Source organism: Verrucomicrobium spinosum DSM 4136 = JCM 18804 (genome assembly GCF_000172155.1).
GTDB classification, from domain to species: Bacteria; Verrucomicrobiota; Verrucomicrobiia; order Verrucomicrobiales; family Verrucomicrobiaceae; genus Verrucomicrobium; species Verrucomicrobium spinosum.
The window spans coordinates 5,760,036-5,875,378 of sequence record NZ_ABIZ01000001.1; the positions used below are offsets into that span (position 1 = coordinate 5,760,036).

The following is a 115,343-nucleotide window of genomic DNA, read 5'->3' on the forward strand; positions in this document are numbered from 1 at the left end:
TGGTTGACGAGAGATTGGTCACGGCGAGACTTGCGATTCCCAACTGCAAAGTTCCGCCATTGAACGTGAACGTAGTGCCGAAATTGCTCGTAACCGCACCAGCGGCATCAAATCGCACGACACCGTCATTCAATACAGTACCACCTGTGTAGGTGTTCGCGCCGGTGAGCACGAGCGTTCCAGTACCGGACTTGACCAACGTCACAGCTCCGGCCCCTGCATTGTTGGCAATCGCCGAGCCAATGGTGAGTGCCTGGGAGGAATACTGATGGATGAACAAGTTGGACGCACCGGTGGTATTGGCAGTGAGAGTGCCGCCATTGATGCTTCCCGCCCCTGTTCCCGTCACCAGGAGGCCGCCAGAATTGACCGCCAGGGTATTTCCAGCGCCAATGTTCAAGGCTGTAGCCGCTGCCAGGGTCAAGTTGAGGGAATTGATCGTACGTCCCGCAGTGAGGGTCGTGTCAGCGGTCACTTTGACGTTGTTGGTTGCAGCCCAAGTATTCTCAGCCGTTGTGGTGTAGGTCTGCAGGGCACGGACGGAACCTGCAGTTGCCGTCGTGTCATAGGTGGCAAAATCAGTCCCGTTGACAGTGGCCCATCCGCCCATGATGCCATTGGTGACCGTCGGTGCAGTGGAGAGCACAATCCGGTTACGAGTGCTGTCCCCTAATCCGACCCCAGAGAAGTTCGCTGTTGCGGTAGCCCCTCGCGTTCCCAAACCGCCTGTGAATGTCAGGGTGCTCGTCTGCCCCGATTCAGCCTGGGTGGTAGACACTTGAGCGGATCCAGCCGAGAGTACGAGTTGACCAAGCGTCTCAGTGTAGTTCACCAGCCCACCATTATTGGTGAACTGGAACGCCCCACTACCCGTGAAGGTCAGGGCCGCGGCATCGCCGATCCGGTTCACTCCAGTGGCAGCGAACGTATTGGCGATCTGCACCACCGCTCCCCCTGTGATGGTCAGACCAGAACTGGTGCTGATGGATCCCACCGCACCCTCGATGCGCAACACACCGTTGGCGACAGTGGTCAATCCAGTATAGGTATTGGCACCTTGCAGGGTCACCGTACCACTGCCGTCCTTGGTCAAGGTTGTCCCCGTAATCGCAGTACCTGCACCCGTGGAGTTGAGGTTCGTTGCGATAGCAGCTTGCACAACGATGTTACCAGCCCCACCCAGAGTCAGGTTGTTGCCCGTAGTGCCGGCATTTGTGACCTGCTGAGTAAGTGTGAGAGTACCCGCATCCGAATTGATGCGGGATGCCGCGTTGAGGAAGATCTGCCCCGACCACGTATTGTTGCCACTCACGTTGCGAAGACCGCCACCGTTGACGATACCCGTGCCCGAGAGTACCAGGGATTCATCACCCACCGAAATGTTGCCAGCGAGTTCCAACGCGGCACCCGAAGCCACAATGGTGATCGGCCCCCCGGAAATGTATGCTGTGCCGAAAGTCGCTGTATCACGTCCGAGACCGGTCAAGCCTAGCGCATTGCTGTGTTGAATACGCAACGCGCCCGCGCTGATGGTCATCAGCCCTTCGAAGTCCGTGTTGTTGCCGGACAACACCAAAGTGCCCAACCCGTTCTTGGTGAGGTTGGCACCTTCAAGCAGGCCACCGAAGGTGAGGGTGGTGTTCGTGTTGGTAGTGATGGTATTGGTACCAGCATTCACCCCAGCGACAATCGTGCGGTCGCTTGCGATAGTTAGGTCCGCAGTGGACTGGAAGGTGCCCCCGTTGATCACCAGTCGATTTCCATTGGCACCGAGCGCTGCATTCGAGCCAACCCGCAGGGTGCCTGCAGCAACCGTGATGTCGCCAGAAAGGCCGCTATTGTTGCCAGACAGTAGTAGCACCCCTGCTCCAGACTTAACAAATCCTGCGGTCCCCGTAATCGGACCGCCGAACACAACCATCCCCGAGGTCAACAACGGCCCGCTTGAGATGAAGGTATTGGCCACATTGAGATTCCAAGTATTGGAGCCCAACGCGATACTGCCCGTAAAGACCATGCCACCACCGGCACCGATGTTCGCGCTACCAATGGTCACATCATTGTTAATGGTGATGTTGTTGGTAAAAGTACGACCCGTGCTGTCGAAGTTTTGAATGGCACCGCCGTTCAGGATGATGTTGGCCGCACCCCACGTGCTGGCCTTGGATCCCCCGTAAGCTCCAAGGGCACCGCCATTAACGACGATGGTGTCCGTCACAACGGACTTCCAAGTGCCCAGCAAGCCCTGGTTTACCGTAAGGGCTCCCGTGAACGTATTCGTCCCGGCCAGCACCAGCGTGCCCGCCCCAGATTTGGTCACAGCCACCGCGCCCAGCCCGTTGTTGACGATGGAGGATCCGATGGTGAACACATTCGAGGTAGCCGTACTATTATTGATAAGCAACTCCCCTGCCGCGTCTGCCCCGGTACCCGCAGTGAGATTTCCTCCGAAAATTCCGCCGCTGGCCACCGTGCCACTCACCAGGATACCGTTCCGCAACCGCAAGGTAGAACCTGCTCCCAAGGAAACACTGCCCACCGGAATGGCAGCAGCATTGGGCTTGAGGTTCAACGTGGAGATTTCTGTCACCCCGGCGTTCGACACGGCAACAATGCCTTCCATTTTGACGTGGTCAGCGCCGGTCCAAGTGCCGGCATTGCCGGAGGTCACGTAGTCGGATCCGGTCATGGCAGTGACTCCCTGAACCGAATCATACTTTGCAAACTCAGTTCCGTTCACGGTTGCCCAAGCACCAATGAATCCTGCTGCCTGGTCGGTCACCCGGATTCTGTTGGTGGCATCAAGCCCCAGACCGACCCCAGTAAAATTCACCGTGCCGGCCCCCGTTCTCGCGAGTGACGAAAAGGTGAGGGTGCTGGTGCCCAGCGTGTTTTGGGTGGAGTTAATCGTATTCGCACCGCGATTCACGTTCACGGTTCCCGTGGTTTCCGTGAAGGAGGCTGCCCCAGCGGTGTTGTTGAAGCTGAAGGTCCCGCCATTCATTGTGACGGCGGCACTGTCGCCAATCCGGTCACCATTGTTGGCAGCAGCCGTATTTTGCAGCTCAAGGATGCCGTTGGATACCACCGTCAGTCCCGAGGAGCTGGCAACCGAGCCTGCAGTTCCAGAAACACGTAATGTCCCGGCGCGCACAATCGTCGCTCCGGTGTAGGTGTTGTTACCGGCCAGCACAAGCACCCCAGTATTGAGCTTGGTCAGAGCCAAGCCAGAGGCAGACTGCCCAATGGCAGAGTTGATGGTGGAGGTCACACCAGAACTGACACCGATAGCTGAGTTGGATGCCAGCGTGATTGGACCGTTAAAGGTTGCGGCAGCCGTGACGACCAGAGAGCCACCGTAGGCCCCCTGAGCGCCAATTGAGGAATCCCCGACGCCATTGAGAGTGATATACTCAGAGATGGTACTTGCTCCGGTGACGACCATTTCAGCACCATTGAGAACCTTGACCCCTGAATTGGGGCCCACCGCACCTAGGACGAGACCGTTGGTGCCCCCGACGGACAGGCGCCCTTTGGCCACCGTGATCTCGCTGGTATAGTTATAAGTCGTCGTAGCAAGGGTGAAGGTGCCATAGCCCGTCTTCAAAATATTTCCGGAACCAGAGATCTGGTTTCCGTCGTCGATGTTGAAGTTGCTGCTGCCGGCGACCTTGAACTCAGCTCCGCCTGCGCCCACTACGATGGACTTGACACTCGTGACGTTCCAATTGGAGAAAACCAGAAGACCGGCACCATTTTGCACAGTAATGACACGAGAGGCCGTGCTGCCGATACCCGACGAATCGGCACTGTTGCCGTTGCTTCCCAATGCAAGGAAACCCTGATTGACTAAAATATTGCCGGTGAAAGTGCTGTTTGCGTTGCCAGTCAGCGACAAGGTGCCTGCCCCATCCTTCACGAACCCCCCCGTACCAGTCAGCGCGCCCGTCAGCGACGTGACGCCGTTGTTCACGGTAATCGTGCGCAGGTCGCTTCCGGTGTTAATGACACCTGCCAGGATCAAGTTCCCCGTGTTGCCCGCTTCACCAAAGGAGCCAGTGGCCGTTAAATCAACGGCATTCAACAGAGTCCGAGTTCCGGCACCATCCGAGGCAAGCACTCCACCAGCCATGGTCAGCTTCCCAGAGCCCAAAGCAAAATCGTTACCGACAAGCAAGCTGCCACCGCTCAGGAGGGTGCCGCCTGTGTAGCTGTTGATATTGGTCAATCGAAGCTTCCCGTTCCCGCTCTTCTGAAGCGTTCCTGCGAAGTTGGTATCGTTGAGAGCATTGTTGGAAATGACAGCCGAGATAGTCAGGGTACCGCTGTTCACTGTGACGGGAAGGGTTGTGGCAACCGTTCCATCTCCAATCTTCAAAAAGGGAACAGAGATGATGTGGTCGGCATCCGCAGACACAATACCTGTTTTGACGGCAAGCGAGTTGGCACCACTTCCGGTAACGTCCAGAATGGTCGAACCGCCAAGAGCCAAGGTATTGAGCTTCCGGTAGGCAGATGATGTCGGATTGTTGTCCAGATTGATATCTGTGCCCACAATCGGCGCGGCATTCACTGTGTAGTCAAGCCAAGTCGATTCCCCGGTGGACACTGCGGTGGAAAGCGCACGCACTGAGAAGTTCCCGCCGCCGATGTCAGCGTACTCAGCAAAGGCACCACCAATCGTCGCCCAGCCACCGATCAGACCCGTGAAAGACGAATTGCCCTGAATAGCATTGAACACGATCCGATTCCGAGTGCTGTCCCCCAGGTTAAAGTCGGCAAAGTTCACGGTTGCGCTCCCGGATCGAACCAGATTGGCGAACGTAAGGGTGCTAGTCTGACCTGTCGCAGCTTCCGAGGTGGCGATTTCCGTGTGCCCGCCTGAAAGTGTCAGAACTCCGAGAGTCTCGGAATAATTGGTCCCGGCTGCACTATCGTGAGTGAAGGAGATGGCACCGGAATTGACGACGTTCACCGCCGTTGAATTGCTAACCCGGTCGGTATTGTTTGAGGCGCTGGTGTTCGCCATTTTAAGGGAACCGCCTGCCAGTTCAAGGCTGGCCACGTTGGTCATGGTGGCCCCACCCGACAATTGGAAGGTCACATCCCCAGCAGTGGTCAGCGCGAAACCGCCTCCTGTCACTCCCCCTGTAAGAAGCAAGGCTCCTGATGTACTGCGAATGCTGCTGGCACTGGTCAGAGTGACGGCACCTGCGTAGCTGTTGCTGCCAACCATGTTACGAAGGGCTCCTTGACCGCCCACGCCGGATCCACTGAGGCTCAGTGATTCCGCGCCAATGGAAATTCCATTCACAAGCTCTAAAGTCGCACCGGATGAAATCAATGTCCCCCCAGCAGTCGAGCCGAGCGCCCCAGCACTCCCAACCCGAAGGACTCCTAGATAAACGTTCGTGGTTCCGGAATAGGTGTTGGCCCCGCCAATGTACAGGGTGCCGTTTCCAGTTTTGAACATCGAATCCGCCCCGATTCCGTTGTCAGCAATCACCCCTGAATACTCCATCGTTTGCCCAGCCGTCACGACTTCAAAGACACCACCTCCAGATCCAGTGGCAGATCCGAGCACTATGCCTCGATTGGAGTGAATAGTCGTGTTTCCGGAAGCGCTCAGGATTCCGTTGTTGAGCACGATATTGTCAGAAACAACCGTTGCGGGTGCACTACCGAGTGAACTGTCTAGGGCAATGCGAAGAGTCCCCCCAAGCACCTGAAGCGCCTTTGACCCGGTCAGGTCAAAGGTGTTGTTGTTGTTGGCTGTTAAAGCGAGAATGCCGTTGCCGGTTTTGGTAAGGGTTCCTGAGCCAGTGATGATCCCGGAGAAAGTCTGCACGTTAGTGGTCGGCGAAGTGTTGACCTCAATAGTGCGATTGATCCCGCCTCCCCAATTGACCGTGCCGGAATAGGTCGTAGCCCCTTCATTGTACTGGCCGAACGTGATATTGGTAGCCGCAGAACCCAGCACGATGGCATTGGCAATAGTGCGACCATCGCTCGACACTACGGTGTTGTTACCACTGATGGTGAACGCACCCGTTCCCAAAGCGGCGTTGTTGGAAGCCAGGCGCAAACCACCCGCTTGCAAATCCACGCCACCCGTGAAGGTGTTCGCCCCGCCAAGCTGGAGGATGCCCGCACCCGTCTTGATGATTTGAGAATCACCGCCGATAATAGCAGAAACAGAAAGCGTAGCGCTGGTTTGGCTCGCCAACTTTCCATCGATCTCGATGGCACCGATATTGAAGGTTTTCGCTCCTCCAAGAAGACTCAGCGTGCCAGTGAGGCTCGACGTCGACGCCACATTCGAACTCGTGGCAGTCACAGCATTCGAAGCGGTCAAAGTGAGAGTGCCCCCCGTAGTCACCGTCGGATTCGATGTCCCCCCAATATTGTTGAACGTCAGGCTGGTGAGAGAATTGTTGCCGGCCAGCGTCAAGGTTGAACCGCCGTTAAGGGTGATGGCTTGGCTCGCAATCGTGCCATTGATCTGCCGCACAACGCCGTTGTTAATGATCAACCCGCCGCCCGGCAGGTTACCTGCGGCACCACCGGAGATACCGATATCCAACTGCTGCTGGTTAACCACTGTCCCACCGGAATAGTTGTTCGTGTCATTGGCCAGCACAACCACTGGTGTGCCAGACGAAGTTCCTTGGTTGCCGCCCCAGTAGATCACACGCAAAGGCTGGCCCGCGTTGTCAACGATCCGTGAGTTAATCGTCAAGGCGTTGGCCACCGTGGTGGTGTAGTAATAAAGGTACAGATCAACGGGAGACGTCGGCGCAGCACCACCCGCAGTGATGACGCCTTGAACACTGGACGTGCCGATCGAAGCGGTTCCTGCGGCATTGGTCCCCGTAATGTTCTGAATGATGAGTCCCCCACCTGCCAGATTCAGCACATCAGTGGCGGCGGCGAAGGTGAGATTGACATTCGTCCCTGTGGTAGTGGTCCCAGATGGAGCCACGTTACCGACGTTCAGCGTGTTGACTGTCAAGCCACCCGATGCAATCTGCACTGCGGTTGAGTTGTTGGTGACGACTCTCACGTTCGACGTGGCCGTTCCCGTTACTGGGGTAGCAGGATTGGTTAAAGTAGACGTATACCCCGCATAGCCCGTGGTGGACAAAGCTCCGACGCCCAAGCCATCAATATAGCTGGCATACTCAACACTCGTGGTGTTGAAATAGCCGCTGTTGGCGACCGCCCAAGCCCCCATGATGTTGTTGGTCAACATGCCGCTGTTGTAGCCGTTGATAACAATGTTTTCCTGGTTCCCGCTGATGGTCCCCATCTGACCCGCACTCGTGTTGGTGTAGTTCTGGGAAAATGTCAGGGTGGAGCCGGTGGAAGCGTCGCGGACAAGCCCGCCAACACGCAGAATTCCCGTTTGTGGCGGATATTGGCCACCGTTGTTTCCCGTTGACGCGCTAATCGTATTCGCACCGATACCCAAGGTAACCACCCCGACCGTCTCAGAGGACAAGGCACCCGCACGACCAAAGAGGGAGAGCGTGCCACCATTCAAGGTGATCCCCGCACTGTCGTTCAGCCGATTGAGATTGTCGGAAAGGTTGCTGTTATCCAGCAATAGAGTCCCGAAGTTTACGGTCACGGAGGAAGTGTTGGCCAGGGCTCCATCGTCCCGAACACGCAATGTGCCGCCGGTGACAACAGTGGCGCCCGTATAATTGTTCGCCGTCGTGAGGAACAGAGTGTTCCCCCCAGCCTTCACGAGGGAAACGCTGTCCGTGATCAGCCCAGAGAAAACCCCATCAACACCTGACGCGTTCTGCGTCACAAGCATACTGCCTGCACTACCCTTGATGGTGCCACCCGCGCCTGGGAGCGCAGTGCCCACGGAGTTGAGAGTGGCCACCCATTGCACATTCCCATTCAGGTCCAGGGTGGAACCCTGGTTGACGTTCATCGTCTGGTTTTGAAGAATCGTATTGATGCCAGCATTCAGAACCAAGGTGCCTTCGTCGAGGTTGGTCGTACTGGAGTAAGACTGCTTAAGCCCCAGGATCATCGTTCCACCAAGAGCCTTTACAAAACCGTTGGAGCCAGTCATCAGAGACTGGAAGTTCAAGGTGGAACCTGCCGCCACCTGGAAAATTCCAGTATTGCCCCCCATCGCCAGCGAAGTCAGCTGAATGGTGTTGTTCCCTCCATTCACCAGCACTGCCCCCGTCGTCAAGGTAAGCACACCCGAGCCGAGTCCACCTAGGGTGAGATTGTTTCCGCTCACCGCTACCGCATTCAGGGTGCGGGAGGCGCCCAGGAAGCTGTTGCCAGAGACTTTCAACGTGGCCGTATCCACTGCCGCATTGAGATTGTTGGTGGTATTGTACCCCGTGTAAGCTTCCACCCCGTTCGCCGTGTAAGTGGCGAAGTCCGTTCCGCCATTAATGGTGAACCTTTGGACAATTCCGTTCACAGGAGTCACCCCAGATGCAAAGAAGACCTTGTTGGTCGATCCCAGCCCTGCAGCATTGATGTTCAACATACCACCGGTGTTGTTAATCGTGAGGCCTGTGAAATTTAATGTACCCGAACCCGTGCCAGTCATGTTGATGTTGCTGGAACCAATGTTGATCACCAGCGCACCGATCGATTCTGTAGACCCGGCGGTGTTGCTGATAAAATTAAGTGTGCCCACGCTCATGGTGAGCGCCTTGCCACCCAAACGATTGGCAACCGTTGGATTGGCAGTGCTGTTATCCAAAGTCAATGCGCCACCTTGGTTCACAGAGAACGATGCGCTCGCTGCAGCTCTTCCGTTGGCCCCGGAGAATGCAAGGGTGCCATAGTTAACGGTGGTGGCACCCGTGTAGGCGTTGTCTGTGGTGATATTCCAGGTCCCCGTACCCATCTTGGTCAAGGTGCCGGTCGTAATCCCCAACAAGGTATTCACGTTGCCAGTACCAGCACCTCCAAGGGTGAGGTTCTGAGTTCCCGTTACACCATTGGCTGCGCCATTTAGATTCAAAATGGCACCACTATTCACACCAATCATTCCAGCTGCAGAGAGCGTAATGGTGCCAGTGATCGTTGAAGCACCTGAGTAGCCCACAAGTGCCCCGGCAGTATCGATACCAGTGTTTGCAATTGTGAAGTTCTCTGCAGTGGATACTCCAGCAATTTCCACTGCCGCGCCGGTGTTGTTGGCAACTGTAGTTGCGCCTGCGGTAGTACCCAATCCGCTAGCGTTGGTCACGCGGACGGCACCGTCATTGACTGTCAGCGCACCAGTCCAAGTGCTGTTGGCAGCAGCAATAACAAGAGTACCATTGTCGTTCTTCACCAACGCATTGCCGACGGCAGATAGGCCAAAGGCGGTCGCAAGCGTCACAGTGGTGCCAGCCGTCACGTCAATAGCACTGGTCCCATTGGCAAGGATTATAGTTTGCGCAACAGAATAGGAGACAGGCACCGCGGGAGTGCCACCTCCAAATCGCAAGCCTTGAGAGGCGCTGTTGGTGTTGATGGTGACTGTATTGAGATTGTTCCCCAAGGCATTTGCGCCATTGGCCTGAACGAAACCCGCATTGATTTGGACGTTTGAGCCCCCCACTGCTCCAAACGTGTTGTTTGCATTGCCAAGAACCAGCACACCGTTGCCGATCTTGGTAAATCCAAAAACTCCGCTTACCACACCCCCGAGGACAACACTCTGTCCCATGTTGGAAGCTCTGGCCCCACCAGCAATGTTGAAAGTCGGATTGGCCCCCGCCAGGGTTGTTCCGCCAGCAAACTCAAGCGTATACTGGTTGTTGGCGTTCACGACCAGCGATTGACTGTTGAGCGATAAGCCACCCATTTGAATGGTCTTATTGAGCGCAGTCGTCGCCGTGCGGTTCAGGTTGATGGTCACCGTACCATTCGTGCCAGTGAGAACGACGTTGTCGCCGCCAGTCGAAAGCGTCTGAGTAGATCCACGCGCATCGCCATCCAAAGTCAGATTGTAAGTTGTACCATCCGCTAGATTGATGGTATTGGCAGTGGCCGCGGCGAAATTGGCCAAGTTGTTAACATTCAACGTCCCAGCCAGGAGGGTCACCACTCCGCCGCCGGACATGCTTCGGGCCCCAGCCCCGGTTCCAAAAATCAACGTCGTGCTGGCATTGTTCAATGCCAAGGTTCCATTATTGATCACATTACCCATCCCGAGAACAGATCCGGGGAGCACCCCGTCCCCCACCTGCAGCGTACCTGCGGAAATAGTGGTTGTTCCGGTGTATGTATTGGCACCAGCGAGCACCAAGGTGCCAGCACCTGTTTTGACAAGGCTAAAAGCTCCACCACCAACACCTTCTTTGATAATCCCCTGGTAGAGATCACTGCCGGAGGCAACACCAACAGTCAACGTCTTGGCCGAGGCATTGCCATTTTCGATGACCGCGTTTCCACCGCCTGAAAGACCTGCCACCGAAACGTTGCCCGCTCCGCTGAATCGAAGTGTACCATCATCTACGGTCAACTTACCCGTGAAACCTGCGGTTCCGTTAATAATGAGCGTGCCGGAGACCGAGTCTTTGGTGAAAGCTCGAGACCCGCCGGATTCCGTGATATTTCCCAGGCTTAAGGTCCCTCCTGCCCCATTGAAGAAGTTCACGTAGAGATCGGAGTTTAGCTGAATATCAGCAGAGACAGTGTTCGACCCAAAACCCCACTGTTCAATCACAGCAGGCGAAGCACCATTGTTCAGGATCAACTTCTTGCTCGGCTCAGACGTAGATTTCAGCGTCATCGAGAACTGACCATTTGGATCCCCTATGGCCAACGTTCCCAACGTGATATCATTGACCAGATTGATGGAGAGATCTTGATTGAGGATGGGCGCTGTCCCATCTGCTACATCAAAGGAGCCGATGTACGCATAATCTCCGATCGCGTTAGGGAACAGAGAGCCGGTGGATACTCCGCTGGCATCCCGCCAGCCATTTGTCGTTTGCCAACTCTGGTCTGACGCTGAAATAATCTGCCAATAGTACTTGGCTGCCTGCAAAGGTTGGGAAATCTGCGACCACGCTAGGATGGCCATCATGAATCCGCCGAGGGGACCGCGAGATTTGCGCAGGGTTTTCAGGCTGTTCATATTACGTTTGGGAGTCAAAAATGCGAAATAATCAAAAAACATGGTGGAGATTCGGCAAAACACGCAATCAAATGTCCCGAATATCCCTAGCTAGCTCGGACTTGCTCCTAGTAGCCCTCCTTGGTCCAGCCCCGCCGAAGCCGCTCAACGTGATGCAATTACGTCGTCCCTGAAAAAAAAACCAAACCCTGAAAAGGCTGGAGTCGCAATCGGCGATGTACAATGTATTGCTCAAGTGTTGCAGAATGAGATGTAAGGGGCCGATTTCACAACAGGGGCGTAGGTTCGGCAAGACTAATTTTTTGCCTCCCACAAGAATTTGGTTCACCCCCACTTAGCCGCTCCTTCACCCCATCCATTGCCACACCCCATTCACACCAAGCATATTGCTTACCCTCACCCGAACACGCCAAGACGAGCACACAAGGAGGAGTTTTCGTATTCGCCGCCCTCCACAGCATCTAACGATTGACAATATTTAGGATATATTTAATATTAATCCTAAATTGCCCACGCCGTGTCGCCGTCGTCATACCTTATTGCCGTTCCGCTGGGCATCGTTGCCGCAGCAGGTTGGGTAGTCCGGATACAAGACACTAGTTTTGCCGCTTCCCCGCGGACGGCTAACATTCAGCAGGTGGCAAGACACGCGCCTTTGCCCGACAAGGGTGAATTTGCAGAACCTGCTCCTGGGGCGCGGCTGGATCATGGGCGCTATGGCTGGGAGCAGACAGATCCCTCAGCGGGTGGCTCAACTTTGGGAGACAACATCCAACGTCGTCCGTTGGGCTCCAGGCAGTCGGGTGCAGGAGTCCCGTGGCTGGATCAGCCAGGGCCTGGGCCTGCTGCGCCAACCGTCAAATCTCTTGAGAACATCCCAGGGTATATTCCCGTTCCCGAACAGGACACTTCCATGTTTCAGACGGTTCCCAGTGATTCTGGGTTCCACATCACCGCGGACGAGGCCACCAAGATGGACATCCAGGCAGAGCGGGTGGTGTTCAACGGCAAGGTCAAGATGACCAGCCCTCAGTTCCACCTTTCCGCCACCCAACTGATCGTCCACCTCGGGAAGGACAAGAAATCCTTCAAGTTCGCCGAGGCCAAAGGGGAAGTGAATGTTCAGCTCACGGGCGTGCCGGACGATAAGAAGTATAGAGGACAGTCCAACACCGCCCTTTACACTCCCGCACAGGGCACCTTGCTCCTCACAGGTTGGCCAAAGGTCCAGGGGCAAGGCCAGGAACTGATTGCTGCTGAACAGGGAACAAAGGTCACCCTCTTCCCAAAAACGGGCAAGATGATCACCGAAGGGCGAGCACAGACCCGGATCGCCAGACAGTTGATGGCCGAAGGGATGCCCCCGAAAGCGACGCCGGTTCAGTAGTGGACTAATTGGAGGTTACAGCTCGAAGCTGGCGGACGCCGACTTCCACGCCCCCTCTGTGAATCGGTATAGCACTACGCTCAGTTGTGCTCTCAAGCCAACGCGATAGGTCCTTGCTGACGGAGAACATCGCACATTAGCGATTTTTCATACCTGCAATTATGTCGATCACGCTGAAATAGCAAAAACGAATGTCACTTGTGGAAAATATCCAGTTGATAGACTCACAAGGATCTCTATAATGAGAAGTGTAGCCGCAATTGATATCATTTATGCAAATCGCTTCTCCACTTCGCGTCATCCGCCTGATTGCAATCTTGTTCCTTGTGGTTGGTCCGTTCATGAAGTGAGGAGCCTTGGTCTTTAGAGACCATTTAAATTTTCCAACGCAGCACAACGAAGGAACGACAAAGGCCCGGGACCGCGAGGAGCGTCCGGGCCTTTGTTGCGTCCAGCAGTCGTGAAATCGCCCCACCATCTGTGCTACAGCCCCTACCACCCAGGTTCAGGACAAGGCGTCTGAAAGAGCATCGCAAAAAGTTGGACTTTCCCTGTGGGGCGGAATCTGCAACTCTCGGAGAGCAACGATTCGTCCTCTCATGAATGTCACCCGAAAACTTTTCCTCACCCTTGGTTCTATCGCCCTTCTCCACGGAGGCTTCATTTCCAGCGTCTCCGCACAAACTGCAGCCCCAAGCACCAATCCCAGTGCCACTGATGAAGTGGACAGCAATCCCCAGTTCTGGCAGGCCTCCTTTGGCAATGGCGGTCACTACCTCGTCAAACTAGGCTCCATCATCAGCGCCTCGAAACATGAGTACATTTCTGACGCTGCCGCCCGGGTGGTGGAGGTGACCATCGGCACCTCCTCTGAAGTGGTCGCCCGCTTCTACTTCTTTGAGCCCGTACTACGGGACACTCCGATTGCGGCAGGACAGATGCTGCTCAATCGGGCGGAAGAGGTGAAAAATCAAGTGGCCGCCAGAGTCGCCCCCTCAGCCGGCAAACTCCAGGTGGTAAAAAACTATCCCACCTCCACGCACGCGCACACGGTCGAATACGCGCTGCAAACGGAAGCCGCCCTCGGCTCGCTCTACAATAGTTTGATGGCCGCCATTCACACCGGCCGCGGCAGGACTTGGAAGGAACCTGCGCCGAAATAGCGGAAAGCAAGCTCGCCAACCGCAACAGCTGTGGTCCCCCAAGGCACGGTGCCTAAAAAAAAGCTTCCCGGCACTGCCACCGGGAAGCTTGAACTTTGAATCACTCGTGTAACCGAAAGGCTTATTCCACCTTCATGGTCCCCTGCATGATCATCGAGTGCCCTGGGAAGGTGCAGAGATAAGGATAGTCACCCTTTTCTTTGGGTGCCGTAAAATCGACCGTTTCCTTTTCCTTGGGGTTGAGCAGTTTCGTGTGAGCCAAGACATCAGGGCCTTCAGGAATATAACCGCGGGCCATCCATTTCGTCATTTCGGCCATCATGCCGTTTGCGGCAGCGATCAGCCGATCCTTGGAACCCGCAGCGCCGAGCACCCAGTTGTGTTGCAGCGGGGTGGTGCTGTCATTGTCAAAAGTCAGTTTGACCGCCTGTCCCGACTTCACCGTGAAGTTGGTCACATCAAAGGACATGGGATTAGCCGCGCCAGGTTTCAAGGTGACGACTGCCGCCCCACCCTCTTCTTTTACTGAGGAAGGAACTGCTACAGGGGCCGTTGCTGTGGGCGTTGCAGCCGCAGGAGCCGCCGCTGCCGGAGCATGTGCCGCGTCAGGAGCCTTCTTGCTCCCGAACGACTTCCCGAGACCACCCACAATAAGCACCGCTCCCGCACCGAGCGCGAAAACTCCAAATGCCAGGCCGATGAAGACATTGGCTGCGCTCCAGAAAGAGCCGCCACCTTCGTGAGAGTCGTGATGGGTGTCCATGATTTAAATAAAGGGCACTCAAGGAAGCACGGAAGCCGCACGGGTCAAGAAATGCCCGCCCTCCCGTGTCCCGGAGCATGAAAAAGAAAAGGCCGGACTCCGAAGAGCCCGGCCGGTCGGAAAGGGACAGCTCAATGCATCAGTTCCGAATCACGAGGAACTTGGTCTGCCCTGCACGCAGGATTTTGAGCTGTACCGCAGCACCAGCGTCACCCTTGTGCGCTCTGGCTTCCGCAGCCGTTTTCACGGGCTGGCGGTTCACCTGAAGGATGACATCCCCTTCCTGGAGACCTACTTTGGCCGCAGGGCTGTTCTCCTCGACGGAGGTCACCACCACACCGGTTACATCGGCCTCAATCGTGTACTCCTTACGCAACTCGTCGGTCACATCCTCAATCCGCACGCCTTCAAGGAACCCGGTCGGTTTGGCCTGTTTTCCATCACCTTGCGCCCCGCTGGAGGCGAGCTTGTCAGTGTCAAGCTTCTCAAGAACGGCATTCAACTCCATGCGCTCCGGCTTCTTGGACTGCTCGTTAAAGCGCACAACGTCGAATTTCACCGTCTCACCGGGGCGCTTGGAGCTCACCATGAGACGAAGCTTGGAGGGCTCCTCCACTTTTTCACCGTTGGCCCCCACCACGACATCTCCTTCCTCGAAGCCAGCCTTGGCCGCCGGAGAATTCTCCACCACACGGGTGACTGTCACCCCCTCCTCGTCTTTCAGCCCCAGGAAGTCCGCCATGCTGGGATCCACAGGATCCATCTGAATGCCGAGAAATCCACGGTCCACCTTGCCGTCATCGAGCAAGTCCGCAGCAATGTTAAGCGCCATGTCAATCGGAATGGCCAGGCCGATCCCCGCGAACATGCCACTCTGGGTCTCGATTGCGGTATTGATGCCGATCACACGACCCAGCCCGTCCACCAGCGGTCCGCCGGAGTTGCCTGGGTTGATGGCGGCGTCAGTCTGGATGAAATTCTCATAACCCGCCTGACCCCGCCGCCCAATGATGCCGAGTTGGCTGCGCCCGAGCGCACTGACGATCCCCTGTGTCACCGACTGAGTCAGCCCCATGGGCGACCCCACGGCCAGCACCACATCTCCTACGCGCAGCTTGGAACTGTCGCCGAAGACGGCATGAGGAAGGTCTGTGCCATCAATCTTGATCAAAGCCACATCCGTCTGGGGATCAGTGCCAATGACTTTGGCCTCATACTCCTTCCCGCGGCCCGCGATCACCACTTTGATCTGGTCCGCACTTTCGACGACATGGTTGTTCGTGAGGATGTAACCATCGCCGGTCAGGATCATGCCGGAGCCCAAGCCGGTTTGCCGGGGCTGCTGCGGACGCTGGCGATTTCTCCCACCCGGACTGGGCTGGTTATTATCTCCCGGTTCACCCCCACGACGCTCCATCCAGTCACGGAAGAACTCACGGAACATGGGCGGGAGCTGCCCCAGATCGTCCTCGCTCATCTCGGGCATGCTCCGGCCAGGCGTGCCCTTCTTGGAGTAGGTGCTAATGCTCACCACACTCGGGAGGATGCGCTGCACGACATCCGCGTAGCTCAGGGTGAGCTGGCCCGCGTTCGCGAGGGGCGCTGAGTCACGGGTCACCTTGCTGGCGAAGTCCGCACTCGTCATCGTAAAGGACGGCTCCTTCGTCTCAACCGGCTTCTGCTCTTGGGCAAAAGTCAAGGCTGCGACACCGAAAACTCCAACTCCTGCAAGGGCCAGTACTTTGGGATGCTGTATTTTCATGGATTAGATTGATAAACTTGCTGTCTCATCTGGCTCCCAGATGGGCATGAAACTGCGAGCATTACAGACGACGAGACTCGCATTTTGTTGAATGTTATTTGTCGCCTTTTGTTTGAACGAACAGGTAAGGCTTTTGTTTTGGCCAATCTTGCCATTCCCAGTTCTCTCATTGCAAATGGTTGAGCAGGTATTTGCCAAGGGCGGCATGACGGAACTTTTCCATCTATCGCAATAGGATCGGGTTCACGCGCCACAGTAGCCAGTTCGCCGGCCCATCAGCGGGCCTCAAAAGGCGACACCCTTCTGACGGCACCATCCGGCCGCCGCAGCATTGCCCAGCCGGGCCGCCTGCTGGTACCAGCGGGACGCTTCATCCCGATTGGTCAGCACCCCTGTCCCGTATTCCAGACACTGGGCGTAGAGCATCATGCTTTCAGCATGGCCACGGCCAGCCCCTTCCGCAAAGAGTTGCACGGCGCGCTCCGCATCTGGGGACGTACCCTGGCCGCGCAAATACAGCGCCCCAAGGTTTCCGCAGGCACTCGCCACCCCTGCGCCGTACGCGTCTGTGCAGAGCTGGAAGGCCCTTGCATCATCCCTCTCCACACCGATGCCCCGGGCATAACACACCCCGAGGAGGTCCTTTGCCACGACATCACCACCTGCGGCGGCCTTCTCCAGCAGACTGGCCGCCTTTGCGCCATCCGGCGGCGTGCCCCAGCCTTGCAGGTAGCACTCAGCCAGGGGAATGTAAGCCGCCAAATCTCCGGCAGCACTCGCTTTTTCAATCCACACGAAGCCGCTCCTCTCATCCACAGGACCACCCTCCCCTCGCAGATACGCCCGGCCCATGGCCAGCATGGCTTCCGAGCTACCGGCCTGGGCAGCGCGCTCCGCAGATCCGCGAAGCTCCTTCGTGAGTTTGCCTCCCGTTTTGCGCAAATCCTGTAGTTTGGAAATCAGACTCGGATCCGACGCCAGAGGAATCGCCATTGCCACCTCCACAGGAGGCGTACTTTTGGCCACCGCCGCGCCTGCAGGAGCTGCTCCCGCCCCACTTCCAGGGGCAGACGTTCCACTGCGCTTCGCCAGGGCCTCCAGGTCCTTTACCACTGGCTTACTGGGCGGAGGGAGGCTAAGTTTGGTTGATTTCCCGCTATCTGGGGGAACTGGGAGTTCGATTTTGGTGACGGCCTCATCCTTTTCAGGCCCCTTCGGAGTTGGGGCGGAAGTCTTCTCCTTGTTCCCCTGCAACCAGACAGCGCGGCCGGTGAAGTGAGCCAGCGCGGCCCCCACCAGCAGAGCCCCTGCCACCACCATGGTGCAGGTGAGCCAGAAAGGTCTCTTGGACCGCACCGACATCCAGGAACTCTCCACCGTAGAGCTGCGCACCCGCATGCCAGAGCGCATGGGCGGCAGGGCGAACTCCTCATCGAAGTCATCGTCCACCTCGCCCACCGAGGATTTTTGAATCAGCGCCTCGGCAAAGCCCAGTGCAGGCTGCTCAGCGTCCTCAACGGGTCGCTGATGCTGCGGCATTGGAGGCGGGGGCGAAGGCGAGCCCCCCTTGCGAGCGGGTAGCGGGGTTGCGGCGCGTGGCATCTCCCGTGCCGCCCCCTGGGCGGGCTCCACCCCACTCAGTTCCGCATGCGGGACCGTTGGCTTGGGCTGCACCAGTTCATACTTCTGGACCAGCTTGGCAAATCGAGAGAGGAAGGAAGCGCGCGGTGAAGGCACCCCTTTGGTCGTACGCTGGAGTTCATCTTCCAGCAGGGCACAGACAGAGTCGGTCTGAGGAATGCCCGTCACATGCTTGCTGGCAGAGCCATCCGGCATGCCCACGAGACAACAGCCCAGCGCCGCCATCCATCCCCCATTCCAGACGGGATTGGCCCCTCCCTTGGTCTGGCCCGAGAGAGGCAGCAGCAGCCCTGGATCGGTCCCACGACCTGCCATGCCATGCATGCAGGGGTGCGTGCGGATGACGATGGAGAATCCCGGCCACTCGTTCAGCTTCGTATTCAGCAGCCCCGTATCCACAGGTGCCTCTTTGCCGAAGCCCGTGAAAAGATAGATGTCCTCAAGGCGCAGGCGATGGCAGGCCAGCCCGGCTTTCTCCATCTGCTCCAGCGCGGCATCCATACTGGCCAGCACCACATACACTTCTTGCGGATCCAACACCCGTCGAGTTTCGAGCAGATCACTCAGCGGCACGCCTTCCACCGCCGTCTCGCCCATGCACTCGATCTCCTCACCGTGCTCAACGAAGACAACAGGGATGAGGTTCGGATATTTCCCCTTAGGCAGATTCTGCACCTGCCGGAGGGCGGCCTCTGGGAAATTCCCGGCCAGGCGCCGGGGCGGCAGCTGCTCGACCACCACCGTCTGGCCCGTCTTCATGTACATGCCCCGCAGCGCATACGGCTGGGCAGGAGTCAGCTTCTGGCTCTGGATACGAACGGTCTGGCTGATGCTGCGGGCCAACTCCTGAAAGTTGGCCATCATGGGGGCAAGATACGGCTTGGGCTTGAGCGCAGCGGAAAGTTCACCCTCCTGGGGGGCGGCATCCAGCTTATGGAGATCCGCTATGGCCTGCGGCAACAAGGCCGCACCTTGCAGGCTCCAAGCTCCCAACACACGGGCCAGTTGCTCCTGTAGTTCAGCACTGCGTATCGTTGCCTCCTCCCCTTCGGAGGACTTCTGGAGGTGCTCTCCCAGCCAAGTTTGAAGAAACTGGATCTGCTGCCCCAAAGCTTGAGCTTCAGCCTTGGCAGTGTCTTTCGCCGTGACGAGACGATAATCCGCCAGCACCGCCACCAGGCAGTGCGGTCCAGTTTGCACCAGACGCAGGCTTTCAAGAGCCCGGATGGGCAGGCTGTCGCCCTGCGGCCCCAGCCCCTCCATGACCCGGAGGACGGCCACGGCCAGCTTCACCGCCACTCGGGCAGGCAGATCCTCGCGACGCTCCAGATAGGCTCGCAGGGTCTCACCATCCACGTTCTCCGTGATGTAGAAAGCGCTGCTGTCATCCTCACCATATTCTACCACCCTGGCCCGCAGGGGGTGCCCCTTGTCTGCAAACAGGCGGGCGCGAGCCTCAAAGGCCGCCTGGTCCTCAACGGGATCCAGGAGCACATGGCAGTGGACGAACACCTGCCGCCGTGAATCGAATGCAAAGACCGCCACCTGCTCGCTGGAGCGGAGGACTTCAAGGTTGGCCCCATCAGCGTCTTGGGCGATCAGGTAGTGACGGAACTGCGTAGGATTGGCCATGCTGCTTACTTGCCCGGAATTTCATCAGGCCGGGGCCGTTTTGCAACCCCTTACTAGCAAGATGCAAGCCACCGGCCGGATCGTCCGGCCGGGGCTCGTGGGAACTCACTCCCACTCAATGCTTGCCGGGGGCTTGGTCGAGATGTCGTAAAGCACCCGGTTCACCCCTTTGACGGAGTTCAGAATGCGGTGGGACGTGGCGCGCAGAACTTCGTGCGGCAGTTCCACCCAGTCGGCGGTCATGGCGTCTTCGCTCACCACCGCGCGCAGGGAGATGGCCTGCTCGTAGCTGCGCTCATCCCCTTTTACCCCCACGGTCTTCACGGGAAGAAGGGCCGCATAGGCCTGCCAGGTCTTTTCATACCAGCCGGAACGACGCAACTCCTCGATGAAGATCGCATCGGCATTGCGGCAGATCTCGAGACGCTCTTCCGTCACCTCACCAGGGACGCGCACCGCCAACCCAGGCCCCGGGAAGGGGTGCCGCCAGAGCGCACGATGCGGAATGCCAAGCGCTTCCCCCAGCGCACGCACTTCATCTTTGAAAAGCTCTGCGAGTGGCTCTATCACGCGCCCCTGGTCTTTGAGTTCCAGCACCCGGTCCACACGGTTGTGGTGGGTCTTGATCTTGGAGGCAATGGAGCCACTGGTGGCACTTTCGATGACATCTGGATAAAGGGTACCCTGCGCCATCAATTCGATGTGGTCAGCAGCACCAAAGAACACATCCAGGAACAAGTTCCCGATGATCTTGCGTTTGGCCTCCGGATCGGTCACGCCCTTGAGCGCCCCCAGGAAGGTCTCACGTGCGTCCACCACCTCGATGGGCACCCCCACTTCCTTAAACTGGGCCTGCACCTCTTCGGACTCATTCTTGCGCAGCAACCCATGATCCACAAACAGGCAACGCTGCTTGACGCCTGCCTTGTGGAGCAGCACCGCCAGCACGGTGGAATCCACCCCGCCAGACACACCGCAGATCACTTCCCGCCCGCCCACTTCCTGACGGATTTTTTCAATCATCTGCTCCTTGAAGGAAGCAATGCTGAACTTCGCCAACCGGCCTTCGGCAAGTCCGAGGAAGTTGTTGAGGATCTTGGTTCCCTGATGGGAATGGGTGACTTCTGGATGGAACTGAATGCCAAAGCAGGCCTCGCCCCATTGGAGGGCCACGGGGACGGCATCCTGATTGGTGGCGATTACCTTGGTGCCCTCAGGCAGGTTCTGCACCGTGTCACTGTGGCTCATCCAAATCTGGGAATCCGCGGGGATATCCTTGAAAAGCACGCTGTCGTTGGCGATGAGGCGGGCCGGGCCGTACTCACGGGTCACTCCAGGCTTCACGGTGCCGCCATGCTTGATGTTGAGTAGCTGCATCCCGTAACAGACCCCGAGAATGGGGACATCCAAGGCACGCAAGGCATCGAAATCCACATCCGGGGCATCGACCTCTGAGGTGCTGCGGGGGCCCCCGCTAAGGATCACAGCACCCGGTTTGTTCAGTTCCTTCAGCTGCGAAGGCGCATACAGGTGGGACACAAAACCCAGTTCGCGGACTCGCCGCACAATGAGCTGGCTATACTGTGAGCCATAGTCCAACACTGCTACTTCGCCTTCGGTCATCATAATTTTGAATGGAAGGCGGTAGTCATTCGCGCAGAATGGCGGGATGTCAAAGGGGGAAGAACGGCAAACTGCATTAGCAGGTCAGCTCCAGTATGGCGTTCGGCCGGGAGGGACGCCCCGGTCATGGGCAGCTTCCTGCGGCGGCACTGTGGCCTGACTGTTGGGGAACTCCGATCACACCACATGCATCGGGAGGTCCGGCGGTTGCGCTTGAAGCACAAGCCGCCGGACCTTGCACCGATGGGAGCTCACCGGGCCTGCTCGTGGACCAGGGCCTCCCGCAATACCTCGTCCACCGTCTCCACAGGGATGATGCGTACGGTCTCCCGGACCTCTGCAGGGAGCTCGGGAATGTCTTTCTCATTGAGCTTGGGAATGAGGATCGTTTTGATCCCCGCCCGGAGCGCGGCGATGGATTTCTCCTTCAACCCACCTATCGGCAACACCAGCCCCCGCAGCGTCACCTCACCCGTCATGGCCACGTCCTTGCTGACGGGACGCCCTGTGTAGAGGGAGGCCAGGGCGGTGAACATGGCGATACCAGCGGAAGGGCCGTCTTTGGGAACCGCTCCAGCAGGGACGTGCACGTGCACCTCCGTTTCCTCAAACTCCTTGGGATCGATTCCCAACGCCCCTGCCCGGCTGCGAACGAGGCTCAGGGCCGCCCGCACGGATTCCTTCATCACATCGCCCAGTTGCCCGGTGAGGATGAAACCTCCCTTGCCAGGATAACGCAGAGCCTCGATGTGGAGGATCTCCCCTCCCACTGAAGTGTACGCAAGGCCCGTCACCACTCCAGGGGCACTGCTTTGCAGCCTGCTTTCCCGGCCAAATTGTGCCGCCCCCAGCGCCTCTACCACCACGGCCGGAGTCACCTCCACGCGTTCCGTTTCCTCCTTGGCCACCCGGGCAGCCACATGGCGCACCACGGAGGCAATCTGACGCTCCAGATTGCGCACCCCTGCCTCGCGGGTGTAGTCTTCGATCACGGTGGCGATAGCCTCATCCGCCCAGGGACATTGTTCCGGTTTGAGCCCGTGTTCCTCCACCTGGCGACGCACGAGATAGTTGCGACCAATCGCGAGCTTTTCCCGTTCAGTATAGCCCGGCAACTGCACAATCTCCATACGATCCCGCAATGGCGCAGGAACCGTGTCCAGCGTGTTGCAGGTGGCGATGAACATCACTTGTGACAAATCAAAGGGCAGATCCACATAGCGATCCACGAACTCATGGTTCTGGCGTGGGTCCAGCACCTCAAGCAACGCGCTGGCGGGATCACCCCGAAAATCCGCGCCCATCTTGTCCAGTTCATCAAGCATGATCACGGGATTGCGAGTACCCAACCGGCGCAGTTCCTGAATAAGCCGTCCAGGCATGGAACCGATGTAGGTGCGCCGATGCCCACGAATCTCCGACTCATCCCGGATGCCGCCCAGACTGATCCGGGCAAACTTGCGACCGAGCGAGTCAGCGATGGACTGCCCCAGGCTCGTCTTGCCCACGCCTGGAGGACCTAGGAAACAAAGGATCGGCCCATGCCCGGCTGGGTTGAGCTTGCGCACAGCCAGGTACTCGATGAGCCGGCGCTTGATCTTTTCCAGGCCGTAATGGTCGCGGTCCAGGATCTCCTGGGCCATCTTCAGATCCACGTGTTCCTCATCCTGCTTCCGCCAGGGCAGGTCCGCCAGAGTCTCCAGATAGTTGAGTGTGACGGAATGGTCCGGGCTGGCCGTCGGGGTGATCTCGAGCTTCTTCAGTTCCTTCCTGGCCTGCGCCTGCGCCTTCACAGGCAGCCCAGCCTCGTCCAGTCGCCGGCGCAGGTCTTCCACCTGTTCCTCCGTGCCACCGTCCTCCCCCAGTTCCTTTTGGATGGCGCGCACCTGCTCACGCAGGTAAGCCCGCTTCTGGGCCTCAGAGAACTCGCTCTGCACGTCCTGGCGCAGCTTGCTTTGCAGCTCGGCAATGTGCAGTTGGTTGTACAAATGTGCCTGGAGCCGGGCAATGCGGAGCAGCACATCGCGCTCCTCCAGCAGGGCTTGTTGTTCCGCCACCTCCAGCCCCAGGTTCGAGGCAAGAAAGTCTGTAAGCGTAGCCGTGTCATGGATGCCGTTTACGGCGTTGACAGCTTCCTCAGAGGCATCTGGACGCAACTTCAGAAGTTTCACGGCCGACTCGCGCAAGTTTGCCATCGCCGCGGCGGTGTTGTCGTCGGCTGGCGGCAGCACACTCGCCAGCACCTCCACTTCAGCACGCAGAAAAGGCTCCATTTGCACCGGATTTTGCACCCGGATGCGATCCTCACCGTGCACAAGAATGACCACCCCGTTCTGGGTCTGGCGCATCATGCTGATGACCTTGGCCACCGTGCCATATTCGTGCAGATCCGCCGGTCCAGGTTCATCATTGGCCGGATCTTTCTGCATTACCAGAGCCAGCATCTTGCCCTGCGGAAGACTTTCTTCCAGCAAGCGCAGACTGCCTGCCCGGTTCACATTGAGTGGCACGACAGTCCCGGGGAACACAATGGTGTTCCGCAGTGGCAACACAGGCAGAGTAAGATGGCTGGCGGGAGGATCTCCTGCTCGGGTCGAGCCCTCAGCGGCACCAGCCACATCCAAAACCGGGGCGACTGGAGCTTGGGGAGGAGAATCGTCAGGGGAGCGAGTCTCAGTTTGCATGGAAAGTAGGGGGAAAGATGCGTTCACAACGGGGGGTGGTTTTGTTGAATCGTGGGAATGCTTGCCAGGAGATCAGGCCTTGGGAAGGGAGATCCAGAGCCACCCATTCTCCTGTCGGGCATCCGCATCAGGCACATTCAGATCTACCGGAAAATCAATGGTGCGCTCGAAGCTGCCATCGGTGATCTCCATGATGAGGATGCGTCCGCACGGAGGATGCCCACAACGCGCCTCTGGAGCGCTCCGCTGTCCGCGGAACACGAGACGCCGATCCGTCAACTCAACGAGGATCTCGTCTTTGTTTACGCCGGCCAGATCCACGCAGACCTCGAATTTGGAAGGATGCTCGTAAACATTGACCGACGGACGCCAAACGGCTGCTGGAGGCCGGAAAGCGCTGTGCCGGAGCTTTTCCAGCTCCGAAACCAGCTTGTCCGCCCTGGTGACAATGTGCGTGAGGCGAATGCCACGTGGCATCGTCGTCCGGACGGTGGAAACCAGCAAAACCGGACGGGACGGCTCCGGTTGTTGAGAGCGTGTCGAACTGGGCATGGCAGGAAAATGTGGCGCTGAAGACGGGTTCATCTCGGGGCACATGCGCAGCCCCATGGAGGATACGAATGTCGGCGATCGAATGGGGGCAAACGAAGTTGGAGCCGGAAGAGCCTGGAGCGCTCTTCATGGTGCCGGCAAAGCCGTTGGGAACTTTAGTTCGGCGGGTCAGTCGGGCGCCCCTCGTCAAACCACCTCTGACAATACCAGGCACCCCATTCAGCCTGCTCACACGCACCACCAAGATCCAGCAGACGGTGGCGATGGATTGCGGCAATCGCAGCGGCAAGCGTGAAACGTATTCCAGCACCAATCTGCGCCCCACAGAAAAGGGCCTGGCATCTTTCGACAGCTGGCCTGACTCCGTTTGGTCCATCAAGCTGATCAATATCGAGGTCACCAACCGATCCGCGCAAGAAGTCTATTTGGAGAAGTGGTGCTGCTCACTGGGGTCAGCATCGTGTGGATTTCAGCCGTGGGGTGGATATGGATCCAGATTTTAGCGCCCAAACCTGCCCCAGAACCCGCCGAAAAATCCCTCACCCTTCTGCAGAAGGTTACCACGGCAGAGGATCGCAAAGCTTTGTTCAATACCGACAAGGTGGAAGATTTGGCGACGGAAGGAGCCAAGGCGGCCATCGACAAGTTCAAGTCGACCTGGAAGTTCCGTTCATCTAACCAGAAGGCCAAGGAGGATGCCAAGGTTTCGAAGGATGCTGCAGCGCAGCAAGGGAGTGAATGATGTCCGTGACAGGCCCAGCGTCACGCTGGCTTTCCACCCTGTTTCAGCTATCAGGCCATAGGAAATCACAAGAGCCGCTTTCACCTGCTGGAGACAGGTCCCCGCAGCCATTGATGAATGCCAGCAGAGCTAGTCTCCCTGCATCATCAAGATTCCCGAACGACCATCCCGATATTCACTCCATCCGTCATTGGGCCGTGATGGCCTACCGCTCCGCGGTAGAATTTACCGAACCCCATACCATGGGTAGTCCTCGCTCCGCTCGGCCGACCCATGGCTAAGGATTGGCGAACCCTTCGGGTTCATGAGCCAACTCGCGCAAAAACTGACGCACTGACGCACTGACGCACTGACGCACTGACGCACTGACGCACTGACGCACTGACGCACTGACGCACTGACGCACTGACGCACTGACGCACTGACGCACTGACGCACTGACTTACCGCTTTACTGGATCACTGCTTCACCGGCTTACCGTCCATCTGAACCACCTTCAGCACATCCGCCGCCTGTTCAACGGTAGAAGCCTTGGCGTCATGCCAGATGACTTTGCCATCCTTGACCAAGAACGCCTGACGTGTGGCCAAGCCCACCAGAGGAATTTTTTTCACGCCAAACTCCGTCAGAATCTTCCCGTCTGGATCCGCCAGCAGGGTGAAGGGGAGATTGTATTTCTTCTCAAACTTCTTCTGCGCCTCGACGCCATCCGTGCTGACACCCACGACCTGGATGCCGGCCTTGGTGAGATCTGTGTAGGCATCCCGCAGACTGCAGGCTTGCGCCGTGCAGCCCGGGGTGTCGGCTTTGGGGTAAAAATAGACGAGCGTCAGCCCCTTGGAATAGAGATCCTCAAGTTTGACGGTTTTGCCGTTCTGGTCCTGGGCCTCCACCTTGGGAGCGTCGTAGGGAGCAACGAGTTTGCCATCGCTGGCGTGCGTAAAGAGGCTGGAGAAAAGTCCCATGGCAACAATCAGGGGGATGAGGAACTGGAGGGGCTTCTTGAATTTCATGACCTGAGACGGGGAAAAAAGTTCGGCGTGGTCAGCCATGTTACGCGCCTCAAATGCAAACTGGATTCATTTGCTGCATTTACCGGCAAAACAAAAACCCCGCATCCCTTACCGGAACACGGGGGCAAAAGGTCACCTGGTGGGGCTTACTTGGCCTCTTCCACCGCTTTAAGCGCGTCTTCCGCCTGCTTTTCAGTGGCGGCAGCAGGGTCGTGCCAGACCACTTTACCCTCCTTTACGAGGAAGGCTTCACGGGAAGCCATGCCGTTGGGGCGCTTGGCGACCTTGAAGGCATCAATGACCTTGCCATCCTTGTCTGCGATCAACTGGAAGGGGAAGGTGTATTTCTCAGAGAAGGCTTTCTGGGCTTCCACGGTGTCCGCGCTCACGCCGACGATCTTGACGCCTTTCTTGGCCAGTTCGGCATTGCCGTCGCGAAGGCTACAGCCCTGCTTCGTGCAGCCCGGGGTGTCAGCTTTGGGGTAGAAGTACACGAGCACAAACTTGTTGTCCTTGTACAGGTCAGCAAATTTGACGACCTTGCCCGTCTGGTCGGTGCCTTCGATGGCGGGAGCGGCGTAGGGAGGATCAACTTTCACAGCTTTGGGTCCGGCGATGACGCTGGCAGCAGCCAGCAGGGTAAGGGAGAAAACGGCGGCGATGGATTTCTTCATGGCGGGAGCAAAACGCGAAAGCGCCCGGGAGTCTAGCAAGAATGGGGGCGGAGTCCCCAGATCGCCAACATTCACGCTGTCGGGGCTGGCCCATGAGCGCCACGGGTCCAAAAATTCTCCTCCCGCAGCCCCAACCTGAGGTATAGGAACGTCCCTTCCCTGCTTCCACACCCTTCATGCCCGCTTCCACCGCGATTATTGTTTACCCGGCCATCGCCGCACTGATGTATGTGTTCAGCGCGCTGCTGTTCAAGCGTTCCAGCGAGACGGGCGTTGGCTTGTGGCGCACCACCTTCGTCGCCAACCAGATTGTCGGGCTGCTCTTTGCCCTGCTCTGGCTGCTGGGGGGGCGGGAGGTCACTTGGGACATCGTCTGGCAGCCGGGGTTGATCGCCCTGTGCCTGTTCATTGGGCAACTCTCCCAGTTCCTCGCCCTGGAGAAGGGTGACGTTTCAGTAGCCGTTCCCATCTTCGGCCTCAAGGTGGTGCTGGTCGCCGTCTTCACACCGCTCGTCGTGGGCATCCCAGTGTCTCTGACGCTCTGGATCGCCGCTTTTCTAAGCGTGGCGGGAATCACCCTTCTCAACAAGAAGCACGAGGGCAAACGGCCGAAGAACATCGGCGTCACCCTCATGGCTGGCGGCGTGGGAGCAGTGAGTTTCGCCCTCTTTGACGTGCTCGTTCAGAAGTGGGGGCCGCAGTGGGGTGTGGGCAGGCTGCTGCCGCTGATCTTTGGCATCAATGCGATCCTGTCCTTCAGCCTCATATTCCTTTTCAAGGCACCGCTGCATGAAATCCCCAAAACCGCATGGAAATGGCTCTGCGGAGGCTCCGTACTCCTGGGCACGCAAAGCATCATCTTTGTCAGCACGGTCGCGATTTACGGTCGAGCCACCGCCGCCAACATCATTTATGCCTCGCGTGGTCTCCTCAGCGTGGCTCTTGTCTGGCTCGTCGGGCACTGGTTTGCCAACCAGGAACAAAACCTCGGCGGCAAGGTCCTCGCCTGGAGGATGGCAGGTGCAGCCCTGATGATGACGGCGATTGTCCTCGTGGTCGTGGGGTGATGCAAAGAGTTAGATGTTAAGCGTTAGACGTTATGGGGAGGCTTCGGACGGCCTCCCCATAACTCTTAACTTCTAACTTACTTGAACATCGGATCTTCCTTGTTCCCCTTGCTCAGCAAGTAGGCGAGCAGGTCGAGGATGTCGTTTTGATTCAGGGTGCTGAGGAGGCCCGGCGGCATCATGGACACCTTGGACTGATCCATGCTCTTGATCAGCTTCCGATCGACCCGCTGGAGTGCATTGGGGTCCATCATATTGATGTTCAGCGTGATGGTATCACCCGCCAGGTTCATGATCCGACCGTACACCTTGCTGTCGTCATTGAGCGTGACTTCAAGCTGGCCATACTGATCGCTGATTTCCTTGCTGGGCTCAATGATGTGCACGAGTAGATCCCGTGGGCTGTACTTGCCCGCTACGCTGGTGAGATCCGGCCCGATGGCACCGCCCTCCTGACCAAAACGGTGACAGGCAAAGCAGGTGGCCTGGCCAAACATGTTGCGGCCATTTACGAAGTTGCGGCCGCCTTCGAGACCGGCTCCGAGCAGGCCTTCAATGTCTTCCACCGTGTAGTTTTTCACGAAGGACTTGAGAGTGAAGGTGAACTGCGGAGCCTTCACATCCGGCTTGGCCTCCAGGATGGGCTTGAGCGCCACCTTCTCTGCCTCTGTGAGCCCCGCCTCGGCATCCTTGCGGATGTCCTGCATGAAGAGGTCAAAGCTCGCGCCACCTTTGAAGGTAGGAGCGCGAAGGCACACCCACTTGAAGAAGCGCTCGCGCAGTTCCGGAGTCCAGCCAGCTTTGGCGAATCGCAGGCTCTGAGCCAGCGCAATCTGCTCTTCCTGGGTCGGGGCATTTTCCAGGATCGGGATGGCCTTGGCCACAAAGGCATGGTCTCCCAGGAACGTCAGCACATTCACGAGGTCCACATCCAGCCAGGGTTCACTGGTCGGAAAGATGGAAGACAGACGGCCAATGGCCTTCTTACGAACGCCGTCCGCCGGCTCCCCAAAGCGGGAGAAAGCCAGCATGTTTACCCGCACGTAGAGCTCCCGGTCAGTCCCTTTGAGATCGGCAAACTTGATGCGCTCCAGCGCATTCATCACCGGCTCATAGAAAGCCCTGTCTCCATTGGAAGCACGAGTCAGCGCCATGAGCGCCATCAGCGAGGCACGGGGGGACGTTTCAGCCAGGGCCTTGTCCTTCCAGGTGGCCAGGGGTTGATGCTCCACCGCAATGCGGGCGGCAAAGCGGATGAGACGGTCAGGATGACCGAGCTGCGGCCAGGCAGCTGCCAGCGCCCCGGGGTCCGCATTGCCATGGAAGGCTTCCAGACTGCGGCGCAGTTCGTGAAGTTGTTTCTCCTCGCCCTGAAGCGTCAGCGGTGCAGGAGCAGTGCTTTCCTTGCCCGTGTACGTGACCCGGTAGAGACCGCTCTGCACACGACGACCACCGATGGTGATGTAGAGTGCGCCATCCTTTGGAGAGACTGCCAGGTCCGTGAGCGGCAGCGGATTGGCACTCATGAACTCCTCGAACTCCGCCTTGTACCCGGCACCCTCGGGCTTCATGTGCACGGCGTAGAGTTTGCCATAGCTCCAGTCAGAGATGAAGAACGCCTCCTGGTATTTCGCCGGGAACTTCGCGCCATACCCGAAAGCCACCCCTGTGGGTGAACCAGGGCCGATGTCTGTGACGGGCGGAAGGCTGTCCTCCCAGCGCACCGGCCACTTCTTCGAAAGGGACCGCCAGCCAAACTCGCCACCGCTCTGCACCATGCACACGCGAGTGGGCCGGTACCAGGGCACGCTGAAGTCCCACTCCATGTCCGCGTCATAGGTGAAAAGATCCCCCTGGCGGTTAAAGGCTGCGTCGTACTCGTTGCGGAAGCCGGTGGTGATCAATTCCCACGTCTTGCCATCGGGATCCGTCTTGGCGACCCAGCCACCCGGCGCCATGACATCCCGCATGAAGCCACGCCCGACAAGAGGCGGCAGCAGCACATCCTCCGCCCAATGCCGGGGCACCCGGCTGCTGTCCATCTCAGTGAGAGGTGTCTGATTGCCCACCACGCAATAGAGAGATTTGCCATCCGGTCCCAACACCACAGCGTGAGGACCATGTTCACCGCCCTTGTTGGGGAAGGCACGCAACTGCTCCACCTTGTCGAACTTGTCGTCTTTGTCCGTGTCACTGATCCGGTAGAGTCCACGGGGAAACTTGTCGGAGTTTGTGATGGCATAGAGGTGGCCGAAGGCAAACAGCAGCCCTTGGGCCTCGCCGATCTCCACAGCGATTTCCTCGATCTTCGTGTCCTCCGGTTTGCCATCCAACGCTGGAGGCGTTACGCGATAGAGCTTGCCATACTGGTCGCTCACAATGAGGCGGCCCTTGTCGTCGAAAGTGTTAGCCACCCAGGAGCCCTGAGTTTTCAGCGGCACGCTGTAGAGGAGTTCTGCCTTGAAGCCCTCCTTGAGCTTGATGTCCTTCACCGCCGTGGCTTCCGGCTCCTTCAGGTTGGCAGCCGCGGCAAGGCTCTTTTCATTGAGATTGGCCCAGGATCCGCCTCCCAACGGGGCGAGCGCAATCGCAGGCTTCCAGTCTTTGTCGTCAAATTTTACCTGTTCCCATCCTGCAGGGGCGGTCTCACTGGCCTTCCATGAGGCATCCGTGACGATCTCGGTCTGTCCTTTGTTGCGGGTCTCGATGATGAGCTTCACCAGCACCGCACCTTTGTTCCCGCCGCGGTTGGTTCCAGTGACCGCCAGCACGTTTTGCCCCTTGACCACGGCGTCACTGACTTCCTTGACCTGGACCTTGTCCCATCCCTGGCCCGTGAGCACCGGTTTGCCATTGAGCAGAACGGTCAGTTCATCATCTCCGGTCGCCTGTAGGCGAACGGCATCACTCTGCTGGACATTAAACGTTTTGCGGAGATACACCGTCTGGTTGGGTTTCGCCTCAGCGGCGGACCAGATCCACTGCGGCGTCTCTGCAAGCGCCGTAAAGGCGGCGAGACTGAGAGCTGCCGTGGCGGCGAGGGGAACGGTGATGCGTCGGTAGAGAGAAGGCATGGGTGGTGGCTTGGCGGGACAGAGATAACTGCGAAAAGCATAACGCGTACATCATGAGGGGAATTTCAACTGTGACGTGATCGCGGGACAGCCGCCTTCGGCGGAGACAAAAGACTGGAAGGCGAAAGACAGAAGACCTGAGATGAGGGGCAGCGGCATGTGCTCGAGAAAACTCCATACTCTCTCGGTGCAGCAACCGATATACTGATCTACTGGTTTACCGGACCACTGCGTTACCGAAATGCACTCGCACCCTCCTCCGCACAGGAACTCTCACGGCCCCACGGGGGTCTGTCAGGCCACCCAGAAAAAAGTACCTCACGCGGAGCTCGTTCCCATGGGAGCCCTCCGGCCATTAATTGCCAGCAGGATCTCCGCCCAGTATCCGAACCTGCAATCGAGCTCGCTCATCTCTCATGAGGTGCTGAATGCAGCTCGGCTGGACTACGTGAGGTCCGCGCTGGAGGACCAGTTGGGCGAGCTGACGCACCTGGACGAGGAGGTGGTGGAAAGTCTGCACAAGCATGAGGTGCTGAGCGCACGTCCTCTGGATGACCCAGAGGACAAAGAGTCCAGCTTTGGCGCACGGGTGGCGGACAAGATTGCCAGCTTTGGCGGGAGTTGGACGTTCATCCTCACCTTTGGTGGGTTTCTCGTACTCTGGATCGCCGTCAACGTCTGGTTCCTGGCATCTCGGGCGTTTGATCCCTACCCCTTCATTTTGCTGAATTTGATCCTCTCCTGTCTGGCAGCCATGCAGGCCCCCGTCATCATGATGAGCCAGAACCGGCAAGAGACCCGGGACCGGAGGAGGGCGGAGAATGACTACAAGATCAACCTCAAGTCCGAGCTGGAAATTCGCCATCTGCACGAGAAAGTGGACTACCTCCTGCACCAGCAGGCCACTCGCCTGCTGGAGATCCAGGAGATCCAGCTCGACCTCATGCGGGAGCTGGCCAATCAAGGAAAAAGTGATGCAGGGACGCGGTCGGCTCGAAAAGGTGACGAGACTAATCACGTTTAGGATCCTCCCGGCTCTCCCCCGGCCAAGGTGGCCGATTTTTCACTATTGCTCGACTGTCCGTGGACAGTTCTTTTTCACTGACTCCTTCCGCCTCCGTTTTCCTGACTGGTCCCATGATGCCCTCCGTGCTTCGCCGGCTGCTGCCGGTCCTTTTCCCGTTCCTGTATCTTTCCTGCCTGGCCCTGCCGAAATCCATCCTTGCCCAGGACCAACCCGCTACGGAGGATGACATCCCCATCCCCCGCGCTGACATCAAGCTGGCCCATACCACGACCTCGGCCCGGTTGTATGAACCAGACGAGCGCCCCCCGGTGGCGGTCATGGTCTTCGGGTCCGGAGATGGAGGATGGTCAGCATGGGAAGATGCCGTGAGTCACTGGCTCCGGGATGCCGGAGTCTATGTCATCGGGCTGGATCTGCGCGAGTATGCAGCCAAAGACTACACGGCGGAGCTGTTGGGCCGGGACATGGCCACCCTCGCAGCCGAGGCCGCCAGCCGGGGCGGTGGCGATGACAGCACGCCAGTTATCTATGCAGGCTGGAGCATGGGGGCGGTGCAAGCGGTACCGGCAGCAGCATGGAAGGAACGCCCCGCCGCGCTCAAGGGCATCATCATGCTCAGTGCCGACAGCCGGGGGCGCTTTGGCCTCAGAGCCTCTGATGAACTCGGCGTCACCCCCACCGGTCCTGGCACCTTCAGTCTGGGTGACTTTACTCCTGCGATGGCGGGCCTGCGGGTCGCGCAGTTCCATGGAGGCGCGGATTTCATGGCCTCCACTGCCTGGATCCAGAGCTTGAAGACGCCTCATGAACTCTACGTGATCGGCGGCGCCAACCACGGCTTTGACGGGCCGGCCGACGAGTTTGCGGAGGATCTTCTGCGCGGTGTTCATTGGGTGTTGGGGGATGACAGCGCGGCGGCACCACCGCCGGAAGGCGAACTCCCCTTCGGCCTCTCCCCCCTCTGGCCAGTAGCCGCCCTGGCCATCGGCCTCTCCATCTTTTTCCTCGTCTCCAAGAAACACTCCATCGCCGTGCTGGCATGGGCCGTCACGCTCATGGGGCTGGTGGACCTGCTGGAAGCGCTTTTTCAAAAGCCGCCGACCGTACTGGCCTGGATGGAGCAATGGGTACCCCTAGGGGTGACGGAAAAAAGCCGACTGCTGCTGCTGCTCTCCGGCCTGGCCCTTCTCTCCCTTGCACGCGGTTTGCGCAGGCGGAAGCATCTGGCCTGGCTCCTCGTGCTCGTACTGCTTAGCGTGTCCGTGGTGCTGCATTTGTCCCGGGCATTCGACTGGCACCACGCCCTGGCCGCTGCCGTGCTGCTCATCCCCCTGGTCAGGTGGAGGCAGCAGTTTGTGGCGAGGTCAGACGCGCCGTCGGTTCGCATCGCCGGACTGGTGGCCTTTTCACTGGCGTTTGGCCTCATGATTTATGGCACCGTGGGCATCCGGCAGTACAGTGAGTCCGGCAAGGTCGGAGCAGCGCTCTCATGGGCAGACTGTCTCCACGGGGCTGGCGCGGCGGTGTTCATGCAAAAGTCGGAGTTGGACCATGACGGTGGCCGGGAGGTGCGGGGCTTCCTCGCCACACTCCGCACCGGCAGCTTACTTAGCTCCATGCTGGTACTGGCCCTGCTGCTGCGCCCCGTACTGGCCAAGCGCCATCCGGAGGCCACCGACGATGAACGCGAGCGCATGACAAAGATCATCGCCGAGTACGGTCGGGACCCAATGGACAACTTCGCCCTGCTGCCCGACAAGCGCTGCTTCTTCACGAAGGATGGCAAAGGGCTGGTCACCTATGCCCTGTGGCGAAAATATGCCGTGGCCCTGGCAGATCCCATCTGTCCGCCGGAAGGGCGCGCCGCAGCCGTGGCGGAGTTCCGCGCCTTCTGCCGCAACCAGGACTGGCAGCCCATCTTCTACTGCGTGCACGTCTCGAACCGCCCCCTTTACGAGGAGGAGGATTTCGTCACCTTCAAGGTGGGTGAAGACGCCCGCCTGGATGTCGCGGAGTTCAAACTGGAGGGTGGAAAGTTCCAAAATCTGCGCACCGCCCGCAACAAGGCACGCAAAGGCGGCCTCACTTTCCAGTGGTATGACGGTACACCCCACACCGATCACGGGCTTGAGGCCCAGCTCACGCTGATCTCCCAGGAATGGCTGGCCCACAAGCACGGCGGAGAGATGACCTTCGACCTCGGGGCCTTCAGCATCGACAGCATTCGCAAACACGGCGTGGCGATCGTGCGCAACCCAGAGGGCCGGATCGAAACTTTTGCCACATGGCTCCCCTACCATCAGGGCAAGGGACGCTGCCTGGATCTCATGCGCGGGCGCGCGGAGGCGCGGGATGTGCTGGACTTCCTCATTGTGGAGGCCATCGACCATTTCAAGGCGCAAGGAGTCCAGGAGGTCAGCCTCGGGAATGCCCCACTCGCGAACGTCAATGCCGGTGACGGGCAGGCCCTGGAGTGTCGCAAGGAACGCGCCGTGCAGTTTCTCTTCGACAACTTTGACAAGTTCTACGGCTACAAAAGCCTGTTCAACTTCAAGAAGAAGTACCAGCCAGAATGGCAGGGCCGCTACATCGCCTATCCGCCGGGCGTAGGACTGGCCATGGCAGGACTTGCCATCGCAGGGGTACACTTGCCTAAAGGGTTCATGGGGCTGGTCAGGTCCTAGGAAACGAGGACGTTGGGGAGACCAGGGCGTGTTTGAAAAGATGATTCGGGCCTGAAGGGCCGCCAGATAAGTACCGTACGGTTGGGTGGTCATTCGGCGGTGGTCGCATGCCCCTGCACTTTGAGGTGACGGCCATCTCTCGATCCCGCCCACGACACAACTCTTGTATGGCCCACATCCCTAAAAATTCCCTTCACGAGCTGGACGCTGTGAGCCTCTCAAACCCGCCACCTGGGGGCGGCGTTGCCCCACTGAGGCTGACGAACGGCTTGTCGAGCCAACCCGACCACCTTGCGCGTCTCCACCGATCCCCTCATAGAAAGACGAGGGACCAACCCATCCTCACCAAAGCCATGATCACCTCTGATCAGCTCGACGCCTTTCGCGCAGGCCTACGGCGTTGCGAGGGCTACACCACCCTCAACATGCTTAAAGAAGCTGAGAGGGAACTGCTCCAGCTCCCTGCGGAACTGCGCCTGACGCTTCCCTACCTGATGGTCAGCATGAACTTCTTCATCCACTGCCGCCAGTGGGACATGGCCACCAGGATTGGAGCGTGCATTCTCGAGAGCTGGCCCGATTGTGAAGACGTGCGGAGGCTGGCCATGCAGTGCTACGTGCGAAATGGCTGCCGCGGTGAGCTGCCGCCCGCCCTGCTCCAGGCTCCAGGCACACTCCGGCAGGTCATTCGACCGGGAAGAAACTTCGGCCGGAACTGAAGCTGCCCGGCCAACGATGCCTCAGGAAACAACCCAACAGTGACGCCAGTCTCGTCCCAAAGCGAAAAAAGGGGGATCTCCGTTGGAGCCCCCTTCAAAGTGACAGCAATGGCTCAGGCAATGGGTACGCTCACCCAGAAGGTGGTCGTGTTGTCCTGCGAATTCACTCCGAGACGGATGTTCATCTGGTGGCAAAGCATCGCGGCGATGGTCAGGCCGAGGCCCAGATGGTTGCTGTTCTTCGTGCCCGTGAACGGACGGAAGATCTCACTTTGTTTCTCCAGAGTGATGGATGATCCCGTGTTGCTGATAAGGATATCGACCAAGCGCTCGCTTGCTGGAGAGATGACGCCTGGACCGTGGACCTGCATGAGAGCGCGGCCACCCGTGCGCTGGACGGATTCAGCTGCGTTTTTGAGGATCTCCACGAGCAATTCCTTGAGCTTGGTGGGGTCCACCAAAACCGGGGGGAGGCCAGGGGAAACTTCCAGATCAAAAGCGACGCCATTTTTTGAGAAGGGATCCTGAAAAGAGGCCCCCACCACAGCGATGTACTCGTTCAGATTGAGTGGCTGCAAGGTGACTTTGGCGCATCCGCCAGCAGCGCGAATGCGCTCGCTGAGGCCTGAAATGTTAACCGAAGCCTCTTTGATATGCTGCATGTTCTCCAGCACCCCGGGATCGAGGTCATCATTCATCAGAATGAGGCTGCTGAAGCCCTGAATGATGGCCAGCATGTTGTTCAGCTTGTGGGTCAACCCTCTTAAGAGCTCCTGGTGGTAGCCGTCGGCCGACTGTGGCCCAAGATTGAGGTTCGTGGGGTAAACGAACTGCATGGACTGCCCCGTTGAAGCATCTGTGGCCATCATGAATACGAGTTGAAATTAATTAACAAAGCCTGAATGTCCACATCTTATTCACAATTCCAGTGAGGTACACAAGACATTCATTGTGAGGCGCTTTTATCCTGAGATAGAGTCTGTACCACCGGAACTGTCCACATCCAGCTCGCGTACCCGCTTACGATCACGCTCGCTCTGTACAGCGTGACGCAGTTTTTCCCTGACGTCCTCCGCTCCCGCGATGGCTTTCAAGTCCAGTTCTGGGGTGGAAGCATCTGAGGTGATGAGGGACAGATTGCCCAGCCCGAGCATCCGCAAGACAAACGGCTGCTCCAGGCTGTAATCCTTCACGCGGTAGAGTTCGAGTTCATCCAGCCGACGGTTCAAGATGCCACTGGTCTTTCGAAGCCGCTGGGTGGTGAGTTCGTAGTGAGTGGCTTTAGTCACCCACCAGCGTGCAATCCACAGACCAAGCGGAACCACCAGACCAGCGAGGGACAGCCCCCCGGTGAAGGGAAAGGCCACGAGGCAGCCAATGGCCAGAAGGATGCAGAAAAAATAGAACCAAAAGTGCACCCACTGGGAGGAGTGCCCCTTCCACAGGGTGGTTTCACCCGGTGCGGACGGATTAACGCGGTCGTCGGTAGGCATGTTGTTGGGCAAATGTTGTTTGCTACAACAAAGCATAGCGCAGAATACCGACCACCGCCAAGAGAAGCGTTCATGAAATCACCCACACCGCTGGGCCACGCCCCTCTCACCCAGGTGAGCAAGTCTCCCGTGCCCACGGCGGCAAGCACAGGAAGTTGGTCGAGGCGCGCCAAATCATCCAAGGCTGGACTACACGCCCGGCGGCTGGAACTTCTCCAAACGCCACGCCTCAAACTGCTCCTTGCTCGTACGATATCGGGCACCACAACGGGGGCAGGTCATGGTGAGCATCTCATCATCGCCGAACGCATGACTGAGGTCGTCGTCAGCCAGCTTGGCCAGCACGGGATAGAGCCGCTCCAGATTGCAGCCGCAATGCCACACGTAGAGCCGGGTTTCCAGCAGACTCAGCGTCTCCGTCTTGTCCATCTCACGGATCGAGTCATCGGTGAGCGAGGCCAGCCACTCTTCATCACAGTCCGGCTGGGCCGAGACCATGACGATGTCTTCCTCCCCATGGCGGAAGAGACGCGTCGTGCGCTGCTCACTTTGGGTGTAGAAGCCCTCGACCGCCTTGAAGACATCATTTCCGGCAAAGTCCACCATGCTCTGGCGGGCCGCCTTTCCCTGGGCGGCCGTCTGGGCGATGAAGATGTTCTTCCCAAAATCCCGCACATCCTCGGTGAAGACACGTCCGGCGACTCTTCCCGGGCGTGATCCCCCGGTGACAAAGACATTCACGAGCGGGTTGTGGAAGTTGAGCGTCCAGCCACACGTTTCGTCCTGGGGACGGGAGGCGAGATGCAGCGTCAGGGCCGCGAGCGCCTCCTTGAGCAGGAGATCGTTGGTGTTGGAGTACTTCAACTCGTGCTCGGCACGATGGAGGTAGTAATCAATGTACAGGGGCTCAAAGTCGGCTCTGGCCACTAGCGCGTTACGTCCTCGCACAAAATAAGTGCGGACCTCGAGCGGGCTGGCTTCAGTGTCTGTCATGGCTGCTGATCTGAGATTCGGGGGTTAAGGGGGGCTGGGGACATAGCAGAGGCTGGCCCATTGGGGAAACGCAATGTGCGTCTGTAGAAACTTACTGCGAGAGGCGTGCCATCTAGTATGCTCAATCTTTTCTTACGCTTCCCGAGCGACTTATGAATCGTCGTCACTTCCTCAATTTCATCACCGCCTCGAGCGCTCTTGAGGGCCTAACCCGCGCCGGCCTGGGTCAGGAAACAGGTGTTGCACCTGTTGCAGAATCGCTGCCTCCGACGCGCGCCCTGACCCTGGGATCAAAATTCCACTGGTTCGCCTACTATGACAAGCTCCAGTTTGACCCCACGGACCGCTATATCCTGAGCAATCAGGTGGACTTCGAAGGGCGCACCCCGGGACCGGATGACGTCCTGCGCGTGGGAATGATCGACACGGCAGACGGCGACAAGTGGACCGAACTGGGCACCTCGACCGCCTGGGGCTGGCAACAGGGCTGCATGCTCCAGTGGCTTCCCGGCTCACAGAGCAAGATCATCTGGAATGATCGGGACAAAGCCACCCAACGCTACGTGAGCCACATTCTGGATGTGAAGACGGGTGAGAAACGCACCCTCCCCCTCCCGGTGTACACCATCAGTCCAGACGGGAAGTGGGCGGTAACGCCTGACTTCGCCCGCATCGACTACTGCCGCAGCGGCTATGGCTACAGCGGCATCCCAGACCCTTGCTCGAATGAAAAAGCGCCCGCCAAGAGTGGCATCTGGCGCATGAATCTGGAGACGGGTGAGCACCAGCTCATCTTCTCCATCGCGGACGCGGTCGCCGTCCCACACCCGGAATTGGATCTCACCCAACTGTGGAACTGGTTCAACCATCTCCTGATTTCCCCCGATGGCAAACGCCTCATCTTCCTGCACCGCTGGCGAGAGCGGGTGGACATCCCGCGCGAGCAAAAGGCGGGCGGCTTCAAAACCCGGATGTTCACCGTGAATCTCGATGGCACGGAACCGTATGTGCTGGAGCCCAGCGGCGTGGTCAGCCACTTCATCTGGCGCGATCCCGAGCATCTCGTCGCGTGGGCCAAACCCACTGCTGAACCCGAGGCACGGGTGATCGTGTACAAGGACAAGACTCGGGAGTACACCAAACTCGGTGCGGACAAGATCACCGTGGACGGGCACATGACCTACCTTCCCCACCGGAACAACGAATGGCTCCTCTGCGACACCTATCCCGACCCGGTGCGCCGACTGCAGACGCCGTTCCTTTACCATATCCCCACGGATCGACGTATTCCCTTGGGGCATTTCTTTGAGCCTCGCGAGTACAAGGGAGAGTACCGTTGTGACACCCACCCGCGCTCCAGCAATGATGGCAAAAAAGTCGTGATCGACTCGGTGCATGCTGGCAACGGCCGGCAGATGTACCTGATTGACGTATCAGGGATCCATTAAAGTGCGTCTTTTTTCGGCGACCAGGTCTGGGCAGGTTCACCCCTTCTCTGCCTTCGCGTTTTAATTGGCGAATGCATGGAATCCCCCCCCTTTCTCTGTCATCCAACATGCAGACAACATACAGAGTTTCCACTTTCCAGAGTCGGAAGATCCCTTAGAATAAGCCAAACCCCTATGGAAAGCGATGTTGTGGACACCGCGATACCGTGATGCTCAGCCCGTCCCGGTGCCCCCCGCGAACTCTGCCTCCACCATGGGAGTTGGCTTGTCTGATTGATGAAAAAGAACCGCTGGCGTTTCATTCTTCTCACTTCCTGGATCCTGTTTACCGTTGCTTTCCTTCTGCGGGAAGTGCTGCTCCGCATCAGCAGTGTGGATGACCGGAGTTTGCTGCCTTGGGCTTTGACCCACACTCCCAGCCATTGGGCTGTCATGCTCACGCTGGCTTCGTTGGCGTACGCCATGTTCGTTTTCGCCCCCCTCCAACTGCCCTTTATGGCCCTGTGGACGGTGCGGAAAACGCCCGTGCCTGCGAGAAAAAAACTTCCCGTCCTGCTCATCCCCTGCGCGCTTATTTCCACTTGGTGGGTGAGCGACACTCTCCGCCATCCGCCCGACTCCAAGGGCCATTTCGAGGCAGTCATGTCCCACCCTCTTCCAGTGGGTTCCTCGCACTTCATGGCCATCCACCCCCTGGGGACTGGCACCTTTGCAGAAATTTGGGGCAGCGTGCACGGCTACCGGATGAAGCTGCCCTCCAAGGAGGCGACGCACTATTGCCGCAGCCTGGGTGGGGCCCAATACGACTTTGTCGTGGAGTCGCTCGCAGACCCCTATGATGACTTCTTGAGCAGTCTGCCAAAGGAATGGGGCTACGCCTTGGGGCTGCCTCATTTGCAGGTGCATCAGTTGCCGCCCATCTGTGGCAAACCCGCTTTTGCCATGGTGGATCCCACCCGCGATGACATGCTGGTCATGGTATGGCAGCAGGGCCAGCTCGACTCACGTCCAGCGCAACATCTCTATCCCACCCGCTCTGCTGAGCCCGACTTCTACGCCAACGCGAAGAACAAGCCAGGGCAGTGAGTTCCACCTCCAATATCGGGACCCAAATACTGATTCCAACCGGATTCACCATGCTGCCAACGCTGCGGCCACCCTCGTGCGATCCTCTGGATTTTCGTAAGCAGTCGGATCGAAAGGGGCCTCGCGCTGATTGAGAGCCCCGAGCGCGTCAGTGCGGCCAGTAGGAAGGTGGAAGTGACGCGATTTTCATGGTTCTTCAGGTCCGTCGAGCGGTCATGACGATCAAGGGTGACTTCCCCCCAGTTCACCAGCCTTTTTTCGACACGGCATCGGCAAAGCAGTCAGGCACTATAGCTCGTCAGTCGCACCACCCGCGCCTCCCAATTTCAACCATCTCCAAAAGCTCCAGCCCTCCTCCCCCACAAAAAACCGGCCGTCCCCGCAGGAGCGACCGGTTTACTGAATTACTGGTTTACCGAGTTACCGACCCACCGTTTCACTTGGCCGCATTCTTCTCTCCCCAGGCCTTCACGAAATCAATGCACTGCTTGATGTCAGGCACGTTGTCTTCCCACTTGTTCTCGTATTCCACGGAGATATTGCCATCGAAGCCCTGAGCCTTGAGCTCAGCCAGGCAGCCCGCCACATCGCTCACGCCGGTGCCATAGATCTGGTCAGGGCCCTGTTTGCCGATTTCCTTGCGGTCTTTCAGGTGGCTGCTGATGATGCGGCCTTTGAGAATCTTGAGACACTCGATGGGCTGAAGCCCGCTGGTGGCCCAGTGACCGGTGTCGGCGCAGGCACCGATGCGGGGGTCGCGGTCCTTCACGAGGTCACGCACATAGTTCGGGTCCCAGAGCTGGTAGCTGCGGTCCAGCGGGCGCTTGGCGTGCTCATGATAGCCAACCTTGATGTCGAACTCCTTCACGCACTTCTCGATGGCGTCGATGTTCTTCACGTCTTCGGTCGTGATGGCGTAGAGGCCGAGTTTCTTGGCGAACTCAAAGATCTGACGCCACTCGGCTTCGTCCTTGCCACCCACGACGCCGTAGTTCACGGCCTTGATCTTGTGCTGGGCCAGCTTGTCCTGAAGCGCCTTGAAGTCGGCGTCGTTCATGGTGTGATGCAGCTTGCGATCCGGAGCCTCGGGGCTGAGCTTCTGGCCGGGATAGAACTCGATAACGGTGGCACCGGCCTTCTCGGCCTTTTCAATCGCCTCGAACGCGGTGAAACGGTTGAAGCTGTAAGCCTGGGGTCCGATGGCGAAGCCGCCTTGTTTGACCTCTTGAGGAATGGGGTTGGCGGCAAAGAGGCTGCACATGACAGCCATCGAGCCCGCCGCGAGGAGGGAGAAATAACGGTGCGAAGTTTTCATGGATGCCCAGACCACCACCGACCGCCATGGTTGTCAAGGCAGGTGCAAGTGAATCCCCCCAGCGTGAAAGATGACGCGTTTCAGGCCGTTCTGGGCTGTTGCGCGGCGAGGCGGCCCAAGGTGCCGATCGCCCTCTCCATCCGGGCGTTCCATGGGTGGGCACAGGACAGGCGGATGAAATTCCCAAAGTCTGGCTTGGGGGAAAACATCGGCCCCGGAGCAATGCTGATCTTCTGCTCCAGCGCGGCGTCATCCAGCCGCAGGGCGTCCACGCCTTTGGGCAGCTCGACCCACAGAACAAACCCACCTTGAGGTTGGGTGATGGTGACGGGACCAGGAAACGATGCCGCCACTGCCTGACGGAAACGGCCGACATTGTCAGCATACGTGCGGCGGATGGAGCGCAGGTAGTGGTCATAGCCACCGTTGGCCAGGAACTCCGCCACCGCGAGTTCCGGCAGAGTGGCCGTGGCCAGCGTGCTCGTAAGCTTCAGGGCCTGAATCTCCTTGTAAAAACGGCCCGGCACGATCCAGCCCACGCGATACCCGGGGGCCAGCGTCTTGGAAAAGGAGCTGCAGAGGATCACCAGCCCTTTGCGATCATAGGAAAGTGCGGTGCGGGGGCGATGGTCGCCAAAGTACAGCTCGCCAAAGATGTCGTCTTCAATGAGCGGCACCTCGCGCGCCGCCAAAAGCTCCACCAACCTCTCCTTGTGACTGTCCGGCATCAGGGACCCCAGGGGATTGCTAAAATTGGGCACGGCCACACAGGCGGCCACAGAGCGGGTTTTCAGCACCTTTTCCAGGACATCCAGATCCATGCCGGTGCGCGGGTGCATGGGAATGCCCACCACTTTGAGCTGGAGCACCTCCAGCGCATGCAGGACTCCAAAATAGGCCGGCAACTCCACCGCCACGACATCACCGGGCCTCGTGACCGCGCGCAGGGCCAGCATGAGCGCCTCCGTGCCGCCGGATGTGGTGATGATTTCATCCGGCGCGAGGTTGGCTCCTGCATCCACGGAGCGCCGGGCAATCTCCCGGCGCAGGGCAGCGGAGCCGGGGGGCACGTCATACGATACCGCGCTGCGTCCATGGCGTCTGGCTACGCCTGCCAGGATGCGGTTGAGCTTCTCGACCGGCAGCAGTTCCGCTCCCGGTGCGGCCCCCCCAAGCGGGACAATGCCCGGAATCCGGCTGGCTTCGAAAAGCCGCGACTGCAATCCGCCCACGGTGACCGCAGTCACCGCGCTGCGGGGACGGGAAACTTTCGGTTCCGCCACGGGCTTCAAGAGTTGGGGACGAACGAAGAAACCTGACTTGGGCCGCGCCTCGATGAGCCCCTGATCTTCCAGTGCCAGATAGGCCTGAAGCACCGTGGTGATGCTCACCCCATGCTGACGGCTGGCCTGCCGCACGGAGGGAATGCGGTCGCCGGGACGCCATGTGCCGCCACGGATGAGCCCCTCCACCTTTTGGCACACCTGCCGGTAGAGCGAATCGTGATCGGTGGATTCATGAATCATGGGACGGGCCAGGCTAGGCCGGAGTGCATTGGGGGGTGAACCCGTTTGCCCTTCAGCGCAAGCCTCAGGCACTATACGCGTACATCATCGGCTTGGGAACCGGTGATGAAACACAGGGTCCGGATCCCAGCCCCGCCTTGACTCCCCGTGTCGGCAGTCGAGCCTGCCCCCGCCTCACACCTTAAGCACGTCATGCCTGAATCACCCACCTGCATCTGTGACCCCCTCCTCACGGAGCGTCTGCTGCTCCGTCCTTTCACTCTGGAGGATGCCCCGGCAGCCCATGGGTGGTTTTCTGATCCGGAAGTGATGCACCACATTCCGGGAGGTCGGGATGCCACGCTGGAAGACACCCGTCAGCGCATCACGCGGTACCTGCAGCATGGGCTCACCCTTGGCTTCTCGAAGTGGCTGGTGACGGATCGCTCAACGGGTGAACTGCTGGGGGATGGCGGCCTCTACACTCTGCCCAACGATCCAAGGGTGGAGCTGGGCTTTCGATTTGCCCGCCAGCACTGGGGCAAGGGGTATGCCTGTGAAATGGGACGGGCCTGGATGGAGCAGTATGCACAGCTGTTCCCCGGCAAGGCACTCTACGGTATCGTGCTGCCCGAGCATGTGCGCTCCCAACGTGTGCTCGAGAAGCTTGGATTTGAACCCGTGGGGGATGAGCGTGTCTATGGTCGCGTCATGAAAGTCTATCAACACCCCGATCATGACACGCGAACAACCCTCTGAGAAACACCTTCAGATTCTGCTATGAGCAAGTGGTACTACCTCGGCAAACAAAACCAGCAGGTCCAGACAGTCCAGACGGAACTGCCAGGCCTCGTGCAACGGGGCGAACTGAGCCCGGCCACCCTCGTATGGACGCCCGGCATGGGCCCCTGGACTCCGGCCAGCGAAGCGCTTCCCGCGCTCTTCCATTCTTCGCCCCCCGCAGGCGGAGGATTCGGCTGCCCGCCCCCGATCCCACAGGGTTTCAACCAACAACGTTCCCATGAAATCGAGTACGAGATCATTGGCGACGACTTGCAAATCGTGGAGATCGAACTTGATCCCGGCGAAACGGTCATCGCAGAAGCAGGCGGCATGAACTACATGGAGGATGACATCCAGTTCGAGACCCGCATGGGCGACGGCTCCCAGCCTGACGGTGGCTTCATGGGCGCGCTCAAGAACATCGGCAAACGCATGCTCACGGGGGAATCGCTCTTCATGACCCACTTCACCCATCGCGGCAGCAGCGGGAAACGGCGCGTGGCGTTCGCTGCCCCCTACCCCGGCAAAATCATCCCTATGCGGCTCTCAGAGCTGGGTGGGGAAATCATCTGTGAAAAAGACGCCTTCCTCTGCGCAGCTCTAGGCACGGAGGTGGGCATCGCATTCAACCGCAAACTCGGCACGGGCTTCTTTGGCGGCGAAGGTTTCATCCTCCAGCGTCTGCGTGGTGACGGACTGGTGTTTGTGCATGCCGGGGGCACCATTGTGAAGAAGGAACTGCGTGGTGGAACCCTGCGCGTGGACACCGGCTGCCTTGTGGCCATGACCAGCGGGATCAACTACGACATTCAGCGCGCCGGCAACCTCAAGAGCATGGTGTTCGGCGGTGAAGGGTTGTTTCTCGCAACCCTGAGCGGTCACGGCACGGTGTGGCTGCAAAGCCTGCCCTTCTCCCGTCTCGCCGACCGCATCCTGGCCAATGCCCCCAGCGCTGGTGGAGCCTCCACCGGTGAAGGGTCCGTGCTCGGCGGCCTGGGCAGGCTGCTGGATGGAAGGTAGAAAAAGGGAGAAAGAAGAAGGGGCAGGTGAAGGCCTGCCCCTAAACTTCAAAGCTCAAAATTCAAACTTCAAGCCACTCGCACTGACACACTGATCAGCCCGCTGGCATCAGAGTATAAAGCGAGCCTTCCTGCGACATGATCACCACTTCACCCGCCGCATCGGGGGCGATCATCGTGGGGTTGAAGGGGCGCTCTTTGTCATCGGGACGGCGGAAAAGTACGAGCCGCTCTTTTACCTGTTTCGAGTCCGGATCATAGCGCAAGGCCCAGACCACGCCGCTGCCCCAGTCGGCATAGATGTAACAACCCTGAAGCTGCGGCAGACGCTGGCCGCGGTACATGAACCCGCCCGTCACGCTGATGCCTTCAGCATGCGTGTAGGCAAAAACCGGCTCTTCGTATTTCTGGTCGGGAAGGAAGGGCTGTAGATGAAAGGTGCTTGCACGAGGACCGTCATGGTCGCTCCAGCCATAGTTCGCACCTTTTTTGATGAGATTGATCTCCTCCCAAATGTCCTGCCCCACATCCGCGAGCCAAAGCTCCCCCCCCTTCGAATCAAAGCTAAAGCCCCACGGATTGCGGAGACCAAGCGCCCAAATCTCAGGACGCACTTCTTGTTTGTCCACAAAAGGGTTGTCCTTGGGAATGCCGTACGGGAGGTTTCCGGTCCGCTCATCCACATCGAGCCGCAGCATCTTCCCGTAGAGTACGAACGGGTTCTGCGCGAGACGGTAGGGATCATCCCGCAGCCCACCATCGCCGATCGCGATGTAGAGCATGCCGTCCGGACCGAAGGCCAGACCACCAGCGAAATGGTTTGCCATGGGATGAGGCAACTCCAACAGCACACGCTCCGACGTGGGATCCGCCTTCAAGGGCTGCCCTGGCAGACACTCCATCTCACTGATCACCGTCCGGCGGGGCTCTGTGGTGGAATAGGAAATGTAGAACTTTCCATTGGTGGTGTACTTCGGATGAAAGGCCAACCCGTGAAAGCCTTCTTCGAAGAGGTACGCCCCTTTCAGCTGCTCGCGAAAATCGAGGAACAACTGGGAATCTCCCACCACCTCATTCTTGGGCAACACCCAGACTTCCCCACGCTGCTGCATCACCACCTCCCGAGGGGACTCACCGGGCAGCACGGCCATGGCCACAGGGCAGTCAAACTTTTGGGTCACGTGCAAACGCTGCAAAGCATACACCGCCATTGCATCCTCCGTGGGCACACTCGTTTGGGTCCCATTCGGACTCATGCCCGCGCCCGGCGCACCAAGATTGCCGTTGGGGTTGGGATTGCCCGGATTGTCTCCCGGCCCCAAAGCATCTGGCCGTTCAGGACGACCAATCGACAACAATTCCTCAGGGATGGCATCCGCCGCCTGCAAGACGCCCGCAGTTCCCATGGCTACCGCCAGCAGACCACCCAAGACGCGGCATGAAAGAGCTTTTGAGGTTGGCATCGCGCATCATGGGAGCCATCCGCGTGCCATGTAAAGTGAGGAACAATTCACTCCATTTCTTAGCTTCTCGAAGGAATGCGGAATTACGGTTAGGCAAAGCCACCTCTTTCAGAAAAAGTGCAGACTGGAGAGAAAATTTGCGGCCTCGGATTAAGCCCAAGAGGCTCAGAGAACCCAGAGGACTAATTTTTTTGGACAGAACTAACGGAGTTTACAGAGTTGCATTTTCTGTAATACATTGATAACGAGAGACTTATTAAATCCCTCTCGGCTTTCAACACTCACTTCAGCAATTGCCGGGCGATGATGGCGTCCACAGGGTTCCAGTCATCAGTCATCAGCTTTCCCTCGCCACTCGCTGGCAGTTGATTTTGAGGGATGCGTCGGGCGAGGAGCGGGTACTGCCAGGATCCTGGCAAGTGAATCCCATCCTCGATCCATGGTTTCCAGCTGTCTTGCGAGGCCAGGAGGACGACGTTTTGGGAATGCACCCGGGCACCTCCGACGGCAAAGACTTCCACATGCGGGAAGACGCTGCGCACGGTGGTCAGGATGTATTCCAGAAGCTCGGCACGTTCCCCTTCCACGGCAGAGATCACATTCATCATGAACACCCCTTTGGGACTGAGGCGGCTTTTAATTTCGGCAAAGAACTCCTGCGTCACCAGATGCGCCGGGATGTGGCGCACGCCATTGTAGGCGTCACCAAAGATGAGATCGTAGCCGCCTTCACTCTCCTTGAGGAAACGGCGGGCATCGGTGGCATGAGCATGAACGGAGGGATGCTCATCGAGCTTGAAGAACTGACGCCCGGTCTGGATGACTGCGGGATCAATTTCGGCCACATCCACATGCGAGCCCGGCACTAGGCGCGACAGCTCTTGAGGCATCCCGAAAGCGCCCGCTCCAATAAACAGGGCCCGCTTCAGCGGAAGGCTCTCGTTTAGCTGAGCCAGACGCCAGAACTTCTGATACTCCAGCACCAATCCCCCGTCTTTCATCCGCATGCCCCCTTCCATGGTGGAGTCCAGCTTGAGAAAGCGCTCCTTGGAGCCTGCCCCATCCCGTTCCACGACCTCGATTTGGTGATAGAAGGAACTGGCCCGGTGCAACGTGGTCATTCCGGGTTCCGTTGAGGTGCCCTCAGCCGTGGAACTCACCAGCGCGGCCAATACGGTGACTGCCACGGTGGAGAGCTGAACCTTTATGGACTTGCGAGCCATCCAGAAAGCCAACAGGGCCAGCAGGAGCAGCACGACACCGGAGCCAAGGAAAATGGACTTCACCCCAAATGCGGAGAGCAGAAAGAAGCCCGAAAGGAAGGTGCCCACAAAACTGCCCAGAGACCCCAACATGCTGATCACGCCAGCAGCCACCCCCACGTGCTCATCCTTGGCAGCCATGCTGTAGAACCGGACACTGGCAGGCGACACCGCCCCCAGCAGAATCCCAGGAATGGCAAACAGGAAGAGAGAGATAAACACCGGGCCAGCAATGAGCCCCCCTTTGGAAAGTGAGGGGCTGAGCACGCTGCTGAGCGCCGGGATGAACATGGTGAGGATGGCCGCTCCGGCGAGCAGTGCGCCCAGGAGATCGAGCCTTGAGAACTTGTCCGAAAGGTAGCCCCCCAGATAGCCTCCCACGCTGAGAGCCACCAGCACCACTCCGATCAATGCCGTCCAGGTGTAGATACTGTTGCCAAAACTGGGTGCCAGCAGCCGGTTGGCAGCGATCTCGATGACCATGATGGAGGCCCCGGAGAAGAAGCAGATCAGCCCGAGCAGCCAGCGGGTGGTGCGGGAATGGCTGGCTACAGCCGCCGCTGTGGCTGCGTCAGCCTTGGTAGAACCGCTTTTCGGAGAAGTCGCAGAAGGGATGGCCATGAAGAAGGGGTGATGAAGGGAAAGTGAAGCACCAAGCACCAGCATGGGCAGGCACCCCACCAAAGCGGTGTCTGCTCCCATCGCAAATTGAAGTTGTCTTCTCCCAGAAGGGAAAAGCACCGGGCCGGGGCGTTACTCCCCGTAGAAGACGAGGCTCACAATCTTCCAGCCACCCGAGGGTTCTTTCTTCAGGGTGAAAAGGTCAGAGCCACGCTCCTCATTGCTCCCCTTGGTCAGCACCCAGGTCACATAGGCCTGCACCCCTTTGGCATCCCCCTGAATGAGCATCGTCACCGGCTTCTCCGTCATCGGTGTGCTGGACAGCTGGTGCGCCAGTTTCTGGCCGTGAAGGAAATCCGTTAGCCCCTGACTGACCACCGAGTTGGGTCCGTCCAGGGTGAAAATTCTCGCCTGAGGATGGAAACACGAACCATAGCCCTCCATGTCGCGAGCAGACCAGGTGAAAAAGTAGCGTTCGAGAAACCTTCGCACCTCGACGTCGTCCGGGTGCGCCTGTCCCTTGGCACGACAGCCCGCCATCATGGCGGTGACCAGCATCAAGCCAGCAATCATTACCGGGCGCACTATCGCGCGCCGCCGCCGCAGCCAGATCAGGACCTTACGCATCGCTTGGGATCAGGCTTCGAAATCCGCTTCCTCCACCCCCATGAGGGCCAGCAGGCGATTCAGGTCCTCCACACCATAGTAGTCCAGCTCAAGACGGCCCTTCTTTTCCCCGTGGTGCACGCTGGCGGAGGTGGAAAAATGCCGGGTGAGGCGCTGCTCCACGGCCTGGAGGGCAATTTTGAGCTCCGCGTCCGGCGAAGCAGGTTTGGCTTTTGGAACGGGCGGGTTGAGGATGCTCTCGATCAGCTTCTCGGTCGCACGCACACTGAGGCCCTTTTCCAGGACCATGGCGCAGGCCGCTTCCATGTCATCTGCGGACTTGAGTCCCAGCACGACCTTGGCATGCCCGGGTGTGAGACGACCTTCGCGCAGTTGTTGCAGTGAAGCGGCCGGCAGTTCCAACAGGCGGATTGCATTGGCCACAGTGGCGCGATTTTTGCCCACTCGTTGCGCGATGTCTTCCTGGCGGAGGTTGAACTCCTTGCTCAGGCGCACGTAGGCCTGTGCTTCCTCCACAGGATTCAGATTCTCACGCTGAAGGTTTTCAATCAGCGCCATCTCCAGCACATCCTTGTCAGACGCGGTCCGGACGATCACGGGCACTTCACTCAGCCCCAGCTCGCGGCTGGCACGCCAGCGGCGTTCCCCCGCAATGAGCTCAAACTTATTGGCCACCAATCGCACGATCAGCGGCTGGATGATCCCGTGCTCACGGATGGAATCCATGAGCTCATGCAGTTGCTCAGGGGCAAACTCTTTACGAGGCTGCAACGGACTGGGCACCACCTCATCCAGCGGGACCTTGCGTACCGTCTCGCCTGGCGCGGGCTGGGGAGTGAAGGGCATGCTATTCCCCGCGGGAGGAGGAGTCCCCGCTTTTCCAATCAAGGCTCCGAGGCCTTTGCCGAGCGCTGCTTTTGCCATAAGGGGCGAGACTATCCCATCACGCCGCCAAAGCAAGCCTGTCGAACAGGTTCACCAAAACAGGGAATTTTCACTCCCACGTGTCTCAAGCCCATGTCAGACCGACATCCATCGGAGGCTGGGAGGACTCATCACAGCCAGAGAGTTCTCTTTTTTCCAGGATTAATTCATAATCAGCCGTCGCCTGCGTCATGCAGGAGCACCATTCACCTTCCCATGAGCACGACATCCCTTCCCCCAATCGTCCTCGCCCTGTCCCTGTCTATCCTCGCATCCGCACCGCTGGCGGCAGAGAACGGCAATGAGATCGGCTTTGTTGAAACATTCGCTCTCGCTCCGGATCGCGAGAAGGTCCTGAATGAACTGGTGCCTGGATCTGCAGACTACTACTTCTACCACGCCCTTCACTACCAAAACACCCGGAACGCTGCCCGCCTGGCCGACATCATGGCGGAGTGGCGCAAGCGATTCCCGGACAACTCAGAACCGCGCAGAGTCATTGAGAACCGGGAGGCGCTTCTGAGCTACGAAGCCAGTCCGCAGCAAACGCTCACCTTTCTGAAGAACAAGTTCGGCCTTGCGTTCCAGCACACCCAGGAGGCTCGTGACAAAAAGCCCGACCTGCCGAGCAGTCTGGACCCCGCCCGGGTCACGCGGTCGGTCTTTGAAAAGAACGCCCTGGATCAAAGCCCCAATCTCGAAGGCTTCGGAGTTCCGGCGATCGAAAGCCTGATCCGGAACAAAGCAGCCCTTACCCCTGCACAACGGCGCACCGCCCTGGGCCGGATCCTGCGCCCCGATCTGCCCGGCCTGGTCGAGGTCATCCATGCGGACCTCAGCAGCCGCGACTCCGGTGGCTTTGGTTCGTTGGGCATTCACCGGGCGCTGACCCTGGCGCAACTCGATGCGCTGGTGAAGCTGATGCCGGAACTCGGCAACAACACGCGGTTCGTCCACCAGCGCATGCGGAAGCTGGCCCCCTCCGCCGATGTCAACCTCGACGATGACGACGCCGAACGGGAAGCCTGGCTCGACCGCACCTGGGCCTATGCCGCCACCCTGCCCCCCGCGTTCAACACCCTCAAGGCCCGCATCCTGCTTCACCGCCTGGAACACGACCGCGCCAAAGGCATCTACGATCAAGAGCGCTTCCTGCAATATTTGAAGCTTCCCCGGCAGGCCCCTTATGTAAGCCCACGATTGCTGGAGCAGGTGCCTGCCTCAAACCAGCTCAACAACCTGAACGCGGACCTGAGCGAACCCCTGCTGGACAGTCCGCCACCCCGTGGGGACGAGAGCCTGGTCCGTGACTATTTCCTGCAACTCTTCACCCGCGCGGGCCAGGCTGCGGAGGATGTCGAGACGACGCTGGCCCCCTGGACCCAGTATGTCCGCGAGTCCTGGCTCAAGCCGCTCTATGCGGAAGCCATGATCCTGGCCGGCCATGGCAACCCGGAGCGCTGGGCCGCCCTGCTCACGCCCACCGCCTTTCAGGAGCTGAAGGATCGGGTGGACATTGAGTTCCCCGCCACCAACGCCCGGCTCTTTCAGCCCGGGGATGAGATCCAGTTTGACGTTCTGCTGAAGAACACGCCAGGCCTGATCGTGAAGATTTACGAGATCAACCAGCTGAATTATTTCCTCTCCCAAAAACGCCAGCTCAATACCGATCTCAATCTCGACGGCCTGGTGGCGAATCAGGAAACCTCCCGCAGCTATCAAAATGGCCCTTTCCTCCGCAAGCGGGAGAACTTCACCTTCCCTGAGCTCAAGGGAAAACGCGGTGCCTGGGTGATTGAGTTCATCGGCGGCGGCCGGAGCAGCCGCGCCCTGGTGCGGGTGGGACAATGGCAGATGCTGCAGCGCCCCAGCCCGGGCGGCGACTATCTGGTCGTCCTGGACGAGAGGGGCACTCCCGTGCCGGATGCTGTCGCATGGCTGGACGGACGCAAGCTCACCCCCCAGGAGAAACTGGGCGGTGCCATTCTTGTTCCTTTCACAGCCAAGCCGGGAATCAAACCCGTCGTCCTTGCGGATGCCCAAGGCACCTTTGCGTCCCTGGCCCAGTTCGAACATCACGCGGAAGAGCCGCAGTTCTCGGCGCAGTTTCATCTCACCCGGGAGCAGCTCCTGGCAGGCAGAGAGGCAACCCTCGCAGTTCGCCCCTCCCTCATGCTCGGCGGCACCCACGTCTCCCCGTCTGCTTTGCTCGAGCCCAAGCTGACTCTGACGACGACAACGCTGGACGGCATCAGCACCACGCGCGAGGTGAAGGATCTCAAGCTGAACGCCACCAGCGTGCTCACCCACAGCTTCACGGTCCCCAACCGGATGGAACAGATCAGCGCCACCTTCAGCGCCAAGGTCGAACTCTTCACGCAAGGAGGTGAAAAGCGTCCTGTGGCCGCCTCGCGCACCTGGACGCTCAACACGCTCGACAAGACAGATGCCGTCTATGCCGGTCGGTTCTCCGCGATTGAAGGTCGTCATTTCTTCGAACTTCTGGGCAAGAATGGGGAACCTGTGGCAGACCGCCCAGTGGGATTCACCTTCTCTCACCCCGACTTCACCCAAACGATTGAGCTGGCGCTTCGCACCGATGAGAAAGGCCGCATCGACCTGGGAATCCTTCCCGATGTAGGTGCGATCTCTGCCCGCTGCCCGGACGGACAGACTGTGGGCTGGCAGAATCAACTGTATCAACGCACCTGGCCGTCCCTGATTCAAGCTGCCCAAGGGGAGACATTGCGAATTCCCGCGCCTGCGGGCTTTACCGGAACCGATGGGACCTTGTCGCTGTTGGAAACGAGATCAGGCACCTTTGTCGCGGATCGTAGCGCCATCGCCGTCGTGCGCGATGGCTTCATCGTGGTGGAAGGATTGCCCCCCGGAGACTACTCCCTCCAACTGCGCGGTAAACAGCCTGTCAGTATGGACCTGCGCATCTCCGCCGGCAAGGCGGTGGCAGGATGGCTGCTGGGCACGCACCGTCAGCTGGAGCTCAAGGGCAGCAAGATGCTGCAGATCACCGCCGTCACCACAGAGGCAGACTTCGTGACGGTGAAACTGGCCAACATCAACCCCTTCACCAGGGTTCACGTGACCGCCACCCGGTTCGAGGAGCCATCCTCCATCTTCAACAGCCTGGGCTCCTTTCCCCGCTTTGGAGGATCCATCACCTCCCCGCCGCGGCTTCCTGCATTGTATGCCGCCGGTCGCGAAATCGGGGACGAGTACCGGTACATTCTGGAGCGCCGCAGGGCCAGGACCTACCCCGGCAGCATGCTGCCCCGCCCTGGATTGCTGCTGAACCCTTGGGAAACACGTAGCACCAGCCTGACTGAGCTTGAGATGTCCGCGGGCCAGGCTGCCAGCTCCACAGCAGGCGGGCGGGATGGCGCGCTGCGCAAGGCCCGCGCAGAAAGCGCCCCCGGAGGGGGCCGAGGTGCCCAGCCCGTCACCCACGATGGCAATCTGGACTTTCTGGCCCTGACCGCCCCCACCCACTACAACCTGGTGCCAGACAATACGGGCGTGGTCCGCATCCCCAGAAAAGATCTGGGCGACCGCCAGGACGTGCAAATCTATGCAGAAGATCTGGAACACGCCGTCTGGCAGAAAGTGCCCCTGCCAGCTACGGCCACCCAGTTCCGTGATGAACGACTCACTCGCAATCTGGATCCCGCGAGCCCCTTCACGGAAACCAAGGAAACCACTGTCCTGCAAAAAGGCCAGACCCTGGTTCTAGATGACATCCTCACCAGTGAGGTCGAAAGCTACGACACCCTGGGCGGCGTGTACTCCCTGCTCAAGACACTCAACACAGATCCGAATGTGGCGGAATTTGCCTGGATCCTGCAGTGGCCCCAGTACAGCGACGCGGAAAAGCGCGCCAAATATGGTGAGTACGCCAGCCACGAACTGCACCTGTTCCTGGCGAAGAAGGATCCGGCATTCTTCACCAAGGTGGTCAAACCCTACCTTGCCAACAAGAAGGACAAAACCTTCATGGATGAGTTCCTTCTCGACGCCAGGCTGGATCGCTACCTCGAACCCTGGCGTTACTCCCGGCTCAACGTGGTGGAGCGCGCTCTGCTGGCCCAACGGCTTCCCGGAGAGGCAGCCCGCGCCGCCCGCCACCTGCGGGAGTCCTGGGAGCTGCTCCCCCTTGACCCTGAAGGACAGGACAGGTACTTCGAGACGGCCCTGAGGGGACGCTCACTTGATGGCACCGACAAGTCCCTGTGGGCTGACACTGAATCCAGCAAGTTGGTCCCTCTGGCAATAGAGGCCCCCGCACCGGCCCCGGCTCCAACTACCGCAGCAGCAGCCGCCCCCGCCGACAGGTTCAGCGGGAGCGTGGGACGCCTTTCCGAAATGGGGGACCCATCTTCCACGCCCGCCATCAGCCAGCGTGCAGCACGCGGTCTCTCTATCGCAGGCAAAAAGGACTCTGCCGGTGAAGAGATGGCAGAGAAGCAAAAGGAGCAGGCAGGGCGCGAGATGATGGTGGCCCAGGGCAAGCCCCTGGAACTGACGGCAAACTTCGAAGGCCAGTACACCTATGCAGGGGTCGCCCTGCAGGCAGACGCGCAACACCTGGTTCGATCCTATTTCCGCGAACTAGGTCCTGCCAGAGAATGGGCGGAGAACAACTACTACAAACTCCGCCAGACTGATCAAAACGCCAGCCTGGTCACGGTAAATGCCTTCTGGAGGGATTTCGCGACCTGGATAGCAGAAGGGTCCAAAGGCCCCTTCGTCTCACCCCATGTCGCAGAGGCCAGTCACACCTTTACCGAGATCCTGCTGGCGCTCGCGGTGCTGGATCTGCCGTTTGAGGCCCCCCAGCATGCGACGAAGACGGAGGGCCGCCGCTTTGAACTCACCGCTGGCGCCCCAGTGTTGGTGTTTCACAAGCAGATCCGCCCCGCCCCCCGTGCCAACGACCAGGCAGCCGGCCAACTGCTGGTCTCGCAGTCCTTCTTCCGCGCCGATGACCGCTTCCGCCAGGAAGGCAATGAATCGTTCCAGAAGAATGTCACGGATGAGTTCCTCACTGGCACGGTTTATGGAGCCAACATCGTGGTGACCAATGCCACCAGCACCCGGATCAAGGCGGAAATTCTGCTGCAGACCCCCCAGGGCGCCCTGCCGGTTCGCGGCAGCAAGGCCACGCAGTCACTTCGCCTGCCTCTGGAGCCCTACACCACCACCACGCGGGAGTACTACTTCTACTTCCCAGAAACACCGCCCAAGGCGGGAGGGAGATTCGCCCACTACCCCGTGCATGTGGCGACGGGAGGCAAAGAGGCCGGCAAGGCCCCGGTCTTTGCCTTCAACGTCGTCAACCAGTTGTCCGGTGTTGACAAAGCGTCCTGGGACTATGTCTCCCAGTATGCTTCGGAAGCGGAGGTGTTCGCCTATCTGGAGCAGAACAACATCCAGCGCACGGATCTTGGTCGCATTGCCTGGCGCTGCCGTCAAAGCCCCGACTTCTATCGTCAGATCATCAAGCTGCTGGCGGAACGTCATGTCTGGGATGACACCCTGACAAGCTACGCTGTGTACCACAATGACAAGGTCACCCTCGGGGAGTGGCTCAAGCACCAGTATTCCGAAGAGTTCGGACCGGTTCTGGACTCCCCTCTCGTGAAGTTTGAACCTCTGGAATTTGATCTCTACGAACACCTGGAATACAGCCCGCTGATCAACCAGAGAGCCCACAGGCTGGGCAGGGAGTGGCGCATCGCCAACCAGGAGGTCCTGGCGCAGTATCAGCGCCTTCTGGCCACCCTGTCCTTCAAGCCCGCACTGGGGAGCACAGACAATCTGGCCGTGGCTTATTACCTCTTCCTTCAGGACCGGGTGGAGGAGGCTCTGGGCAGGCTCAAGGCCATCCCCACCCAGGACCTGGATACGCGAATTCAACACGACTACCTGCGCGGCCAAGCCGCCTTCTATGAAGGCGATACGGCGACCGCACGCACCGTGGCCGCCACCTACAGGGACTACCCAGTCCCCCGGTGGAAGCAACTCTTTGGAGAAGTGCTTTCCCAAGTGGATGAAATCGACGGCAAACCCACAGCGACCTCTCCGGATGGCTCCCCGCCTCAACCGGATCGTGAACGCCAGCAGGGCGCACTTTCCGCCACCGAGCCGACCTTCGAGTTCAAGGTGGAAAACCTTGCCATCGCGCTCACCTGGCGAAATCTGACTCAAGTGACAGTGAACTACTACCTGACCGACCCCGAGTTCAGCTTCAGCAGCAATCCCTTCGTGAGCGAGGATGCCAGCCGGTTCAGCGTGATCAAACCAAACCAGAGCGCCAGCGTGACATTGCCTCCGGGCAAGGACACCCTGAGCATCCCGCTCCCGGATGCCTACGCGCGTGCGAATCTCCTGGTGGAAATAGTGGGCGCTGGACAGCGCAAAACCCAAGCCTACCACGCGAACACCCTCAAGCTCGCCGTCACAGAGAACTATGGCCGGCTTGAGGTGCGCGACAGCGGAACGGACAAACCCATCACGAAGGGCTATGTGAAAGTGTATGCCCGACTTCGAAACGGGACGGTCCGATTTTTCAAAGACGGCTACACCGACCTGCGCGGGAGATTCGACTACGCGAGCCTGAACGGCACCGCCGAAGGCCAGCCCGTCCCGCCCCCCATGCCTCTGCCCCGTCCTGCCGGAGCCCCCGGCAACGGACTGGACCACCAGATGCTGAAGCCCAACGAGCTGAACGCAGTGGAGAAACTATCCCTCCTGGTGCTCACCGAGTCCAATGGCGCCCAGGTTCGAGAAGTCACACCACCAGCGCAATAGACCCCGGCAGTTTTCTGTTCGCAGCAACGTCTGCCTATATTCGGGGGCAGGACCAGCCAAGGTCCAGCCCCCTTTTTTTTAGATCGTAGCGCCTTCCCGTTCAGCGGCCTGGAAAACACGCCTTCATCCGGAAAGGACCAGTCGCACCGCGCCATGCGATACTGGGTTATGAGCGACGAACTTCCATCCCCCCTGAGTCAACTCCCCGAAAAAGCTGGTGAACTTGCCCAGCAGGCGTCCACTGCCACTCGTGAGGCCATAGCCACCGCCCGCGACAGGGCAGGTACGGCCATTGCCACCGCCCGGGAAAAAACCAACGACGCCATGCATGTGGCGCGTGATCGTGCGACGGAGGCCTACGGCGTCGCCCGCGATCAAACCCAAAAGGCTCTTCACACTGCGAAGGACAAGACCAACCAGGCGCTGACGCAGAGCGGCAACTATGTGAAGGAAAATCCCATCCCCACCCTCCTGGGTGCGTTGGCCGTTGGCATCGTGGTGGGCGTCCTGATCAGCCGCAAGGAGGAGGAGCGCACCTTCCGCCAGCGCTTCGCAGAAGACCCTGTCAATGCCGCCCGAGGTGCCGTTTTCGCCGCCTTGGCCCCCATTGCGGAAAAGCTGCATGATCAGTATGATACGGCACGTTCCGGTGCACAACATGCTGTCAACAGGATCAACACCCGTCAGAACCGCCGGGCTGTGGACGACATCTTCTCCCAAGCACGTAGGACCGCCAGCCATCTGAAATTCTGGTAAACGGGACATCCTTCGCCTGGCACCCACTCATCTGATCCATCCCACTTCACCTCATCCCCGTTATGAGTCTTCCCCAATCTTCCCTTCAGCCTGAGTCCGTGTTGAAGTCCATCGACCGCGGCGTGACTGGCTTCCTCAATGAAGCTCAGGACACCGTACGACGACAATATGCCGAGGTCGAGGAGACGGTCCGCCGCTCCCCGGCGGCTTCCCTCGCTACTGCGGTAGCGGTTGGCTACTTCCTGCATCGGCTGCCGCTCCGCGCCATCATCAATGCCAACCTAAGGATCGTCTCCGCCCTGGCTCCCCCGGCCCTTTTCCTGTTCGGTGCCGCCAAGGTGTATGAGATGGTGAAAGAAGAATCCGAAGCAGCCCGGCTGCGCAAAGAGTACGGCTTCAATACCCCACCGCCAACCGCTCCACCCTACGTGGATTGAGCAAGTGAGTGAATGGCAACGGCAGCGGAGTGCCAACCGCTCTGCGCTTATCGAGTTCCAGAACTATCCGCCTCCCTTTTCGCTCCCCTGCTGGAGCGAAAAGGGAGGCATTTTTTGTGATTCTGCAACACCATCAACACCCTATTACCAAGTTACACCAAAAAAAGCCCCCCTGCCTTTCTTGGTGAACCTCCAAAAAGGGTGTTGAGGGTGTTGCAGAGTGACAAATCCCCCTGATGTCTCAGCCGGTGACATCTTGTTTCGCCTGCGATGTCCTCACCTTCGCTGCCACGCGGGGCCAGAGACCCCGCCTCCTTTAGTCCGCAGCCAAGCCACACGATGACTTGTTTCCTGGTACAGGAGGCGGGGGTTCCCAGCCCCGCTCAGTCGAATGTGTTTTGACGTAGCGTCCCCTGATACGTGGCCATCCGTGCAGCGTTGGGAAGGCTGTGACCTGAAAAAGTGTACTGCAGACGGATGCAATGGCATGAGCTGACTGACGTTCCCGGCAAGATGCCGCAAACAGCACGCAGGGATGCGTGCGCACCCCGAGCTTCCCAAGCACAGGCCATATTGAGAGAACCCGGGACAGGAGCATCCTCGCTCCTGCCCTCATCCCTTTCTCGTACGATCAAACTCTATCCTGGCAACGATATCACCACCGCCCCTACTGCGTCCCGAAGAAGCCTCCCAACTTCCGGATGCGGGTGGGATGGCGGAGTTTCCGCAGAGCCTTGGCCTCGATCTGGCGGATGCGCTCGCGCGTGACGTGGAACTGACGTCCCACTTCCTCCAGCGTCCGGCCGCTGCCGTCCACCAGGCCAAACCGTTGCTCCAGCACGGCCCGCTCGCGATCCGTGAGGCTGTCCAGCACGTCCTTGAGCTTGTCGCGGAGGAGATTCATCGCCGTCAGCTCCATGGGGCTGACACTGGTGTTGTCCTCAATGAAGTCGCCAAACTCCGTATCGCCATCACTGTCGCCCACCTTGGTCTGAAGGGACACAGGCTGCTGGCTCATGCGAAGAACAGCATTAACCCGTTCCACCGGCAGGTGAATTTCTTCGGCAATCTCATCCGGAGTGGGGTCACGGCCCAGCTCCTGCACCAGTTGTTTCTGCACTCGCAGCAGTTTGTTGATCGTGTCGATCATGTGGACCGGGATGCGGATGGTCCGCGCCTGATCGGCAATGCTGCGGGTGATCGCCTGGCGGATCCACCAAGTGGCATAGGTGCTGAATTTGTAGCCGCGTTTGTACTCGAACTTCTCCACAGCGCGCATGAGGCCCATGTTGCCTTCCTGAATGAGATCGAGGAAAGAGAGGCCACGGTTCGTGTACTTCTTGGCGATGGAAATCACGAGGCGCAGGTTGGCCTCCACCATCTCGGTCTTGGCCTTGGTGGACTCCTTGCTCCACTGAATGGTCTCTGCCACCAGTCGGCGATATTCCTCCGGCGTGACCCAGGCATGGAGCTCGAAGTCCTCCAGCGCCTTTTGCACGTCAGGGTTGGTCGCAGAGCGGGAGGCCTCAATTTCAATCTGGTCCAGCTCCGTCAGGCGCTGGCGCAGCACCGCGATCAGGTCCTCATTTGTCTTCTGCTTGAAGTAGAACTTGGCGCACAACTTGATCAGACTGGATTTGGTCTGCTCAAAGGCATCCTTGAGCGACTGGCGCTGCTTGGCGCTGGCCGACATCAAGGCGCGATACTGCTCGTTGGCCTTGCTGATGTCGTCACGCACCTGGTCACAGACCTGGCGCAGCTTCTTGAAGTAGCTGTCGCGATCTTCGATCTGGCGATCCAGCACCAGCTTGTCGAAGCGCTCGGTTCCGCTGGCGAGAGCATCCCCCAGATGCAGGTACTCCGTGGCGATGAAGCCGATGTTCTGAAGACACGCCTGCAGGTGGCTCTCTGCCTTTTCAATGCGCTTGGAGATGCCAATTTCCTGATCCCTGGTGAGCAGAGGCACCGCGCCCATCTGCTTCAAGTACATCCGCACAGGATCATCCAGCATGTCGAGCTGCCCGTCTTCACGCTCTTCGACAACCGTGTCCTCGTCCTCCGCGACAGTGGCACGCTTCGTCTTCACGCGATCCACCTGGGTGGGTTCAATGACTTCGATCTCCAGGCTGCGCAGGCGGATGAGGATCTCATCCATCAACTCAGGGGTGACGAAGCCATTGGGCAGGCTCTCGTTAAAATCGTCGAAGGTCAGGTAGTCCTGCTCCTTGGCCAGACGAATCAGGAAGCGGAGTTTCTCCTGAATCTCCGGGGCATTGATGTCATCGTGCTGGGGCGGCGGCGGTTCAGACGCGCGCGACGACTTGGGTGGACGTCCACGACGACGCTTGCCATTGACCTGAACGGGGGCCGGAGGTGGGGGCGTCGAACCATCCGGCAAAGGATGTTTACGAGGACGACCACGACGACGGCGATGCGGGGTCGGTGGAACCGATGTTGCACCCTCGTTCAAATCCGTATGCTGGGGGTTTGCAGATGCACTCATGAAGCCGGAAGCGGAAGAATCTTCTGGAGCCTAGAGCTACGGTCAAGAACTCTTTGTACAGTTGAGGAAAGCCTTTAGCCATCTCAGGAGCGAAACAGTTCATTTTTGCCCGAAAATCACTCTTTCCGTCTGGGTGGTGGGATTTTTGAAAATTGGCGGGTCATGCAAATCTAAAATTCATCAGCCCCATTCACTCAGTAATCTTGTTTGCTGGGAAGCTGAGCGCGCCGGACGCCGATTTCCCCCTTCAACCGTATCACCTCTTGTTGGAGCAGGATGACTTCATCCTTCGCCAGCCCTGGCTGACGGAGTCTGGTGGTCACATTTTGATAGAGGTTCTCCAGCCCCTGGAATTCGATGTGCTGCAGCGTCTGGAGTGCCGTCTCGATGGAAACCCGCTGGGGAGGCTCTGCCACCACACGGCTGAAAGCGCGCTCCTCTGCCGGGGTCAAAGTGGTCAGAAAGGCGCTCAAGCCTCCCGAGGTGGAGAGGTCAGACTGGGATTTGAACACCAGTTCCAGCAGTTCACAGCCCGGCACTGCTGCCAGAGCATCCAGCTGAGCATGCGTGCGAATGAGCGCCAGCACCTCTGCAGAAGTCACCGCCAGACGAATCATCTGCCGGGCATGGGGATGAGGAGGCGGCAGTTCCGCCTCTTCTGGCCGGTCTGTGGCACCAGATGCACCTGACCCCGAAGCCCCGTTTCCACCATTTTTGCCTGCCGCGGCCTTTTGCTGCTGATTGGCGATGGATTTGGCAAGCCGGGCCACCTGCTTGCGGAAATCGGACTCCAGGATATTGAGGCGTACGCAGACCTTTTGAATGGCCGCGTCCCGGGCAATGTTGTTGTCCAGCAGCTGGATCATGGTGGCCATGTCCCCCGCAAACCGCGTTTTCTCCCGAGTCTCCGCCATGTTGCGGGTGGAAGACGCATAGTCGATCATGTGATCGAAGAAATCCCGGGCGTCATCCAGCTTGGCCTGAAACGCCTGAGGCCCCTCCTTCCGGATCAGCGAATCTGGATCCTCCCCCTGCGGGAGAGGTGCCACTTTCACCACCAGCCCAGTGGGTGCCAGGATGTGGAAGGCGCGCTCGGCCGCCTTGTACCCGGCATTGTCAGAGTCAAAACAAAGCACCACCTCCTCTGCATGTCGCTTCAGCATCCGGGCGTGAAACTCCGTGAACGCCGTCCCCAGCGGGGCGACCACATTCTCGAACCCACTCTCGAACGCCATGATCATGTCGATCTGGCCTTCACATACCACTGCACGGTTCGCCTTGATGATGGCGCGCTTGGACTTGTCCAGGCCGAAGAGGACCTTGCTCTTGTTAAAGAGCATGGTCTCCGGAGAGTTCAGGTATTTCGCAGCTTTGGCGTTGGAATCCAGCAGCCGCCCGCTGAAGGCGATGACCTCTCCGTAGTCGTTGCGGATGGGGAACATCAACCGATGTCGGAAACGCGCATAGATTTGCCCTCCCCGACCAGAATCCTCATCACCCCGGGCCAGAATACCTCCAGCCACCAGCAGATTCTCCGTGTACTTGTGCTCCTCCGCCCACTTCATGAGCATGGGCGTCGAGGCGGGAGCGTAGCCCATTTCCCAAGATTTGGCGGTCGCCGCATTGATGCCACGGGACTTGAGATAGGCCCGGGCCTCCTCTGCCACCTGCCCTTTCATCAGCAGCAGGTGAAACCAGGCAGAAATGTCCCGATGCAGTTTGACCAACCCGTTGCGGATCTTGGCCGTGCGCTCCGCATTGGCGTCCCACACCTCTTCTTGGATGCGAATGCCGGCTGAGTCTGCCAGACGCTTCACCGCGTCCATGAACTGGAGACCATCATGCTCCATGACAAAACGGATGGCGGTGCCCCCAACCCCGCAGCCGAAGCAATGGTAGGAGCCACGCGCGGGATTCACGTAGAACGAGGGGGTTTTTTCTCCATGGAACGGGCAGAGGCCCCGCCAGTTTGTCCCCACCCGGCGCAGCTTCACGTAGCGCCCCACGAGATCCACGATGTCCGTGGCCGCGAGCACTTGTTGAAGCGTTTCTTCCGGGATTCGAGCCATACGCCAAGTGTCAGCTTCGACGATACAAACTCCGTCAGCAAGTTGTCACAAAAAGTCTCCCAAGAAAATCGCCACCCTGCCTACCGCTTGCCACGCTTGTTCTTCCCTCTCCCTACCTGCTGACCTCGTGCTCCGTCACCGTCTTCCAAGGCATCCTCCACCGCTCCTTGGATTGGGCGCGGGCCGTCACCGCCGAGTTTTTCATCCAACACCTCCAGGCGCTGAATGAGATCCGCCAGATGCTTCCGCGGATAGGGGCCACCCGCAGCTGGGCAAAAATGAGTGCGGCAGCCGAACGGGCGGTGCTGGTAGATCATGCAGCGGCCATTCTGCCCCAGCAGCGGGCAGGCTCCGTCCCCATTGGGACGCACAGGCAGCTTCTTCCGGCCACTGGCCCGCACGCCGATCGCCGCATACCGGGCCTCCCCCAACGTGAGCATGGGGGTCCGGCCTGTGAGGTGAAACTGGCAACACTCCGTGAGCATGCTGCACTGCCTCTCCAGGGGACGCGCCTCGACAGCCGCATAAATGGCGGCCATTTCACTGCGTACTTCAGCATCCGAGAGCGACATCCGCCCACCCTACCCAAAAAACTGCAATTTGCCACTCCCCCTTATCCCTTCTCCCTCGTCCCTTTCCCCTCTCATTTAAACACCGTATCCACCCCCATGGCACTGTCCTTGGCGAAGCTGGGGATCCATTGAGGCCGACGTCGGGACACGACCCGAAAAATGAGCGACAGCGTGTGCAGGGTGAGCAACCGGTCCAGCAACCGGTACCCGCGTTGCCGACGCATCAGCAATTGAAATGCCCACCCAAGATAGCGGGCCTTCACCCAGAAGGGCTTGAAGTCCATCTTCACCCGGTAGCGATGTCGTTCGCCCCCCTTCGGGTACTTTGCTTTATACGCCTTCTTGGTGGCGCGCAAGCGAGCCTCGATCTCGGCACAGAACGGCTGGAAGTAGTACTCCCGGGCCAGGGCGAGGATGTTGAAGGTGTCCGCCATGTACTCGATGTCGGCCTCCGGCATGCCACACTCCGTCGCCAGCGTCTTCATCTCCTCCAGCTTCTGCTGGCAGAGCTTGGTGGTACGCAGGCAGGCCTCCTTGTCCTGCACGAAGTAGCCGAGCACCTTTTTCACCGAGTGGCTGATGAAGATGTTGTGCCAGTACACCTGAAGAATGGGCGGGATGCGCACCCGGCGGAAGAACAGTTTCTGCCGGGCGAACTCCTCTACATAAAGCAGTTCATGGATGACGGTGTCCGACAACCGGAGGAGTTCCAGGAGGGAACGCCAGTTGGGCAGAGCCTTGACCTGGGCAAAGTCCCGCACCGACTCCTCCACCAACTGGCGGTCTTTGAAGGTCCGGATGGCCACAAAGGTGTTCAGTTCCGTCCAGACTGCCCGGTCTTCCAGGAGGGCCAGCCGACGAAACGGCACCCAGCCGCCCGTCTGACACCACACCATGATGCCCACCAAGTTCTCCGCCTGGTCCAGCTCCCGTGCATACCGCTCGTAATCCCACCCTGTGAAGCTGGGGTACTCGCCACAGCCCTCGTATTCCCGGCGGGTCTGGAGCTCAATGATCTTCCTCACCCGGGTCCGGAAGAAGTTTTTGTTGAGCGGCAGGTAGCGGAAAAAGTCGCTCTCGCCGAACTTCATGGAGACGATAAGCGACGGACTGTCCACCACCCCCTTCAGCACGGTGACAAACGTTCCCCGGTGCCACATGAGATCGCCAATCCGGTAGGCCCCCACCGTCCAGGTGCGGAAAATGAGCTGTCGCCCGTGCTTCTCGAACACCGGCAGCAGGGTCTTGAGGAAGCGATTGACCTGCTCCGGGCGCTTCAGGTAGAGCTCGCTGCGAAACTCCCCCTGCACATCGGGTGCATCGGACTCGCCGATCCGCAGGATGACCCCTGCCACTTGGGGGAAGTCGCGAAGAAACCCATCCAGCAGCTCGGCGAGGAATCGCTCCACCGTCCAGCGCAGCCGGGCGATGTGCTCCCGCACCGCCGGGGTGGAACTGAAGACATCCATGGTGAAATAGACCTGTAGCCCATGGCGCTGCGCGATCTCCATACACCGCCCAAACTCGGCCCGCCAGCGGCTGATCCGGGCGCGGGTGTCCAGTTCGTACCAAGAGTGATCCGCCAGGTGGGTGGCATCATCCAGAGAGATCGCGTTGTACCCCATCGCAGCCGCCCGGGCGCAGAAGGTGTCCAAATCCGCCCGAATCTGAGTCCACTGCGCCGCGGAATCGGGCCCATCCAGCTGAAGATGCTCAAACGGGATCTTGGACCAATTAATGGTCCGTCGGGGATACCCTCGGAAAAAGGGACCGATGGCATCTATGAGGAAGAGGTTCATCATGCGGATGTTGCCGTCCAGCCATACCCTCCGGCATCAGCAATGGAAAGCGCTCCCTGCGCCGGTTCGCTGACGAAATCGTCACCTCGAAGGCCGACAGCGGTCAATTTCACCCTGCTCTGGATGGAACTCCGGCGGCATTTCGCATTTCCTCATTGCCCACGCCTGCTTTGTGGTTAACAAAACCGCCCCCGTGATCGAATACCTGAAAATCTGCCGCCCGGACCATTGGTTGAAGAACATCTTCATCCTCTTTGGCCATGTCGTGGCCTGGGCCTTGGTGCTGGATTTCCAACTGGACTTCGGCCTGGTCATCACTGCCCTGCTCTCGCTGATCCCGGCCTGCCTCGTGGCCTCAGCCAACTACATTCTCAACGAGATCCTGGACGCTCCGTTCGACGCAGTCCACCCCACGAAGCGGCTTCGCGGCATTCCTGCTGGAAAAGTGAAGGTGCCCTACCTCTGGTGGCTCATGGTAGGACTCATTGTGGGGGCCTTCGCCCTCTGCGCCCTGTTCAAGTTCAACTGGGGTTACCAAGCCTCCCTCGCCCTGCTCCTGCTGAGCGGGCTGGTGTACAATGTGCCCCCCATCCGCCTGAAGGATCGCGCCTTCATGGACGTGATCGCAGAGTCCTTCAACAACCCCATCCGGCTCTGGCTCGGCTACTACGCCCTGGTGCAGCCCAATCAGGTGCCGCCACTCTCTATTGTACTGGCCTGGTGGTTCTTCGGTGCCCTGCTCATGACCGGGAAGCGCTACTCTGAGTTCCGCTTCATTGGCGATGTCTCCGTGAGCGGACGCTACCGCAAGTCCTTCCAGGTCTATACGGAGAAGAGCCTCATCCTGGCGATGATCACCTATGCGAATCTCTTCTGCTTCTGCACAGGAATCGCCATGGCGGTCTATCCCCGCTTAAACAACCTCGTTTTCGTGTTCCCGATGATCGTCATTGCAGTCATCGCCTACTTCCACCACGCGATGAAGGAGGAAACGGCCCGTCTGGAGCCGGAACAACTCCTCAAAAACCCTTGGATCGCCTTCTGGACCATCGTCACGGGTGCCGCGACGATCGCCCTTTTGCTCGCCAAAAGCAACTATGCCAAGGGCGCTCACTTGCTTGGCCCCCTTCAGTGGTAGGAGCGGCTTCGCCGCAGACAGGGAAAAGACACCAGACTGCCAGACGCCAGACATCAGACCTGAGTCTGGCGTGACTTGAGGATTCATTGGGCGAGAAAGACGCTAAAGAGGAAGGACCGTCGTAGGTCTCTTTCGTGTTCGCCCCGCTGTCAGGTCTGATGTCTGGCGTCTGGCAGTCTGGTGTCTTTCTCTTTTTTTCAACACGCGCTTCCCCACCCTGTCTATCGCCTTCGACAGTGCAACCCCTGACAACCATGAACGAATCCCCTGCTTCGGTGGCGGCTCCCGCGAATCCGCCTGTGCTCCGTCGTCGCTATACCTGGACCAAGCGACTCCTTGTGACGGGCTGTGTGCTCGTTGGCCTTGGTGCTTGGTGGTACCAGTACAATCTGAACGCCTCGCCCTTCCGGCCCGTCCAACTGACGGCCGCTGAACAGGAAGCGGTGCAGACCAAGCTGGCCACGCTGGAGAACCAGGTACAGTCCACAGACCCGGCCAAAACGCTGGTTCTCAATGAGCGTGAGATCAATGGGTTCTTGCAGCAGCAAGGTTTGGGGGACCAGATCAAGGTCAGCATCAACAGTGGCAACATTGGTGCCCAGTTTCTGATCCCGGTGGACAAGGACTTTCCCGTCATGGGAGGCAGTACCGTACGGGTGAAGGTGGCGTTCAACACCCATTTGGATGCCAACCGTCAACTTGCCCTGAGTCTGGCAGATATCAGCGTGGGCGGGATCTCCCTGCCTAATGACTGGCTGGGGAACATGAAGGGTCTTAATCTATTGGACCACAACAAGATGGGTGAAGGTGACGCGCAATTTTTTAAAAGTTTCGCCGCAGGCATCAAAGATTTTCAACTTAAGAATGGCGAGTTGCGTCTGGTCTTGAACGACTGATTCCGCTCCCAGAGGCCGATTCCGGTCGAGTGCCCCTATCGCATCTAACGATTCAAGTGGATGTAGGTAGGGGCGATTTTGTTAAATATTCTTAAATTTGTTTTTTTTGTGTTGCCGGAGAACAGCTCGACGGTATTATTAGCGCGCAATCAAACTCAACCAACCATGAAAAAAATCGCTTCACTTCTGATGACGCTCGCCCTCGCCTCCAGCGCGTTCGCGGGTCCTGTGTCCTACTCCGGCAAAGGCGGCAAAGCCGTTCAGCCGATGGCTCCGGTTCCTACCGGCTGTGAGTGCTTCGGCCCTGGCTTTGCCGTGGGCGCTTTCGGCGGTGGCTATCTTCCCGATGGCGACTCCGAAGACGACGTCCTTGGCGGCGGTGTGCTGGCCGAGTACTTCTTCACCCCGTACATCGGTGTTCAGGGTACCTATGGTATCTTCGCCACCAACAGCGAGCATCATGAATTTGACGCCGCTTTGGTTCTTCGCTACCCCATCACCTCCCTTTGCATCGCTCCCTATGCAATGGTCGGCGGCGGCTACAGCGTGAACTCCGATGACAAAGCCAACTACTTCGTCGGCGGCGGTATCGAAGCCCGTTTCGAAGGTCTTAACTGCCTTGGCATCTTCGCTGACGGCGCTTATCACTTCGCAGCTGACGACGGCGACGAAGACTACACCATCGTTCGCCTCGGTGTGAAAGTTCCGTTCTGATTCTGAGCCGGACACAAAGTCACATTCTTTCTTCGAGAGGGGAGCGGGCAACCGCTCCCCTCTTTTATGTGTGGGTGAGGTTCTCGGGGCACAAGGGCCGATCATGAGGAGCACCCAAGCCAAAAACCGGGGTGCGTAGCGATGAAGATTGGTCAGGCCCCGGCAGGCACCACAGGGGTACGCAGCGGCGCATCAGGGCACCGTCCGCAATGAAGTGCACCCGTCCGACTGGCAAAGGGCTGCCGAACCAGAGTAAAACCCCCTCCTCTTTTTAGTTATGCCCGCCAAATCCAAAAAGCAGCAAATGGCCGCAGGAGCCGCCCTCTCCGCCAAACGCGGAGATCGTTCCAAGGCGTCCCTCAAAGGAGCTTCTCGCCAAATGGTCGAGTCCATGTCCAAAGCAGAACTGGAGCAAATGGCCTGCGCCAAACGCAGCGAGCTCCCCACCCGCAAGCGCGCAAATTGATAGGCGTCCGCTTTCCTTCCCCCTACCCCTACTTATGAAAGAGAACCCCTTTCTCAGTCCACGCCCCATCTCGCTGCCGCGCCGCGAGGCAAGCGCACTTGATTACCGCGTCATCGAATTCCGGCACGCTGGCCGGGCACGGTATGTGGGTGATTGCCGCATGGACGGCAGCCACGAGGGTGACAAGTCCGTCCGCGTCTTCTTTCGTCCCCCTCAAAACAGGGCCAACGACATCCGGCTGCCAGACCAACCAGTGGCTCCGGACAACGCCGATATGTTCCTGACCCAGCTGGGGCTCGCCGCCGTCAAAGTCCCCGCCGCCCTCTCTGACCCGTGCGTCATTGATCTGGAGACCGCCGATCAGTCCACGGAACCCATTGCGATCGGTGGCATTTATTGATCCAGCCGATTGCCAGTCTGCACTGCACTGAAGCCTGGACTTCCCTCCAGCTTCCAGCAAAGGCAGCTGCTTGTAGTTCAAACTTTAGTTTGCTCAGGACACGTCACCAAAGATCGACTGAGCAAACTAAAGTTTGAACTACAAACAAGCAGCTGAGCCGCCTCTCATCCAGTTCACACCTCGAACCTCAACTGACGCACTGCGTCATGACGCACCCGCGCCGCGTCGCTCCTTCCCTGTCTCCCCCAGCTCTCCCTCCCGGAGAGCCTCCCCATCCAAGGTCGGCAGCACCCTGGCTCCGTCTGCCGGAAAGGGAATCGGCGTGACACACAAGACCTCCCCCTCCTGGGGAGCCTTCGGCGAGTTCGCTGAAATCACGATGCCTTTTTCATCTGCGGCGAGGGGCTCCACCGTCATGCGGCGCAGGCGATTCTCCGGGGAGATGAGGATGATTTCATTTCCAGCCCGCACGGCCACCCGGGGGATGACATACACATCCGTCAGCACCTCGCCCCGGATCTCTGCTTCCACAAACTGGCCAATCTTCAGCGGCGGCACGCCGTCGGCTCGCCGGGCATACGGATCATCCACCTGGGCGATGGCGATGATCTGCCGGGTCTCTGCGTCCAGGGAGCCCTCCACCCGCATCAATCGACCCTGCCACATGACCGGTTTCCCATTCAATGACGCACGCAAGCGGACTGGCACACTTTCAGTGTCTGCCACCTCGGCGGCCCCACTGCCGCGATAGCGCTCCGGGAGTTTTAGGAAACGCATCTCCCGCTCCGGCAACGGCAGGCGGATCTCCACATAGTCCACGGCAAAGACTTTGGCCAACTGGGTGCCGGGAGTGACGAGCTGCCCCACATCCACACTCTGCTGCAAGACCTGCCCGGCATACGGTGCCCGCACCACGGTGCGGGCCAGATCACGCTCTGCCTTCATCACCTGGGCCTTGGACGAAGCCACATCGGCCTCGGCACGGGCCAGTTGCGGCTGCCTCAGAACCAGTGGGCTGGGTTCTCCCGTGCGGCCCAGTGCCTTCCAGTTTTCCAGCGCCTGTTCTGCCTTCGCTTTCTCCTCTGCCAGCAAGGCTTCCATTTGAGCCAGCGAGCCTTTCGCCACCACCACGGCCGTTTCGTAATCCACCGGATCCAGCTTGAGCAGGACCTCGTCTTTTTCGAAGAAGGCCCCGGCGCGAAACGACGGGCTGACTTCCACAATCTTCGCACTCACTTCTGGCAGCAGCGTGCTCTGGGTGCGGGGCATGACCGTCCCCTGGGATCGGACCTGCACAGGGAAAGTGGACTTCTTCAGAATTCGCCCCTGCACCTTCACCAGGACTGGCTCAGCCACGCTCACCTTTGGCGCAGGGCGGGAGGTGTACAACCACCATCCTCCCCAGGCACAACCTCCAAGGATCAACAAAGGCGAAACGACACGCAGGAACTTCATCTGGCTGGGCAATACAGTCGCAAAAGCTTGAGTTCCCAAGGTCTCACACCGCTAGTTCCCTTGCGAGTGAAAAGAAAGGAGCGGGACCGGTGGTCCCTCTGGCACGCCTCAGCGGTGGAGCACTGACCAGATCCTGCCAGTCACGGACGACATGGACAGTCAGCAAGCTATGCCAGGACCAACCCTTTCCCCAGTTCCTCACCCACCAGTCGCGCCACCTGCTCCGCTGTGACGCCCGTCATGCAGTCATAGTGGCCAAAGGGGCACTCGCGCTTGAAGCAGGGGCTGCAGGGCACGTGATGGCGCACAATGCGGTGGCGGTCGCCCAGAGGTCCGGTGAGCACGGGCTCTGTGGAGCCAAAGATGCTGACGGTGGGCACGCCCAAGGCGGCAGCCAGGTGCATGGTGCCGGTGTCATTGGTCACTAGCAGCCGGCAGGCGCGAAGCTCCGCAATGAGCTCGGTCAGGGTGGTGGCTCCCACGCGATTGCGGTGGCGCACATTGCCCAACATCTGACTCAAGGTCTCCCCCATGGCCTTCTCCCCCGGAGCGCCAAAGAGCTGCCACTCCACCTCTGGCCACTGCACGGAGACAGCGGCGGCCACCCCGGCGAAGCGGTCCATGGGCCAGCGCTTGGCCTGGCCGTACTCGGCCCCCGCACAGATGCCCACCCTGATGGTGCCCTCCCCCGCAGCGCCGGTGGGCGGCACCGTGGGTGAAAACAGGCCGGGGTCGTCCGTCTTGGCCCCGCAGAACTTGGCCAGACGCAGGTAGCGGTAGGCGTGATGCTCCGGCGGCTTGTAGGACACCGGTTCTGGACACACCTGATGCAGCATCCGGGACCGGAGAGAGCCGTGATACCCCACCAGGCGAGGGATGCCGGCCTGCTTCAACTCCAGGGTGGAGCGGGTGGAGTTAGTGAAGAGTACCGCAACATCATAGTAGCCCGACTCACGGATGCGTCGGGCCACACTGCTGATGCCTTCTTTCTTGGCCTTGGTGACCACCGCATCCACCTCCGGCACCGCGCTCCAGAGTTCCTTTAGATTGGCCTGGCAGAAGATCGTCAGCCGCATGTCCGGCCGCCCCTGCTTGAGCGCCCGGATCGCAGGCATGGCCATACACGCATCCCCCAGCCAGTTGGGTGAACGGACCAGGAGGTTAAAGGGTTGCAGGCGGCTCCCATCATACCCCTTGGGCAGGACGATGCCGCGGCGGTACTTGGAGAGCAGGAAGTCCGGCTTGGGTGTCTTCCAGCGGTTGTGCACCCAGAACCAGTCAGCAGGAGCACGGCGCACCAGCACCTCCACGGCAATGTTGAGCATGGAGGTCAGCCCCTCCGCCGTGGCTTTCTTCTCCCCGCTGCTCACGGGCGGGTAGATGACGAGTTTCCAGCGCGCCAGGCCGTCGTTGTACACCGCCATCGGCAGCAGAGGCGCATCACAACGCAGGGCCATCAGGGCAGCCAGGCTGGAGGTGGAGGCCAGCCGGTCAAAGAACGGGCACCAGATGCCCTTGTCCCCCGCGTGCTGGTCCACGAGCACACCAATCGCGCTGCTCCCCTCACGGAGATGCTTGATGGGAGCCCCGAAACCGTCGTTCCGGCTGAAGAGCACGTAACCCAGCTTCTCCCGGCGGCGGCGCAAATGCGACTCCAGATACGGATTGCTCAGGGGCTGGTAGATGGTTGCTGGCTTCCGCCCGTAGCAGAACAGGGAGGGAATATTCGTGAGCAGCTCCCAGCACCCGAGGTGGCAGATGGCGTAGAGCAGCGGCTTGCCGGATGCCGCCACGGCTTGGGCATGCTCCGTGCCCTCGATCGTGACCCGTTTCACGATCTCCGCCTCGGACATCACCTGGAACTTCAGGCTGCACAGGAAGTTCGCCCCCAGGCTCCGGAAGTGCTTCCGCGCCGCCGCCTTCCGCCAGTCGAGGTCCTTTTCCCGGCCAAACGCGATTTCCAGGTTCCTCAGCGCCAGCCGACGAGGGCCGCCGAAAAAGGCATGTGCCAGCCCGCCCAGGAACTGCCCGAGCCGGGCGCAGAAGGTCAGCGGCAGCACACTCAACACAGCCTCCACCCCGCGTACCAACAGGTACATCAGGTACTGCCCCATACGGGTGATCACTTGGTCGCCAGAAGGCTTTTTGCTCGCCATTGCCTGTCTATCCCGCAAGAGGGGCGGGAGTGCAAAGTTGAAAATCCATTCTTCCGCCTCACTTCCCCACCACAAGGTGGACACCCAGGGCGATCAGCCCTGCGAGGAAACAAATACGGAACTTCGCCGGCGACAGACGGGACCGGAGGAAAGTGCCCGCATACATGCCGATGAGGGCGGGCACGAGCATGAGCGCAGAGCTGCCGAGCACCGCCGTAGGGTAGCTCCCGTTCATCACCAGCCCCAGCGCCAGCACCACGGTGGATACGGTGAAGGAGATGCCCATGCCCTGGATCAGCTCGTCCTTCTTCAACCCCAGCGCCTGAAGATACGGCACGGCCGGGATGACAAACACGCCGGTCGCGGCGGTGACGAATCCCGTGCTACCCCCAATCAGCGGTCCCAGCCAGCGCTCCCATTCAGAACGCACCGTCATGCGAGCGCCCGTGAGCGCCCAGCCCGCGTAGCCGATGAGCGCCGTGCCCAGCCCCACCATCGCCCACTTCCCCGCCGGAGCCCCTAGAATCCACGCCCCGAGCAAACTGCCCGCCACAATCCCGATCTGCATGCCGCCCAGCCGCTTCAACATCGGCCCCAGCGTCCCCCACGGCCAGATCTGCCAGACATTCGTCACAAACGAAGGCACCACCAGCAGCGCTGCCGCCTCCGCCGGACTCATCACCAGCGCCAGCAAGGCCACCGCCACCGTGGGCAACCCCAGCCCGATCACGCCCTTCACCACCCCCGCCAGCACAAATACCGCCCCAGTGAGGAGCAACACGTTAAGTGATGCGGCATTCGAGAGTTCCAGCCAGGCCATGGTTCGAGTCAAAAACTGAACTACGTCTCAGCGAGGCTTCTGGAAAGGATTCTCACACGAAGGCACAAAGGCACGAAAAGGAGGCGGGGGTTCCAGCCCCGCTCAGTCGAGCGTCTCCTAACTTCGCAGGCTGAAGCCTGTACTCCGTACAACTTCAGCCTCCAAAACCCGCACCGGACCTCATGTCTTGAGTCTTGTGTCTTGCAGTCTTGTGTCTCCCGCGCAGCGGGCCCTACCGCTTCTTCAACTGCGGGAACAGCACCACATCACGGATGCTCTCCGCACCCGTCAACATCATGACCAGGCGGTCAATGCCGATGCCGATGCCGCCAGCGGAGGGCATGCCGTATTCGAGAGCGAGGAGGAACTCCTCATCCACCTTCTGAGTTTCCTCGCCCGCCTGGTGTTCCAGGCGCTCGCGCTGCACGATGGGGTCGTTGAGCTCGCTGTAGCCGGGGGAGATTTCCTGGCCGTTGATGACCAGTTCGTACACGTCCACCACGCTGCCATCGGCCTTGTTCTGCTTGGCCAGGGGCACCAGTTCCGCAGGCACATGCGTGACGAAGAGCGGGTCGAAGCTCTTCTCCTCGATCAGCTTTTCAAACACCTGCTGGCTCACTTCGTAGTCCACCATGCCGCCGCTCACCTCGACGCCCAGCTCGGCGCACTTCGCCTTCTTGTCGTCCAGTGACAGCTCGAACCAGCCCTCTCCGGCCACGCCCTTGATCAGCTCCTTGTAGGGAGCACGACGCCAGGGGCGCTGGAGGTTGATGGTGCGGGTCACGTTGCCTTCGTCATCCTTGTGCTCGATGAGGAGGCCACCGCAAAACTTCTCCGCCAGGTGGCAGACCATGCTCTCCACGAGGTCCGCCATCTGCTCGAAGTCGGAGAAGGCCCAGTAGGCCTCCAGCATGGTGAACTCGGGGTTGTGACGACGGCTCAGGCCCTCGTTGCGGAAGTTGCGGTTGAGTTCGAAGATCTTCGTGAACCCACCCACCAGGAGACGCTTGAGGAAGAGCTCCGGCGCGATGCGGAGATACATCGCCATGTTCAGCGCCTTGAAGAAGGTCTCGAACGGCGTGGCGGCGGCCCCACCGGGAACGTCCTGCATCATCGGCGTCTCCACTTCCAGGAATCCGCGATCCTGCAGGAAGCGGCGGATCTCCGCCACCATGAGGCTGCGCTGCACGAAGGTGTCGCGGCTGCGCTCGTTGCTGATGAGGTCCAGATAACGCTGGCGATACTTGATCTCGCGGTCCGTCACGCCGTGCCACTTGTCGGGCAGCGGACGCAGGGCCTTGCTCATCACCTGGAGGGTCTCGGTGTGCACAGAGGGCTCACCCGTCTTCGTCACGAAGGTCTTGCCGGAAACGCCCAGCCAGTCGCCGATGTCCACGAGCTCAGTCAGAAGTTCAAACGCCTCGTCGCCGATCTCCTTCTTGTTCACGTAGCACTGGATGCGGCCCGTGATGTCGGACAGGTCAAAGAACACCGCCTTGCCCATGGTCCGGCGGGCCGTCACACGCCCGGCCACCTTCACCTCCAGATCCGGCTGGAAATCTCGGCGCAGCGCGCCTGGCTGATGAGTCGTGTCAAAGCGTCCGCCGAACGGGTCAATGCCGCGCGCGACCATGGTGTTCAGCTTGTCGCGGCGGATTTGCAGCAGTTCGGATTCGGAATGTTCTTGTCCTTGCATGGGAAGTGTCGTCAATTATGCGGCAGTGAGCGGAAACGCACCTCTAGCCGAGACTCTGGTATTTGCTACTGCAAAGGTGTGCTCACACCAAGACGTGTGGCTGGACAGTCGCGGGGCGCTGTGGCATCCCGGTAGTCGCTGGCTGGCCGAGGCGGACCTCCACTATGGCTATCAGCTGACCATGCGCCGGGCGGGTGGCCTCTTTCCCCAGTGGGGCATGGGCGACATCCGCACCCGGTTGCAGGCTCTGATCCGCCACTATCAGCCAGAGAAACTCATCTTGGCCGGCGACATCATGGACAGCAGCGGCTCTGCGGAAGAGACCCTCACCCTGCTCGCCGCCCTCCAGCCTCAGGTGCCCCACTTGATCTGCCTGGAGGGCAATCACGAGCGTCCCGCCCTGCTCAAACGCTGGACATTCCATCGCTGGCATCGCGAAGACGGCGACTACCTCTTCCACCACGGCCACAACCCGCAAGAGGTCCTCGACTGCCCCAAAGCCACCGCCGACGCCGCCCTTCAAATCACCGGCCACTGGCACCCCGCCGTGACCCTCAATGACGGTGCCGGCACCTCCATGAAGCTGCCCGCCCTCATCCAGCAAAAATCCCCCAAGCGCCGCTCCCAGAGCTCCAACACGCCGCTCGATCACTGGATCCTCCCCGCCTTCTCCCCCTGGGCCCGTGGCGGCCGCCTGCCTGCTCCCGGGGAAAAAGTGCGCCAGGAAATCTGGGCCTGCCATCAGCGGCGGGTTTTTGCCGTGGGGTGAGGCGGAAATGCGGTTTTAACCACAGAGGCACAGAGGAATGACTTTTTTAGACAGAATTAACGGAATTAACAAAATTGGATTCAGTGGTCAGTTCCACCATCCAGAAGCTGAACCCTAATTCCGTAAATTCTGTTAATTCTGTCTAAACCTCAGTTTCAGTGCTCTGTGTTCTCTGCGTCTCTATGGTTAAACCTAAAACTCCCTCTCAGCTAATGACGACCGGTTTATCCTCGTTGTCCTGATCCTTCTTCGGCGCGGGCTTCGCACGGCGGCGCGGCACGGCTTCCTCCTGCAGGATACGGTCTTCCACCAAGGGCTTGGCACCGGTCTCGGGAGTAGGATCTTTCTCGGTGAAGGGTGACTGCTTCTTGTACGTCTTCAGACGCTCGCTGAGCTCCTGCTCCAGCTTGGCCTTCTCCTCAGGCTTGATTTCACCGTCCTTGTCGCCATCCAGCATCACGATGGCCTTCATCTGGGTCTGCACGGCTTCGCCGAATTTGCCACTGCGCGCCAGGGCGGCCGCCAGGGTGTCGATCATCTCATACTGCTTGCCACTGAGTTTTTCCACGGCATTCCGCGCAAATTCCACAGCGCTGTCGCCATCATGAAAGCTGTCGTCCGGGCACACCGCCAGGAACCACGCCAGGTCATTGCGGGCCCAAGGATCATCCGAGCGCGCGGCCCGGCGGTACCAGGCCTCCGCACGGCGATAGTCCAGCGGCACGCCCGTGCCGGTGTAGTAGAGGTAGGCCAGATGCGTCATGGCCCGGATCAGGCCGTTCTGCGCGGCCTTCAGGTACCACTCCGCGGCTTCGCGGGTGTTCTTGTCGATCCCCAGCCCGCGCTCCAGCTTGAAGGCGTACATCGCCTGGGAGGGGGCAAAGTCCTGATCCGCCGCCCGCTTCAGCCACTTGTTGGCCTCAGCCTGATTCTTCTCCACGCCCTTGCCCAGCTCGTAGCACTGGGAGAGATTCTGCTGTGCCAGGGCCAAGCCGTACTTGGCGGCTTTTTCATACCACTCGAAGGCCTTCTTCTCATCCTTCGGGAAGCCCACGCCCTCTTCGTTCATGGTCCCCAGGGCATTCATCGCCTCCAGCTTCTCCTTCTCCGCCGCACGGGTCAGCCATTCGGCAGCTTTTTTCTCATCCTTTGGCATGCCTTCTCCTCCGAGATAGCGGATGCCCAGCTCAAACTGGGCGTCGGCATTGCCTCGCTCCGCCAGCTGCTGCAGCGCGGCCGGATCAAAGTCGTCCCCCACACCTCCACTTTGTGCATGCAAAGGCAGAACACCCACCAGCAGAGCGGCCGCGCCCAGAAGCGCGAAGCGAAGGATTTTCATGGGATTAAACATATCGGGTAAGAATACGAACGACAACCTCAGACATCTTCCCAGCAGCAACCGTTCCGATCATGTTGCGCTACTTTTCCCGTCTCAATCGCGCCCGGAAGGTCCTTTGGAGCTACCTCCTATGGTGGATCCACACCATCGCCCACCATTTTGAGCCCCGGCCGCGCCTCTGGCTCACCTCTCTGGGGCTCAGCGGCATCATCGGCCTGGCCCTTCTGCTCAGCACCCGCACCTCCACCGCCGGCACCACCCGGCTGGACCGCTGGCAGATCTTCCGCCTCTTCCTCATGCCGTTTTGCGTCTCCAGCTTCGCCGCCCTGGTGAAGGACCAGGGCTTCCTCCTCATCTTCCCACCCACCTGGCAGGAAAACTTCAGCGCCCTCACCCTCATCGCCGCCTTCTGGGGAATGACGGCGCTGTTGGAGCGCGTGTATGCGTTGAAGATGCCCTCGCCTCAGCTTGAACGACAAAGTTGAAGCGGACCCGTTGCGGGGAAACTTCAAAAGCCAAACTTCTAACTTCAAACTTCAGAGGTTCCCCGGGCCTCGTTGGTGCCCACCCCTCCACCCCTCCACCACTCCACCACTCCACCACTCCACCACTCCACCACTCCACCACTCCACCACTCCACCACTCCACTACTCCACTACTCCACTACTCCACTACTCCACTACTCCACTACTCCACTACTCCACTACTCCACTACTCCACTACTCCACTACTTCCGCGCCCCGCATTCCAAATTCCAAAATCAGACATTCCCCCCTCGCACAAATGCCGACTCGTTCTTAAACTCCCCGCATGGAACTCCGGCATCTGCGCTATTTCCAGGCCGTGGCCGAGGAACTCAGCTTCTCCAAGGCCGCGGAGAAGCTCCACATCGCCCAGCCTGCCCTGAGCCGCACGGTCAAGGAGTTGGAGGATGACCTCGGGGCCGAGCTCCTCCAGCGCACGAAGCGCAGCGTGAAACTCACCCCCGCCGGGGCCGTGCTCCTGCATGAGGCGGGCATCCTGCTGGGCCTGTGTGAAGAGGCCATCCGCAAGGTCCACCGCACCGTGAAAGGCCAGGAAGGCGAGCTCCGCCTCGGCTTCATCGGACCGCCCACCCAGCCCTTCCTCTCCCGACTCCTCAAGGAGTACCGCCGCCGCCATCCCCGCGTGACCGTCATCTTAGAGGAGCGCACCCCTGAGCGCGTCTGGGAGATGGTCTCCAAGGACCGCATCGACGTCGGCCTCACCCGCCCCGTCGCCGCCAGCGACCGCATCCCCCTCCAGACCCTTCTCCTGCGTCGCGAGTCTCTCTCCGTCGTCGTGCCCCGCAGCCACCCCCTCGCCAGCGAGACCAAGGTCACCTGGAAAATGCTGGAAGGCCTTCCCCTCATCGTCCTCGCCCGCCGCGAAGGCGTCGGCCTGTACGACCGCATCATGATTGGGTGTCACCGCGCCGGGTTCTCCCCCAAGCTCACCCTCACCCCCAGCATCGTCGGTACTGTCGTCACCTACGTGGAGGCCGGTGCCGGCATCGGCGTCGTGCCCGAAAGCGTCGACACCCTCACCCGCAGCCCCGACCTCATCTTCAAACCCCTCCACCCCATCGTCTCCGTTGACCTCGTCATGGTCTGGAACAAGGGGGGCGCCAATCCGGCGGCGGAGGCGTTTAGGGAGCTTGTTTCTGAATGGGTTTCTGCGGACACGCTTATGCCGCTCGCTCAGTAGGCAGTGGACAGTGGGCAGTTGTCAGAAAGTGACACAGCCGTCCCGGCTGTGGTCAGGGGTATTTGGCCGCTTTGCCTCGGTCATTCGCACTCAGGTCTTTGCACCCCTATCGCTCCGTATCCCAGTACTTCAGTGGGCGGTGGGTCAGAATCCGTAACTTGCTCACCAAAAGTGTTTTGCCTCCGTTAGCGTCAAGTCAGCGTCCGTCAGCGGTTCCCTTTGGTCAGGGATGTTTGGCCGCTTTGCCTCGGTCATTCGCACTCAGGTCTTTGCACCCCCATCTCTCCGTATCCAAGTACGTCAGTGGGCGGTGCGTCAGAATCCGCAATTTGCTCACCAAAAGTGTTTTACCCCCGTTTAGCGTCAAGTCAGCGTCCGTCAGCGGTTCGCTTTCTTATCCCTTACCCCTTAACCCTCTTCCCTCTCTGAGTCAGCGGTTCCCCTTCCCTCCTCCAGCGAAGCGTCTCAACCAGCTGCGGAGCGGCGTCTCAACTAGCAGCCGCCCCGGCGGCCGCGTCTCAACCAGCCGCTTGCGGCGTCTCAACTCTCCCCGTATCTTCCCGGCTTGTCCTCCCTGCCTCCATCCCCCGCTCCGCGCCCCCGCCCCTCTCCGCCCGAGCTTCTCTCCCCTGCTGGCAACTGGGACTGCGCCCGTGCGGCCGTCGCCAATGGCGCGGACGCCATTTTCTTTGGCCTGCCCCGGTTCAACGCCCGGCTGCGCGCAGACAATTTCACGGAGGAAGACCTGCCGGAGCTCATGGCGTTCCTGCACAAGCACGGGGTGCGGGGCTATTGCGCGTTCAACACGCTCATCTTCACCGGGGAGCTGGAGGATGCTGAGAAACAACTCCGCCTGCTCGAGTCCGCTGGCGTGGACGCGGTCATCGTTCAGGACCTCGGCCTGGCCCGCATGGTGAAGGCGCTTGCGCCCAAGCTCCATCTGCACGCTTCCACTCAGATGACCATCACCTCGCCCGAAGGGCTCCGCTTCGCGCGGAACCTCGGGCTGGATCTCGCCGTGCTTTCGCGGGAGCTCTCCCTGCGCGACCTAGAGGCGTTTAAGAAGGACGCCGAGCTCCCCCTTGAAGTCTTCGTGCACGGGGCTCTTTGTGTCGCCTACTCCGGTCAGTGCCTCACCAGCGAGTCCCTCGGCCGCCGCAGCGCGAACCGGGGCGAGTGCGCCCAGGCCTGCCGCATGCCGTATGAACTGGTCGTCGATGGCGAGCTGCGCGACCTGGGCGACAAGCGTTATCTCCTCTCCCCGCAGGACCTCGCCGCCGTGGAGGAGATCCCCAGCCTGATCGCCGCCGGCATCCACAGCTTCAAGATCGAGGGCCGCCTCAAGTCGCCCGAGTACGTCGCCGCCGTCACGCGGGTCTATCGCAAGGCCATCGACACCGCCCTGGAGGCGCTGGAAAACGACCAGCCCCTGCCCCCGCAGCTCATGGACGAGGAGGACCGTTATTCCCTCGAGATGACCTTCAGCCGCGGACTCTTCAGCGGCTGGATGCACGGGGTGAACCACCAGCAGCTCGTGGGTGCCCGCTTTGCCAAGAAGCGCGGCCCGCTCGTGGGCGAGGTCCGCACCGTCGATCGTGACACCATCGAACTCACGCCCTTCCAGATCCCCCTGAAGCCCGGCGACGGCGTGGTGTTTGAGAACCCGTCCGATACCGACCGCGAGCAGGGCGGTTATCTCTTCCAGGTCGAAGGCAGCCGCATCGCCTTCCAGCGCGGCAAGATCGACTTCACCTCCATCCAGCCCGGCACCCGCGTTTACAAGACCGCCGATCCCGCCCTGGAGCGGGAGCTTCAGGCCACGTTCAAGGGCGACCTGCCCATTCGCAAACGTCGCGCGCTGCACTTCACGGTCACCGGTCAGGCCGGACAGCCCCTCGTGGTGGAAGCTCGGGACTTGATCGGAGGCGTCAACGCCCGTCCGGAAGGGTCCGTGCTCGCCCAAGCCAGCTCCGCCATGCCGCTGGAAGTGGCCCAGAAGAAGCCCCTTTCTCGCGAGACCTTGGCGGAGCAGTTCGGTCGGCTCGGCGGCACGCCGTATGAACTCGCCGGGCTGGATTCCCAGCTTGAGGGCGCGGTCATCGTGCCCGTGAGCGAGCTCAACCGCCTGCGCCGCGCCCTCGTGGCCGCGTTGGATCTCCTGCCCTCCGCCCCGGTGTTTGAGGCCCCCTCGCCCGAAGGGCTCAAGCCCTCCACCCGCGCCATGCTCGCCCCGCTGGAGGAGGCTCGCCTGGATCTCGCCCCCACGGTCGAGGCCCGTCTCTATGTCCTGTGCCGCAGCATGGAGCAGATCGATGCCGCCCTCGCCGCAGGCGTGGCCCGGCTCTATGTGGACTTTGAGGACGTGCGCCTCTATTCGGAGGCGGTCCAGCACATTCGCGCCCATAACAGCGCCCGCGCTGCGGTTGCCGCTTCAGCATCGGGGACAGAGGCCAAGCCCCAGACCGAAAGCGGGACCGAGATCTTCCTCGCCACCCCGCGCATTCAGAAGCCGCGGGAGGAAGGGTTCTTCAAGCTCATCGCCCGGGCCCATCCCGACGGCGTCTTGATCCGGAACCTCGGGGCCATCGGGTTCTTTGCCGGCACCGGCCTGCGCACCACGGGCGATTTCTCGCTCAACGTGGCCAATCCCCTCACGGCCGAGTTCTTGAAGACCACCGGCCTGGAGCAGCTCACCGTCAGTTACGACCTGAACATCGAGCAGGTACTGGACCTCCTCTACGGCTGCCCGCCCACCTGGTTCGAGCTCACGCTCCACCAGCACATGCCCATGTTTCACATGGAGCACTGCGTCTTTGCCTCCTTCATGTCCACCGGCAGCACCTTCCTGGACTGCGGCCGCCCCTGCGAGCGCCACAAGGTCAAGCTGCGCGACCGCACCGGCATGGAGCACCCCCTCAAGGCCGACGTCGGCTGCCGCAACACCCTCTTCAACGCCGTGCCCCAGACCGGGGCCCGCTTTTATGAGATGCTCTACGGAGCCGGCCTCCGCACCTTCCGCGTCGAGTTCCTCGAGGAATCCGGCCCCGAAGCCGCCCAGACCCTCGCCCTCTACCAGGACCTCATGTCCCACCGCCGCGACGGCGAAACCCTCTGGCGGGATCTGAAGGCCCAGTCCCAATTGGGTGTGACCTCCGGGACGCTACGGGACCGGGAGCGCGATCCGCTAATTGCGTATTGAACACAATGAAGAAAGCACTCCATTGGAAAGCTTTCGGACACGCGCACATTTTCCCGTCGGCAACTCGCTTTAGCATCCACAGTCGCCGTAAACCATTGCTTGGAGCCCCCCTCGAAGGGAGGCCCGGGGCTTGGTAGTCGCAGGTGCCACAAGGAGAAGACTCTAAGAACCGCAACGGATTTACACGACGCGCCTCCAATTTGAAGTCTGGACATTTCCAACGGCCTACGCAAACTTTGTCACCTCAAGGTGAGCAAATTGCCGTTCATCGCTCAGAAGTGCTTGCCCTGCGTTACGTGTCGCCATAGTTCCACCGTTTGCTTGCACTTCATCTGCAATACTTCTGGAAATGACCGAATCGCCCGCTCCAGCCCCTGCCTCACTGCGCGACAATCGCCCCACCAGAGGGACCGTTGGTGACTTCCTAAAGCAAAAAATACAGCCCGACAGCATCCTTTCATTCGTTTCCGCCTACTTTACTGTTCATGCCTATCAAGCTCTCGCTGAACAGCTTGAGAATGCCGACAGTCTGCGATTTCTCTTCGGCGAGCCGACATTCGTTTCTGGCATCGACAAAGGAGGCAAGCAGGCAGCAAATTTCAAGCTGACTGAAAACGGCCTGACCATAGCCAAAACACTGGTGCAGGGGGCAGCGGCAAGAGCTTGTGCCGCATGGATTGATCGCATGGTCCAGATTCGCTCGATCCGCCAATCGAACTTCCTTCACGGGAAGGCGTACCACATCCAAAACGGTAACGCCTCCAGCGCAATTCTTGGCAGCTCCAACTTCACGGTTCCAGGCCTTGGGCTGGGCCCGAACAGTAACATTGAGCTAAACCTGATTGTCGACTCTGACCCAGATCGGAGAGACCTCAAAGCTTGGTTCGATGAGGTTTGGACCGACGAGCGGCTAACCAAGGACGTTAAGCAGGAAGTTTTGACCTACCTCAATCGGCTCTCCGCTCCCAACTCGCCCCAGTTCATTTACTTCCTCACACTCTACCATCTCTTCAGGGGAGAGCTCGAGGGTGCGAAGGAAACAGATGACAACCTCAGAACCAGCAGTCTCCTTGAGGCAAACGTCTGGAAGATGCTTTACTCGTTCCAAAAGGACGGGGTTAAGGGTGCAATCAACAAAATCCGCGACTACAACGGCTGCATTTTGGCAGACAGCGTCGGGCTAGGAAAAACTTTCGAGGCCCTGGCGGTGATCAAATACTTCGAGCTAAGGAATGAAAAGGTCCTCGTTCTCTGTCCGAAGAAACTCAGGCAAAACTGGACCGTGTTTCGTTCCAACAGCCGCCTGAATCCGCTGCTCGACGACCGCTTTGCCTTCGACGTGCTTTCCCATACAGATTTGTCCCGCACCTCAGGAGTGACGGGCGATCACGATCTCGCTAATTTCCACTGGGACAACTACGGGCTCGTGGTAATTGACGAGTCGCACAACTTCCGCAACAACACTGTTGGGAAACCAAATGACGACGGAACGTCGCGGCGCACCCGATATGAGAGGCTCCTGGAGGACGTGATTCAGTCCGGGCAGAAGACCAAGGTACTCCTGCTTTCCGCCACCCCGGTCAACAACGGTATCTCAGACCTACGAAATCAGATTTCCTTCATTGCGGGTGGCGACGTAGCTCGCTCAGCAGACCCGACTCACGATGGTGCCTTCAGAGAGAAACTCGGCATTCCGAGCGTCAAAGAAACGACCCGCAAAGCCCAGGCCAAGTTCACCCTCTGGACCAAAAAGCCAGCTGAGCAACGAAAAGCTCGCGACCTCATTCACGAGCTGGGCAGTGACTTCTTCCATCTCCTCGACGGTCTCACGATCGCGCGCTCGCGAGCGCAGATCAAACGCTACTACTCTCAGGAAATGGAGAGGCTTGGCGGCTTTCCGAAGCGTAATCCCCCCCTCGCAGAATATCCTCACATCGACCTAAATCAGGAGTTTCTCTCTTTCGAGGAACTCGACAGAAGGATCGGAGATTTGACGTTGAGCCTCTACCATCCCAGCACCAAGCTGAAAAAGGATCTCCCCCCGGAAGTTCGCACCCATTACGAGCAAAAAATCGGCAACTTCAACCAGGCAGGCCGCGAGCGGATCCTCATCGCCATGATGAAGATCAACTTCCTCAAACGGCTGGAAAGTTCGATCGACTCCTTCCGCCTTACTCTCGCGCGCACGATTGAGAAAATCGACCGTCTTGAAATGAAGCTCCAGGCTTTCCAGGAAGCTCGGAGCGCCAATCCCCAGCTCGACTTTGCCAATCTCTCCGAAGATGACTTCGACGATCTGGACCTCGACCCCGAAGATCTTGAGATCGGCGGCAAACACAAGATCAACCTCAGCCACCTCAACCTCCCAGATTGGTTGCTCGCCGTTCGTCTGGATAGGGACCAACTGCAGAACTTGCTGGATCACGCCAACCCCGTGACTGTCGCGCGCGATGCCAAGCTCACGCGCGTGAGAGAGATCATCACTGAAAAAGTGAAGAGACCGGGCAAAAACAAGGACGGTAAGCCGGTGCGAAAGGTCATCATTTTCACGGCCTTTGCCGATACGGCCCGCTACCTGTACGAACACCTCGCCCCTTATTGCCGTGATACGCTCGGCGTTCACAGCGCGCTCATCTGCGGTGGGGGGAAGTACAAGACCTCGCTCGGCGGCAATGATTTCGAGCAAATACTGACCAACTTCTCGCCGATTTCGAAGAAACGTGACAAGCAGCGTCAGCTTCCTCAAGACGAGGAAATCGACCTGCTCATTGCCACCGACTGCATCTCGGAAGGCCAAAACCTCCAGGATGCCGATCTTCTGATCAACTACGACATCCACTGGAATCCGGTCCGCATCATCCAGCGCTTTGGCCGCATCGACCGGATCGGATCGAAGAACAAGACAGTCTCGCTGGTCAATTTCTGGCCTACCAAGGATCTTGACGCCTACCTCAATGTGAAGAACCGCGTCGAGGACCGGATGGCGCTTGTCGATCTCACTGCCTCTGGTGAGGACAATCTGCTCGCCTCAGACCAGATCGAAGATTTGATAAAAACGGACCTGCATTACCGCAACCAGCAGCTCAAACGCCTTCAGAACGAAATCCTCGATCTTGAGGAACTGGAAGACGAGATGATCTCGCTCGCGGACTTTTCGCTCACGGACTTTCGACTGGCTCTGCTCAAGTTCCTGGAAAACAATCGCGAGCAGCTTGAATCTGCGGAACTCGGTCTCTACGCCGTCGTTCCTCCGGATCCGCAATTACCCGCTTCCCAGCCAGGTATCCTTTTCTGCCTGCGCCAGCGAGATGACAAGCGCTCTACCGAAGTGAACCCACTGGCTCCTCACTATCTGGTCTATGTGTTGGACGATGGCAATGTACGCCTTACCTTCATGCAGCCGAAGCAGTGTTTGGAGCTCTTCCGCGTATTGGCAGCCGGTTATCCGAGTGCATTCACCGACCTCTGCGACGCATTCGATACTCGGACCAAAAATGGCGAGGACATGAGCCAAGCCTCCAAACTTCTCGAATCGGCTGTCGCCTCCATCAAGCGCACCTTCACCAAGCGTGCGACCGCCTCCCTCTTTTCGGGACGCGACGGCCTACTGCCCAAAGCCAGCGAGACGCCATCATCCACCGATGACATGGAGCTCATCACCTGGCTCGTTATCTCGAATCCTTTGAAATGATTTTCCATGCCTATTGTCACTGATATCCGGCCGCTACTCGCGAACGCTCTTCAGGGGCTTGAATTTGGACTGCTCCGTGATTCCGCAATACACCTTCTAAGTGTCCTCGGATACGAAAGTGATCGCACCCACGAATTGGCAGATTCTTCACCGCTAGCCTTTCTCGAACTCGTCGAAACGCAGAAAAGCGATGCGAAGTTCGATCAAGCCAAGGCTCTCTTCGCTGAGTGGAAATCCGCCGACATTCTTTTCCAGCTCACCAGCGAAGACCTTGCGGCCACTTCCAGCCTGTTCAAGGAAACCGATCTCAAGCCCGGCCTACTCCAGTCCTACCTCTTCTTCTCCATCGAGCTGACGGGCAAAAACTACGCCCGTGGCAAGCTCACCGGCATCGCCCGTCAGATCAACCGCGTTTTCCCCATGCCCGTCATGGTGCTGATCCGCCATGGCGACGCAACCGGCAGCCCCATCCTCTCCATCGCCGTCATCAACCGGCGGCAAAACAAACTCCAAGCCAGCAAGGACGTCCTCGAAAAGGTCACCCTCATCCGCAACATCTCCCTGTCTAGCCCCCACCGCGGCCATCTCGACATCCTTGCCTCCTTCGCACTCCAGAATCTCGTCCACCCGAAGAAACTCCCCATCCAGGACTTCGACACCCTCCACGCCGCGTGGGAGGAAATCTTCAACGTCGAACTGCTAAACAAACGGTTCTACCGAGAACTGGCCAACTGGTATTTCTGGGCGCTCCCGCAGGTAGAGTTCCCCGCCGACATCGAGAAGGACGACGAGAAACGCCGCGCCACTGGCCTCATCCGGCTGCTCACCCGCCTCATTTTCTGCTGGTTCCTCAAGGAAAAGGGCCTCATCCCGGAAAAACTCTTCCATCCCACCGACCTCGCCAAGCTCCTCAAAGGCTTCGACCCCGAGAGCGAGACCAGCTCCGTCTATTACCAGGCCATCCTGCAGAACCTCTTCTTCGCCACGCTCAATCAGCGCATGGGCAAGGATTCCAAGGGCAACCCATACCGCGTCTTCGCCACCGACGAGGGCTTCCTGAAGAACAAGACCACCTACGATGTCAACAACCTCTACCGCTACGAAAAGCACTTCGCCGTCCCGCAGGACGAAGCCCTCGCCCTTTTCGCCGACATCCCCTTCCTCAATGGCGGGCTTTTCGAGTGTCTCGATCAATCCGAAGAGGGCACCGGCAAAAAACGCTACCTCGATGGCTTCTCGCGCAATCCCAAGATGCGCCCCCATGTCCCCGACCGCCTCTTCTTCGACAGCGGCGAGACTGCCGACCTCGCCGAAGTCTATGGCGACAAGAAACGCAAGGCCGAGAAGGTCACCGGACTCATCTCCATCCTGAACCGTTACAAGTTCACCATCGTCGAGAACACGCCCATTGATCAGGAAATCGCCCTCGATCCCGAGCTGCTCGGCAAGGTCTTCGAGAACCTCCTCGCCTCCTACAACGAAGAAACCAAAACCACCGCCCGCAAGCAGACCGGCTCCTTCTACACCCCGCGTCCCATCGTTGAATACATGGTGGACGAATCGCTCAAGGCCCACCTCACCGGCGCTCTAACGCAAAACGGCATGAGGGAGACGGACGCGCAGGCCGGCCTCGACATCCTCTTCGCATACACCGAGCGCGAGCATCCATTCCGCGAGCACGAAGTTGCCGCCCTGCTCGACGCCATCCACACCTGCAAGATTCTCGACCCCGCCTGCGGCTCCGGTGCCTTCCCGATGGGGATGCTGCAAAAACTCGTTTACATCATCCACAAGCTCGACCCCGACAACGCCCGCTGGAAGCAACTCCAGATCGACACCGCCGCGAAGATTCCCGATCCCTCCGCCCGCGACGCCGCCATCACCGCCATCGAACGCGACTTCGCCGACAATGAGGACGACTACGGCCGCAAGCTCTATCTCATCGAGAACTGCCTCTACGGCGTGGACATCCAGCCCATCGCCATCCAAATCTCGAAGCTCCGTTTCTTCATCTCCCTCGTCTGCGACCAGCGCACCAACCGCAGCAAAAAGGAAAACCACGGCATCCGCCCGCTGCCCAACCTCGAAACCAAGTTCGTCGCCGCCGACACGCTCATAGGGCTTCCGATTCCCGCGCCTGACCTCTTTGTGCGAACTCTGATTGATCCTATTGAAGCCAAGATCGAATCCGCCGTGCATTCCCACTTCGGTGCTCAAAATCGTAAACAGAAGCTCAAGCTACAGGATGACATCAATCGCCTGCAGTCAGAGCTCGCTGAAGCGATTGCGACCAGTCTTGGCGCCAAGCCGGGTTCAGACGTTGCAGTCAAAGCCCGGCACATTGCAAAGTGGAACCGATTTAATCCTCAGATCGCAGCAGACTTCTTCGATACTCACTGGATGTTCGGGCGCTCATTGGGAAAAGGCTTCGACATCGTCTTTGGCAATCCGCCTTATATCCAGATTCAGAAGTTTCCCGCCGCACAGAAAGCCATCTGGCAATCTCAAGGATTCAAGACCTACGCCGCCACTGCTGACATTTATTGCCTCTTTTACGAACGCGGCGCGCAACTCCTCAAACCGGGCGGGCACCTTGCCTACATCACATCTAACAAATGGATGCGAGCAGGTTATGGCGATCAGTTGCGTGGTTTCCTCTCATCTAAAGTGGACACTGTCTCGGTGCTCGACTTCGGCATGGCGCAAAACTTCGGGGCAGCCACTACCTATACCTGCATTGTGCAGCTTGAGAATCAACCCTACGCGCGAAAAACGCTCTCATGCTACGCTGTCGATGACCGTGCAGCCATGGCCGACCCAGCGAGCTATTTTGAACAAAACCGCGTTCAGCAAGATCACCTGAACGATTCGCCATGGGTCGTCATCTCCAAGGAACGCCAGCGCATCAAGGAACTGGTCGAAGCCCAGGGCGTGCCGTTGGAGAAGTGGGCCATTCAAATCAATTACGGCATCAAGACCGGCTTCAACGATGCCTTTTACATCACGCAGGATCAGCGCGACGCGATGGTGGCTGAAGATCCAAAGTGCGCGGACTTGATCGTGCCCCTGCTGCGGGGGCGCGATCTGGCCCGATTTCAGTCTAACTGGGACGGGACATGGATGATCAACACACACAATGGACTCCGAAGTGCTGGAGTTCCGCCGGTTGATGTCCGCAGGGATTTTCCCGCAATCTGGAAGCACCTGATCCAATGGGAGACAGAGCTAAAGACGCGCCAAGACAAGGGCAACCATTGGTCGAACCTTCGAAATTGTGCCTACCTGCGTGAGTTCTCGCAGCCGAAGATCATTTATCAGGATATCGCGCAGAGCCTCCCGTTCTACTTCGATGACCGCGAACACTTCTTCTTCAACAACACGCTTTGGATGATGAATGGGGACGCATCGCAGCTCCCCTACGTCACCGCGATGCTAAACTCATCGGTCTTCCGGTGCTGCTTTCGAGACAACTTCCCTGAATACTCGGGAAACGCCTACCGGCTATTCGCCATCTTCATGGAGAAAATCCCGGTGAAAAAACCTACAGACCAGCAATCTGCGTTGTTCGAAAAGCTCGTTCCGTTGATTCAGTTCGCCAAACGCACCGACGAGTCGATCGCCGCACAGTTTCTCGAAGACCTGATCGATGCCTGCGTAATGGAGTGCTACTTCCGCGAGCACATGGCCGAGCGCGACCTGCTGTTTCTCGACGACCTGGCTCCCCATCTCTCCGCCTACGACCCTAGCACCTCCGAATCGCAACAGCGCGAGTTCATCGCCCAACTCCACCGCACGCTGAACGCCCCCACGTCGAAAATCCGCAACCGCCTCCTCCGCATCTCCGCCGACAGCCCCGACCTCCTCGCCGTCATCAAAGAGGAGGGCGCGGTATGAAGTCCCGCCTCCACCGCCTCGAAATCCGCAACTTTAAAGCCTTCCGCGAGCCGTTCACTCTCGAGCTCGAAGGCCGTCACCTGCTCGTTTACGGCAGCAACGGCTCCGGCAAATCCTCCCTCTACTGGGCGCTCTATACCTTCCTTCAGAGTGCCAACAAGCCTACTCCCGGCGTCGCCAAATACTTCGATCCCGCCGACCCGCAAAACCTGCTCAACATTCACGAGAAAGACCCGGCCACCAAGCCAGGTGAAATCGCCCTGACCCTGCGCGACATCGCGACGAAGAACGACACGACGTATCGCATCAGCCAGACCGTCCACGGCACCCGCCAACAACCCGCGATCCTCAAAGGCGACCTCGCCAGCGACTTCATCACCTACCGCTTCTTCTTCGGTTTCTCCGATTTCCGAAACTCGCAGACGTTCAACGTCTGGCCGTTATTTGAGAAAGAGATTCTCCCTTTCTGTGTCACGACCGCCGGAGGTAGGCAAACGCCGGTTCAGATGTGGAACGCGATTCGGTCAGGCCAACCTAATCCTTATGCAAACAAAGGCCGCGCTGGGACGTATGCCTATGCCGACTTCCACTCAGCCACTAAGAGGTTCGCGGCCATCCTTCCCGGAATCATTGATGCCATAAGCTCTGAGGCTCAGTCCTTCTACGACACGCATTTCGCCAAGGACGACCAACCGAGGAAGATCACTTTAAAGCTCGGCCTCACGACGCCACCCTCGTCCTCGGGCGACAATCAGGCGGAGTTTCGGTTTACGCCTCCTGCAATCGGGTTTGGCGTCAAAATCGACGGCAGGACCATTGATCGTCCGCAGAGTTTTCTGAATGAAGCCAAGATGACGCAGCTCGCGCTGTCCGTCCGTTTCGCCGCTTCGCTGGTCAATCTTCACGAGTCCGACCTCAAGCTCCTCGTCCTCGACGACCTCCTCGTCAGCCTCGATATGAGCAACCGGATGAAGGTCGTCGAAATCCTCCTCTCCGATACCTTCGAGAACTACCAAAAGATCATCCTCACTCACGAACTCGGCTTCTTCCGCGAGTTCCGGCGCAAACTCGGTCCCGATCACCCGGATTGGAGTTGTGTGAGCCTGGAGGGCACGCCTGCCACTGCGATCAGCGGTCGCACGGTCAAAACCGACCTTCAGAAAGCGGAGGAGTATCTCAACGGCTACAATCTGGACGAAGCCGCGCTCTGCCTCCGCAAGGTTGCCGAGGATACTGCCAAGCGTTTCATCGATCACAATGAAGTGCTCCCCACAAAAGACTTCGTTGGTCTGACGGAGGCACTCCGAGCTGCACGTAACAAGATCCAAGCAGAGCTGCCGGTGGAACTCTACGAAAAGGTTGTACGCAATACTCCAAACGCCCATCGCAATCTCCTTATCGCTTCAGATGATTCTGATCTTGATGGAAACACGGCATTAGACCCTCAAACGAAAGGGAGGCTGAAGACCAATCGTAACCGCTTACGCAGCCTCATCTCTACAGAACACGTTGAGCGACTGAAAACGGTGAAACTAATCGACGACATCCTCGCTTGCACCGAGAGGGTCTTGAATCCCGCGGCCCACTCCGGATCTCCACCACTCTACAAAAAGGAGGTGCAAGACGCGCTCAACCTCATCGCGCAATTGGAGATTCGCCTAGCATCATGAAGACGCAGGACGCCAGTATTACCATGGTCGATGAAGATGTCGCTCGCTCTCTGCTAGATCAGCTCCTCGAAGATTCAAAACTCTATAAGACGAGCACTGACTACTTCAAACTGCTGGAGTTCACCAAACGACTGCGAAACTTCGCGCACTTCAACGCGATGTTGCTGCATGTCCAGAAGCCCGGCCTCCGCTATGCTGCCTCTGCTTACGACTGGAAAGAACGCTTTGGGCGTAGGCCAAAAGAGAACGCGCGCCCACTTCTGATTCTCTGGCCGTTCGGCCCAGTTGCGCTCGTTTATGATGTACAAGACACGGAGGGCAGAGACCTACCACAGGATGTGGACACTTTTTTGCACGCGGCGCAATCACAACGAAGCAATTATCCGGTTTCATCGAGAAGATGAACCGCAGAAACATCTCCTGCACCCAATTTGATGGTGGCGACGGAAAAGCCGGATCAATCCGTATGGAGAAACCTCCAACAACAAAGGAGGGAGGTCTCTACTCGATGCAAGCAAACCGGAACCATACGGCTCCGGTGCAGTTCATCACCATCGCGCACGAACTGGCTCACCTGTTCCTTGGTCATCTTGGTTCGGATAGGAAACTCAACATTCCCGAGCGTCCGCGCCCAGACCATGCAAAAGAAGAACTTGAGGCCGAATCCGTCGCCTACCTCGTCTGCGGACGGAATGGGGTAGAATCGAAGCCGCAAGCCTACTTGACCCATTTCGTCGAATCGAATACCCCCGTGGACAGCCTAGATCTATACCAAGTCATGCGTGCCGCCGGCCAGATCGAAACCCTGCTCGGGCTAGCGTCTCTCACCCGGTACCAGAAACCCAACAGCTCAGCGTAACCTCTGCCAATTCGGGACCATGAAGATCGAAACTCCCCCCGCTCCAGACGACGTACCCGCAGCTCTCCAGCTTCTCCAGGACGCTCTTGGAGAAGAAGAGGCTCGCATTCGCAAAGAGGGGTCCAAGGCAATGGAGGGAGGTGACTACGACACCGCCACAACAGTGATCGATTTTGCCAGACGACTGCTGGCATTCCAGAAAAAAGTCGCGGGATTGGAGAACGAATGGGCCGAGCTTGAAGACCTGCGTGATAAGGCCACGCCCGCCGTTCAGGAAATTGTTAGCAAGCGCTTCTTTGGCCAAAGTAAGAAGGGCGACATTACTTCCCAGGACGATTATTGCGGACCGGTTCTCCGTGTGCTTATTGAGATGGGCGGCAGCGGCAAGACCAAGGATGTCATTACGAAGGTGGGACAGGCCATGAAAGGCAACTTCAAGCCCAAGGACTACGAGAAGACCACCAGCCGAGCGCGAGAGCCCCGTTGTGAAAACACCACCCGCTGGGCACGGCAGAAGATGGTGGACGACGGTCGAATGAAGTCAGACAGCCCCACGGGAGTCTGGGAAATCTCCGACAAGGGACGTGCGTGGCTGAAGAGGTCCGCAGTGTAACAATCGAATCCTGAAAATGGGAGGCACTCCAGTCGATTAGATCGCTTAGATGAAAGCGGCCCCATCACCGCGCCAACTGCTCCCCGACCTGCTCGCACAACGTCATAAACGTCTGCTCCGCGAGCGACACGGGCTTCTGCTTCATATGGGCCACGACCCACTGACGCTTGATCCTTGACCGCACCAGCGGCAGCGAGACCAATTCACCGGACTTGATCTCCGCGGGCGCGGTCCAGGCGGCGACCATGGCGACGCCTAGGCCGAGTTTGACGAGTTCCTTGATGGCCTCGGTGTTGCCGAGTTCGATGAAGGACTTGGGGCGGACGCCGAGTTTCAGGAAATACTCGCCGATCATCTCGAACGTGGAGCTGTTCCGGCTGGAGATGATGTAGGTCTCGCCGGCGAGGTCCTTGGTCTTGGGATGCTGCTGGGCCCAGGGATGGAGGGGGCTGGCTAGGAAGATGAGCTCGTCTTCAAAGAGCGGGCGGCAGTCCACGCGGGCGACATCGCGCGGGCGCAGGCACACCGCGAGATCGAGCACGCCTTGTTCCAGACGTTGCAGGGTGTCCGGCGTCTCCCCGGGCACGATGGAGATGCTATACAAGGGGAAGGAGTCCTTAAACTCCCGCAGCACGGTGGGCAGGATGAACTGCGAAGCCGCAGGCGTGGATCCGATGCGAATCTGACCACGGGGGTTCTGGTCCAGCGCGCCGAGACTGGCGCGGGCCAGGGCCATCTGGCGCTGGATCTCCTCCGCATGACGCAGCAGTTCCCGGCCATGGTGGGTGAGCAAAACACGCTTCCCCTGCCGGTGAAAGAGCATGCAGCCCAGGTCCTCCTCCAGGGCGCGGATGGCGTGGCTGATGGCGGATTGCGTCAAATGCAGGGCCCGCCCCGCCTGGGTAAAGCTGCCCTCACGGGCGAGGACGGTGAAGGCACGAAGCTGACGCGAATCGAGGAGTGGGGAATCCATCTATGAATGAAATTCATACTTGGCGTTAGAAAGTTGTCGAGCGGTTTTTCAATCTTGGCCGGGCGGTGGCACATGCCGTGCAGTTCAAAACAGCCGCAAAAGCGCATCCTGCATTTTTCATTAGCCACACTCATCCCTCCTTCATCCCCACCCTCCCAACACCTCTCCATGAAGATGTACCCTGAAGCCGGCCTCACCCGCCGCGAAATGATCCGGAAGACCACCAAGGCCCTGGGTGCCAGCGCCTTGTTCTCCGGCCTGCCCGCAGGCTGGGTCGGCTCCGCCTTTGCCGATGACTCCCCGGAAGTCAAAGATGTGAACCTGGGCATCATCGCCCTCACGGACTGCTCCAGCATCGTGATTGCTCATGAGAAAGGGCTCTTCAAGAAGTACGGCATCAACTCCAAAGTAAGCAAGGGCGCGAGCTGGGCGGCGATCCGGGACTCGCTCTCCAACGGGGACCTTCAGGCCACGCACATGCTGATCGGCATGCCGATTGCCTCCACCATGGGACTGGGAGGCGCACCCAAGAAGCCGATGATTGTCCCGTGGCTCATCAACCGCAACGGCCAGGCCATCACGCTCAAGAAAGAGCTGAAGGGCAAGGTGGGTGCGGATCCCAAGGCGCTGAAGCCCTTCGTGGATGAAGCCAAGGCGGCGGGCAAGCCGATGACCTTTGCCATGACCTTCCCGCCTGGCACCCACGCCATGTGGATGCGCTACTATCTGGCGGCGGGCGGCATCCACCCCGGTGACGCGAGCGGGGCTGGCGCGGACGTGTCCCTCATCACCATCCCGCCGCCCCAGATGGTGGCGAACATGAAGGTGGGCCAGATGGATGGCTTCTGCGTGGGCGAGCCCTGGAACGCCCGCAGCATCGCCGAGGACATCGGCTTCACCTCCATCACCACCCAGGCGATGTGGAAGGACCACCCGGAAAAGGTCTGCGCCTTCACCCAGGAGTTCGCGGAAAAAAATCCCAAGACCGTGAAAGCGGTGCTCAAGGGTCTGCACGAGGCCAGCGTGTGGCTCGACAAGATGGAGAACCGCGAAGAGCAGGCCAACATCGTGAGCGCGGCCACCTATATCAACTGCCCGCCGGAGATCCTCCTGCCCCGTCTCCAGGGCAAGTACGACATGGGCGACGGCCGCCGCTACCGCGACCCGAACTACATGATCTTCAGCGACCGCAACTGCAACTACCCGCAGGCCAAGTTCGGCCTCTGGTGGCTGACCCAGCTCCGCCGCTGGGGCTTCACCCCGGGCGCGCCGGACTACGCAGCCGTGACCCAGCAGGTCATGCGCGGCGACATCTACGAAGAAGCCATGAAGGAGATCGGCTACGCCCACGGCGGGGCCGACGACAAGCCGGAGAGCTTCTTCGACGGAAGCGTCTTTGATCCCAAGGGCGACCTGGAGGCGTATGCCGCCAGCTTTGCCATCAAGAGCCTCAAAGCCTAAGCCCACCCCACCCCACCCCACTGAACCGCAGATGAACCCGAACCTGTTCCAGAAAATCAAACTCGAAGCCTTTGTGCTGCCGGCACTGGCCATTCTGGGCTGCTGCCTGATCTGGTACGTGATTGCCGGAAAGTCCGTCACCACCGTCAAGACCGACGACTGGGGCGACACGGTGAAGGTGACGAAGCGTACCGGCATCTCCGCGGATCTCCCCACCCCGGCGGAGACCTGGACGGCGAGCAAGATGTACGTGACGGAGCCCTTCGCCAAACGCGGCGAGCTGGACCAGGGCATCCTGCGGTTCACCTGGCTGTCCCTGAAACTGGTGGCGCAAGGTTATTTCCTGGCGCTGCTGATCGGGACGCCGGTGGGATTCCTCCTGGGCCTGTCCAAGAAGTTCACGACGGCGTTTGACCCCATCATCCAGGTACTGCGCCCGGTCTCCCCGCTGGCCTGGCTTCCCCTGGGCATGATCCTCTTCAGCGGGGTGAAGATCATGGACTCCGGCGGGCGCACCACCTTTGGTGCCTCCGACGCAGCCGCCCTCTTCACCATCGCCATCTGCGCCATGTGGCCCACGGTGATGAACACTGCGGTGGGCGTGCGAGCCGTGCCGCAGGACTACCTGAACGTGGCCAAGGTGCTGAAGCTCTCCCGGACCAAGACGCTCTGGAAGGTGCTGGTGCCCGCCACCCTGCCTTACATGTTCACCGGCTTCCGCCTCAGCCTGGGCATTGCCTGGCTGGTGATCGTGGCGGTGGAGATGCTGACCGGCCGGCCCGGGGTGGGCGGCTTCCTCTGGCAGCAGTACAACGCGAACAGCTTCGCCCACATCATCCTCTGCATCCTCACCATCGGCGTGGTGGGCTATGTGCTGGACCGCCTCATGAGCCTGGCGGAATCGAAGCTGAAGACAGCCTGATGCGAGTTTCCTGAACCCCATCCTCTTTTACCAGGTCATGTCCCAACCCATTCTCTCACTCAAGAACGTCAGCAAGGGCTACGGCTCCAAAGGAGCCCGTACCGAGGTGCTGCGCGATATCAGCCTGGAGGTCCGGGAGGGCGAGTTCGTCGCCATCGTGGGCTACTCCGGCTCGGGCAAGACCACCTTCATCAACATGCTGGCCGGGCTGCTGAAGCCCGACAGCGGGGACGTGCTGCTGGATGGCAAGCCCATCACCGGTCCCGGCCCGGATCGCGGCCTGGTCTTCCAGAACTATTCCCTGCTGCCCTGGCTGACCGTCACGGAAAACATCGCCCTGGCGGTGGACAGCGTCTTCCCCACCTGGAGCAAGGAGCAGAAGGAGGCCCACATCGCCAAGTACATCGCCATGGTGAAGCTCACCAAGGCCGCAGGCAAACTCCCCCGGGAACTCTCCGGCGGCATGCGCCAGCGCGTCTCCGTGGCACGCGCCCTGGCCATGGACTCCCGGGTGCTGCTGCTGGATGAACCCCTGAGCGCGCTGGATGCGCTGACGCGGGCCAATCTGCAGGACGACATCAGCGAGATCTGGCAGAGCGCCCGCAAGACAGTGGTGTGGATCACCAATGACCCGGACGAGGCCATCCTCCTGGCGGACCGCGTCATTCCCCTGCTGCCCACTGCCCCGGCCACGCTGGGCCAGGCCATCGACATCCCGCTGGCCCGTCCACGTGACCGCTCTGCGATCAACCACGACCCGCAGTTCAAGGCCCTGCGCAACCAGCTCATCAACCTGCTGCTGGCTGCCAAGGAAAAGAGCCGCACCACCGTGAGCAAGAAGCTGGTCCTGCCCGACATCCTCCCTGAGGACATCTCCACTCCGAACTCCATCCAGTACCTGACCCGCCGCGGCCCCCGCCGCCGGTCCGAGGAAAAACGCGAAGAACTTGAAGTCGCATCATGATGAGCACCCTTTCCGCAACCCCACCCAAGAAGACCCTGCTGGAAATCTCCCGGCTCTGGAAGGCCTACCCGGCCCCGGGCGGTGGAGAGGCCGTCATCGTCAAGGATTTCAACCTCAAGCTGGAGGAGGGTGAGTTCGCCACCCTCATCGGCCACTCCGGCTGCGGCAAGTCCACCGTGCTCTCCATGGTGGCCGGCCTGAGCGAGGTGACCAAGGGCGGCATCATCCTGGCGGGACGGGAAACCACCGACCCCGGCCCGGACCGTGGCGTGGTCTTCCAGGCACCCTGCCTGCTCCCGTGGGAGACCGCGTTTGAAAACGTCATGCTGGGCGTGAACCAGGTGTACTTCACCGCGAGCAAGGCCGAGCGCCGCCAGATCGCGGAGTACTACCTGAGCGTGGTGGGCCTCTCGGACTCCATGCACAAGTACCCCGGGGAGCTCTCCCAGGGCATGCGGCAGCGCGTGGGCATCGCCCGCGCCTTTGCCCTCCAGCCGAAGATGCTGCTCCTGGATGAGCCCTTCGGCATGCTGGACGCGCTGACACGGTTCGAGCTCCAACAGGTGCTGCTGGAGCTGTGGCGCAAGTTCCGCATCACCACCCTGATGGTGACGCATGATGTGGATGAGGCCATCTTCCTGAGTGACCGTGTGGTCATGATGACCGACGGCCCCGAGGCCGAGGTGGGCGACATCCTGCGCATCCCCTTTGCCCGGCCGCGAGAGCGCAAAGTGATCATGGAGGATCCGCAATACTACGAGCTGCGTGAGCACCTCATCACCTTCCTGAATGAGCGCTCCCATCTGCGCCCGAGCAAGGACCCGAACTTCAAGCCCTCGCCCGACATGGCGGCGGAGCTCGCCTCCCACCCGCACATCAGTCCGGCCGGCATGAAGCTGCAGACCTCTGCCGCATAGACAGCCACCGGCCGCCGCCACTCATTTCCCATAACCGCCAGGGTGAACTCCTTCACCCCACGCCCTTCCCATGCCTTTTCCCGGCCGTCGCCAGACCACCCGGGGATCCCCTCAAACTCCCGCCTCAAATAAACTGCTGCAACAACCCGACACCACTCAACTCAACCCGTGCTCTCCACAACTACCCACATGAAACAAGCACTCGTCATCCCGCTGCTCGCCGCCGCATCGGCCGGCCTCAGCCTCGCTGGTGAACCGGCGGCCAAGAACCCGAAGGCCGTGGTCATCCCGCCGCCGGAGCCCAAGATTGTCACCTTTGACTTCCAGGAGCGCCTCCGCTTCGAGTACCGGGAGAACAACTTCGACTTCAACGACGGCGTTAACTCCCTGACCGACGACTCCTGGCTCCTCCAGCGTGCCCGGGTCGGCATCAAGGTCTCCCCCACCGACTACCTCAGCTTCTACGTGCAGGGGCAGAGTTCCCTCGAACTCGACTCCGACCGTCCCAATGAACCGGGCGTGATGGGAGCAGAAGGCGATGACGCCATCGACCTGCGCCAGGCCTACATCAAGATCGGGCCCAAGGACCTGAACATCACCATCGGCCGTCAGATCCTCAGCTATGGCGATGAGCGACTCATCGGCGCCTTCGACTGGAACAACCTCAGCCGCACCTTCGATGCGGTGAAGTTCCACTACGGCACCAAGGACTGGAGCATCGAGGCCTTTGCCGCCTCCGTGGTGGTGGCCGACAGTGACACCTTCAACTACAGCGACCTCTTTGACGGCAACGAAACCGGGCGCAACCAGGTCTTCAGCGGCATCTACTTCAGTACTGCAGCCCTCTGCCCGCTGGGCTCCACCACCGACTTCTACGCCCTGCATCTGCATGAGGAATACCTCGCGGGCGATACCAACTTCGTCACGCTGGGCACCCGCCTGAAGGCAGATGTCACCAAGACCGGTGGCTGGGACTTCGAGACGGAGATGGCCGCGCAGTTCGGTGAGGTGAAGGACAAGGACCTGAGCGCCTTTGCCGGCCACTGGGGCTTCGGTTATGTGTGGACCAAGAGCGCGTGGAAGCCCCGCCTCTTTGCCGAGTACAACTTTGCCACCGGTGACAGCAATGCCGCCGACGGCGATGTGGACACCTTCCAGAACCTGTTCCCCACGAACCACAAGTTTTACGGCTACATGGACGCCTTTGCCTGGCAGAACATCCACAACCCGGCGATCAGCTTCTCCGTCCAGCCGACCAAGACGGTCAAGCTGCAACTGGACTACCACGCCTTCTTCCTGGCGGACACCAGTGATGCCTGGTACCGCGCCAACGGCGTGACCGCCGTGCGCCCCATCAAGGGCAGCGCCAGCGACTTCGTGGGCACGGAGCTGGACTTCACCGCCTCCTGGAAGGCGACGAAGAACCTCAGCTTCCTGGCCGGGTACAGCCACTTCTTCTGCGGCGACTACGCCAAGGCCACCGGCGCGGCGGATGATGCGGACTTCGCCTACGTGCAGGCCACGTTCGATTTCTAATCCTGCCTTTCACCCTCATTCATTCAGTTGATACTTCAGTTTGTTGTTGTGTGTCGTGGAACCCCTCTGGCCCATGGGGGTCAGAGGGGTTTCCCATGGCCGGACACTCATGAACTAAATTCATCGATATCCTGAAAATTGCGATGAATCGCTCACGTGTATTATTCACGAATGGCACACGGCATGCATTGCTTTCTGCCGTGAAATCCACCACATCCATCCCAGCCCTGAGCGCCACACCTGCCCCCAACAAGGTGCGTGTGGGATTCATTGCCCTGGCCGACTGCGCCCCGTTGCTCATCGCGGATGAGCTGGGCTTGTTTGAGAAACACGGGGTGGAGGTGGAACTGAGCCGGGAGGTCGGCTGGGCCACCATCCGGGAAAAAATCCTCTACGGGCAGATCGATGCCGCGCACTCCATCGCCGGTCTGGCCCTCTCCCTCCGCCTCGGCCTGGAGGGCGCGGTCTGCCCGGCGATCTGCCCCTTTGTCTTCAACCTGCATGGCGATGCGATCACGCTGAGCATGAATCTCTGGCACCGTGGGGTGCGGGATGCGCAGTCCCTCCAGAAGCTCATCCGCAGCACGCCGCAGAGTCTTTTCACCTTTGCCATCGTTGCCCGCACGTCCTCGCATAATTTCCTCATCCGCCGCTGGCTGAAGAGCGGGGGCATCGATCCCGACCGCGATGTGCGTCTGGTGGTGCTGCCGCCCACCCAGATGGCGGGTTCCCTGAACGCAGGCCTCATCGATGGCTACTGCGTGGGAGAGCCCTGGAATTCCCTCTCCATCGTTCACGGCACCGGTTGGTGCCCCGCCATCAGTGAGGACATCATGCCCGGCCATCCGGAAAAGATCCTCCTCACCACGGAGCACTTCGCCGCCAAAAGGCCCGAGGCACTGGAATGCGATGATCCGGGCGCTCCAGGAGGCGTGCGAATACTGCGACAAGCCGGAGAAACCGCCGCGCATCATCGAGATTCTCACCGGTGGCGGCCACCTGCGCGTGGATCCCGGCATTCTGGGGCTCTCTCTCATCGGCCCGTTTGACGATGGCACCAAGCAGCTGCGTGATGCCTCGAACTTTCACATCTTCCACCGGCGGGATGCCAATGTGCCCACGTTGGAGAAGGCTGGCTGGCTGCTGGGCGAGTTCATCCGCCATGGCCTGATCCCGCCGGAGCTCAAAGACGTGGCCGCCCAGGCCTCTGCCGCCTGCTGGCGCACGGACCTCTACCACCGCGCGCTGAAGAAGACGCCCTCCAAGAAAACGCAAAACGCCAGGGCCAAAACCCGGGCCACGCCCTCCACCATCCGCAAACCCCGCCGCGCGCACGCTTCCGCACCTGCATCCGTCACCGCATGAAATTCGCCGACCTTAAGAACTCCGGGCACTGGCCCACCCTGCTCACCACGTTCCTGTACTTTGACTTCAGCTTCATGGTGTGGACCGTGCTGGGTCCCCTGGGCGCGCAGATCGGCGAGTCACTGCATCTGGATGCCGGGCAGAAGGGGCTGATGGTGGCCGTGCCGATCCTTTCCGGGGCCATCCTCCGCCTCGTGCTGGGCATGCTGGTGGACCGCATTGGAGCCAAGACCACCGGGACTCTGGCGCAGATCATCGTGATGCTGGGCCTGGCCGGAGCCTGGCTGCTGGGGGTGCAGAGCTTTGCCACCGTGCTCACGCTCGGCTTTGTCCTCGGGTTCGCCGGGGCCAGCTTCGCCGTGGCGCTGCCGCAGGCAGGTCGCTGGTATCCGCCGCGTCTCCAGGGTGTGGTGATGGGCCTGGCGGGTGCGGGCAACGTGGGCGTGGTGCTGGACAGCCTGATCGCCCCCCGTCTGGCCAATGCCTACGGCTGGCAGAGCGTGTTTGGTTTTTCCTTGATCCCGGCCATCCTGGTCTTCATCGCCTACATCCTCATTTCCAAGGAGGCTCCCGGTGAGTTCAAGAAGAAGAAGGTGCGGGACTACGTGAACCTGCTGAAGGAGAAGGACGCCCACTGGTTCTGCTTCTACTACACGGTCAGCTTTGGCGGCTTCGTGGGTCTGGCCAGCTACTACGTGCTGTATTTCAAGAGCGAGTTCGGCCTCACTGCGGTGCATGCGGGTGACTACGCAGCCGCCTGCACCTTCATCGGTGCCATCCTCCGGCCCGTGGGTGGTGGTCTGGCAGACCGGTTCGGCGGCATCCGCTCGCTCCTCGCCTTCTACTCCCTGGCGGCCGTCGGTCTGGTGGCAGCAGCTTTCACGCACCATGAATATGGCAACCTGGCCCTCTTCCTGGTCATCAGCGGGGCGCTCGGTATGGCGAACGGTTCCGTGTTCCAGCTCCTGCCCCAGCGCTTTGGCAAGGACCTGGGCGTCATGACCGGCCTCGTGGGCTGCGGCGGCGGGGTGGGCGGCTTCTACCTGGCCACCTCCCTGGGCTACGCGAAGAACGCCACCGGCTCCTGCAGCGTGGGCTTCCTGGTCTTTGCCGGTCTTTGCGTGCTGGCCATCTGCGGCCTGGCTCTGGTGAAGAACCGCTGGCGCACCACCTGGGGTGCCCTCACCGAGGCCCGCATCTGATTCTTATTTCCTAAGCCCCCTTTCTAAAACTCCGCCACTCATGAAGATCCACCCCAGCATCTACGGCATGGCCCGGGAGAAGGACACCCCTTCCTCCGACGCCTTTGCCGTGAAGACCTGGGGTGACACCGTCATCGCCGTGCTGGCGGATGGGGCTGGCACAGGTGAGCCCGCCCGGGAGGCGGCACAGCGGGCGGTGAGCTCCCTGGTAAGCCACTACCAGGCCCGGCCGAAGTCCTGGGAGCCCGCGAGAGCGCTGGAGGAGTTCACGAAGCTGCTCAACCGCATGTTCTACCAGGAGTCCATGGCCCGCTTCGAGCGGCCGGAGATGGTCTCCACTCTGGCCGTGGCGGTGATCGAAGGCGACCGCCTCTATGGCGTGAACGTGGGTGACTCCCGCATCTGCCTGGGTCGCCAGGGCGGCATGCGGGTGCTTTCTGAAGATCATGTGGATGACGAGCGCCGCAATGTGCTGACGAAGGCCCTGGGCATGGCTCCGGAGCTGGATCCGCATGTGTTTGAAACCGAGGTGCGGGACGGGGATGTGGCGTTCCTCTGCTCCGATGGTGTGAGCAACCACTATGAAGTGGCCGGTCTGGCCACCGCGCTGGAGGGTCGCAGCTCGGCCCGCAGCATTGTGAAGACGGCGCGCGCGGCCGCCAGCGATGAAACCCTCGATGACATGAGCGCCATTGTCATCGATATTGCCGAAACCGGAAAACTGCGAGCCATGAGTGAACGCAGCCTGACCATCCCGACCGCCCTTGCCAAAGGGGAAATGCTCGATGGCTACGAACTCCTCCGCCCGCTCCAGATCGGCGGACGCGTCTGGCTCGCAGAAAAGGATGGCACCCAGGTGGTGCTGAAGTTTGCGCCCGTGGAGGCACTGGAGAGTGAGCAGCACCTCAATGCCTATCTGCGCGAGGTGTGGAACGCCACCCGTATCAAGAACGACTTCTTTGTCCGCTCTGAGGAGCCCGCTGGGGCCACAGCCCGGTACTATGTGATGGAATTTGTGAACGCGCCCAGCCTGGCGACGCTCCTCACCACCCGCCGTCTGCATGTGGACGAGGCGCTGGCGCTTGGTAGTTTCCTCTCCCGCTCCGCCGCCGCGCTGCTGAAGCTGGATCTCGTGCATGGCGACATCAAGCCGGAGAACGTGCTGGTGCTGCGTGAAGGCGATGCCCTGAGCTTCAAGCTCGTGGATCTGGGCAGCGCCGCGGAGATCTTCTCCGTCACCTCCCGCGCCGGCACGGCCAGCTACCTGGCCCCGGAGCGCTTTCACGGTGGCCCGGTGAGCGAGCGCACCGAGATCTTCGCCATGGGCGTGACACTCTACCAGGTGCTCACCGGCCGCCTGCCTTACGGCCGCATTGAGCGCTTCCAGACGCCGTCATTTAGCGCGCCCAAGTCCCCCACCCGGCTGAATGCCAACATCCCACCGTGGCTGGAGGCCATTGTCCTGCGCGCCATTTCCATCGATCCCGAGCGCCGCTACCAGCATTACTCGGAGCTTACCTTTGACCTGACCCACCCTGTCAAGGTCGAGCCCTTTCATGAGCGCGGCACCTCCCTGCTGGAGCGCAACCCGCTCGGCTTCTACCGCACCGGTTTCTTCATCCTGCTTTTCACCGTGGTCTGGCTCCTCCTGCAGCTCCTCTCCCGCCGCTGAGATGAACTGACCGCCCCGTGCGCTTCCCCGCCTGCCGCCTCGAAGTTACCTCGAACCCTCAAGCTTTCCCGACCCACATGACCACCGTTCCCATCATTCCTGAGAGCGCCCCCTTCACCTCTGATCAACGAGCCTGGCTCAACGGCTTCCTGGCCGGCATCCTCAGCCAGGGGCAGAGCGGTGCCCCTGCACTGCGCAGCCCGGCTCCAGCCGTGGAGAAGCTCCCGCTCCTCATCGCATTCGGCAGCCAGAGCGGCAATGCTGAGTCCCTTGCCAAGAAGCTGGTCAAGGAAGCCTCCGGTCGTGGCTTTGCCGCACGCGCAGCGGGTCTGGACGCCCTGCAACCCGCGGGGCTGGCCGCAGAGAAGAACGTGCTCATCATCACCAGCACCTGGGGTGAAGGCGACATGCCGGACAATGCCGCGGGCTTCTGGGACGGACTCAATCAGAACGGCTCCTCCCCCAAGCTGGACGGCCTGCGCTACTCCGTGCTCGCCCTGGGGGATCTGAACTATGGCGACACGTTCTGCCTCGCAGGCCGCAAGCTGGACGAGCGCCTGGAGCAACTGGGTGCCGCCCGCATCCACCCGCGTGTGGACTGTGACGTCGAGTACGACGAACTGGCGAAGTCCTGGAGCGAGGGCGTCTTCAAGTCCCTGGAGTCCGCCGGTCCCGCCACCTCCGGTGCTGTGGTGGAAGCCCCCGCTCCCGCCGCCGCTCCTGCAAAGGAAGAGGCCACCGGACACTCGAAAAAGAACCCCTTCCCTGCCGCGCTCATCGGCAATCTGGAGCTCAATCAACAAGGCTCCTCCAAGGACACGCGCCACATCGCCTTCTCCCTGAAAGACAGCGGCCTGGTCTATGAGACCGGGGATGCCCTGGGCGTCTTCACCCAGAACTGCCCGGAAGTGGTCGCCACCATCATCGCCGCCCACGGGTTGGACCCTGAAACTCCCGTCTCCCTCCCTGACGGCGGCGAGGCCCCGCTCAAGACAGCCCTGCAGACCGCGTATGAAGTGCGCAACCTCCTGGGCATCACCCCGGAGAAGTCGCCTGCCGCCACGGACTTCGTCTCCGGGCTCCGCAAGCTGCAGCCCCGGCTCTACTCCATCGCCTCCAGCCCGAAGGCGCACCCGGATGAGGTGCACCTCTGCGTGGGTGCGGTGCGATATGAAAAAGACGGCGTGGCTCACAAGGGCGTCTGCTCCACCTTCCTGGCAGACCGTCTGGAAGTGGGTGCCACCACCGGCGTCTTCGTCCACACAGCCAAGCACTTCCGCGTGCCGGCCGATGCCTCCAAGCCGATGATCATGGTGGGCCCGGGCACGGGCATCGCCCCCTTCCGCGCCTTTCTTGAGGAGCGTGAAGCCACCGGGGCTCCAGGAAAGAACTGGCTCTTCTTCGGCGATCAGAAGGAGTCCACGGACTTCCTCTACCGCAGCCAGATCCAGGCCTGGCACAAGAGCGGGTTCCTCACCCGCCTGGACCTGGCCTTCTCCCGTGATCAAACGGAGAAAATCTATGTGCAGACCCGGATGATCGAGCACGCTGCCGAGCTCTGGCGCTGGCTGGAGGAAGGCGCGCACTTCTACGTGTGTGGCGATGCCTCCCGCATGGCCAAGGACGTGGACGCCGCACTCCACACCATCATCCAGCAGCAGGGCGGCAAGTCCGCCGATGAAGCCGCGGCCTACGTGGCAGACCTGAAGAAAACCAAACGCTATGCCCGCGATGTTTACTGAACTTCTTCCCCCTCCCTCCCGCACCGTGGCTCCTGCAACCCAAGACTTCAGCACCGATCAGAAGCGCTACCTCGAAGGTTTCTTCGCCGCGCTCCAGGCCCGCGGCGTGAGCTTCGGCGACATGGCGCCCCTGCCCATGGCCCCGCCCTCCGCTGAGCCCAGAGTCAATCTGGAAGACCTCACGAAGGAAGAGCGCATCAAGCGTGATGTGCACCCCTTTGACGCCATCGAGCAGCTCATCATCGATGCCCGCTGGAACGCCGCCCCGGAACCCGAAAGCGTCTTCCGCAACAAGTGGAACGGCCTCTTCTGGCTCTCCCCGGTAAAGGACGGCTACATGTGCCGCCTGCGCATTCCCGGTGGCATGGTGAAATCCTTCCAGCTCCGCGAGCTGGCCGCGATCTCCCGCGAGCTGACCACCGGCTACATCCAGATCACCACGCGGAACAACTTCCAGATCCGGCTCATCGAGCCGAAGAACTGCCCGGAAGTGTTGCGCCGCATTCAGTCCGTGGGGCTGCATTCCAAAGGGGCCGGCGGAGACAACATCCGCAATATTACCATGAACCCCTGCGCGGGCTATGACCCGTACGAGCTCGTGGATGTGCGCCCCTATGTGAATGAATTGGCCACGCACATCATCGCCAGCAAGGAGTTCTACGACCTGCCGCGCAAGTTCAACATCGCCTATGATGGAGGCGGTCTGGTGAGCAGCGTGGAGGACACGAACGACATTGGTGCCACCGCGGTGGAGATCGGCGCGAACGACCAGGGCATCGAGCCCGGCCTGTGGTTCCGCATCGGCCTGGGCGGGGTGACGGGTCACAAAACTTTTGCCAGTGACTGGGGCGTGCTCGTGAAGCCCGAGGAGCTGAACAAAGTCATTCTCGCCATCGTGCGCGTCTTCATCCGCGATGGTGACCGGACCAACCGCAAGAAGGCCCGGCTGAAGTATTTGCTGGAGGGGCGGGGACTTGATGGCTTCCGCAATGACGTGGAAGCGGTGCTGGGATACACTCTGCAAAGTCTGGCACCTGACTCGCCCCTCCAGTTGCCCCGTCGTTTCTCCCAGCAGGGTCACTCCCATGTAGGAGCGTACCCGCAGAAGCAGGAAGGCCTGCACTACATCGGCGCCAGCGTGCCCGTGGGCCAGCTCACGGCCCGGCAGCTGGAACGCATCGCGGACATCGCCGACAGCTACGGCACCGGCGAGATCCGCCTGACCGTCTGGCAGAATTTCATCGTACCGAATGTGCCCACCGCCTTCGTGGCCACGGCCAGCAAGGCGCTGCGCAAGCTGGGCTTCCCCACAGATCAGAGCCCGCTGCGCAATGGCTTCGTAGCATGCACCGGCAACCGCTACTGCAAATACGCAGCCAGCGACACCAAGGGCCACGCCATCGCCATGATGGACTACCTTGACAAGCGCGTGAAGCTGGACACTCCGGTGAACATCCACTTCACTGGCTGCGCGCACAGCTGCGCCCAGCACTTCATGGGCGACATCGGCCTCCTCGGCACCAAGGCCAAGGGCGAGTCTGGCGAAGGCTATCACATCACTGTGGGTGGCGGATTCGGAGAGAACCGCATGGTCGGCCGCCAGATCTTCAGCGCCGTGCCCTATGAATCCCTCGGCACCACGCTGGAGGCGATGCTCAAGACCTACCTCGCCAAGCGCCAGCCGGAGGAGAGCTTTCACAAGTTCTGCAACCGGCACTCGGTGGGTGATCTGCAGGTGCTGTTCTCGGAAGCGATGGGTTGAAAGGCATCGGGTTCTGAGAAAGAACCCTTTCACCTCTAGAGACTTTTCACTTTTCACTCTTAACTTTTCACTTCACCAATGACCCTCGACCACCGCACCTCACTCGTGGACAAGCTCCTGGCCGAACAGCAGGACTTTTCCACCGCGGTGTCGAAGTTCTCTGAATGGCATGACCAGGCCCACGATGAGCCGCTCCAGGCGCGTTATTACAAGAACCTGATCCCCCTGAGCAAGCCGCTTAAAGGGGAGCAGTACGCGTTCGAGGTGAATCTGGACCAGTGCACCGGCTGCAAGGCCTGTGTGGCGGCCTGCCACTCCATGAACGGGCTGGATGAGCACGAGAGCTGGCGGGACATGGGGGCGCTGGCCGGCTGCCGGGACGAACCCTATGTCCAGACGGTCACCACGGCGTGCCACCACTGCACAGACCCGGCCTGCGCCGAGGGCTGCCCAGTACTGGCCTATGAAAAGGACGAGGAAACCGGCATTGTCCGCCATCTGGATGACCAGTGCATCGGCTGCTCGTACTGCATCCTGAAATGCCCGTACGATGTGCCCAAGTACAACCCCAAGCGCGGCATCGTGCGCAAGTGCGACATGTGCCAGCAGCGTCTGGCGGTGGGTGAGGCTCCCGCCTGTGTGCAGTCCTGCCCGAACGGCGCGATTGCCATCCGCATTGTGAAGATGGACGTGGTGAAGGAGGCCACCCGCAAGCCGGGCAAACGCCTGCTGCCTGGCGCGTTTGATTCCTCCTACACGCATCCCACCACGAGTTATGTTTCCTCGAAGCCAATTCCTGACTTCGCCCGCCCCCAGCATGACGGGGAGCTGCAACTGGAGGAGATGCACGCGCCCCTGGCCTGGATGCTGGTGCTGACCCAGATGGCCACGGGTATTTTCATCGCTGCCCTCTGCTCATGGGTGGAACCTGCGAAGATGCAGGCGCTGAGCCTGGCCGCACTGGTGGTGCTGGCGGCTGGTCTGGGCACCAGTGTGCTGCACCTCGGGCAACCCTTCCGCGCCTGGCGGGCTTTCCTGGGCTGGCGGAAGTCCTGGCTGAGCCGTGAGGTCATGGCCTTCGGTGGATTCTTCAAGATCGGCGCGCTTGCCTGGTGGTTCAATCATCCCGCCCTGGTCGGCCTCACCGTCGCGGCGGGTCTGGCCAGTGTCTTCTGCTCCTGCATGGTGTATGTGGACACGCGCCGCTCCTACTGGGCCGCACCCATCACCTTTGCCAAGTTCTTCGGCACCACGGTGCTGCTGGGCAGTGCCAGTGCGGCCGCCGTGCTGGGGTGGTTGCAGATGCTGGACCTGTGGCAGGGCGGGCCGGTGTATGCCACCCTCTTTGCGGCCGCCGCCGTGGTATTCCGCATTGGACTGTTCGTTTATGAGTGGTCGCTGCAATCCTCTGCCCTCGGCAACAGCCACCACCCCTGCCATCGCTCTGCCAAGACACTGGCCACGCTGGCACAGAGCGCCCAGCAGGTGCGGGTGCTCCTCTTCATCATCTCCACCGTCTTCGGATTCCTGGCCATGGGCAATGTGGGCAGCCTCATTGCGGCTTGGGCCACCATCTCACTCGTAGCGACCTTCTCCTCCCAGGTGATCGAGCGTCATCTCTACTTCGCCGGCGGAGTCGCCACCCGGATGCCCGGGGTGCCGATGACTCCGCACCATCATTGATTGCCCCCTCACTGGAATGAACATGAGCGCGCGCCTCCCTGAACTGATCCGGGCCTTCAACGGCCCCATGACCAAGGAATTGGTGCAGGAGCCAGCCAAATTTGGTCTCGGCAGTCTGCCCTCCCGCACCCAGCCCGTCTCCGTGGCCCACGCGGTGTGCGGCTTCTGCTCCACGGGCTGTGGTCTGAAGATCCATCTGGATGAAAAGGGCCAGGCCATCAATCTCACGCCCAACACGCAGTACCCCGTGAACCTGGGGATGGCGTGCCCGAAAGGCTGGGAGGCGCTGACTCCCCTCTACGCCGCGGATCGCGCTACCACTCCCCTGCTGAATGGTGAAGCCGTGGACTGGGACACGGCCATGCAGGTCTTTTGCCGGAAGTTCGAGGCCATCATGGACCAGCACGGGCGTGAATCCGTGGCCTTCCTCAGCACCGGCCAGATCATGGTGGAGGAGATGGCCTTCCTGGGTGCCCTGGCCAAGTTTGGCATGGGCATGGTGCACGGCGATGGCAACACCCGCCAGTGCATGGCCACCGCCGTGGCGGCGTACAAGGAGAGCTTCGGCTTCGACGCCCCGCCCTACACCTATGCGGACTTTGAGCAAGGAGACGTACTGGTGTTTATTGGTGCGAACCCCTGCATCGCCCACCCCATCATGTGGCAACGGGTGCTGTCCAATTCGAACCAGCCCGAAATCATCGTGGTGGATCCGCGCAAGACGGAAACGGCCATGGCCGCCACCCAGCACCTGCCGATTCTCCCCAAGTCGGACCTGCTACTCTTCTACTGCCTGGCCCACTGGCTGGTGAAGCACGGCCACGTGAAGCCGGAATACATCGCGGACCACACGAACGGCTACGAGGGCTTCTGCGAGTTCCTCAAGGACTATGCGCCGGAGCAGCATTACGCTTCGTTGGGTCTCAGCGAGGAGGAGTTCCTCAAGTTCGCGGAAACGATCGCAAACGGTAAGAGCGTCTCCTTCTGGTGGACCATGGGAGTCAATCAGGGGCATGAGGCCACACGCACAGCGCAGGCCATCATCAATGTGGCGCTCATGACCGGCAACATCGGCCGTCCGGGCACCGGGGCCAACTCTATCACGGGACAGTGCAACGCGATGGGGTCCCGTCTGTTCTCCAACACGACCAACCTCATCGGTGGGCATGACTTTACCAAGGCAGAGCATCGTGCCAAGGTGGCCCAGGCGCTGGATATTCCCGAAGAGCGCATCCCTCAGAAACCCAGCCTGGCGTACGACCAGATCGTGCAGGGCATTGAAGAAGGCCGCATCAAGGGCCTCTGGATGATCGCCACCAATGCCGCTCACTCCTGGATCCAGCAGAAGCGCATTCGCGAGGTGCTGCAAAAGCTCGATTTCTTTGTGGTGCAAGACATGTATGCCACCACGGAGAGCGCGCAGCTCGCTCATCTGGTGCTGCCCGCCGCGGGCTGGGGTGAAAAGGAGGGCACCTTTATCAACTCCGAGCGCCGCATCGGGGTCTCCCGCAAGGTTAGCCGCGCCCCCGGGCAGGCGTTGGCAGATTTTCACATCTTCCGCCTCATCGCCGAGTACTGGGGCTGCGCCTCCCTCTTCCGCTCCTGGACCTCTCCGGAGGCCGTGTTTGAGCGTCTGCAGCAGGTGACAAAGGGACAACCTTGTGAAATCACCGGCATCAAGGGCTATGACATGCTGGAGAGCCACGGTGGCATGCAGTGGCCCCTGCGCCCGGGGGATGAGCCCGGCAAAGAGCGTCGGCTCTTTGAGGACGGGAAGTTCTACACCCCGGATGGTCGGGCGAAGTTTGTGTATGAGGCTCCCCACGCCGTGCCCGAGCCGCCCGATGCCGAGTACCCCCTGGTGCTTCTCACCGGCCGTGGCACATCAGCGCAATGGCACACGCAGACACGTACCGGCAAGTCCGCCATCCTGCGCAAGCTGCATCCCACCGCGCTCATGCTGGACATCCATCCCGAAGACGCGCTAAAGCTGAAGATCCGGGACGGCCAGACGGTCACCGTCAGCTCCCGGCGAGCCAACATCACTGCGCAAGCGAGAGTCAGCACCACCATGCGCCCCGGTCAGGTGTTTCTGCCCATGCATGATCCGCAGGTGAACCAGCTCACGCTGAGCGTGGTGGATCCGTACAGCCGCCAGCCGTCCTACAAGCATTGTGCAGTAAGGGTGGGGTAGAGAACTGGGGCAGGAAAAGTAGTGCAGAGCTTTAGCTCGTCAGTCGGGCTATTGAACGCTTCCAATACCGAGCCAAAGCTCAGGACTCCTTTGATCAGCGCATGCGGGATCGGTGTTGACAATCTCCTGGCAACATCCCGCTCCGGCCACTCAAAACATAGCTCGACTGAGCGGGGCTGGGAACCCCCGCCACCTTTTTATCCCGAGCCACCGTGCACGCGGCTGCGTAGGTTGCACCTCGTGGACTCCGGTGACTGATGCAGATTGCCAATCGGCGGCACAGCAGATTGACAATCTGCGCTACGTTTCCGATCAGCCCATCACCTCAGGTCTTCTGTCTTTCGTCTTCCAGTCTTCTGTCTCAGACTTCGTCGGCCTCAGATCTCCAGGCACGCACAGTGAGTTTCAGGAAACTGCACCACATCATCCTCCACCACCAGCGTCACCTCAGCCACTGCCACCAGTGCCTCTTCACCGACCTCGGCCCCCTGGGAATAGATGTCCACCTCCACCACGGCGATGCTGCGCGAACACCGCAGCACATTCGCAACCGCCCTGACCGTCCGGCCGGTCGCTGTCTCAAGGTACTTGAGCTTGAAATCAAGCCGCACCACACTCGATTCCGGTGCCACCACTGACTTGACAGCGCTCTTCGCGGCATGATCTGCCAGGGAGGCCTGCACCACGGCATGCAAGGATTGTTGAGGCTTGCCCATCCATGCCGGCAACTCCACGCGAGCTTCGCACACACCCTCCTCATTTGTCAGTTCCTTCACACCCAGTTGGTTGATGAAGGCGGCATCCACAAAGAGGTTCGTGACCTTGGTCAGCGACACTTCTGGCTCGGGGGATTGGGCGGAGGATCTCATGGAGTTCTACCGGTAGGGGTTTTTGTGAACTCCCCGTCCGCACCGGAGTCTGATGCGGGCTGGGAATTCGGGTCCCATTCTCACTCCGTGAGTCGTGCCCCGCGATGGGATTCACTGGCACTTTTGTCGGACTGACGGGTGTTTTTCCGGGGTGGCTGAAGCTTCTCCTTCTTGCCACCCCTCCGCACGCCATCTCCCTCATCAGGAAATACCCCAAACTTGCGCCCTCACGCCACTGGCGGCGGATTCCTTTCGAAGCCTTGTTGATGCCAGTACGGATAGATCGCGGGAACCTTGCTGGCGGCATCGAGTTTAGCCACCTGTTCGGAGGTGAGATTCCAGCCCACTGCCCCCAGGTTTTGGCGAAGTTGCTCTTCGTTGCGCGCTCCAATGATCACGCTAGAGACGGTAGGACGTTGGAGAAGCCAGTTGATCGCCACCTGCGGGATGGACTTGCCTGTTTCCTGCGCCACGGCGTCCAGGGCATCCACTACGGTAAAAAGGTACTCGTCAGGCACTTGTGGCCCATACTGGGCGGTATCATGCAGGCGGCTGGTCTCAGGCAGCGGCTGGCCCCGGCGCAATTTTCCAGTCAGTCGGCCCCACCCCAGGGGACTCCACACCATCGCACCCACTTTTTGATCCAGTCCCAGCGGCATCAGTTCCCATTCGTACTCACGCCCAATCAGCGAATAGTAAGCCTGATTGGCCACATAGCGGGCAAGACCGTACCGGTCCGCAAGCGCCAGTGACTTCATGAGATGCCAGCCAGAAAAGTTGGAACAGCCCAGATAGCGAATCTTGCCCGCCTTCACCAAATTATCGAGCGTGCTCAGTGTCTCATCGACAGGGGTCATGGCATCGAAACCATGAAGCTGGAAGAGATCGATGTAGTCGGTGCCCAGGCGCTTCAGGCTGCCCTCGATGGAGCGGATCAAATGATGGCGAGAGGACCCGACGTCATTGGGACCGTCGCCTAGGCGAAACGTGGCTTTGGTCGAAATCAGCACCTGATCGCGGCGGCCTTCAATCGCCTTTCCGAGAATCTCCTCTGCCTGCCCGTCGGAGTACACATCAGCGGTGTCGAACATGTTCAACCCGGCCTCCAGACAGATGTCCACCATCTTCGTGGCCTCTGCCACATCACTGCCTCCCCAGGCCTTGAAGAAGGCGGTGCGCCCGCCCCATGTGCCGGTGCCAAAAGTCAATACCGGCACTTTGAGTCCGGACCCGCCAAGCAGTCTGTGTTCCATGAGAAATAAGTCGATGAAGCGTTGTGTTGATGCGTCGCACGCTTCAATACGCTACCCACCCAAGATCAGCCGCACGATCCTTCCAGGAATGCCAACGGAACCCGGCTACAGGGAACCTCCGCCCTCAAATTTAGAGAGCGCGAGCTTTCTCGCCAAGTTCGACCGGGCCTGAGCCTCGTACTTCTCGCGGAACAGCCGGGTCCGGTAAATGAAGTTCCGCTGCAGAAACTTCCGCAGGACATCACGGCGCTTTTCCGCATAAAGTTCAGCCGGCACCCAGTCGTACTCCCGCCGGATGGCCCGGTCATATTCCTCGAACCTCGGCCAGAGCTGCCCCAGGATGGCCAGATCCACATCCACCATCACGGCTCCGTCGGTGTCCGGTTCCGCGTGATGAGTCTTGGTCAGCATTACCAGATCATGAACCTTTCTTGCCAGGTCATCCTGCCCGCGCCCCGCCTCCCGCAGACACTCCAGGGCCAGATCCGCACTGCGCTCCTCATTGTCTGTGGCGCGGGAGTCGTACACCGCATCATGGAACCAGAGCGCAAACTCCACAGCGGGCGCATCTGTCACCAGATGGCGAGCCACATCGAGCCCCGCCAGGCACCCGGAGAGGTGCCGCGAATTGTGGTAGGCCCGGCCGATCTCGCCATACGCCGCCATCAACCGGTCAAACCAAGGCGCTGCCGCACCTTCCAATCCCAGTTCCGTCCACACCTTCTCAAACCTTGCCTTCGTCAAACGCATCTCTATATCCTCCGTCCCCTTCTGGTCCTGCATTTTGTCCCCATCCTGATGCGTTGCGCAACTTCTATCGCATTCTTTTTCTTCTTGCCCGCAGCAGCGCCTCGATCGACACCAACCCTGCCAAGCCAGCCACCAGCGACCACAGTGATGCAGTGCGGGCAGGCTCCCATGGCCGGGAGATCTCCATTTCCACCGTGGCATGATCCTTGAGCTTGCGGAAGTGATACACTGTCCCTGACAGCGGCACGTCCACCGGAAGCGAGAGACGACCCGCTGGCTTAAGTTGCTGAGACGGCGGTTGTTGTGGCGCAAATGGATCCTGCGGCGCGGTGCCAGAAGCAGTGGCGGCAAAGGGGTCTGCTGCTGCCGGGGCCGCGGGAACAGGACTTTCCCAAACCCGGCTCACACCATTCAACATCTTGGCGCGTTGGTGATCACGCGTGGTGTCAAAATACTCGCCGTGTTTTTGCTCCGCACGTTCCATGCCCCGACGTGCCGCCGAGTTGTACTTGTCCAGCCGGAGGACATCCTGGAAGCTGCGGATGGCGGCATCGTAGTCCCCAATGTTGTAGTAGCTGTAGCCCCCCTGAAGAAGGCGCTCCCCTTCGGCAACAGGTGCATTCATTGGAACATCTGCAATGACTGGTGCGTTCGGTGGAGTCCCCTGCGGCATGGGCACCTGCGTTATCGAACCAGACACGACCGTTGCCATCTGCTGCGAGTCGGTGGAATTATTGTAGGCATTGGCCCTTCCCAGATTCGCCCCTTTTGAAGGAGTGGGTTTTGCCTCCGCATTTTTGGACGCCGCAGCCTCATCCTTGAATTCATTCTGCGGCTTGCCCGCTGCAAAGAACTTGTTGTCCACCGCCACGTTGTCATTCAGCACCGTGTTGTCCCCGAGTGCCACGGCTCCAAAGTCAGCAGTGGGAGCAAGAAGCTGCCTACCATCGGCCAAGCTGTTGGCTGTCCAACTGTTGCTGCTCACCCCTCCCTGGGGAATCTGGGGCGGGTCGAATTGTCCCTGCACAGCACCGTTGCCGTTCGTCCGATTCCCGAAGACCGGCACCTTGAGGCGGTTTTCATCCAGAACGATGGATTGTTGCTGCAGTTGCTCCTCGATCTGCCGGTTGCTTTTGGACAAGGTAGCATCGTCATCCGCGAGAAATTCCTTCCCCTTCATCTTGGAAGGCTTGCGGTTGTAGGAACTGCTCTTCTTGTTCTGCTGGTACTGTTTGAGCTCCTTCAGTTGCTTCTCGGCATTCCCCAAGGCTTCTTGCGCGTCCGCCTGACTGATGTTGGCGGAGCTGGCCACACGATTCAGTCGCATCGCATCGCTCAGTTTCTGCTGGGCTTTTTCATCCTCATAGACTTCCTCAACGACAGCTTCCATGTTCCCATCAACGGAGCCCAGATCGTATTTCTCCGGCACCCACACATTCCACAGAGTGCGCTCTGCAGAGAGGCCGACCAGTTCAGGATCATCCAGCTTCGTACGCCCCTTCAACCCCTTTCGGTCCGAGGCATTCACACGATAGACCAGCTGCACCTGCTGGGACAGCTCACCGGGGCGCATCTGAATGAGCGGAATCAGAAACAGGGATTTCCCGTCACGCTCTCCCAGGTCCGCACGCACCCGCTCGCCACCCACTGTCACCGAAACCAGCTCTGCCCCTTCCGGCAGGCGCAGGGGCAGGAACTGCAGTGACCGGTTGGCCAGGGAGTACACCACTGTCTCCCACCGCTCACCATTCGGGC

75 protein-coding genes (2 of these 75 cut by a window edge) are annotated in these 115,343 nt (G+C 59.9%); 42 read left to right on the top strand and 33 right to left on the bottom strand.

Features of this window, described 5'->3' with window-relative positions:
• Positions 1-11,116, bottom strand: the 5' portion of a protein-coding gene (locus VSP_RS42530; RefSeq protein WP_009963743.1) for an autotransporter-associated beta strand repeat-containing protein. It extends 9,419 nt beyond the left edge of the window; only the first 11,116 of its 20,535 coding nucleotides appear in the window; its start codon is at positions 11,114-11,116; its stop codon lies beyond the left edge, outside the window.
• 913 nt (positions 11,117-12,029) lie between these two features.
• On the opposite strand from VSP_RS42530, the gene VSP_RS23405 reads away from it, so the two are divergent.
• Positions 12,030-12,503, top strand: coding sequence for an LptA/OstA family protein (locus tag VSP_RS23405; RefSeq protein ID WP_009963744.1), 474 nt, complete (start codon positions 12,030-12,032; stop codon positions 12,501-12,503).
• A gap of 599 nt (positions 12,504-13,102) precedes the next feature.
• Entirely contained in the window at positions 13,103-13,666 is a 564-nt protein-coding gene (locus VSP_RS37045; RefSeq protein WP_009963745.1) for a hypothetical protein, read from the top strand.
• Positions 13,667-13,787: 121 nt separating this feature from the next.
• Here VSP_RS37045 and VSP_RS23415 read toward each other — a convergent pair whose 3' ends face one another.
• The 6 genes from VSP_RS23415 to VSP_RS39920 form a co-directional block, all read right to left on the bottom strand.
• Positions 13,788-14,429: a plastocyanin/azurin family copper-binding protein gene (locus tag VSP_RS23415; RefSeq protein WP_009963747.1), complete on the bottom strand. Its 642-nt coding sequence runs from the start codon at positions 14,427-14,429 to the stop codon at positions 13,788-13,790.
• Positions 14,430-14,568: 139 nt separating this feature from the next.
• Positions 14,569-16,191, bottom strand: a complete 1,623-nt coding sequence (locus VSP_RS37050) for a Do family serine endopeptidase (RefSeq protein WP_009963748.1) — start codon at positions 16,189-16,191, stop codon at positions 14,569-14,571.
• Between the two features lie 285 nt (positions 16,192-16,476).
• Positions 16,477-19,464: a Sel1-like repeat-containing protein kinase family protein gene (locus tag VSP_RS39915; RefSeq protein ID WP_009963749.1), complete on the bottom strand. Its 2,988-nt coding sequence runs from the start codon at positions 19,462-19,464 to the stop codon at positions 16,477-16,479.
• Between the two features lie 105 nt (positions 19,465-19,569).
• On the bottom strand, positions 19,570-21,090 hold the full coding sequence (guaA, locus tag VSP_RS23430) for a glutamine-hydrolyzing GMP synthase (RefSeq protein ID WP_009963750.1): 1,521 nt from the start codon (positions 21,088-21,090) through the stop codon (positions 19,570-19,572).
• Between the two features lie 248 nt (positions 21,091-21,338).
• A complete protein-coding gene (lon, locus tag VSP_RS23435) occupies positions 21,339-23,771 on the bottom strand; it encodes an endopeptidase La (protein WP_009963751.1) in 2,433 nt (810 codons plus the stop codon).
• Positions 23,772-23,843: 72 nt separating this feature from the next.
• Positions 23,844-24,323 carry an Hsp20/alpha crystallin family protein gene (locus VSP_RS39920; RefSeq protein WP_157211022.1) on the bottom strand — a complete coding sequence of 160 codons (480 nt, stop codon included), beginning with the start codon at positions 24,321-24,323 and terminating at the stop codon, positions 23,844-23,846.
• Between the two features lie 433 nt (positions 24,324-24,756).
• On the opposite strand from VSP_RS39920, the gene VSP_RS23445 reads away from it, so the two are divergent.
• Positions 24,757-25,065: a hypothetical protein gene (locus tag VSP_RS23445; RefSeq protein ID WP_009963755.1), complete on the top strand. Its 309-nt coding sequence runs from the start codon at positions 24,757-24,759 to the stop codon at positions 25,063-25,065.
• A 458-nt stretch (positions 25,066-25,523) separates the two neighbouring features.
• Here VSP_RS23445 and VSP_RS23450 read toward each other — a convergent pair whose 3' ends face one another.
• Both VSP_RS23450 and VSP_RS23455 read right to left on the bottom strand, forming a co-directional pair.
• The gene (locus VSP_RS23450; RefSeq protein WP_009963756.1) at positions 25,524-26,078 is read right to left on the bottom strand and encodes a peroxiredoxin; all 555 of its coding nucleotides are present in this window, start codon (positions 26,076-26,078) and stop codon (positions 25,524-25,526) included.
• Between the two features lie 146 nt (positions 26,079-26,224).
• A complete protein-coding gene (locus VSP_RS23455) occupies positions 26,225-26,752 on the bottom strand; it encodes a peroxiredoxin (RefSeq protein WP_009963757.1) in 528 nt (175 codons plus the stop codon).
• 176 nt (positions 26,753-26,928) lie between these two features.
• Between VSP_RS23455 and VSP_RS23460 the strand changes: the two genes are divergently transcribed.
• Positions 26,929-27,819, top strand: coding sequence for a DMT family transporter (locus tag VSP_RS23460; protein ID WP_009963758.1), 891 nt, complete (start codon positions 26,929-26,931; stop codon positions 27,817-27,819).
• A gap of 77 nt (positions 27,820-27,896) precedes the next feature.
• On the opposite strand, the gene VSP_RS23465 is transcribed toward VSP_RS23460, so the two are convergent.
• Positions 27,897-30,893 (bottom strand): c-type cytochrome, encoded by a 2,997-nt coding sequence (locus tag VSP_RS23465; protein ID WP_009963759.1) that lies wholly within the window; start codon positions 30,891-30,893, stop codon positions 27,897-27,899.
• A gap of 337 nt (positions 30,894-31,230) precedes the next feature.
• On the opposite strand from VSP_RS23465, the gene VSP_RS37065 reads away from it, so the two are divergent.
• From VSP_RS37065 to VSP_RS23480, 3 genes are all read left to right on the top strand, one after another.
• The gene (locus VSP_RS37065; protein WP_009963760.1) at positions 31,231-31,917 is read left to right on the top strand and encodes a DUF1003 domain-containing protein; all 687 of its coding nucleotides are present in this window, start codon (positions 31,231-31,233) and stop codon (positions 31,915-31,917) included.
• A gap of 113 nt (positions 31,918-32,030) precedes the next feature.
• On the top strand, positions 32,031-34,604 hold the full coding sequence (locus VSP_RS23475) for a phosphatidylglycerol lysyltransferase domain-containing protein (RefSeq protein ID WP_009963762.1): 2,574 nt from the start codon (positions 32,031-32,033) through the stop codon (positions 34,602-34,604).
• Positions 34,605-34,957: 353 nt separating this feature from the next.
• Positions 34,958-35,323 (top strand): hypothetical protein, encoded by a 366-nt coding sequence (locus tag VSP_RS23480; RefSeq protein ID WP_009963763.1) that lies wholly within the window; start codon positions 34,958-34,960, stop codon positions 35,321-35,323.
• 113 nt (positions 35,324-35,436) lie between these two features.
• On the opposite strand, the gene VSP_RS23485 is transcribed toward VSP_RS23480, so the two are convergent.
• From VSP_RS23485 to VSP_RS23495, 3 genes are all read right to left on the bottom strand, one after another.
• On the bottom strand, positions 35,437-36,192 hold the full coding sequence (locus VSP_RS23485; protein ID WP_009963765.1) for a sensor histidine kinase: 756 nt from the start codon (positions 36,190-36,192) through the stop codon (positions 35,437-35,439).
• A 93-nt stretch (positions 36,193-36,285) separates the two neighbouring features.
• A complete protein-coding gene (locus tag VSP_RS37070) occupies positions 36,286-36,816 on the bottom strand; it encodes a PH domain-containing protein (protein WP_009963766.1) in 531 nt (176 codons plus the stop codon).
• 189 nt (positions 36,817-37,005) lie between these two features.
• Positions 37,006-37,809 carry an Hsp33 family molecular chaperone HslO gene (locus VSP_RS23495; RefSeq protein WP_009963768.1) on the bottom strand — a complete coding sequence of 268 codons (804 nt, stop codon included), beginning with the start codon at positions 37,807-37,809 and terminating at the stop codon, positions 37,006-37,008.
• A 152-nt stretch (positions 37,810-37,961) separates the two neighbouring features.
• On the opposite strand from VSP_RS23495, the gene VSP_RS23500 reads away from it, so the two are divergent.
• The gene (locus VSP_RS23500; RefSeq protein ID WP_009963770.1) at positions 37,962-39,257 is read left to right on the top strand and encodes a TolB-like translocation protein; all 1,296 of its coding nucleotides are present in this window, start codon (positions 37,962-37,964) and stop codon (positions 39,255-39,257) included.
• 276 nt (positions 39,258-39,533) lie between these two features.
• The gene (locus VSP_RS23505) at positions 39,534-40,343 is read left to right on the top strand and encodes a hypothetical protein (RefSeq protein WP_009963771.1); all 810 of its coding nucleotides are present in this window, start codon (positions 39,534-39,536) and stop codon (positions 40,341-40,343) included.
• 436 nt (positions 40,344-40,779) lie between these two features.
• Here the strand turns inward: VSP_RS23505 and VSP_RS23510 are convergent, their stop codons facing one another.
• Together VSP_RS23510 and VSP_RS23515 are read right to left on the bottom strand one after the other, a co-directional pair.
• A complete protein-coding gene (locus VSP_RS23510) occupies positions 40,780-41,658 on the bottom strand; it encodes a sugar phosphate isomerase/epimerase family protein (RefSeq protein ID WP_157211023.1) in 879 nt (292 codons plus the stop codon).
• An 80-nt stretch (positions 41,659-41,738) separates the two neighbouring features.
• Entirely contained in the window at positions 41,739-43,184 is a 1,446-nt protein-coding gene (locus tag VSP_RS23515) for an aminotransferase-like domain-containing protein (RefSeq protein ID WP_009963773.1), read from the bottom strand.
• A 192-nt stretch (positions 43,185-43,376) separates the two neighbouring features.
• Between VSP_RS23515 and VSP_RS37075 the strand changes: the two genes are divergently transcribed.
• Positions 43,377-43,922 carry a GNAT family N-acetyltransferase gene (locus tag VSP_RS37075; RefSeq protein ID WP_009963774.1) on the top strand — a complete coding sequence of 182 codons (546 nt, stop codon included), beginning with the start codon at positions 43,377-43,379 and terminating at the stop codon, positions 43,920-43,922.
• A 21-nt stretch (positions 43,923-43,943) separates the two neighbouring features.
• Positions 43,944-44,966 carry a TIGR00266 family protein gene (locus VSP_RS23525; RefSeq protein WP_009963775.1) on the top strand — a complete coding sequence of 341 codons (1,023 nt, stop codon included), beginning with the start codon at positions 43,944-43,946 and terminating at the stop codon, positions 44,964-44,966.
• Between the two features lie 94 nt (positions 44,967-45,060).
• On the opposite strand, the gene VSP_RS37080 is transcribed toward VSP_RS23525, so the two are convergent.
• The 4 genes from VSP_RS37080 to VSP_RS23545 form a co-directional block, all read right to left on the bottom strand.
• Positions 45,061-46,428 (bottom strand): PQQ-dependent sugar dehydrogenase, encoded by a 1,368-nt coding sequence (locus VSP_RS37080; protein WP_081452682.1) that lies wholly within the window; start codon positions 46,426-46,428, stop codon positions 45,061-45,063.
• Positions 46,429-46,709: 281 nt separating this feature from the next.
• On the bottom strand, positions 46,710-48,311 hold the full coding sequence (locus VSP_RS23535; protein WP_198141223.1) for a fused MFS/spermidine synthase: 1,602 nt from the start codon (positions 48,309-48,311) through the stop codon (positions 46,710-46,712).
• Between the two features lie 132 nt (positions 48,312-48,443).
• Entirely contained in the window at positions 48,444-48,938 is a 495-nt protein-coding gene (locus VSP_RS23540) for a Cif family virulence factor (RefSeq protein ID WP_156345670.1), read from the bottom strand.
• A gap of 9 nt (positions 48,939-48,947) precedes the next feature.
• A complete protein-coding gene (locus tag VSP_RS23545) occupies positions 48,948-49,784 on the bottom strand; it encodes a ParB/RepB/Spo0J family partition protein (protein ID WP_044134840.1) in 837 nt (278 codons plus the stop codon).
• A gap of 294 nt (positions 49,785-50,078) precedes the next feature.
• On the opposite strand from VSP_RS23545, the gene VSP_RS23550 reads away from it, so the two are divergent.
• The 3 genes from VSP_RS23550 to VSP_RS23560 all read left to right on the top strand — a co-directional run bounded on the left by VSP_RS23550 (position 50,079) and on the right by VSP_RS23560 (position 57,880).
• The gene (locus tag VSP_RS23550) at positions 50,079-56,687 is read left to right on the top strand and encodes a transcription antitermination NusB family protein (protein WP_009963781.1); all 6,609 of its coding nucleotides are present in this window, start codon (positions 50,079-50,081) and stop codon (positions 56,685-56,687) included.
• Positions 56,688-56,855: 168 nt separating this feature from the next.
• Positions 56,856-57,443: an ElaB/YgaM/YqjD family protein gene (locus tag VSP_RS23555; RefSeq protein ID WP_009963782.1), complete on the top strand. Its 588-nt coding sequence runs from the start codon at positions 56,856-56,858 to the stop codon at positions 57,441-57,443.
• A 62-nt stretch (positions 57,444-57,505) separates the two neighbouring features.
• Positions 57,506-57,880, top strand: a complete 375-nt coding sequence (locus tag VSP_RS23560) for a hypothetical protein (protein WP_009963783.1) — start codon at positions 57,506-57,508, stop codon at positions 57,878-57,880.
• 667 nt (positions 57,881-58,547) lie between these two features.
• Here the strand turns inward: VSP_RS23560 and rpoD are convergent.
• From rpoD to VSP_RS23580, 4 genes are all read right to left on the bottom strand, one after another.
• The gene (gene rpoD / locus VSP_RS43750) at positions 58,548-60,383 is read right to left on the bottom strand and encodes an RNA polymerase sigma factor RpoD (RefSeq protein ID WP_172682886.1); all 1,836 of its coding nucleotides are present in this window, start codon (positions 60,381-60,383) and stop codon (positions 58,548-58,550) included.
• Between the two features lie 194 nt (positions 60,384-60,577).
• Complete coding sequence (dnaG, locus tag VSP_RS39925; protein ID WP_053332377.1) at positions 60,578-62,452, bottom strand: DNA primase; 1,875 nt, start codon at positions 62,450-62,452, stop codon at positions 60,578-60,580.
• An 80-nt stretch (positions 62,453-62,532) separates the two neighbouring features.
• Positions 62,533-63,024 carry a zinc/iron-chelating domain-containing protein gene (locus VSP_RS23575; protein WP_009963788.1) on the bottom strand — a complete coding sequence of 164 codons (492 nt, stop codon included), beginning with the start codon at positions 63,022-63,024 and terminating at the stop codon, positions 62,533-62,535.
• Positions 63,025-63,095: 71 nt separating this feature from the next.
• Positions 63,096-64,826 carry a hypothetical protein gene (locus tag VSP_RS23580; protein ID WP_009963789.1) on the bottom strand — a complete coding sequence of 577 codons (1,731 nt, stop codon included), beginning with the start codon at positions 64,824-64,826 and terminating at the stop codon, positions 63,096-63,098.
• A gap of 190 nt (positions 64,827-65,016) precedes the next feature.
• On the opposite strand from VSP_RS23580, the gene VSP_RS37090 reads away from it, so the two are divergent.
• The 5 genes from VSP_RS37090 (at position 65,017) to VSP_RS23605 (ending at position 68,437) form a co-directional block, all read left to right on the top strand.
• Positions 65,017-65,961, top strand: a complete 945-nt coding sequence (locus tag VSP_RS37090) for a UbiA family prenyltransferase (protein WP_053332378.1) — start codon at positions 65,017-65,019, stop codon at positions 65,959-65,961.
• Between the two features lie 254 nt (positions 65,962-66,215).
• Entirely contained in the window at positions 66,216-66,857 is a 642-nt protein-coding gene (locus tag VSP_RS39930) for a hypothetical protein (RefSeq protein ID WP_009963793.1), read from the top strand.
• A 78-nt stretch (positions 66,858-66,935) separates the two neighbouring features.
• Positions 66,936-67,571 carry a porin family protein gene (locus VSP_RS23595; protein WP_198141224.1) on the top strand — a complete coding sequence of 212 codons (636 nt, stop codon included), beginning with the start codon at positions 66,936-66,938 and terminating at the stop codon, positions 67,569-67,571.
• A gap of 277 nt (positions 67,572-67,848) precedes the next feature.
• Positions 67,849-68,037: a DUF3008 family protein gene (locus tag VSP_RS23600; RefSeq protein ID WP_009963795.1), complete on the top strand. Its 189-nt coding sequence runs from the start codon at positions 67,849-67,851 to the stop codon at positions 68,035-68,037.
• Between the two features lie 34 nt (positions 68,038-68,071).
• The gene (locus VSP_RS23605) at positions 68,072-68,437 is read left to right on the top strand and encodes a hypothetical protein (RefSeq protein WP_009963796.1); all 366 of its coding nucleotides are present in this window, start codon (positions 68,072-68,074) and stop codon (positions 68,435-68,437) included.
• A gap of 204 nt (positions 68,438-68,641) precedes the next feature.
• Here the strand turns inward: VSP_RS23605 and VSP_RS37100 are convergent, their stop codons facing one another.
• The 4 genes from VSP_RS37100 to lysS form a co-directional block, all read right to left on the bottom strand.
• Positions 68,642-69,892 carry an efflux RND transporter periplasmic adaptor subunit gene (locus tag VSP_RS37100; protein WP_009963797.1) on the bottom strand — a complete coding sequence of 417 codons (1,251 nt, stop codon included), beginning with the start codon at positions 69,890-69,892 and terminating at the stop codon, positions 68,642-68,644.
• Between the two features lie 167 nt (positions 69,893-70,059).
• Complete coding sequence (gene waaF / locus VSP_RS39935) at positions 70,060-72,048, bottom strand: lipopolysaccharide heptosyltransferase II (protein ID WP_009963799.1); 1,989 nt, start codon at positions 72,046-72,048, stop codon at positions 70,060-70,062.
• A 58-nt stretch (positions 72,049-72,106) separates the two neighbouring features.
• Positions 72,107-72,868 (bottom strand): sulfite exporter TauE/SafE family protein, encoded by a 762-nt coding sequence (locus VSP_RS23620; protein WP_009963800.1) that lies wholly within the window; start codon positions 72,866-72,868, stop codon positions 72,107-72,109.
• 232 nt (positions 72,869-73,100) lie between these two features.
• Positions 73,101-74,564 carry a lysine--tRNA ligase gene (lysS, locus tag VSP_RS23625; protein ID WP_009963802.1) on the bottom strand — a complete coding sequence of 488 codons (1,464 nt, stop codon included), beginning with the start codon at positions 74,562-74,564 and terminating at the stop codon, positions 73,101-73,103.
• Positions 74,565-74,658: 94 nt separating this feature from the next.
• Between lysS and VSP_RS23630 the strand changes: the two genes are divergently transcribed.
• Positions 74,659-75,333: a metallophosphoesterase gene (locus VSP_RS23630; RefSeq protein ID WP_009963803.1), complete on the top strand. Its 675-nt coding sequence runs from the start codon at positions 74,659-74,661 to the stop codon at positions 75,331-75,333.
• 205 nt (positions 75,334-75,538) lie between these two features.
• Here VSP_RS23630 and VSP_RS39940 read toward each other — a convergent pair whose 3' ends face one another.
• On the bottom strand, positions 75,539-76,672 hold the full coding sequence (locus tag VSP_RS39940) for a tetratricopeptide repeat protein (protein ID WP_053332379.1): 1,134 nt from the start codon (positions 76,670-76,672) through the stop codon (positions 75,539-75,541).
• A 71-nt stretch (positions 76,673-76,743) separates the two neighbouring features.
• Here VSP_RS39940 and VSP_RS37115 point away from each other — a divergent pair, with 71 nt between their 5' ends.
• From VSP_RS37115 to VSP_RS23680, 9 genes are all read left to right on the top strand, one after another.
• Positions 76,744-77,157 (top strand): hypothetical protein, encoded by a 414-nt coding sequence (locus VSP_RS37115; RefSeq protein WP_009963807.1) that lies wholly within the window; start codon positions 76,744-76,746, stop codon positions 77,155-77,157.
• A 325-nt stretch (positions 77,158-77,482) separates the two neighbouring features.
• Positions 77,483-78,397, top strand: a complete 915-nt coding sequence (locus tag VSP_RS23645) for a LysR family transcriptional regulator (protein ID WP_009963809.1) — start codon at positions 77,483-77,485, stop codon at positions 78,395-78,397.
• Between the two features lie 565 nt (positions 78,398-78,962).
• On the top strand, positions 78,963-81,596 hold the full coding sequence (locus VSP_RS23650; RefSeq protein ID WP_009963810.1) for a U32 family peptidase: 2,634 nt from the start codon (positions 78,963-78,965) through the stop codon (positions 81,594-81,596).
• A gap of 349 nt (positions 81,597-81,945) precedes the next feature.
• Positions 81,946-85,287, top strand: a complete 3,342-nt coding sequence (locus tag VSP_RS23655; protein WP_009963811.1) for a helicase-related protein — start codon at positions 81,946-81,948, stop codon at positions 85,285-85,287.
• Between the two features lie 6 nt (positions 85,288-85,293).
• The gene (locus tag VSP_RS37120) at positions 85,294-89,181 is read left to right on the top strand and encodes an Eco57I restriction-modification methylase domain-containing protein (protein ID WP_081452685.1); all 3,888 of its coding nucleotides are present in this window, start codon (positions 85,294-85,296) and stop codon (positions 89,179-89,181) included.
• Positions 89,178-90,851, top strand: coding sequence for an AAA family ATPase (locus VSP_RS23665; RefSeq protein ID WP_009963813.1), 1,674 nt, complete (start codon positions 89,178-89,180; stop codon positions 90,849-90,851). The genes VSP_RS37120 and VSP_RS23665 overlap by 4 nt, the downstream gene beginning before the upstream one ends.
• Positions 90,848-91,255 (top strand): hypothetical protein, encoded by a 408-nt coding sequence (locus VSP_RS23670; RefSeq protein ID WP_009963814.1) that lies wholly within the window; start codon positions 90,848-90,850, stop codon positions 91,253-91,255. The genes VSP_RS23665 and VSP_RS23670 overlap by 4 nt, the downstream gene beginning before the upstream one ends.
• Positions 91,252-91,710 (top strand): ImmA/IrrE family metallo-endopeptidase, encoded by a 459-nt coding sequence (locus VSP_RS23675; protein WP_009963815.1) that lies wholly within the window; start codon positions 91,252-91,254, stop codon positions 91,708-91,710. Before VSP_RS23670 ends, VSP_RS23675 begins: the two co-directional genes overlap by 4 nt.
• A 19-nt stretch (positions 91,711-91,729) precedes the next feature.
• On the top strand, positions 91,730-92,323 hold the full coding sequence (locus tag VSP_RS23680; protein WP_009963817.1) for a winged helix-turn-helix domain-containing protein: 594 nt from the start codon (positions 91,730-91,732) through the stop codon (positions 92,321-92,323).
• A 64-nt stretch (positions 92,324-92,387) separates the two neighbouring features.
• On the opposite strand, the gene VSP_RS37125 is transcribed toward VSP_RS23680, so the two are convergent.
• Positions 92,388-93,296, bottom strand: coding sequence for a LysR family transcriptional regulator (locus VSP_RS37125; RefSeq protein WP_009963818.1), 909 nt, complete (start codon positions 93,294-93,296; stop codon positions 92,388-92,390).
• A 168-nt stretch (positions 93,297-93,464) separates the two neighbouring features.
• Here VSP_RS37125 and VSP_RS23690 point away from each other — a divergent pair, with 168 nt between their 5' ends.
• The 13 genes from VSP_RS23690 (at position 93,465) to VSP_RS23750 (ending at position 110,716) form a co-directional block, all read left to right on the top strand.
• Positions 93,465-94,757: a CmpA/NrtA family ABC transporter substrate-binding protein gene (locus VSP_RS23690; protein ID WP_009963819.1), complete on the top strand. Its 1,293-nt coding sequence runs from the start codon at positions 93,465-93,467 to the stop codon at positions 94,755-94,757.
• A 31-nt stretch (positions 94,758-94,788) separates the two neighbouring features.
• On the top strand, positions 94,789-95,679 hold the full coding sequence (ntrB, locus tag VSP_RS23695) for a nitrate ABC transporter permease (RefSeq protein WP_009963820.1): 891 nt from the start codon (positions 94,789-94,791) through the stop codon (positions 95,677-95,679).
• 37 nt (positions 95,680-95,716) lie between these two features.
• Positions 95,717-96,643 (top strand): ABC transporter ATP-binding protein, encoded by a 927-nt coding sequence (locus VSP_RS37130; protein WP_009963821.1) that lies wholly within the window; start codon positions 95,717-95,719, stop codon positions 96,641-96,643.
• Entirely contained in the window at positions 96,643-97,560 is a 918-nt protein-coding gene (locus tag VSP_RS23705) for an ABC transporter ATP-binding protein (protein ID WP_009963823.1), read from the top strand. The genes VSP_RS37130 and VSP_RS23705 overlap by 1 nt, the downstream gene beginning before the upstream one ends.
• A gap of 189 nt (positions 97,561-97,749) precedes the next feature.
• Positions 97,750-99,096 (top strand): alginate export family protein, encoded by a 1,347-nt coding sequence (locus VSP_RS23710; protein WP_009963826.1) that lies wholly within the window; start codon positions 97,750-97,752, stop codon positions 99,094-99,096.
• A gap of 200 nt (positions 99,097-99,296) precedes the next feature.
• Entirely contained in the window at positions 99,297-100,145 is an 849-nt protein-coding gene (locus VSP_RS37135; RefSeq protein WP_157211024.1) for a CmpA/NrtA family ABC transporter substrate-binding protein, read from the top strand.
• Complete coding sequence (locus VSP_RS39945) at positions 100,102-100,461, top strand: hypothetical protein (RefSeq protein ID WP_009963829.1); 360 nt, start codon at positions 100,102-100,104, stop codon at positions 100,459-100,461. Before VSP_RS37135 ends, VSP_RS39945 begins: the two co-directional genes overlap by 44 nt.
• Positions 100,458-101,663, top strand: coding sequence for an MFS transporter (locus VSP_RS23725; protein WP_009963830.1), 1,206 nt, complete (start codon positions 100,458-100,460; stop codon positions 101,661-101,663). The genes VSP_RS39945 and VSP_RS23725 overlap by 4 nt, the downstream gene beginning before the upstream one ends.
• Positions 101,664-101,703: 40 nt before the next feature.
• The gene (locus VSP_RS23730) at positions 101,704-103,335 is read left to right on the top strand and encodes a bifunctional protein-serine/threonine kinase/phosphatase (RefSeq protein WP_009963831.1); all 1,632 of its coding nucleotides are present in this window, start codon (positions 101,704-101,706) and stop codon (positions 103,333-103,335) included.
• Positions 103,336-103,412: 77 nt separating this feature from the next.
• On the top strand, positions 103,413-105,077 hold the full coding sequence (locus VSP_RS23735; protein WP_009963832.1) for a diflavin oxidoreductase: 1,665 nt from the start codon (positions 103,413-103,415) through the stop codon (positions 105,075-105,077).
• Between the two features lie 25 nt (positions 105,078-105,102).
• The gene (locus VSP_RS23740; protein ID WP_029190703.1) at positions 105,103-106,839 is read left to right on the top strand and encodes a NirA family protein; all 1,737 of its coding nucleotides are present in this window, start codon (positions 105,103-105,105) and stop codon (positions 106,837-106,839) included.
• A gap of 78 nt (positions 106,840-106,917) precedes the next feature.
• Entirely contained in the window at positions 106,918-108,522 is a 1,605-nt protein-coding gene (locus VSP_RS37140; RefSeq protein WP_009963834.1) for a DmsC/YnfH family molybdoenzyme membrane anchor subunit, read from the top strand.
• A 16-nt stretch (positions 108,523-108,538) separates the two neighbouring features.
• A complete protein-coding gene (locus VSP_RS23750) occupies positions 108,539-110,716 on the top strand; it encodes a molybdopterin oxidoreductase family protein (protein WP_009963835.1) in 2,178 nt (725 codons plus the stop codon).
• 377 nt (positions 110,717-111,093) lie between these two features.
• Here the strand turns inward: VSP_RS23750 and VSP_RS23755 are convergent, their stop codons facing one another.
• The 4 genes from VSP_RS23755 to VSP_RS43185 form a co-directional block, all read right to left on the bottom strand.
• On the bottom strand, positions 111,094-111,585 hold the full coding sequence (locus VSP_RS23755; RefSeq protein ID WP_029190704.1) for a PaaI family thioesterase: 492 nt from the start codon (positions 111,583-111,585) through the stop codon (positions 111,094-111,096).
• 227 nt (positions 111,586-111,812) lie between these two features.
• Entirely contained in the window at positions 111,813-112,838 is a 1,026-nt protein-coding gene (locus VSP_RS23760) for an aldo/keto reductase (RefSeq protein WP_009963837.1), read from the bottom strand.
• A 105-nt stretch (positions 112,839-112,943) separates the two neighbouring features.
• The gene (locus VSP_RS37145) at positions 112,944-113,621 is read right to left on the bottom strand and encodes an HD domain-containing protein (protein ID WP_009963838.1); all 678 of its coding nucleotides are present in this window, start codon (positions 113,619-113,621) and stop codon (positions 112,944-112,946) included.
• Positions 113,622-113,652: 31 nt separating this feature from the next.
• On the bottom strand, positions 113,653-115,343 hold the 3' end of the coding sequence (locus tag VSP_RS43185) for a hypothetical protein (RefSeq protein WP_009963839.1). The gene runs 2,317 nt beyond the window's last position; only the last 1,691 of its 4,008 coding nucleotides appear in the window; its start codon lies off the right edge, out of view — the gene reads right to left on this strand; its stop codon occupies positions 113,653-113,655.

Coding starts and splice junctions, on each gene's coding strand:
- VSP_RS23405 (WP_009963744.1), top strand. CDS start 12,030: ATGTTTCAGACGGTTCCCAGTGATTCTGGGTTCCACATCACCGCGGAC.
- VSP_RS23505 (WP_009963771.1), top strand. CDS start 39,534: ATGAAAAAGAACCGCTGGCGTTTCATTCTTCTCACTTCCTGGATCCTG.
- VSP_RS39920 (WP_157211022.1), bottom strand. CDS start 24,323: ATGCCCAGTTCGACACGCTCTCAACAACCGGAGCCGTCCCGTCCGGTT.
- VSP_RS23515 (WP_009963773.1), bottom strand. CDS start 43,184: ATGATTCATGAATCCACCGATCACGATTCGCTCTACCGGCAGGTGTGC.
- VSP_RS23480 (WP_009963763.1), top strand. CDS start 34,958: ATGATCACCTCTGATCAGCTCGACGCCTTTCGCGCAGGCCTACGGCGT.
- VSP_RS23680 (WP_009963817.1), top strand. CDS start 91,730: ATGAAGATCGAAACTCCCCCCGCTCCAGACGACGTACCCGCAGCTCTC.
- VSP_RS23560 (WP_009963783.1), top strand. CDS start 57,506: ATGAGTCTTCCCCAATCTTCCCTTCAGCCTGAGTCCGTGTTGAAGTCC.
- VSP_RS23725 (WP_009963830.1), top strand. CDS start 100,458: ATGAAATTCGCCGACCTTAAGAACTCCGGGCACTGGCCCACCCTGCTC.
- VSP_RS23500 (WP_009963770.1), top strand. CDS start 37,962: ATGAATCGTCGTCACTTCCTCAATTTCATCACCGCCTCGAGCGCTCTT.
- VSP_RS23460 (WP_009963758.1), top strand. CDS start 26,929: ATGCCCGCTTCCACCGCGATTATTGTTTACCCGGCCATCGCCGCACTG.
- VSP_RS37120 (WP_081452685.1), top strand. CDS start 85,294: ATGCCTATTGTCACTGATATCCGGCCGCTACTCGCGAACGCTCTTCAG.
- VSP_RS23415 (WP_009963747.1), bottom strand. CDS start 14,429: ATGGACACCCATCACGACTCTCACGAAGGTGGCGGCTCTTTCTGGAGC.
- VSP_RS23750 (WP_009963835.1), top strand. CDS start 108,539: ATGAACATGAGCGCGCGCCTCCCTGAACTGATCCGGGCCTTCAACGGC.
- VSP_RS23475 (WP_009963762.1), top strand. CDS start 32,031: ATGATGCCCTCCGTGCTTCGCCGGCTGCTGCCGGTCCTTTTCCCGTTC.
- VSP_RS23620 (WP_009963800.1), bottom strand. CDS start 72,868: ATGGCCTGGCTGGAACTCTCGAATGCCGCATCACTTAACGTGTTGCTC.
- VSP_RS37115 (WP_009963807.1), top strand. CDS start 76,744: ATGTTGCGCTACTTTTCCCGTCTCAATCGCGCCCGGAAGGTCCTTTGG.
- VSP_RS23735 (WP_009963832.1), top strand. CDS start 103,413: ATGACCACCGTTCCCATCATTCCTGAGAGCGCCCCCTTCACCTCTGAT.
- VSP_RS23675 (WP_009963815.1), top strand. CDS start 91,252: ATGAACCGCAGAAACATCTCCTGCACCCAATTTGATGGTGGCGACGGA.
- VSP_RS39940 (WP_053332379.1), bottom strand. CDS start 76,672: ATGAAAATCCTTCGCTTCGCGCTTCTGGGCGCGGCCGCTCTGCTGGTG.
- VSP_RS23575 (WP_009963788.1), bottom strand. CDS start 63,024: ATGTCGCTCTCGGATGCTGAAGTACGCAGTGAAATGGCCGCCATTTAT.
- VSP_RS23690 (WP_009963819.1), top strand. CDS start 93,465: ATGAAGATGTACCCTGAAGCCGGCCTCACCCGCCGCGAAATGATCCGG.
- VSP_RS23545 (WP_044134840.1), bottom strand. CDS start 49,784: ATGCCCTTCACTCCCCAGCCCGCGCCAGGCGAGACGGTACGCAAGGTC.
- VSP_RS23670 (WP_009963814.1), top strand. CDS start 90,848: ATGAAGACGCAGGACGCCAGTATTACCATGGTCGATGAAGATGTCGCT.
- VSP_RS37140 (WP_009963834.1), top strand. CDS start 106,918: ATGACCCTCGACCACCGCACCTCACTCGTGGACAAGCTCCTGGCCGAA.
- VSP_RS23550 (WP_009963781.1), top strand. CDS start 50,079: ATGAGCACGACATCCCTTCCCCCAATCGTCCTCGCCCTGTCCCTGTCT.
- VSP_RS23755 (WP_029190704.1), bottom strand. CDS start 111,585: ATGAGATCCTCCGCCCAATCCCCCGAGCCAGAAGTGTCGCTGACCAAG.
- VSP_RS23710 (WP_009963826.1), top strand. CDS start 97,750: ATGAAACAAGCACTCGTCATCCCGCTGCTCGCCGCCGCATCGGCCGGC.
- VSP_RS37125 (WP_009963818.1), bottom strand. CDS start 93,296: ATGGATTCCCCACTCCTCGATTCGCGTCAGCTTCGTGCCTTCACCGTC.
- VSP_RS39930 (WP_009963793.1), top strand. CDS start 66,216: ATGAACGAATCCCCTGCTTCGGTGGCGGCTCCCGCGAATCCGCCTGTG.
- VSP_RS39915 (WP_009963749.1), bottom strand. CDS start 19,464: ATGGCCAATCCTACGCAGTTCCGTCACTACCTGATCGCCCAAGACGCT.
- waaF (WP_009963799.1), bottom strand. CDS start 72,048: ATGGCGAGCAAAAAGCCTTCTGGCGACCAAGTGATCACCCGTATGGGG.
- VSP_RS23465 (WP_009963759.1), bottom strand. CDS start 30,893: ATGCCTTCTCTCTACCGACGCATCACCGTTCCCCTCGCCGCCACGGCA.
- VSP_RS37050 (WP_009963748.1), bottom strand. CDS start 16,191: ATGAAAATACAGCATCCCAAAGTACTGGCCCTTGCAGGAGTTGGAGTT.
- rpoD (WP_172682886.1), bottom strand. CDS start 60,383: ATGAGTGCATCTGCAAACCCCCAGCATACGGATTTGAACGAGGGTGCA.
- ntrB (WP_009963820.1), top strand. CDS start 94,789: ATGAACCCGAACCTGTTCCAGAAAATCAAACTCGAAGCCTTTGTGCTG.
- VSP_RS37045 (WP_009963745.1), top strand. CDS start 13,103: ATGAATGTCACCCGAAAACTTTTCCTCACCCTTGGTTCTATCGCCCTT.
- VSP_RS23705 (WP_009963823.1), top strand. CDS start 96,643: ATGAGCACCCTTTCCGCAACCCCACCCAAGAAGACCCTGCTGGAAATC.
- VSP_RS23455 (WP_009963757.1), bottom strand. CDS start 26,752: ATGAAGAAATCCATCGCCGCCGTTTTCTCCCTTACCCTGCTGGCTGCT.
- lon (WP_009963751.1), bottom strand. CDS start 23,771: ATGCAAACTGAGACTCGCTCCCCTGACGATTCTCCTCCCCAAGCTCCA.
- VSP_RS23485 (WP_009963765.1), bottom strand. CDS start 36,192: ATGATGGCCACAGATGCTTCAACGGGGCAGTCCATGCAGTTCGTTTAC.
- VSP_RS23580 (WP_009963789.1), bottom strand. CDS start 64,826: ATGATGAACCTCTTCCTCATAGATGCCATCGGTCCCTTTTTCCGAGGG.
- dnaG (WP_053332377.1), bottom strand. CDS start 62,452: ATGGCTCGAATCCCGGAAGAAACGCTTCAACAAGTGCTCGCGGCCACG.
- VSP_RS23450 (WP_009963756.1), bottom strand. CDS start 26,078: ATGAAATTCAAGAAGCCCCTCCAGTTCCTCATCCCCCTGATTGTTGCC.
- VSP_RS23510 (WP_157211023.1), bottom strand. CDS start 41,658: ATGAAAACTTCGCACCGTTATTTCTCCCTCCTCGCGGCGGGCTCGATG.
- VSP_RS23665 (WP_009963813.1), top strand. CDS start 89,178: ATGAAGTCCCGCCTCCACCGCCTCGAAATCCGCAACTTTAAAGCCTTC.
- VSP_RS23605 (WP_009963796.1), top strand. CDS start 68,072: ATGAAAGAGAACCCCTTTCTCAGTCCACGCCCCATCTCGCTGCCGCGC.
- VSP_RS23600 (WP_009963795.1), top strand. CDS start 67,849: ATGCCCGCCAAATCCAAAAAGCAGCAAATGGCCGCAGGAGCCGCCCTC.
- VSP_RS23655 (WP_009963811.1), top strand. CDS start 81,946: ATGACCGAATCGCCCGCTCCAGCCCCTGCCTCACTGCGCGACAATCGC.
- VSP_RS23495 (WP_009963768.1), bottom strand. CDS start 37,809: ATGACAGACACTGAAGCCAGCCCGCTCGAGGTCCGCACTTATTTTGTG.
- VSP_RS37075 (WP_009963774.1), top strand. CDS start 43,377: ATGCCTGAATCACCCACCTGCATCTGTGACCCCCTCCTCACGGAGCGT.
- guaA (WP_009963750.1), bottom strand. CDS start 21,090: ATGATGACCGAAGGCGAAGTAGCAGTGTTGGACTATGGCTCACAGTAT.
- VSP_RS23730 (WP_009963831.1), top strand. CDS start 101,704: ATGAAGATCCACCCCAGCATCTACGGCATGGCCCGGGAGAAGGACACC.
- VSP_RS23555 (WP_009963782.1), top strand. CDS start 56,856: ATGAGCGACGAACTTCCATCCCCCCTGAGTCAACTCCCCGAAAAAGCT.
- VSP_RS37070 (WP_009963766.1), bottom strand. CDS start 36,816: ATGCCTACCGACGACCGCGTTAATCCGTCCGCACCGGGTGAAACCACC.
- VSP_RS37130 (WP_009963821.1), top strand. CDS start 95,717: ATGTCCCAACCCATTCTCTCACTCAAGAACGTCAGCAAGGGCTACGGC.
- VSP_RS23645 (WP_009963809.1), top strand. CDS start 77,483: ATGGAACTCCGGCATCTGCGCTATTTCCAGGCCGTGGCCGAGGAACTC.
- VSP_RS37080 (WP_081452682.1), bottom strand. CDS start 46,428: ATGCCAACCTCAAAAGCTCTTTCATGCCGCGTCTTGGGTGGTCTGCTG.
- VSP_RS23760 (WP_009963837.1), bottom strand. CDS start 112,838: ATGGAACACAGACTGCTTGGCGGGTCCGGACTCAAAGTGCCGGTATTG.
- VSP_RS37100 (WP_009963797.1), bottom strand. CDS start 69,892: ATGAAGTTCCTGCGTGTCGTTTCGCCTTTGTTGATCCTTGGAGGTTGT.
- VSP_RS37145 (WP_009963838.1), bottom strand. CDS start 113,621: ATGCAGGACCAGAAGGGGACGGAGGATATAGAGATGCGTTTGACGAAG.
- VSP_RS37065 (WP_009963760.1), top strand. CDS start 31,231: ATGGGAGCCCTCCGGCCATTAATTGCCAGCAGGATCTCCGCCCAGTAT.
- VSP_RS23535 (WP_198141223.1), bottom strand. CDS start 48,311: ATGGCCATCCCTTCTGCGACTTCTCCGAAAAGCGGTTCTACCAAGGCT.
- VSP_RS23525 (WP_009963775.1), top strand. CDS start 43,944: ATGAGCAAGTGGTACTACCTCGGCAAACAAAACCAGCAGGTCCAGACA.
- VSP_RS23540 (WP_156345670.1), bottom strand. CDS start 48,938: ATGCGTAAGGTCCTGATCTGGCTGCGGCGGCGGCGCGCGATAGTGCGC.
- lysS (WP_009963802.1), bottom strand. CDS start 74,564: ATGCAAGGACAAGAACATTCCGAATCCGAACTGCTGCAAATCCGCCGC.